101 protein-coding genes, 1 riboswitch and 1 other annotated feature (1 of these 103 running past the window's edge) are annotated in these 115,343 nt (G+C 54.6%); of the genes, 35 read left to right on the top strand and 66 right to left on the bottom strand.

The genetic code is table 11. The features are described from left to right. The 13 genes from ftsW to leuO form a co-directional block, all read right to left on the bottom strand. Nucleotides 1–709: the 5' portion of a cell division protein FtsW gene (gene ftsW, locus RT644_RS21220; protein WP_020456546.1), read on the bottom strand. The gene continues 533 nt to the left of window position 1, outside the view; 709 of the gene's 1,242 nt are visible here — the first part of the coding sequence; the start codon lies at nucleotides 707–709; its stop codon lies off the left edge, out of view. After that, complete coding sequence (gene murD, locus RT644_RS21215) at nucleotides 709–2,025, bottom strand: UDP-N-acetylmuramoyl-L-alanine--D-glutamate ligase (protein ID WP_313627995.1); 1,317 nt, start codon at nucleotides 2,023–2,025, stop codon at nucleotides 709–711. Before murD ends, ftsW begins: the two co-directional genes overlap by 1 nt. 2 nt (nucleotides 2,026–2,027) lie before the next feature. After that, nucleotides 2,028–3,110 (bottom strand): phospho-N-acetylmuramoyl-pentapeptide-transferase, encoded by a 1,083-nt coding sequence (gene mraY, locus RT644_RS21210; RefSeq protein ID WP_020456544.1) that lies wholly within the window; start codon nucleotides 3,108–3,110, stop codon nucleotides 2,028–2,030. Continuing rightward, nucleotides 3,104–4,462, bottom strand: a complete 1,359-nt coding sequence (gene murF / locus RT644_RS21205) for a UDP-N-acetylmuramoyl-tripeptide--D-alanyl-D-alanine ligase (protein ID WP_313627993.1) — start codon at nucleotides 4,460–4,462, stop codon at nucleotides 3,104–3,106. The genes mraY and murF overlap by 7 nt, the downstream gene beginning before the upstream one ends. Beyond that, nucleotides 4,459–5,946 (bottom strand): UDP-N-acetylmuramoyl-L-alanyl-D-glutamate--2,6-diaminopimelate ligase, encoded by a 1,488-nt coding sequence (gene murE, locus RT644_RS21200; protein ID WP_313627991.1) that lies wholly within the window; start codon nucleotides 5,944–5,946, stop codon nucleotides 4,459–4,461. The genes murF and murE overlap by 4 nt, the downstream gene beginning before the upstream one ends. After that, nucleotides 5,933–7,699: a peptidoglycan glycosyltransferase FtsI gene (locus RT644_RS21195; protein ID WP_020456541.1), complete on the bottom strand. Its 1,767-nt coding sequence runs from the start codon at nucleotides 7,697–7,699 to the stop codon at nucleotides 5,933–5,935. Before RT644_RS21195 ends, murE begins: the two co-directional genes overlap by 14 nt. Before the next feature lie 25 nt (nucleotides 7,700–7,724). Continuing rightward, nucleotides 7,725–8,090 carry a cell division protein FtsL gene (ftsL, locus tag RT644_RS21190; protein ID WP_017457921.1) on the bottom strand — a complete coding sequence of 122 codons (366 nt, stop codon included), beginning with the start codon at nucleotides 8,088–8,090 and terminating at the stop codon, nucleotides 7,725–7,727. After that, a complete protein-coding gene (gene rsmH, locus RT644_RS21185) occupies nucleotides 8,087–9,028 on the bottom strand; it encodes a 16S rRNA (cytosine(1402)-N(4))-methyltransferase RsmH (protein WP_044489787.1) in 942 nt (313 codons plus the stop codon). The genes ftsL and rsmH overlap by 4 nt, the downstream gene beginning before the upstream one ends. A gap of 2 nt (nucleotides 9,029–9,030) precedes the next feature. Continuing rightward, nucleotides 9,031–9,489: a division/cell wall cluster transcriptional repressor MraZ gene (mraZ, locus tag RT644_RS21180; RefSeq protein ID WP_097406975.1), complete on the bottom strand. Its 459-nt coding sequence runs from the start codon at nucleotides 9,487–9,489 to the stop codon at nucleotides 9,031–9,033. 620 nt (nucleotides 9,490–10,109) lie between these two features. Beyond that, complete coding sequence (gene cra, locus RT644_RS21175) at nucleotides 10,110–11,114, bottom strand: catabolite repressor/activator (RefSeq protein WP_017457918.1); 1,005 nt, start codon at nucleotides 11,112–11,114, stop codon at nucleotides 10,110–10,112. A 177-nt stretch (nucleotides 11,115–11,291) separates the two neighbouring features. After that, nucleotides 11,292–11,783: an acetolactate synthase small subunit gene (ilvN, locus tag RT644_RS21170; protein WP_007373137.1), complete on the bottom strand. Its 492-nt coding sequence runs from the start codon at nucleotides 11,781–11,783 to the stop codon at nucleotides 11,292–11,294. A gap of 2 nt (nucleotides 11,784–11,785) precedes the next feature. After that, complete coding sequence (gene ilvI, locus RT644_RS21165; RefSeq protein WP_044489561.1) at nucleotides 11,786–13,510, bottom strand: acetolactate synthase 3 large subunit; 1,725 nt, start codon at nucleotides 13,508–13,510, stop codon at nucleotides 11,786–11,788. A gap of 387 nt (nucleotides 13,511–13,897) precedes the next feature. Next, nucleotides 13,898–14,860 carry a transcriptional regulator LeuO gene (gene leuO, locus RT644_RS21160; protein WP_020456536.1) on the bottom strand — a complete coding sequence of 321 codons (963 nt, stop codon included), beginning with the start codon at nucleotides 14,858–14,860 and terminating at the stop codon, nucleotides 13,898–13,900. Between the two features lie 474 nt (nucleotides 14,861–15,334). On the opposite strand from leuO, the gene leuL reads away from it, so the two are divergent. From leuL to leuD, 5 genes are all read left to right on the top strand, one after another. Further along, nucleotides 15,335–15,421 (top strand): leu operon leader peptide, encoded by an 87-nt coding sequence (leuL, locus tag RT644_RS23680; RefSeq protein WP_110093646.1) that lies wholly within the window; start codon nucleotides 15,335–15,337, stop codon nucleotides 15,419–15,421. A gap of 92 nt (nucleotides 15,422–15,513) precedes the next feature. After that, complete coding sequence (leuA, locus tag RT644_RS21155; RefSeq protein WP_020456535.1) at nucleotides 15,514–17,085, top strand: 2-isopropylmalate synthase; 1,572 nt, start codon at nucleotides 15,514–15,516, stop codon at nucleotides 17,083–17,085. Beyond that, a complete protein-coding gene (gene leuB, locus RT644_RS21150; RefSeq protein ID WP_020456534.1) occupies nucleotides 17,085–18,176 on the top strand; it encodes a 3-isopropylmalate dehydrogenase in 1,092 nt (363 codons plus the stop codon). Before leuA ends, leuB begins: the two co-directional genes overlap by 1 nt. Nucleotides 18,177–18,178: 2 nt before the next feature. Beyond that, nucleotides 18,179–19,576, top strand: coding sequence for a 3-isopropylmalate dehydratase large subunit (gene leuC, locus RT644_RS21145; RefSeq protein ID WP_020456533.1), 1,398 nt, complete (start codon nucleotides 18,179–18,181; stop codon nucleotides 19,574–19,576). Nucleotides 19,577–19,587: 11 nt separating this feature from the next. Continuing rightward, nucleotides 19,588–20,193: a 3-isopropylmalate dehydratase small subunit gene (gene leuD, locus RT644_RS21140; protein WP_313627986.1), complete on the top strand. Its 606-nt coding sequence runs from the start codon at nucleotides 19,588–19,590 to the stop codon at nucleotides 20,191–20,193. A gap of 35 nt (nucleotides 20,194–20,228) precedes the next feature. On the opposite strand, the gene RT644_RS21135 is transcribed toward leuD, so the two are convergent. Both RT644_RS21135 and sgrT read right to left on the bottom strand, forming a co-directional pair. Next, nucleotides 20,229–21,407, bottom strand: coding sequence for a sugar efflux transporter (locus RT644_RS21135; protein WP_313627984.1), 1,179 nt, complete (start codon nucleotides 21,405–21,407; stop codon nucleotides 20,229–20,231). Between the two features lie 137 nt (nucleotides 21,408–21,544). Then, entirely contained in the window at nucleotides 21,545–21,697 is a 153-nt protein-coding gene (gene sgrT, locus RT644_RS21130; protein WP_020456530.1) for a glucose uptake inhibitor SgrT, read from the bottom strand. A gap of 87 nt (nucleotides 21,698–21,784) precedes the next feature. Here sgrT and sgrR point away from each other — a divergent pair, with 87 nt between their 5' ends. The 4 genes from sgrR to thiQ all read left to right on the top strand — a co-directional run bounded on the left by sgrR (nucleotide 21,785) and on the right by thiQ (nucleotide 26,862). Next, on the top strand, nucleotides 21,785–23,440 hold the full coding sequence (gene sgrR, locus RT644_RS21125; RefSeq protein WP_020456529.1) for an HTH-type transcriptional regulator SgrR: 1,656 nt from the start codon (nucleotides 21,785–21,787) through the stop codon (nucleotides 23,438–23,440). Between the two features lie 36 nt (nucleotides 23,441–23,476). After that, a riboswitch (TPP riboswitch) is annotated at nucleotides 23,477–23,577 on the top strand. A gap of 30 nt (nucleotides 23,578–23,607) precedes the next feature. Next, entirely contained in the window at nucleotides 23,608–24,591 is a 984-nt protein-coding gene (gene thiB / locus RT644_RS21120; protein WP_313627982.1) for a thiamine ABC transporter substrate binding subunit, read from the top strand. Continuing rightward, nucleotides 24,567–26,177 (top strand): thiamine/thiamine pyrophosphate ABC transporter permease ThiP, encoded by a 1,611-nt coding sequence (gene thiP, locus RT644_RS21115; protein WP_313627981.1) that lies wholly within the window; start codon nucleotides 24,567–24,569, stop codon nucleotides 26,175–26,177. Before thiB ends, thiP begins: the two co-directional genes overlap by 25 nt. Beyond that, on the top strand, nucleotides 26,161–26,862 hold the full coding sequence (thiQ, locus tag RT644_RS21110) for a thiamine ABC transporter ATP-binding protein ThiQ (RefSeq protein ID WP_313627980.1): 702 nt from the start codon (nucleotides 26,161–26,163) through the stop codon (nucleotides 26,860–26,862). Before thiP ends, thiQ begins: the two co-directional genes overlap by 17 nt. Here the strand turns inward: thiQ and RT644_RS21105 are convergent. Continuing rightward, entirely contained in the window at nucleotides 26,856–27,626 is a 771-nt protein-coding gene (locus tag RT644_RS21105; protein ID WP_045509952.1) for a DedA family protein, read from the bottom strand. The genes thiQ and RT644_RS21105 overlap by 7 nt on opposite strands. 127 nt (nucleotides 27,627–27,753) lie before the next feature. Next, the gene (gene araC, locus RT644_RS21100; RefSeq protein ID WP_045509955.1) at nucleotides 27,754–28,599 is read right to left on the bottom strand and encodes an arabinose operon transcriptional regulator AraC; all 846 of its coding nucleotides are present in this window, start codon (nucleotides 28,597–28,599) and stop codon (nucleotides 27,754–27,756) included. Between the two features lie 337 nt (nucleotides 28,600–28,936). Here araC and araB point away from each other — a divergent pair, with 337 nt between their 5' ends. The 6 genes from araB (at nucleotide 28,937) to rluA (ending at nucleotide 39,119) form a co-directional block, all read left to right on the top strand. Next, entirely contained in the window at nucleotides 28,937–30,628 is a 1,692-nt protein-coding gene (gene araB, locus RT644_RS21095; protein WP_313627977.1) for a ribulokinase, read from the top strand. A 10-nt stretch (nucleotides 30,629–30,638) separates the two neighbouring features. Beyond that, nucleotides 30,639–32,141: an L-arabinose isomerase gene (gene araA, locus RT644_RS21090; protein ID WP_045509960.1), complete on the top strand. Its 1,503-nt coding sequence runs from the start codon at nucleotides 30,639–30,641 to the stop codon at nucleotides 32,139–32,141. A 49-nt stretch (nucleotides 32,142–32,190) separates the two neighbouring features. Then, nucleotides 32,191–32,886, top strand: a complete 696-nt coding sequence (gene araD / locus RT644_RS21085; protein ID WP_020456521.1) for an L-ribulose-5-phosphate 4-epimerase — start codon at nucleotides 32,191–32,193, stop codon at nucleotides 32,884–32,886. 73 nt (nucleotides 32,887–32,959) lie between these two features. Next, the gene (gene polB, locus RT644_RS21080) at nucleotides 32,960–35,317 is read left to right on the top strand and encodes a DNA polymerase II (RefSeq protein WP_313627974.1); all 2,358 of its coding nucleotides are present in this window, start codon (nucleotides 32,960–32,962) and stop codon (nucleotides 35,315–35,317) included. Nucleotides 35,318–35,542: 225 nt separating this feature from the next. Beyond that, nucleotides 35,543–38,449 (top strand): RNA polymerase-associated protein RapA, encoded by a 2,907-nt coding sequence (rapA, locus tag RT644_RS21075; protein WP_313627972.1) that lies wholly within the window; start codon nucleotides 35,543–35,545, stop codon nucleotides 38,447–38,449. 10 nt (nucleotides 38,450–38,459) lie between these two features. Continuing rightward, nucleotides 38,460–39,119 (top strand): bifunctional tRNA pseudouridine(32) synthase/23S rRNA pseudouridine(746) synthase RluA, encoded by a 660-nt coding sequence (gene rluA, locus RT644_RS21070; RefSeq protein ID WP_020456518.1) that lies wholly within the window; start codon nucleotides 38,460–38,462, stop codon nucleotides 39,117–39,119. Between the two features lie 40 nt (nucleotides 39,120–39,159). Here rluA and djlA read toward each other — a convergent pair whose 3' ends face one another. Then, nucleotides 39,160–39,981, bottom strand: a complete 822-nt coding sequence (djlA, locus tag RT644_RS21065; RefSeq protein ID WP_313627970.1) for a co-chaperone DjlA — start codon at nucleotides 39,979–39,981, stop codon at nucleotides 39,160–39,162. Between the two features lie 196 nt (nucleotides 39,982–40,177). Between djlA and lptD the strand changes: the two genes are divergently transcribed. From lptD to apaH, 6 genes are read left to right on the top strand one after another with little or no spacing between them, the layout of a single operon-like run. Continuing rightward, a complete protein-coding gene (gene lptD / locus RT644_RS21060; protein WP_313627968.1) occupies nucleotides 40,178–42,502 on the top strand; it encodes an LPS assembly protein LptD in 2,325 nt (774 codons plus the stop codon). Nucleotides 42,503–42,555: 53 nt separating this feature from the next. Further along, nucleotides 42,556–43,842, top strand: coding sequence for a peptidylprolyl isomerase SurA (surA, locus tag RT644_RS21055; RefSeq protein WP_020456514.1), 1,287 nt, complete (start codon nucleotides 42,556–42,558; stop codon nucleotides 43,840–43,842). Beyond that, the gene (gene pdxA / locus RT644_RS21050) at nucleotides 43,842–44,828 is read left to right on the top strand and encodes a 4-hydroxythreonine-4-phosphate dehydrogenase PdxA (RefSeq protein WP_269232249.1); all 987 of its coding nucleotides are present in this window, start codon (nucleotides 43,842–43,844) and stop codon (nucleotides 44,826–44,828) included. The genes surA and pdxA overlap by 1 nt, the downstream gene beginning before the upstream one ends. Beyond that, complete coding sequence (gene rsmA / locus RT644_RS21045; protein ID WP_313627965.1) at nucleotides 44,825–45,646, top strand: 16S rRNA (adenine(1518)-N(6)/adenine(1519)-N(6))-dimethyltransferase RsmA; 822 nt, start codon at nucleotides 44,825–44,827, stop codon at nucleotides 45,644–45,646. Before pdxA ends, rsmA begins: the two co-directional genes overlap by 4 nt. A 3-nt stretch (nucleotides 45,647–45,649) precedes the next feature. Further along, nucleotides 45,650–46,027 (top strand): Co2+/Mg2+ efflux protein ApaG, encoded by a 378-nt coding sequence (gene apaG, locus RT644_RS21040; protein ID WP_017457892.1) that lies wholly within the window; start codon nucleotides 45,650–45,652, stop codon nucleotides 46,025–46,027. Between the two features lie 4 nt (nucleotides 46,028–46,031). Next, entirely contained in the window at nucleotides 46,032–46,880 is an 849-nt protein-coding gene (gene apaH, locus RT644_RS21035; protein ID WP_313627963.1) for a bis(5'-nucleosyl)-tetraphosphatase (symmetrical) ApaH, read from the top strand. A 78-nt stretch (nucleotides 46,881–46,958) separates the two neighbouring features. Here apaH and folA read toward each other — a convergent pair whose 3' ends face one another. From folA to ribF, 13 genes are all read right to left on the bottom strand, one after another. Beyond that, nucleotides 46,959–47,438 carry a type 3 dihydrofolate reductase gene (folA, locus tag RT644_RS21030; protein ID WP_020456510.1) on the bottom strand — a complete coding sequence of 160 codons (480 nt, stop codon included), beginning with the start codon at nucleotides 47,436–47,438 and terminating at the stop codon, nucleotides 46,959–46,961. A 179-nt stretch (nucleotides 47,439–47,617) separates the two neighbouring features. Further along, the gene (gene kefC / locus RT644_RS21025; protein ID WP_045509984.1) at nucleotides 47,618–49,480 is read right to left on the bottom strand and encodes a glutathione-regulated potassium-efflux system protein KefC; all 1,863 of its coding nucleotides are present in this window, start codon (nucleotides 49,478–49,480) and stop codon (nucleotides 47,618–47,620) included. Next, nucleotides 49,473–50,003 (bottom strand): glutathione-regulated potassium-efflux system oxidoreductase KefF, encoded by a 531-nt coding sequence (gene kefF / locus RT644_RS21020; protein WP_313627961.1) that lies wholly within the window; start codon nucleotides 50,001–50,003, stop codon nucleotides 49,473–49,475. The genes kefC and kefF overlap by 8 nt, the downstream gene beginning before the upstream one ends. 132 nt (nucleotides 50,004–50,135) lie before the next feature. Beyond that, nucleotides 50,136–50,369, bottom strand: coding sequence for a YgdI/YgdR family lipoprotein (locus RT644_RS21015; protein WP_020456507.1), 234 nt, complete (start codon nucleotides 50,367–50,369; stop codon nucleotides 50,136–50,138). Nucleotides 50,370–50,511: 142 nt separating this feature from the next. Continuing rightward, nucleotides 50,512–53,736: a carbamoyl-phosphate synthase large subunit gene (gene carB / locus RT644_RS21010; RefSeq protein ID WP_020456506.1), complete on the bottom strand. Its 3,225-nt coding sequence runs from the start codon at nucleotides 53,734–53,736 to the stop codon at nucleotides 50,512–50,514. Nucleotides 53,737–53,752: 16 nt separating this feature from the next. After that, the gene (carA, locus tag RT644_RS21005; protein ID WP_044489559.1) at nucleotides 53,753–54,901 is read right to left on the bottom strand and encodes a glutamine-hydrolyzing carbamoyl-phosphate synthase small subunit; all 1,149 of its coding nucleotides are present in this window, start codon (nucleotides 54,899–54,901) and stop codon (nucleotides 53,753–53,755) included. 454 nt (nucleotides 54,902–55,355) lie between these two features. Further along, nucleotides 55,356–56,177, bottom strand: a complete 822-nt coding sequence (gene dapB / locus RT644_RS21000) for a 4-hydroxy-tetrahydrodipicolinate reductase (protein WP_313627958.1) — start codon at nucleotides 56,175–56,177, stop codon at nucleotides 55,356–55,358. A 136-nt stretch (nucleotides 56,178–56,313) separates the two neighbouring features. After that, nucleotides 56,314–57,228, bottom strand: a complete 915-nt coding sequence (gene rihC, locus RT644_RS20995; protein ID WP_313628003.1) for a ribonucleoside hydrolase RihC — start codon at nucleotides 57,226–57,228, stop codon at nucleotides 56,314–56,316. Nucleotides 57,229–57,301: 73 nt separating this feature from the next. Further along, the gene (ispH, locus tag RT644_RS20990; protein ID WP_045509993.1) at nucleotides 57,302–58,252 is read right to left on the bottom strand and encodes a 4-hydroxy-3-methylbut-2-enyl diphosphate reductase; all 951 of its coding nucleotides are present in this window, start codon (nucleotides 58,250–58,252) and stop codon (nucleotides 57,302–57,304) included. Further along, entirely contained in the window at nucleotides 58,233–58,703 is a 471-nt protein-coding gene (gene fkpB, locus RT644_RS20985; RefSeq protein WP_017457878.1) for an FKBP-type peptidyl-prolyl cis-trans isomerase, read from the bottom strand. The genes ispH and fkpB overlap by 20 nt, the downstream gene beginning before the upstream one ends. Nucleotides 58,704–58,776: 73 nt before the next feature. Next, nucleotides 58,777–59,277 (bottom strand): signal peptidase II, encoded by a 501-nt coding sequence (gene lspA / locus RT644_RS20980; RefSeq protein ID WP_020456499.1) that lies wholly within the window; start codon nucleotides 59,275–59,277, stop codon nucleotides 58,777–58,779. Further along, nucleotides 59,277–62,093: an isoleucine--tRNA ligase gene (ileS, locus tag RT644_RS20975; protein WP_097406959.1), complete on the bottom strand. Its 2,817-nt coding sequence runs from the start codon at nucleotides 62,091–62,093 to the stop codon at nucleotides 59,277–59,279. Before ileS ends, lspA begins: the two co-directional genes overlap by 1 nt. A 45-nt stretch (nucleotides 62,094–62,138) precedes the next feature. Continuing rightward, nucleotides 62,139–63,080 (bottom strand): bifunctional riboflavin kinase/FAD synthetase, encoded by a 942-nt coding sequence (gene ribF / locus RT644_RS20970; protein WP_020456497.1) that lies wholly within the window; start codon nucleotides 63,078–63,080, stop codon nucleotides 62,139–62,141. Nucleotides 63,081–63,406: 326 nt separating this feature from the next. Here ribF and rpsT point away from each other — a divergent pair, with 326 nt between their 5' ends. Beyond that, complete coding sequence (gene rpsT, locus RT644_RS20965) at nucleotides 63,407–63,670, top strand: 30S ribosomal protein S20 (protein ID WP_003856458.1); 264 nt, start codon at nucleotides 63,407–63,409, stop codon at nucleotides 63,668–63,670. 47 nt (nucleotides 63,671–63,717) lie between these two features. Here rpsT and nhaR read toward each other — a convergent pair whose 3' ends face one another. The 4 genes from nhaR to dnaK all read right to left on the bottom strand — a co-directional run bounded on the left by nhaR (nucleotide 63,718) and on the right by dnaK (nucleotide 69,112). Continuing rightward, on the bottom strand, nucleotides 63,718–64,617 hold the full coding sequence (gene nhaR, locus RT644_RS20960; protein ID WP_313627954.1) for a transcriptional activator NhaR: 900 nt from the start codon (nucleotides 64,615–64,617) through the stop codon (nucleotides 63,718–63,720). A gap of 21 nt (nucleotides 64,618–64,638) precedes the next feature. Next, a complete protein-coding gene (gene nhaA / locus RT644_RS20955) occupies nucleotides 64,639–65,802 on the bottom strand; it encodes a Na+/H+ antiporter NhaA (protein WP_020456495.1) in 1,164 nt (387 codons plus the stop codon). 165 nt (nucleotides 65,803–65,967) lie between these two features. Continuing rightward, a complete protein-coding gene (gene dnaJ / locus RT644_RS20950; RefSeq protein WP_017457872.1) occupies nucleotides 65,968–67,113 on the bottom strand; it encodes a molecular chaperone DnaJ in 1,146 nt (381 codons plus the stop codon). An 85-nt stretch (nucleotides 67,114–67,198) separates the two neighbouring features. After that, on the bottom strand, nucleotides 67,199–69,112 hold the full coding sequence (gene dnaK / locus RT644_RS20945; RefSeq protein WP_097406957.1) for a molecular chaperone DnaK: 1,914 nt from the start codon (nucleotides 69,110–69,112) through the stop codon (nucleotides 67,199–67,201). A gap of 295 nt (nucleotides 69,113–69,407) precedes the next feature. Here dnaK and satP point away from each other — a divergent pair, with 295 nt between their 5' ends. Beyond that, a complete protein-coding gene (satP, locus tag RT644_RS20940) occupies nucleotides 69,408–69,974 on the top strand; it encodes an acetate uptake transporter (RefSeq protein ID WP_020456493.1) in 567 nt (188 codons plus the stop codon). A gap of 43 nt (nucleotides 69,975–70,017) precedes the next feature. Here satP and RT644_RS20935 read toward each other — a convergent pair whose 3' ends face one another. The 3 genes from RT644_RS20935 to tal form a co-directional block, all read right to left on the bottom strand. Further along, on the bottom strand, nucleotides 70,018–71,325 hold the full coding sequence (locus tag RT644_RS20935; protein WP_313627951.1) for an MFS transporter: 1,308 nt from the start codon (nucleotides 71,323–71,325) through the stop codon (nucleotides 70,018–70,020). Nucleotides 71,326–71,457: 132 nt separating this feature from the next. Beyond that, nucleotides 71,458–72,039 carry a molybdopterin adenylyltransferase gene (gene mog / locus RT644_RS20930; RefSeq protein ID WP_313627949.1) on the bottom strand — a complete coding sequence of 194 codons (582 nt, stop codon included), beginning with the start codon at nucleotides 72,037–72,039 and terminating at the stop codon, nucleotides 71,458–71,460. A 107-nt stretch (nucleotides 72,040–72,146) separates the two neighbouring features. Then, nucleotides 72,147–73,100 (bottom strand): transaldolase, encoded by a 954-nt coding sequence (gene tal / locus RT644_RS20925; protein ID WP_017457867.1) that lies wholly within the window; start codon nucleotides 73,098–73,100, stop codon nucleotides 72,147–72,149. A 298-nt stretch (nucleotides 73,101–73,398) separates the two neighbouring features. Here tal and RT644_RS20920 point away from each other — a divergent pair, with 298 nt between their 5' ends. Beyond that, nucleotides 73,399–74,829 carry a sodium:alanine symporter family protein gene (locus RT644_RS20920; RefSeq protein WP_313627947.1) on the top strand — a complete coding sequence of 477 codons (1,431 nt, stop codon included), beginning with the start codon at nucleotides 73,399–73,401 and terminating at the stop codon, nucleotides 74,827–74,829. A gap of 80 nt (nucleotides 74,830–74,909) precedes the next feature. After that, nucleotides 74,910–75,683, top strand: coding sequence for a peroxide stress protein YaaA (gene yaaA, locus RT644_RS20915; RefSeq protein WP_313627946.1), 774 nt, complete (start codon nucleotides 74,910–74,912; stop codon nucleotides 75,681–75,683). Between the two features lie 42 nt (nucleotides 75,684–75,725). On the opposite strand, the gene thrC is transcribed toward yaaA, so the two are convergent. From thrC to yjjY, 6 genes are all read right to left on the bottom strand, one after another. Beyond that, complete coding sequence (gene thrC / locus RT644_RS20910; protein ID WP_020456488.1) at nucleotides 75,726–77,012, bottom strand: threonine synthase; 1,287 nt, start codon at nucleotides 77,010–77,012, stop codon at nucleotides 75,726–75,728. A gap of 3 nt (nucleotides 77,013–77,015) precedes the next feature. Further along, a complete protein-coding gene (thrB, locus tag RT644_RS20905) occupies nucleotides 77,016–77,945 on the bottom strand; it encodes a homoserine kinase (protein ID WP_313627944.1) in 930 nt (309 codons plus the stop codon). Nucleotide 77,946: 1 nt separating this feature from the next. Continuing rightward, nucleotides 77,947–80,409 carry a bifunctional aspartate kinase/homoserine dehydrogenase I gene (gene thrA, locus RT644_RS20900; protein WP_313627942.1) on the bottom strand — a complete coding sequence of 821 codons (2,463 nt, stop codon included), beginning with the start codon at nucleotides 80,407–80,409 and terminating at the stop codon, nucleotides 77,947–77,949. 24 nt (nucleotides 80,410–80,433) lie between these two features. Continuing rightward, nucleotides 80,434–80,551: a sequence feature (Thr leader region), on the bottom strand. Continuing rightward, nucleotides 80,490–80,558, bottom strand: a complete 69-nt coding sequence (gene thrL / locus RT644_RS20895) for a thr operon leader peptide (protein WP_110093700.1) — start codon at nucleotides 80,556–80,558, stop codon at nucleotides 80,490–80,492. Its footprint overlaps the feature before it by 62 nt. Nucleotides 80,559–80,769: 211 nt before the next feature. Then, complete coding sequence (locus RT644_RS20890; RefSeq protein ID WP_045510026.1) at nucleotides 80,770–81,456, bottom strand: tRNA/rRNA methyltransferase; 687 nt, start codon at nucleotides 81,454–81,456, stop codon at nucleotides 80,770–80,772. Nucleotides 81,457–81,854: 398 nt separating this feature from the next. Next, complete coding sequence (yjjY, locus tag RT644_RS20885) at nucleotides 81,855–81,995, bottom strand: protein YjjY (RefSeq protein ID WP_086870418.1); 141 nt, start codon at nucleotides 81,993–81,995, stop codon at nucleotides 81,855–81,857. Between the two features lie 94 nt (nucleotides 81,996–82,089). On the opposite strand from yjjY, the gene arcA reads away from it, so the two are divergent. Continuing rightward, nucleotides 82,090–82,806 carry a two-component system response regulator ArcA gene (arcA, locus tag RT644_RS20880; RefSeq protein ID WP_003856501.1) on the top strand — a complete coding sequence of 239 codons (717 nt, stop codon included), beginning with the start codon at nucleotides 82,090–82,092 and terminating at the stop codon, nucleotides 82,804–82,806. Nucleotides 82,807–82,847: 41 nt separating this feature from the next. On the opposite strand, the gene creD is transcribed toward arcA, so the two are convergent. The 4 genes from creD to creA are packed head-to-tail and all read right to left on the bottom strand — an operon-like array spanning nucleotide 82,848 to nucleotide 86,877. After that, nucleotides 82,848–84,221 carry a cell envelope integrity protein CreD gene (creD, locus tag RT644_RS20875; RefSeq protein ID WP_313627939.1) on the bottom strand — a complete coding sequence of 458 codons (1,374 nt, stop codon included), beginning with the start codon at nucleotides 84,219–84,221 and terminating at the stop codon, nucleotides 82,848–82,850. Nucleotides 84,222–84,278: 57 nt separating this feature from the next. Further along, nucleotides 84,279–85,703: a two-component system sensor histidine kinase CreC gene (gene creC, locus RT644_RS20870; RefSeq protein WP_313627937.1), complete on the bottom strand. Its 1,425-nt coding sequence runs from the start codon at nucleotides 85,701–85,703 to the stop codon at nucleotides 84,279–84,281. Then, entirely contained in the window at nucleotides 85,703–86,398 is a 696-nt protein-coding gene (gene creB / locus RT644_RS20865) for a two-component system response regulator CreB (protein WP_313627935.1), read from the bottom strand. Before creB ends, creC begins: the two co-directional genes overlap by 1 nt. A gap of 5 nt (nucleotides 86,399–86,403) precedes the next feature. After that, a complete protein-coding gene (creA, locus tag RT644_RS20860) occupies nucleotides 86,404–86,877 on the bottom strand; it encodes a protein CreA (RefSeq protein WP_020456481.1) in 474 nt (157 codons plus the stop codon). Nucleotides 86,878–87,091: 214 nt separating this feature from the next. Here creA and robA point away from each other — a divergent pair, with 214 nt between their 5' ends. Continuing rightward, a complete protein-coding gene (gene robA / locus RT644_RS20855; RefSeq protein ID WP_313627933.1) occupies nucleotides 87,092–87,967 on the top strand; it encodes an MDR efflux pump AcrAB transcriptional activator RobA in 876 nt (291 codons plus the stop codon). Here the strand turns inward: robA and gpmB are convergent. After that, nucleotides 87,964–88,611: a 2,3-diphosphoglycerate-dependent phosphoglycerate mutase GpmB gene (gpmB, locus tag RT644_RS20850; RefSeq protein WP_020456479.1), complete on the bottom strand. Its 648-nt coding sequence runs from the start codon at nucleotides 88,609–88,611 to the stop codon at nucleotides 87,964–87,966. The genes robA and gpmB overlap by 4 nt on opposite strands. Nucleotides 88,612–88,709: 98 nt before the next feature. On the opposite strand from gpmB, the gene yjjX reads away from it, so the two are divergent. Then, a complete protein-coding gene (yjjX, locus tag RT644_RS20845) occupies nucleotides 88,710–89,225 on the top strand; it encodes an inosine/xanthosine triphosphatase (protein ID WP_045510035.1) in 516 nt (171 codons plus the stop codon). On the opposite strand, the gene trpR is transcribed toward yjjX, so the two are convergent. After that, nucleotides 89,216–89,545, bottom strand: coding sequence for a trp operon repressor (gene trpR, locus RT644_RS20840; protein WP_017457853.1), 330 nt, complete (start codon nucleotides 89,543–89,545; stop codon nucleotides 89,216–89,218). The two genes, yjjX and trpR, sit on opposite strands and share 10 nt — an antisense overlap. 74 nt (nucleotides 89,546–89,619) lie before the next feature. Next, entirely contained in the window at nucleotides 89,620–91,560 is a 1,941-nt protein-coding gene (gene sltY / locus RT644_RS20835; RefSeq protein WP_313627930.1) for a murein transglycosylase, read from the bottom strand. A 214-nt stretch (nucleotides 91,561–91,774) separates the two neighbouring features. On the opposite strand from sltY, the gene ettA reads away from it, so the two are divergent. Both ettA and RT644_RS20825 read left to right on the top strand, forming a co-directional pair. After that, the gene (ettA, locus tag RT644_RS20830; protein ID WP_071925297.1) at nucleotides 91,775–93,442 is read left to right on the top strand and encodes an energy-dependent translational throttle protein EttA; all 1,668 of its coding nucleotides are present in this window, start codon (nucleotides 91,775–91,777) and stop codon (nucleotides 93,440–93,442) included. A 325-nt stretch (nucleotides 93,443–93,767) separates the two neighbouring features. Further along, nucleotides 93,768–94,262, top strand: coding sequence for a hypothetical protein (locus tag RT644_RS20825; RefSeq protein WP_097406946.1), 495 nt, complete (start codon nucleotides 93,768–93,770; stop codon nucleotides 94,260–94,262). Between the two features lie 47 nt (nucleotides 94,263–94,309). On the opposite strand, the gene nadR is transcribed toward RT644_RS20825, so the two are convergent. The 3 genes from nadR to serB are packed head-to-tail and all read right to left on the bottom strand — an operon-like array spanning nucleotide 94,310 to nucleotide 97,929. Continuing rightward, complete coding sequence (nadR, locus tag RT644_RS20820; protein WP_020456474.1) at nucleotides 94,310–95,536, bottom strand: multifunctional transcriptional regulator/nicotinamide-nucleotide adenylyltransferase/ribosylnicotinamide kinase NadR; 1,227 nt, start codon at nucleotides 95,534–95,536, stop codon at nucleotides 94,310–94,312. A gap of 30 nt (nucleotides 95,537–95,566) precedes the next feature. After that, nucleotides 95,567–96,949: a DNA repair protein RadA gene (gene radA, locus RT644_RS20815; protein ID WP_020456473.1), complete on the bottom strand. Its 1,383-nt coding sequence runs from the start codon at nucleotides 96,947–96,949 to the stop codon at nucleotides 95,567–95,569. Between the two features lie 8 nt (nucleotides 96,950–96,957). Then, nucleotides 96,958–97,929, bottom strand: coding sequence for a phosphoserine phosphatase (gene serB, locus RT644_RS20810; RefSeq protein WP_017457847.1), 972 nt, complete (start codon nucleotides 97,927–97,929; stop codon nucleotides 96,958–96,960). A gap of 118 nt (nucleotides 97,930–98,047) precedes the next feature. Between serB and RT644_RS20805 the strand changes: the two genes are divergently transcribed. Both RT644_RS20805 and lplA read left to right on the top strand, forming a co-directional pair. After that, nucleotides 98,048–98,698 carry a YtjB family periplasmic protein gene (locus RT644_RS20805; RefSeq protein ID WP_020456472.1) on the top strand — a complete coding sequence of 217 codons (651 nt, stop codon included), beginning with the start codon at nucleotides 98,048–98,050 and terminating at the stop codon, nucleotides 98,696–98,698. Between the two features lie 43 nt (nucleotides 98,699–98,741). Continuing rightward, nucleotides 98,742–99,758 (top strand): lipoate--protein ligase LplA, encoded by a 1,017-nt coding sequence (gene lplA / locus RT644_RS20800; protein WP_020456471.1) that lies wholly within the window; start codon nucleotides 98,742–98,744, stop codon nucleotides 99,756–99,758. Nucleotides 99,759–100,534: 776 nt separating this feature from the next. On the opposite strand, the gene deoD is transcribed toward lplA, so the two are convergent. From deoD to deoC, 4 genes are all read right to left on the bottom strand, one after another. Beyond that, nucleotides 100,535–101,254 (bottom strand): purine-nucleoside phosphorylase, encoded by a 720-nt coding sequence (gene deoD, locus RT644_RS20790; protein ID WP_313627927.1) that lies wholly within the window; start codon nucleotides 101,252–101,254, stop codon nucleotides 100,535–100,537. Between the two features lie 63 nt (nucleotides 101,255–101,317). Further along, nucleotides 101,318–102,541 (bottom strand): phosphopentomutase, encoded by a 1,224-nt coding sequence (deoB, locus tag RT644_RS20785; protein WP_313627925.1) that lies wholly within the window; start codon nucleotides 102,539–102,541, stop codon nucleotides 101,318–101,320. A 51-nt stretch (nucleotides 102,542–102,592) separates the two neighbouring features. After that, on the bottom strand, nucleotides 102,593–103,915 hold the full coding sequence (gene deoA, locus RT644_RS20780) for a thymidine phosphorylase (protein ID WP_313627924.1): 1,323 nt from the start codon (nucleotides 103,913–103,915) through the stop codon (nucleotides 102,593–102,595). 73 nt (nucleotides 103,916–103,988) lie between these two features. Continuing rightward, nucleotides 103,989–104,768: a deoxyribose-phosphate aldolase gene (gene deoC, locus RT644_RS20775; RefSeq protein ID WP_020456467.1), complete on the bottom strand. Its 780-nt coding sequence runs from the start codon at nucleotides 104,766–104,768 to the stop codon at nucleotides 103,989–103,991. A 255-nt stretch (nucleotides 104,769–105,023) separates the two neighbouring features. On the opposite strand from deoC, the gene RT644_RS20770 reads away from it, so the two are divergent. Next, entirely contained in the window at nucleotides 105,024–106,574 is a 1,551-nt protein-coding gene (locus RT644_RS20770) for a YjjI family glycine radical enzyme (protein ID WP_313627922.1), read from the top strand. Beyond that, nucleotides 106,546–107,409, top strand: coding sequence for a YjjW family glycine radical enzyme activase (locus RT644_RS20765; RefSeq protein WP_313627921.1), 864 nt, complete (start codon nucleotides 106,546–106,548; stop codon nucleotides 107,407–107,409). Before RT644_RS20770 ends, RT644_RS20765 begins: the two co-directional genes overlap by 29 nt. Here the strand turns inward: RT644_RS20765 and RT644_RS20760 are convergent. The 8 genes from RT644_RS20760 to RT644_RS20725 all read right to left on the bottom strand — a co-directional run bounded on the left by RT644_RS20760 (nucleotide 107,398) and on the right by RT644_RS20725 (nucleotide 113,856). Then, nucleotides 107,398–108,180, bottom strand: coding sequence for a TatD family hydrolase (locus RT644_RS20760; protein WP_045510057.1), 783 nt, complete (start codon nucleotides 108,178–108,180; stop codon nucleotides 107,398–107,400). The genes RT644_RS20765 and RT644_RS20760 overlap by 12 nt on opposite strands. Continuing rightward, entirely contained in the window at nucleotides 108,177–109,247 is a 1,071-nt protein-coding gene (locus RT644_RS20755) for a patatin family protein (RefSeq protein WP_097406938.1), read from the bottom strand. The genes RT644_RS20760 and RT644_RS20755 overlap by 4 nt, the downstream gene beginning before the upstream one ends. 121 nt (nucleotides 109,248–109,368) lie before the next feature. Further along, nucleotides 109,369–109,530 (bottom strand): DUF1328 domain-containing protein, encoded by a 162-nt coding sequence (locus tag RT644_RS20750; RefSeq protein ID WP_007373037.1) that lies wholly within the window; start codon nucleotides 109,528–109,530, stop codon nucleotides 109,369–109,371. Between the two features lie 130 nt (nucleotides 109,531–109,660). Continuing rightward, complete coding sequence (gene osmY, locus RT644_RS20745) at nucleotides 109,661–110,278, bottom strand: molecular chaperone OsmY (protein ID WP_020456462.1); 618 nt, start codon at nucleotides 110,276–110,278, stop codon at nucleotides 109,661–109,663. A gap of 384 nt (nucleotides 110,279–110,662) precedes the next feature. Continuing rightward, nucleotides 110,663–112,252 (bottom strand): peptide chain release factor 3, encoded by a 1,590-nt coding sequence (gene prfC, locus RT644_RS20740; protein ID WP_020456461.1) that lies wholly within the window; start codon nucleotides 112,250–112,252, stop codon nucleotides 110,663–110,665. A gap of 91 nt (nucleotides 112,253–112,343) precedes the next feature. After that, nucleotides 112,344–113,021 carry a pyrimidine 5'-nucleotidase gene (gene yjjG, locus RT644_RS20735; protein ID WP_045510062.1) on the bottom strand — a complete coding sequence of 226 codons (678 nt, stop codon included), beginning with the start codon at nucleotides 113,019–113,021 and terminating at the stop codon, nucleotides 112,344–112,346. 12 nt (nucleotides 113,022–113,033) lie between these two features. Beyond that, nucleotides 113,034–113,474, bottom strand: a complete 441-nt coding sequence (rimI, locus tag RT644_RS20730; protein ID WP_020456459.1) for a ribosomal protein S18-alanine N-acetyltransferase — start codon at nucleotides 113,472–113,474, stop codon at nucleotides 113,034–113,036. Beyond that, the gene (locus RT644_RS20725) at nucleotides 113,443–113,856 is read right to left on the bottom strand and encodes a DNA polymerase III subunit psi (protein ID WP_045510067.1); all 414 of its coding nucleotides are present in this window, start codon (nucleotides 113,854–113,856) and stop codon (nucleotides 113,443–113,445) included. The genes rimI and RT644_RS20725 overlap by 32 nt, the downstream gene beginning before the upstream one ends. 245 nt (nucleotides 113,857–114,101) lie before the next feature. Here RT644_RS20725 and rsmC point away from each other — a divergent pair, with 245 nt between their 5' ends. Beyond that, nucleotides 114,102–115,130: a 16S rRNA (guanine(1207)-N(2))-methyltransferase RsmC gene (rsmC, locus tag RT644_RS20720; RefSeq protein ID WP_313627920.1), complete on the top strand. Its 1,029-nt coding sequence runs from the start codon at nucleotides 114,102–114,104 to the stop codon at nucleotides 115,128–115,130. Nucleotides 115,131–115,343 lie beyond the last annotated feature (213 nt).

The following is a 115,343-nucleotide window of genomic DNA, read 5'->3' as shown; positions in this document are numbered from 1 at the left end:
TCAGCAGTACCACTGCGGAAATACCCATCCCGATAATGGCGATGAACTGCCACAACTTCGCCCCCGCCAGGAACAGCATCGCCAGCGTGGTGATAAACAGTACAACCACCGTACCAAGGTCCGGCTGCGCCAGCAGCAACACCGCCAGCACCAGGATCACGCCCATCGGTTTTAAGAAGCCGCGCAGGTTGTTTCGCACTTCGTCTACTTTGCGCACCAGGTAGTTCGCCAGATAGCAGAACAGCGACAGCTTGGTGAACTCCGCAGGCTGGAAACGCATCAGCCCGAGATCAATCCAGCGCGATGCCCCGTTGATCGAACTCCCCACAACCAGCACCACCAGCAGCATGATGATCGCGGCGATCAGCATTGCTGAGCTGTATTTTTGCCAGAAATCCATTGGCAGCCGTAATGTCACCATCGACATACAAAACGCCAGGAACAGGTACAGCGCGTGACGCTTGGCAAAGAAGAAGGGATCGTCCGTCAGACGCTGTCCAACTGGCATCGACGCCGACGTCACCATGATAAAGCCGATTGCCGCAAGGCCCAACGTCAGCCACAGCAGCGTGCGGTCATACATGACCAGGCTATCAGTGTCCTTCTGTCGCGAGCCCATGACCCAGCCTTTTAACGCCGTAAACAACCAGGCCAGGATACTCAATCCTGGCAGGCGCGGCATTCTTGGGCGGGGGAGCGTTAAACGCATCAGCCTAACTCCTGCGCCAGACGGGTAAAGACATCACCCCGTTGTTCGAAATTTTTAAACTGATCGAGGCTGGCGCAAGCGGGTGACAACAGCACCATATCGCCCGGCTGTACACGTGTCGCGATGAGCCGCATGGCCTGATCCATTGTCTCGGTTTGATCCGCGATTTCCGGGCGCAGCGCCGCCAGCTCCGCGCCGTCACGGCCGAAGCAGTAAAGACGAATACGATCGCCGCTCAGGTAACGCTTCAACGGAGAGAAATCTGCCGATTTCCCGTCACCGCCGAGCAGCAAATGCAGCGTACCCTCGACATGCAGGCCATTCAGCGCCGCTTCGGTGCTACCGACGTTCGTTGCTTTCGAGTCGTTGATCCAGCGCACGCCGTTATGCTCCAGCGCCAGCTGGAAGCGGTGCGCCAGCCCGGTAAATGTCGTCAGCGCTTTCAGACTGCTGGCGCGCGGTAAACCAACGGCATCCGCCAACGCCAGCGCTGCCAGCGCGTTGGTGTAGTTGTGCTGGCCGCTCAGTTTCATCTCAGCCACATTCAGCACTTTCTCACCTTTCACGCGCAGCCAGGTTTCACCCTGTTGGCGGTTTAAGTGGTAATCGCCGACATCAACGCCAAAACTGACACAACGTTCATCCGCGCCGCGTACCGGCATCGTCAATGCGTCATCAGCATTCACGACACACACTTTCGCGTTTTCATAGACGCGCAGCTTGGCAGCACGATATTGCTGCAACCCAAACGGATAGCGATCCATATGATCTTCCGTGACGTTCAGGATGGTGGCCGCCGCCGCGTGCAGGCTGGAGGTGGTTTCCAGCTGGAAGCTGGAAAGCTCCAGCACATAAAGTTCGCGCGCATCGTCGAGGAGCATCAACGCTGGCAGACCGATATTACCGCCGACCCCGACGTTCATCCCGGCAGCTTCGGCCATCTCCCCGACCAGCTTGGTCACGGTACTTTTGCCGTTGGAACCGGTAATCGCGATAACCGGTGCCTGCGCTTCACGGCAAAACAGCTCGATATCGCCAACAATCTCAACGCCAGCGTCTGCCGCCGCGCTCAAAGAAGGATGCGCCAGCGCGATGCCCGGGCTCGCAACAACCAGATCGGCGGCCAGCAACCAGTCATCGTTAAGACTACCAAGATGGCGCTCCACCGCCTCCGGCAGCTTGTCCAGCCCCGGCGGAGAAACGCGCGTATCCATCACTCGCGGTGTGACACCGCGTGCGAGGAAAAAGTCCACGCAGGAAAGGCCTGTGAGACCCAAACCGATGATGACGACTTTTTTACCCTGGTAATCAGCCATGATTAACGTACCTTCAGCGTTGCCAGGCCAATCAGCACCAGCATCAGCGAAATAATCCAGAAGCGCACGATCACGCGCGGTTCCGGCCAGCCTTTCAGTTCATAGTGGTGATGAATCGGCGCCATACGGAAAATACGTTGGCCGCGCAGTTTGAATGAACCAACCTGCAAAATGACCGACAGTGTTTCCACCACAAACACCCCGCCCATGATCACCAGCAGGAACTCCTGCCGCAGCAGCACGGCGATAATGCCCAGCGCGCCGCCCAGCGCCAGTGAACCGACATCGCCCATAAAAACCTGTGCCGGATAGGTGTTAAACCACAAGAACCCTAACCCAGCGCCGACAATCGCCGTACAGACAATCACCAGTTCCCCTGCATGACGCAGATAAGGAATGTGCAGATAGTTAGCAAAGTTCATGTTGCCGGTCGCCCACGCCACCAGCGCAAAACCGCCAGCAACGAAGACCGTCGGCATAATCGCCAGGCCATCCAGGCCATCCGTCAGGTTGACCGCGTTACCGGTGCCAACAATCACGAAATAAGCCAGCAGAATGTAAAACATGCCCAGTTGCGGCATCACATCTTTAAAGAACGGCACCACCAGCTCGGTCGCGGGGGTATCTTTGCCCGCCAGATAGAGCGCAAACGCTACGCCCAGCGCGATAACCGACATCCAGAAATACTTCCAGCGTGCAATCAAGCCCTTGGTGTCTTTGCGCACCACTTTGCGGTAGTCATCGACAAAGCCAATCGCGCCATAACCTACCAACACGACAAGAACACACCAGACGTAGGGGTTGGATGGGTACGCCCATAGCACAACAGAAACCACAATCGCGGTCAGGATCATGATCCCGCCCATCGTCGGCGTACCGCGTTTGCTGAAGTGCGATTCCGGGCCGTCGTTACGTACAACCTGACCAAAAGAGAGTTTTTGCAAGCGGGCAATCATGCGCGGCCCCATCCACAAGGAGATGAAGAGCGCGGTCAGCAGGCTGACAATGGCGCGAAACGTCAAATAGGAAAAGACGTTAAAGCCGGAATAATATTTGACCAAATGTTCGGCCAGCCACACTAACATGTCCCGTTCTCCTGTAATTCGCGTACCACCTCTTCCATGGCGGAGCTACGTGAACCTTTCACCAAAATAGTAATAATTTTCTGCTCAGCGATGAGCGCCTTTAAGCGCGCTGTTACTGCCGCTTTATCGTTAAAATGCTCGCCTACGCCGCTGGCTTTGCTCAACGCTTTGCTCAACGTGCCGACGCTCAGAACTTTATCAATGCCGACGGCTTTCGCCGCTTCACCGACCTGGATATGACACGCTTCGCTCTCATCACCCAGTTCGGCCATATCGCCAACCACCATCACCCGATAACCCGGCATTTCGGACAACACATGGGCAGCCGCGGTCATAGAACCAACGTTGGCGTTATAGGTGTCATCCAGCAGCAGTTGGTTTTCACCCAACTGCACCGGGAATAAGCGCCCCGGTACGGCTTTCAGGTTTGCTAGCCCGCGTTTTACCGCGTCCAGGCTTGCGCCAACCGCCATTGCCAGCGCCGTTGCTGCCAGCGAATTGGCGATGTTGTGGCGACCCGGCAGTGGCAGAGTGACATCCACATTGCCGGTTGGGGTTTGCAGCGTGAACTCAGTGCCATGTGAAGTCACATGTACATTCGTCGCGGTAAAATCGCTGCTCGCTGCGTTGGGGGAGAAGCGCCAGACTTTGCGATCGCCAATGATGCTCTGCCAGTTCAGCCAGTCATTATTGTCGGCATTCATAATGGCGATACCGTTAGCGGGCAGACCGGTGTAGATTTCGCCTTTCGCTTTCGCCACACCGGCAAGCGAGCCAAAGCCTTCCAGATGCGCTGCCGCCAGGTTATTGACCAGCGCCGCTTCCGGGCGCGTCAAGCTAACAGTCCAGGCGATTTCGCCCTGGTGGTTCGCCCCCAGTTCAATCACCGCAAACTGGTGCTCTTTGGTCAGGCGCAACAAGGTCATTGGCACGCCGATATCATTGTTAAGATTGCCGGCGGTGTAGAGCGTATTGCCGCATTCACTCAGAATGGCAGCGGTCATCTCTTTCACTGACGTCTTGCCGGAAGAACCGGTCAGCGCCACCACGCGCGTTGGCACTTGCTGGCGAACCCAGGCAGCCAGTTCGCCAAAGGCCTGGCGGGTGTCCTGCACCACTAACTGCGGCAGGTCGATATCCAGTTTTCGGCTCACCAGCAGCGCGCCCGCGCCCCCTTCTTTCGCTTTGTCAGCGAAGTCGTGAGCATCAAAACGCTCGCCTTTCAGCGCAAGAAACAGGCAGCCCGGCGTCAGTTTACGTGTGTCGCTGGTTACCGCCTCAATCACCACATCCTGGCCGTGCAGTTCCGCGTGCAGCGTGCGGGTAAGTTGACTCAGCGTTACGCTAATCATGCTACTACCCCCAGCAAACGCGCCGCGGTGACGCGGTCGGAGTAATCCAGACGGCGTGTACCCACAATCTGATAATCTTCATGGCCTTTACCGGCCAGCAGCACGACATCGTTCTCTTTGGCTTGCATGATGGCATTGGTCACCGCTTCTGCCCGGCCTTCCACCACGCGAGCCTGACCCGCATCCAGCATGCCCGCGAGGATGTCATTAATAATGGCGCGCGGCTCCTCGGTACGCGGATTGTCGTCCGTCACCACCGGTACATCAGAGAACTGCTCAGCAATCGCGCCCATTAATGGACGTTTGCCTTTATCGCGATCGCCGCCACAGCCAAACACGCACCACAGCTTGCCAGTACAGTGCAGACGCGCCGCCTGCAGCGCTTTTTCCAGCGCATCCGGCGTATGGGCATAATCCACCACCACGGTCGGTTTACCCGGCGCGCTGAACACTTCCATACGACCGCAAACTGGTTGCAGACGTGATGCGGTTTTCAGCAGTTCACTCAGCGGGTAACCCAGCGCCAGCAACGTCGCCAGCGCCAGCAGCAGGTTGCTGACGTTAAACGCCCCCATCAGGCGGCTTTCAATTTCACCTTCGCCCCATGAGGAGTCGAAATGGATCGTCGCACCGCTGTCGTGATAATCAACGCTCACGGCTTTCAACCAGCGACCATGACAGTCCGGATTGATATTGTCTTCCATCGATACCGCAACGGCGTCCGGTAATTTGGCCAGCCAGCGACGGCCAACTTCGTCGTCGGCATTAATGATCGCCTGACCATAATGATGAGAAGAGAACAACAGCCATTTCGCGGCTTCGTAGTTCGCCATATCACCGTGATAATCCAGGTGATCGCGGCTTAAATTGGTGAACACGCTGGCGGCAAATTTCAGTGCCGCCACGCGATGCTGTACCAGGCCATGGGAAGAGACTTCCATCGCCGCAAAGGTCGCGTTTTGCGCCGCCAGCCCGGCAATGACGTGCTGAACGTCGACAGCAGATCCGGTGGTATTTTCCGTCGGTACGATGTTACCCAACAGACCGTTGCCCACTGTGCCCATCACCGCGCTGGTTTCGCCAAGCAGTTGGCTCCACTGCGCCAGTAACTGTGTGGTGGTGGTCTTACCGTTAGTACCGGTTACGCCGATAAGACGTAATTGCCCGGAAGGCTCACCATAAAAACGGCCTGCCAGCGCGGAAAGGCGCTCATTCAACTGGCTGAGGTAAATGACCGGAACGCCGTGCATTTCACGAACTTCACCGTCATTCGCTTCATCTTTCGCTTCAGCAATAATGGCAGCAACACCTTGCGCAATCGCCTGCGGGATATATCGACGCCCGTCCGCCTGATGACCGACCACTGCCACAAAAAGATCGCCCGAGGCAGCCACACGGCTGTCGAGTGTCATCTCTCGTAGCGCTCGCGCAGGTAGCATTGGCACCCACGGAGCGAGAAGGTCGCGCAAATTACGATCTGCCACCTGATCCCTCGCCTTGATTAATTACAAATTCACTTTTTTCGCCCGTGGTCAGCGCATCCGGCTCAATGTTCATGGTGCGCAGAACGCCCCCCATGATGGCACCAAAGACCGGCGCGGACACGGCGCCACCGTAGTATTTACCCGCTTGCGGATCGTTGATGACCACCACCAGCGCAAAGCGCGGGCGGCTGGCAGGCGCGACGCCAGCGGTGTAAGCAATGTATTTATTGATATAGCGGCCATCGGGGCCGACTTTTTTCGCCGTACCGGTTTTAATCGCGATGCGATAACCCTTGATGGCGGCTTTCACACCGCCACCGCCTGGCAGCGCCACGCTCTCCATCATGTGCACCACGGTACGGACAATGGATTCGTTGAAGATGCGTTCGCCCGGAACTGGCGGATCAACTTTGGTGATCGACAGCGGACGGTAGATGCCGTAGCTGCCAATGGTTGCGTAGACTCGCGCTAACTGTAACGGCGTTACCATTAGCCCGTAGCCGAAAGAGAAGGTGGCCCTCTCTATGTCAGACCACCGTTGTTTTTGAGGAAATAAGCCACTGCGTTCCCCGACCATCCCCAAATTGGTCGTTTTTCCCAGGCCAAAACGTGAGTAAGTATCTACTAACGCTGAGGAGGGCATCGCTAACGCCAGCTTAGAAACACCGACGTTACTCGACTTCTGTAAGACCCCGGTGAGGGTTAATTCGCTGTATCGCGCCACGTCTTTGATTTCATGGCCGTTAATACGATAAGGCACCGTGTTCAGCACCGTATTTGGCGTCACTACGCCGCGCTGTAACGCGGTCATAACCACCATCGGTTTCACGGTGGAACCCGGCTCAAATACGTCGGTAATAGCGCGGTTACGCATCGCGTCTTTCGATGTGCCGGTGAAGTTGTTTGGGTTATAGGAAGGACTGTTGGCCATTGCCAGCACTTCGCCGGTGTTCACATCCACCAGCACGGCGCTGCCCGACTCTGCTTTGTTAAACGCTACGGCGTTATTCAGCTCGCGATAGACCAGCGCCTGCAAACGTTCATCAATACTTAATGCGAGATTGTGCGCCGCCTGGCTATCGGTAGACGAAATATCTTCTATCACGCGCCCGTAGCGGTCTTTACGCACAATGCGTTCGCCCGGCTGACCGGTGAGCCATTTATCAAAGCTCTTCTCAACGCCTTCAATACCCTGGCTGTCGACGTTGGTAAAACCGATGAGGTGAGCAGTCACTTCTCCGGATGGATAGTAACGGCGAGACTCTTCACGCAGATGAATCCCGGGTAATTTCAGCTTTTTAATGTAATCACCGAGATCCGGGTTAACCTGACGCGCAAGATAAATAAAGCGCATCTTCGGGTTGGCATTGATGCGTGAAGCAAGCTGGTCGAGCGGCATATTCAGCGCGTCAGAGAGCGCTTTCCAGCGATTATCGAGCGTCACACCACCCGCATCGTGCAGCTCTTTCGGATCCGCCCAGATGGCTTTCACCGGGACACTCACCGCCAGCGGGCGGCCAGAACGGTCGGTTATCATCCCGCGCGACGTCGCAACTTCTTGTACACGCAGGGAACGCATATCCCCTTCACGCACCAGCATGTCCGGATTGACGACTTGCAGGTAGGCAACGCGTCCGAGCAGAAACATCAGTGCCAGCAGAATACAACCGCAAAGCAACGCAAAACGCCAACTGACAAAGTTGGCCTGTTCTTCCTGGCGTTTCGGTTTAAGCGTTTTCGCCGCTGCTTTCATGCGTTGCGTGATTCCTTATTCATCTCTATTTCTGCACCACAATATTTTCCTGTGAGGGATCGACATGCTGCATTTGCAGCTTCTCTGTGGCGATCCGTTCAACCCGGCTGTGATCGCCGAGCGCATTCTCTTCAAGGATCAGGTTGCGCCATTCGATATCCAGCGCGTCGCGCTCTATAACCAGTTGTTCACGCTGTGCGGTTAATAAACGCGTGTGATGGGCGGTAGTGACCACCGTCACTGCCGTCATAATGATGCAAATGAACAAGCAGAGTGGCAGTTTCCCAAATCGCAAAAGATCGTCGCCGATCACGCCAGGCAAAGCATGGCGCTCGTTGCTTCCTAACGATCCCTTCACTTTGCTCAGGGTCTCTGTCACTCTGCCGATCATGCGTTCGTCCTCTCTGCAATACGCAGAACTGAACTACGGGCACGTGGGTTTTCAGCCACTTCTTCTTCGCCCGGCATCAACTTTCCTAAGGCTCGCAGCTGACGGCCACCCAGTTTCCTGAGTTGCTCTTCGGTCATCGGCAACCCGGCAGGAACCTGCGGGCCACGGCTTTGCTCACGCATAAAGCGTTTCACAATGCGATCTTCCAGTGAATGGAAGCTGATAATCGAAAGCCGCCCTCCCGGGGCAAGCACGCCGAGCGAGTTTTTTAGCGCCAGCTCTATCTCCTCCAGTTCACTGTTCACCCAAATGCGCACCGCCTGGAAGGTACGGGTCGCGGGATGTTTGAATTTGTCTTTCACCGGCGTTGCCGCCGCCACCACTTCCGCCAGCTCTTTGGTGCGGGTCATGGGATCGAGACGGTTGCGCTCGACGATGGCGCGGGCAATACGTTTGGCAAAGCGTTCCTCACCAAAGGTTTTTAAAACCCAGGCGATGTCGGCTTCATCAGCGGTTTGTAACCATTCGGCGGCAGACTGACCGCGAGTGGGATCCATACGCATGTCTAACGGGCCATCACGCATAAAGGAAAAGCCGCGTTCCGGATCGTCAAGCTGCGGTGAAGAGACGCCAAGATCGAGGAGAATGCCGTCAATCTTGCCAATAAGGTCGCGCTCGCTGACATAATCAGCAAGCGCAGAAAAGGGACCATGAATGATGGAGAAGCGGGGATCATCAATGGTTTGTGCTACAGCAATCGCCTGCGGATCGCGATCGATCGCCAGCAAGCGTCCTTCCGCTCCCAGTTGGGAGAGGATCAAGCGCGAGTGACCACCGCGACCAAAAGTGCCATCGATGTAAATGCCATCCGGACGAATATTCAGGCCGTTAACGGCCTCATCCAGCAGCACCGTCGTGTGTTTAAAATTTTCCATCATCATTACAGAGACAAATCCTGCAACCGATCCGAAAGCGCTTCGGAACCCGATTGCTCAGCGTCGATATCTTCCCTGACCTGTTGATACCAGGTCGTTTCGTCCCACAGCTCAAATTTATTGAACTGCCCGACCAGCATCACTTCTTTCGTTAATCCGGCGTGTTGCCGTAAAACAGGCGCAATCAAAATGCGCCCGGCGCTATCCATCTGGCACTCGCTGGCATGCCCCAGCAACAAACGTTGTACGCGCCGTTCGAGCGGGTTCATGCTCGACAGACGCGACAGTTTTTGCTCGATAATTTCCCATTCGGGCAAAGGGTAAAGCAGCAGGCATGAGTGACGGATGTCAATGGTGCAAACCATTTGACCGGAGGCATTCTCCTGCAGCAAATCCCGATATCGGGTGGGAACGGATAACCGCCCTTTGCTGTCGAGATTGACTAACGTCGCTCCACGGAACATTTCCGATTCACCCCCAGGTGACCCTTTTACACCACTTTATCCCACAAATCCCCACTGAGGGAGTTTACGGAGCGGAGGAAAAGCTTGTCAAGCCAGCGCAATGGCTAACCAGAACAAAAGATCCCTTATTCGCAGCGAATATCTGCGTCGGTGAAATAGTGCTCAGCTTACGAGGCAAATTAACGTCATGAATATTTGCAAGAAAAAAAACAGAATATGCGCACGCGCGTTTAAAACCATTCAATTTCTGCGCGCGAAATATAAAGTGTCAGTTTGCGACGCGGGCGGCATTTTAAGACATATTGAAGAGAGTTAACAGCACCAGTTACATCAACGCGCGCACAGCGCGGCGGCACTTCCACAGTGATAAAACCTTAACGCGATAAATGGACGTTAATTCAATGCGCGTGGCCTTTTTTAGATGTAACAATTCAATACAAAAACCGGGATAAGTTACTTCTCAATTACCCTTTAAAAATGTTTTTTAAGAAATGGGCAAAATAAATTAACAGCAGCCATTGGGAAATTAAGGATTTATCTTAGGAGAGTCTTAACAATAATTTGATTAAAGGTAAGAGATGAATAGTAAAAAGGCAGCTGTCGCTGCCTTTCACCCGAAACTATACCCGGCTAAGTATGCCGCGACGGTAAAGATTACGGCGAATACGGCTAAGCCCCGCTTTCGGTTTGCGTGGCTCATCAAGGCTTGCCAGCACGATCTCCAGCACGCGTTCGGCCACATCGCGATGACGCTGCGCCACCGCGAGCACCGGGCATTGCAGGAAATCCAGCAATTCATGATCGCCGAAGGTGGCAATCGCCAAATCAGATGGCAGCTTGCCGTCGCGACGCAACGTCACATCCAGCACCCCCTGCAATAAGGCAAACGAGGTGATAAACATCGCTTGCGGCATCGGGTTGGTTTCCAGCCATTTCTCAAACAGCTGCGCAGCGGCTTCCCGCTCATAACTGTTGGCGTAGAGATACTGAACCTCGCGCGGATCGTCTTTCCACGCGGTGCGAAAGCCCTGCTCACGCAGGAAGCTCACCGATAACTCCGGTAAAGCGCCAAGGTAAAGCACACGCTCCGCCGGGAATTTACGCAGCTCTTCCGCCAACATTTCCGAATCATCCTGATCGGCACCGACGACACTGGTGAAGTGTTCACGATCCAGCGCACGATCGAGTGCGACGATCGGGAAGGAGTCATTCGCCCACCGTTGATAGAACGGATGCTCCGGCGGCAGAGAAGTGGATACGATGATCGCGTCCACTTGCCGTTGCAGCAAATGTTCAATACAACGCATTTCGTTGTCAGGCTGATCTTCAGAGCAGGCAATCAAAAGCTGATAGCCGCGCTGACGCGCCTGGCGCTCCAAATAGTTGGCAATACGCGTGTAGCTCGTGTTTTCAAGATCGGGGATAACCAACCCAATCGAGCGAGTTCGTCCTGCTCGCAGCCCAGCCGCCACCGCGTTCGGGTGGTAGTTATGCTCACGAACAACCGCCATCACTTTCTCGACGGTTTTGTCGCTGACACGATACTGCTTCGCCTTACCATTAATGACGTAGCTGGCCGTGGTTCGTGAGACGCCGGCTAGCCGGGCGATTTCATCCAGTTTCACAATTGCCCCTTAAAATAGTGCACTCCATAACCTTTTTAGGGATATAGGCTAATTTCCATAACATCTAAGCGCAGAATACTCACTGCGGCAACCGCTTTCGTATCGGGTTCCGTATGATTTCGCAAAAAAAAGCCCGGCGTAAGAGGCCGGGCAGATAAATGGAGAGAACGATCACGATCAACGCATGATTTTGTCGCCGCGCGACAACCCCACCACGCCAGACCGCGCGACTTCAACGATTTTTGCGACATCGCGGATCGTCGCCAGAAACGCATCCAGTTTGTCGCTGGTTCCGGCAAGCTGAACCGTATAAATAGAAGGGGTAACGTCAATGATCTGCCCACGGAAAATTTCCGCGTTGCGTTTCACCTCTTCGCGCCCGTAGCCGCTGGCCTGAATTTTCACCAGCATGATCTCGCGCTCAACGTACGCGCCCTGCCCCAATTCGTTGACGCGCAGAACATCAACCAGTTTGTGCAGTTGCTTTTCGATCTGTTCGAGCACTTTCTGATCGCCAACGGTCTGGATCGTCATTCTTGATAACGTCGGATCATCGGTTGGCGCAACCGTCAGGCTTTCAATGTTGTAACCCCGCTGAGAGAACAAACCAATCACGCGCGATAACGCGCCCGATTCATTTTCCAGTAATACGGACAATATCCGGCGCATAATCAGGTTCTCTCCGTTTTGCTTAACCACATCTCATCCATACCGCCACCGCGGATCTGCATCGGATAAACGTGTTCACTACCGTCAACGGTAACATCAACAAACACCAGGCGATTATTCTTCACCTGTTCCAGGGCTTCAGCGAGTTTCGCTTCCAACTCATCCGGGCGCGTAATGCGGATCCCAACATGGCCATAGGCTTCCGCCAGGCGGGCGAAATCAGGTAGTGATTCCATATACGATTGCGAATGGCGACCAGAATAAATCATGTCCTGCCACTGCTTCACCATGCCCAGGTAACGGTTGTTAAGATTGAGCACCAGCACCGGCAATTCATACTGTAAAGCGGTAGAAAGCTCCTGAATGTTCATCTGGATACTGCCATCGCCGGTCACGCAAATCACCGTCTCATCCGGCAACGCCATCTTCACGCCGAGCGCCGCAGGCAAACCGAATCCCATCGTGCCCAGCCCGCCGGAGTTGATCCAGCGGCGCGGCTTATCAAAGCGGTAGTAAAGCGCGGCGAACATCTGGTGTTGGCCGACATCTGATGTCACGTAAGCCTCACCTTTCGTCAGGCGCCAGGCCGCTTCGATCACCGCCTGCGGTTTAATGCTCTCACTTTGGGTATCGTATTTCAGACACTGGCGGGCGCGCCATTGATCGATGCGCAGCCACCAGTCGCGAATCTCATCTAACGGCTGCGGATACGCTTCCTGATCCAGCAATTCCAGCATCTGTTCCAGCACCAGCCGCGCATCACCAACAATCGGAATATCTGCCTGCACGGTTTTGGAAATAGACGTCGGATCGATATCAATATGCAGCACCGTCGCATCCGGGCAATATTTCGCCAGATTGTTGGTGGTGCGATCGTCAAAACGCACGCCAACGGCAAAGATGACATCCGAATGGTGCATCGTCATATTGGCTTCGTAAGTCCCGTGCATGCCCAGCATGCCGAGCGCCTGTCGGTGGGAAGCAGGAAATGCCCCCAGCCCCATCAATGAAGAGACAACCGGTAAATTCAGTTTTTCAGCAAGCTGGCGTAGTTGTACTTCACAGGCTGAATTGATCGCGCCACCGCCAACATAGACCACCGGCTTTTTCGCCGCCGCCAGCGTTTGTAAGGCGCGCTTAATCTGGCCTTTATGTCCCTGCGTTGTCGGGTTATAGGAACGCATGCTGACGGATTCCGGCCAGACGTAAGGCAGCTTATTGGCCGGGTTCATAATGTCTTTCGGCAAATCCACCACTACCGGTCCAGGGCGACCGCTGGCGGCAAGCCAGAAAGCTTTCTTTAATACACCGGGAATATCTTCCGTTTGCTTGACTAAAAAACTGTGTTTTACCACCGGGCGGGAGATCCCCACCATGTCGCACTCCTGGAAAGCATCATAGCCAATCAGCGACGTAGCAACCTGACCGGAGAGCACCACCAGCGGGATAGAATCCATATATGCCGTAGCGATGCCGGTAATGGCGTTGGTCGCACCGGGGCCGGAAGTTACCAGGACCACGCCCACTTCACCTGTCGCCCGCGCCAGACCATCAGCCATATGTACTGCCGCCTGTTCGTGGCGAACCAGCACGTGTTCAATACCGCCGACGGTATGCAGGGCATCGTAGATATCAAGAACCGCGCCTCCGGGATAGCCGAATACTTTCTTTACGCCTTGATCGATAAGCGATCGGACGACCATCTCGGCTCCAGACAACATCTCCATGCTTTGCCTCCAGGCTTACGTTTGTCGACTGACGGCGAAAATCATTTCCGCGCTGTCGCTCTGTTCAGAACAGGAAATCCCTGCACTCTGATTATGAATGGCAGTTACCATAACCGCTCAAAATCTGGCAGGCAATTAGCAAGCCCTTGCGGTGAAGCCTGTACAAAAGTGAAAAAACGACGTCAGAAACGCAGAATTGGTGGAAACATCTGTGATAAGCAAAGACGATGACCATTCATCATCCGAATACGAAGTTGTCCAGTAATTGATCCATTTTTGCAACATCGTCTGTCATTGCGACAGACGTAAATCAGGACAAAATACTGCCAGAAAAAAACAGAGCAGAATAACCAAACGCTTTCACCGCTGGATGATTCTGCCCACTGGCTAATGGCTACACACCGACACCAGAAGCTCTTCCATCCATTGATGGCCCTTATCTCTGCCTGCGGCTTCATGCCAGGAGAGGTAACATGTACGGCTCTTCAGATCTAACGGGAGCGGCAGCATCGCTAAATCCAGCCCTTCAGCAAATGTCTTCACTAACCAGCGCGGTGCAATCGCCACCAGATGAGTTTGCGAAACCACGCTTAATACGCTGGTCAGCGCCATCCCCTGATAAGCAATACAACTGCATTTATCTACGCTGTCATACCACGGCTGGCTAAATGACGCGTACCGGTCCAGCGAAACCACCGCATGCTGTTCTCTGAAGATGGCGTTTTCTGTGGTGAGCGCATTGAGGCGGGGATGCTGATGGCTGACGACCAGTACCATTTCATCATTAAATAATGGGATACATGAAAATTCAGGCCGGCGAAACTCTTCGTAGCCAATCACAAACTCAATTTCCTGATAACGCAGCTGGTGCTCGGTGCTGTGATTAAGATCGGATTTAAATACTAAATTAATACCGGGGGCAATTTTCTCTACGCGATTGTAAATCGCTGACGTTAAAAGATTATCCAGCGGGCTACAAACACACAGATTAAATACACGTTCACTACTAAGCGGATCGAATCCGGAACCGGGCAGTTCATTTTGCACCAATTGCAGCGCCTGGCGGATAGAACCAAAAAGTTGATACGAGCGCGCTGTTGGCTGGATCCCTCGCCCATAGCGAACAAAAAGTTCGTCATTAAACATGACCTTAAGCCGCGCAACAGCATTACTTACTGCGGGTTGCGACATTCCCAGAACATGTGCCGCGCGGGTGATATTTTGTTCCTGCATTACTGCATCAAAAACAGTCAGTAAATTGAGATCGACAGAACGTAACTGCGGTTTCCCCTCTTCATTAACATGCTGATTATAAACATCTTCACCAGGTATTTTGCAATCCGTCGTCATCATGAGCTCCCTCGACCTGCGTAATAATAATATTCAGGAAGATGATTTATCACGCATATAACATTATTAGAAGTACGGTGTGACAAATTAGGAATATATAAAGCTCCTGTTTTATTTTCCAGGCGAATGAAAATTAAATTTTTCATCTTAAATTAAGGGAGTTCTTCATATATTTTTACCTTACCAAACATTCTGTAATCACAATAAAAATATATCTCTATCGCTGTTTTCCTTTACACATCACTCGATTATTCACTTCGCTTTTACGGAAGACTTTAAATACTACGTAACGCCAGATACAACCGGTAATGCGTAAGCATGAAAAACGTATTTCCATCGTATAGGGAGAATTATTAACTAAAGCGCAACAAAATAATCGGCGCTCTTCAGCCACGCTTTTCAGACGAGGGGTTGACATTAACTTACGTATCCAGTACCACTAAAAGCATATCGCATTCACCTGGAGCATGATTCATGATTCGCAACGTCGGTTTCGCTGGTCTACTACTACTAAACGCATCTCTCGTGCGCGGTAGACCGGTGGGCGACATTCTGAGTTGAATCGTCCTTCCAGTTAAGACTAAGAACCCGCGCCTTGGCGCGGGTTTTTTTATGCTCGTAGCGAGGCGACCTAAGAGACAAGGACCTAAACCATGAGCCAGCAAGTCGTTATTTTCGATACCACATTACGTGATGGTGAACAGGCGTTACAGGCGAGCCTGAGCGTGAAAGAGAAGCTGCAAATCGCCCTGGCGCTGGAGCGTATGGGCGTTGATGTGATGGAAGTGGGTTTTCCGGTCTCTTCCCCGGGCGATTTTGAATCCGTACAAACCATTGCGCGCCAGGTGAAAAACAGCCGCGTTTGCGCCCTCGCCCGCTGCGTAGAAAAAGATATTGATGTTGCAGCAGAGTCGTTAAAAGTTGCCGAAGCGTTCCGTATCCACACATTCATTGCCACCTCACCAATGCATATCGCAACCAAGCTGCGCAGCACGCTGGATGAAGTGATTGAACGCGCCATTTACATGGTTAAACGCGCTCGCAACTATACCGACGACGTGGAATTCTCGTGTGAAGATGCAGGCCGCACCCCGATTGGCGATCTGGCGCGCGTCGTTGAAGCCGCCATCAATGCCGGTGCGAAAACCATCAACATCCCGGACACCGTGGGTTACACCATGCCGTTCGAGTTCGCCAATATCATCTCCGGTCTGTACGAACGCGTACCAAATATCGATAAAGCCATTATCTCTGTTCACACTCACGACGATTTAGGCTTGGCCGTGGGCAACGCCATCGCCGCAGTACACGCCGGCGCGCGCCAGGTAGAAGGCGCAATGAACGGTATCGGCGAACGCGCCGGTAACTGCTCGCTGGAAGAGGTGATCATGGCAATCAAAGTGCGCAAAGACATCATGAACGTGCACACCCAAATCAATCACCATGAAATCTGGCGCACCAGCCAGACCGTCAGCCAGATTTGCAATATGCCGATTCCGGCGAATAAAGCCATTGTTGGCACCGGCGCATTTGCCCACTCCTCCGGTATTCACCAGGACGGCGTGCTGAAAAACCGCGAAAACTACGAAATCATGACTCCGGAATCCATCGGTCTGAATCAGGTTCAACTGAACCTGACCTCCCGTTCCGGGCGCGCTGCGGTGAAACACCGTATGGAAGAGATGGGCTACAAAGAAGCCGACTACAACCTGGATAATCTGTACGACGCTTTCCTGAAGCTGGCGGATAAAAAAGGCCAGGTCTTTGATTACGATCTGGAAGCGCTGGCATTCATTAATAAACAGCAGGAAGAGCCAGAACACTTCCGCCTGGACTACTTCAGCGTGCAGTCCGGCTCCAACGATATCGCCACCGCGTCTGTGAAGCTGGCGTGTGGCGAAGAGATCAAAGCCGAAGCCGCCAACGGCAACGGCCCGGTCGATGCGGTCTACCAGGCCATTAACCGTGTGACGGCCTATGACATCGAACTGGTGAAATACGATTTGAGCGCCAAAGGCCAGGGCAAAGACGCGTTGGGTCAGGTTGATATCGTGGTGAACTACAACGGTCGCCGCTTCCACGGCGTCGGTCTGGCGACCGATATTGTGGAATCCTCCGCCAAAGCCATGGTGCACGTGCTGAACAACATCTGGCGCGCCGCCGAAGTCGAAAAAGAGTTGCAACGCCAGGCTCAGAACAAAGAAAACAACAAGGAAACCGTGTGATGTCGAAGAATTACCATATTGCTGTGTTGCCGGGTGACGGTATCGGTCCGGAAGTAATGGCACAAGCGCTGAAAGTTCTGGAAGCCGTACGTAACCGTTTTGGTATGCGTATTTCCACCAGCCATTATGATGTCGGCGGCATTGCCATCGATCGTCACGGTAACCCGCTGCCGCAGGCCACGGTTGAAGGCTGCGAACAAGCCGATGCGATTCTGTTCGGCTCTGTCGGCGGTCCGAAATGGGAAAATCTGCCGCCGGCGCAGCAGCCGGAACGCGGCGCGTTGCTGCCGCTGCGTAAGCACTTCAAACTGTTCAGTAACTTGCGCCCGGCAAAACTGTATCAGGGTCTGGAAGCATTCTGTCCGCTGCGCGAAGACATCGCCGCCAACGGCTTCGACATTCTGTGCGTGCGCGAACTGACCGGCGGCATCTACTTCGGTCAACCGAAAGGCCGCGAAGGTAGCGGCCAGCATGAAAAAGCATTTGATACCGAGATCTATCACCGTTTTGAAATCGAGCGCATTGCGCGTATCGCGTTTGAATCAGCGCGCAAACGCCGCAAAAAAGTCCACTCGATTGATAAAGCCAACGTGCTGCAAACCTCGCTGCTGTGGCGCGAAATCGTCAACGAAATCGCGGGCGAATACCCCGACGTTGAACTGGCGCATATGTATATCGACAACGCCACCATGCAGTTGATTAAAGATCCGTCCCAGTTTGATGTGCTGCTGTGTTCCAACCTGTTCGGCGACATTCTTTCCGACGAATGCGCCATGATCACCGGTTCGATGGGCATGCTGCCTTCCGCCAGCCTGAACGAACAAGGTTTTGGTCTGTATGAACCGGCAGGCGGCTCCGCGCCGGATATAGCCGGGAAAAATATCGCCAACCCGATTGCGCAGATCTTGTCGCTGGCGCTGCTGCTACGTTACAGCCTGAATGCAGGCGACGCGGCTGACGCCATCGAAGGCGCTATCAATCGTGCATTAGAAGAAGGTGTGCGCACCGGCGACTTAGCCCGTGGCGCCGCCGCTGTCAGTACCGATGAGATGGGCGACATCATCGCTCGTTATGTCGCTGAAGGGGTGTAATCATGGCTAAGAGTTTGTACGAAAAGTTATTTGACGCCCATGTGGTCTATGAAGCGCCAAACGAAACCCCACTGTTGTATATCGACCGCCATCTGGTGCATGAAGTGACATCACCGCAGGCGTTCGATGGGCTGCGCGCGCACCACCGTCCGGTGCGCCAGCCGGGTAAAACCTTCGCGACGATGGATCACAACGTCTCGACACAAACTAAAGACATCAACGCTTCCGGCGAGATGGCGCGCATTCAGATGCAGGAGTTAATCAAAAACTGCAACGAATTCGGCGTTGAGCTTTATGACCTGAACCACCCGTATCAGGGCATCGTCCACGTAATGGGGCCGGAACAGGGCATCACCCTGCCGGGCATGACCATCGTTTGTGGCGATTCCCACACCGCCACCCACGGCGCATTTGGCGCGCTGGCTTTCGGTATCGGTACATCGGAAGTGGAACACGTTCTGGCGACGCAAACCCTGAAGCAGGGTCGCGCCAAAACCATGAAAATTGAAGTCAAAGGCACGGCCGCACCGGGGATCACCGCGAAAGATATCGTGCTGGCGATCATTGGTAAAACCGGCAGCGCCGGCGGCACCGGGCACGTGGTTGAGTTCTGCGGTGACGCTATCCGTGCGCTGAGCATGGAAGGCCGTATGACGCTGTGCAATATGGCGATTGAGATGGGCGCAAAAGCCGGCCTGGTCGCCCCGGATGAAACCACCTTTAACTACGTGAAAGGTCGTTTGCATGCGCCGAAGGGCAAAGACTTCGATGATGCGGTGGCCTACTGGAAAACCCTGCATACCGACGAAGGTGCGGTTTTCGACACCGTAGTTACGTTGCAGGCCGAAGAGATCGCCCCGCAGGTAACCTGGGGCACCAACCCGGGTCAGGTTATTTCAGTGACCGATATCATTCCCGATCCGGCCTCGTTCGCCGATCCGGTTGAGCGCGCTTCCGCAGAAAAAGCGCTGGCCTACATGGGGCTGAAACCTGGTGTACCGTTAACGGAAGTGGCTATCGATAAAGTCTTTATCGGCTCCTGCACCAACTCACGCATTGAAGATCTGCGCGCAGCGGCGGAAATAGCCAAAGGGCGCAAAGTCGCGCCGGGCGTACAGGCGCTGGTTGTGCCTGGCTCCGGTCCGGTGAAAGCACAGGCGGAAGCCGAAGGTCTGGACAAAATCTTTATTGAAGCCGGTTTTGAATGGCGCTTGCCGGGCTGCTCCATGTGCCTGGCCATGAATAACGATCGCCTGAATCCGGGTGAACGTTGCGCATCGACCAGTAACCGTAACTTTGAAGGCCGCCAGGGCCGCGGCGGGCGCACGCATCTGGTTAGCCCGGCGATGGCCGCCGCCGCCGCCGTGACCGGCCATTTCGCTGATATTCGCAGCTTGTAAGGAGAACAACCATGGCAGAGAAATTTACCCAACATACCGGCCTGGTCGTTCCGCTGGATGCCGCGAATGTGGATACCGACGCCATTATCCCGAAGCAGTTTTTGCAGAAGGTCACGCGCACCGGTTTTGGTGCCCATCTGTTTAACGACTGGCGTTTTCTGGATGACAAAGGCCAACAGCCGAACCCGGAGTTCGTGCTGAATTTCCCGCAATACAAAGGCGCATCGATTTTGCTGGCGCGGGAAAACTTTGGCTGCGGTTCGTCACGTGAACACGCGCCGTGGGCGTTGACCGATTACGGTTTCAAAGTGGTGATTGCGCCAAGTTTCGCCGACATCTTTTACGGCAACAGCTTTAACAACCAGCTGCTGCCGGTAACGTTGAGCGATCAAGAAGTGGATGAACTCTTTACGCTGGTGCAGAACAACCCGGGCATTAACTTTGAGGTGGATCTGCAAGCACAAGTGGTGAATGCGGGCGGGAAGTCGTACAGCTTCTCGATTGACGCCTTCCGCCGCCACTGCATGCTGAACGGTCTGGACAGCATCGGTCTGACGTTACAGCACGACGATGCCATCGCCGCTTACGAAAACAAACAGCCCGCTTTTATGCGCTAACCAACAACAGGCCCGGTTTCCGGGCCTTTTTACGTTTATACGTCTTTAACGCGGCTGGTCAGCCACAGCGTCAGCACTGAAATCACCGCAATGCCGATATAAACTGCGCCGTGGCCAAAGCTTTGCGCCAGCGCGCCCTGGATCACCCCGGCCAGGATCACGCCGGTCGAAATACTGTTGGTAAACAGTGTGGTCGCCGAACCTGCCCGCCCAGGCATCAGATCCTGAAACCACAACATGCCAATCCCGGCGATAATCCCGATAAACACCGCATTAAACAGTTGCAGGGAAAGTAACGCCGTCTGGCTGTGGAAAAAAATCAGGCCGATGTAGAACAGCACACCCGCCGCAACCGCGGTGAGCATCATGCGCCGTTTACCGATGCGTTTGACAAAAAAGCCCGCCAGGATCATCGCCGGGATCTCCAGCCCTGCTGCCGTGCCCATTAAAATCCCGGCCAGTTTGTCAGGTAGCCCTAATTCCAGGCCAATCCACAGCGGCATATCAATGATGTACATGGTGTTGCAGGTCCACATCAGCGTGGAGGCAATAAACAGCATGCGTACATTTTTATCGCTCCAGCCGCTGACCTGCGTCACCGCCACGTCGGCGGGCTGTTCAACACGCGCCACCGAAGGCAGCCAGAACGCCACCAGCACCAGGCTGATAACGAAAATCCCGGCGGCGATGGAAAACATGGCGGTAAAGCCGTAATTAAGCGCCAGCATAAACGCCAGTGGCGGGCCAATCACCCACGCCAGCGAGAGTTGTGCGCGCATGAAAGAACTGAACATCACCACTTCACGTGCAGAACTGTCCGCATACTCGCGCGCCAGCGCGAAAAGCTGCGGCATGGCGGTATTTGCCAGCGACGCCAGCAGCACACCGCAGGTGATAAGCGTCAGATAGTGGCGGTTAAAGGCGAATAACAGCGCATTGCCCACCGCCATCAGGCAACAAAAGAGGATCAATTTGCGCCTGTCGCCCTGGTTGTCGGATCGTTTTGCCAGCCCAAGGCTGACCACAATCCCGGCTATGGCGTTGACGGTATAAAACAGCCCAACCCAGAACGGCTCAGCGCCCACTTCCCGGCTCAGGAACAAGCTGAGCGTCGGTGCCTGTAGCGCTCCGGCAACTCCCATCATAAAGGCGACGATCATAAAAGCGACGTAAACGCCATTAAGGCGGCGTCCCATCGTCATTAACCAGAGCATGAATATTTCCTTGTTAGCACGGCAAAAAGGGAAAGCGTAAAAAGCGGCTGTCAGCATAAACGAAAAAAGCCAGCAAAAAACATTTTGCTGGCGGGTGCATTCGCACTTAATACTCAGTCACACATGATTTCGGCGATTCAGTCTTTCGAGACCGGCGTTGTCACTTCCCACTGCATCAGCTCTTCCAGCATTTTCAGGCGCTGCCGTGCGCTCAGGCGGGCGAGCCAGCCCGCATCCTGCGTGGCGTGAAAATAGTCCAGATAAAACCGTCGTATGGATGATCTCAGCATATGACCTCCTCGCTTTCATCGCAGAGAAGTATTGGCTTAATATAGGGATTAATAAATTGCTGAGTTTTTATCAGGAGTTCCCCTTTTATGTCGTCCGGCCGCCTGCAACAACAGTTTATCCGTCTGTGGCAATGCTGCGATGGGAAGTCACAAGAAACGACGCTCAACGAGCTGGCGGAGCTGCTTAGCTGTTCGCGCCGCCATATGCGCACCCTGCTCAATACCATGCAGGAGCGCGGCTGGCTGACCTGGGATGCTGAAGCCGGCCGTGGCAAACGTTCGCGGCTCACCTTTCTTTATACCGGCCTTGCGCTCCAGCAACAGCGCGCCGAAGACCTGCTGGAGCAGGATCGCATCGATCAACTGGTGCAACTGGTCGGCGATAAAAAGGCCGTGCGCCAGATGCTGGTTTCGCATCTCGGCCGGAGCTTTCGCCAGGGGCGACATATCCTGCGGGTCCTTTACTACCGGCCACTGCGTAACCTGCTGCCAGGTAGTGCATTACGTCGTTCCGAAACCCATATAGCACGGCAAATCTTCAGTGCGCTGACGCGCATAAATGAGGAAAACGGGGAACTGGAAGCGGATATCGCCCACCACTGGAAGCTGATTTCCCCGTTGCACTGGCGCTTTTATTTACGCCCCGGCATTCATTTTCATCATGGCCGCGAACTGGAAATGAGCGATGTGATTGCATCGCTGGAGCGCGCCACGGCCCTGCCGCTCTACTCACATATCCGCGAAGTGATCTCGCCGACGCCCTGGACACTGGATATCCATCTCAGCCAGCCGGATAACTGGCTGCCGTGGTTGATGGGGCATGTGCCGGCAATGATTTTGCCGCGTGAATGGAACACGATAAGCAACTTCGCCAGCCAGCCGATTGGTACTGGCCCTTACGCCGTGACGCGCAATACCACTAATCAGTTAAAAATCCACGCCTTTGATGACTACTTCGGCTTTCGCGCCCTGATCGATGAAGTCAACGTCTGGGTGTTGCCGGATCTGAGCGATGAACCGACCAGCGGCCTGACGCTTGAGGGGCCAACCGACGGCGAAAAAGCGGTGGAAAGCCGCCTCGAAGAGGGCTGTTATTACCTGCTGTTTGATGCGCGATCCAGTCGTGGCGCGAACCCGGCGGTCAGGGAGTGGGTCAGCCATGTGCTCTCCCCCACTAATCTGCTGTGGCACGCCAATGAGCAGTACCAACGCTACTGGTTCCCGGCTTACGGTCTGCTGCCGCGCTGGCACCATGCCCGCCCCGGTAGTGGTGAAAAACCGGCGGGTCTGGAAACCCTGACGCTCACGTTCTATCGCGAACATAACGAGCACGAAGCGCTGTCACGTACCATGAGCACGCTGCTGGCCGAGCACGGCGTGAAGCTGATTGTGCAGGAAGTGGATTACGAGGAGTGGCATCGGGGCGAAGCCGGGAGCGATATCTGGCTTAACAGCGCCAATTTCACGCTGCCGCTGGATTTCTCAGTGTTCGCCAACCTCTACGAAGTACCGCTGCTACAGCACTGTATTCCGCTCGACTGGCAGGCAGATGCGGCAAAATGGCGCAACGGGGAGATGAATCTTGCCGTCTGGTCGCAACAGTTGCTCGCCAGTAAAGCCATCGTACCGCTAATCCACCACTGGCTGAGGATTCAGGGACAGCGCACCATGCGCGGGCTGCGCATGAACACGCTGGGCTGGTTCGACTTTAAATCCGCCTGGTTTGCGCCACCGGATCCATAAGGCTTTCGCATTTTTTACCAAATCATTACAATAGCGGCGTTCTCAACGGGGTGCTGCGCCATGCGCGTGTGCTGAGAAAATACCCGTCGAACCTGATCCGGATAACGCCGGCGAAGGGATTTGAGGCTGCCTCTCAAAATCCTTTGCCACCCATTTTGAGGTGCAAAGTGTTAAAAAAATCACTGCCGTTCCTGCTGCTGATCGCAGCGCCTGTTTTTGCAAAACCCGTTCTGACCGTTTACACCTACGACTCCTTCTCTGCCGACTGGGGGCCAGGGCCTGCGGTAAAAAAAGCCTTTGAAAGCGACTGCAACTGCGAGCTGAAATTCGTGGCGCTTGAAGATGGCGTTTCGCTGCTTAACCGCCTGCGCATGGAAGGCAAAAACAGTAAAGCCGACGTGGTGTTGGGGCTGGATAACAACCTGCTGGAAGCCGCGACACAAACCAAACTGTTCGCCAAAAGCGGCGTCGCCACCGATGCGGTTAACGTGCCTGGCGGCTGGAAGAACGACACGTTTGTACCGTTCGACTACGGCTGGTTCGCGTTTGTCTACGATAAAAACAAACTGAAAAACCCGCCCAAAAGCCTGAAAGAGCTGGTCGAAAGCGATCAGAAATGGCGCGTTATCTACGAAGATCCGCGCACCAGCACGCCAGGCCTCGGCCTGCTACTGTGGATGCAGAAAGTCTATGGCGACAACGCCCCGCAAGCGTGGCAGAAACTGGCGGCCAAAACGGTCACCGTCACCAAAGGCTGGAGCGAAGCCTACGGCCTGTTCCTGAAAGGGGAAAGCGACCTGGTGCTGAGCTATACCACTTCTCCGGCTTACCACATTATTGCCGAGAAGAAAGATAACTACGCGGCGGCGAATTTCAGCGAAGGCCACTATTTGCAGGTAGAAGTTGCCGCCCGCACCGCTGCCAGTAAACAGCCGGAACTGGCGGAAAAATTCCTCAAGTTTATGGTTTCGCCCGCGTTCCAGAACACTATCCCGGCCGGTAACTGGATGTACCCGGTCACCAATGTGACGCTGCCTGCGGGCTTCGACCAACTGGTGAAACCGCAAATCTCGCTGGAATACTCTTCGCAGGAGGTCGCGTCCCAGCGTGCAACCTGGATTAATGCATGGCAACGCGCCGTCAGCCGCTGATTGCTGGCTGGCTGCTGCCCGGCCTCACCGCCGCCACATTGATGGTGGCGGTGGCGCTGGCAGCCTTTCTTGCCCTGTGGCAAAACGCCCCGTCCAGTGGGCTGGCTGATTTTTTCCAGGACAGCTACCTGTGGCATGTGGTGCGCTTCTCCTTCTGGCAAGCGTTTCTCTCCGCGCTGCTCTCGGTCGTACCGGCGATATTTCTTGCCCGCGCGCTCTACCGGCGGCGTTTTCCTGGCCGTCTCGCCTTACTGCGCCTGTGCGCCATGACTCTGATCCTGCCGGTACTGGTCGCCGTGTTCGGCATTCTCAGCGTGTATGGCCGCCAGGGCTGGCTGGCAACGCTCTGGCACGCGCTTGGTCTGGAATGGACATTCTCGCCATATGGTTTACAGGGCATTTTGCTGGCACACGTCTTTTTTAATTTGCCGATGGCCTCGCGCCTGCTGCTGCAAACGCTGGAGCAGATTCCCGGCGAGCAGCGCCAGCTTGCCGCACAACTGGGTATGCGCGGCTGGGCATTCTTCCGTTTTGTCGAGTGGCCGTGGTTACGCCGCCAGATCCCGCCGGTCGCCGCGCTGATTTTTATGCTCTGCTTCGCCAGTTTCGCCACCGTGCTGTCGCTGGGCGGCGGGCCGCAGGCCACCACCATTGAACTGGCCATCTACCAGGCGCTCAGCTTCGATTTTGATCCCGCCCGCGCAGCCATGCTGGCGCTGATCCAGATGATCTGCTGCCTCGGTCTGGTGCTGCTCAGCCAGCGGATGAGCAAAGCGATCGCCGTGGGCAGCCACCAGATTACTGGCTGGCGCAACCCGGAGGATCGGCTGTTCAGCAAGGTCGCGGATATCACATTGATTGTGCTGGCTCTGTTATTACTGCTGCCGCCGTTGCTGGCAGTGATTGTCGATGGCCTCAATCTGAGCCTGATGAAAGTGCTGGCGGAGCCAGTCCTGTGGCAAGCGGTGTGGACGTCGCTGCGCATCGCGCTGGGCGCGGGGCTGTTGTGCGTCGTGTTGACCATGATGCTGTTGTGGAGCAGCCGGGAGTTACGCGCGCGCCAGCAAATTATGGCCGGGCAAGCGCTGGAAATCAGCGGTATGTTGATCCTCGCGATGCCTGGGATCGTGCTGGCGACGGGCTTTTTTCTGCTGCTCAATAACAGGGTTGGCCTGCCCGCTTCCGCCGATGGCATCGTCATTTTTACCAATGCGCTGATGGCCATTCCTTATGCGCTGAAAGTGCTGGAAAACCCGATGCGCGATCTGACTTCCCGCTACAGCATGTTGTGCCAGTCGCTGGGAATGCAGGGTTTTCAGCGTCTGCGCGTGGTCGAATTACGCGCGCTGAAACGCCCGCTGGCCCAGGCGCTGGCATTTGCCTGCGTGCTGTCGATTGGCGATTTCGGCGTGGTGGCGTTATTTGGTAATGACGACTTTCGCACGCTGCCGTTTTATCTCTATCAGCAGATTGGATCGTACCGTAGCCAGGACGGCGCAGTGACCGCACTCATCCTGTTGCTGCTGTGCTTTTTCTTATTCACCGTGATTGAAAAACTTCCGGGCCGCCATGTTAAGACTGACTGATGTCACCTGGCTTTATCACCATCTGCCAATGCGCTTTTCCCTCTCTGTTACCCGGGGCGAGCAGATTGCCGTTCTCGGCCCAAGTGGCGCAGGGAAAAGCACGCTGCTGAACCTGGTAGCCGGGTTTCTTACTCCCGCCAGCGGCACGATAACCATCGCAGGCGAAGATCAAACGCATACCACGCCCTCGCAGCGCCCGGTATCGATGCTGTTTCAGGAAAATAACCTCTTTACTCATCTTACTGTGCGGCAAAATATCGGACTGGGGTTAAACCCAGGTCTGAAGCTAAATAGCGACCAGCAGCATAAACTTGAGCAGATCGCCGAAACCATGGGGCTGGAATCACTGCTGGCACGCCTGCCGGAGCAGCTTTCCGGTGGTCAGCGTCAGCGCGTGGCGCTGGCGCGCTGCCTGGTGCGTGAGCAGCCGGTGTTATTGCTTGATGAACCCTTTTCCGCACTCGACCCGGCGCTGCGCCAGGAGATGCTCGCGCTGGTACAGTCAGTATGTCAGCGACAGCGGTTAACGCTGCTGATGGTGTCGCACAGTGTGGAGGATGCAGCGCGGATTGCCGAACGTTCGCTGGTGATTGCTGACGGGCGCATTGCGTGGGATGGCAACACGGACCAGTTGCTCAGCGGCAAATCGTCCGCGTCTGGTTTGCTGGGGATTCGCGGTCAGTGACCGCGAACAACGTTGCCTAAAATGTTGAGGTAAATCGGCATCAGCGGGTGCTGCGCCAGCGCGATCGCCGCAGCGACAGCAACCACCAGCGTGCCCGGCGCCAGCCATAACAGGCGGCGACGTGGCAGGTAGTTTGTCAAACGGTCAACACCGGATTTCCCCGCGCGCCATAACCGCCAGCACAACCAGCAGGCCAGCCACAGCAGCAGCGCGGTCAGCAACAACAGCCATTTGAAGTTGCCGCTTTGCATATCGGCGGGAATATCAATTGCCGCACCGGCCAGAATACCGGGCAGGAAGTAGAACGGCGGCCATAGCAGGCAGCCAACAATATTCGGCGGCAAAAACTTGCGGATGGGCAGATCCAGCATGCCGGCAACCATCGGGATCAGCGGGCGCGTCGGCCCGACAAAACGCCCAACCAGAATGGTAAATACGCTGTGCTGATGCAGCGCGTGTTCGGTTTTATCGAGCAGCGCTTTGTTCTTTTTCATAAACGACCAGCGGTGCAGCGGCCCCTTAAAACGCCAGCCCAACCAAAAGGAGATCCAGTCGCCGAGCAGGCAGCCAACAATCCCTGCCAGCCACGCATGCCAGAAGTTCACTTCGCCGCTGCCGATCAGCGCGCCGAGCGCCGCCATCATTACCGTGCCGGGTAAAATCAGCCCGACTAACGCCAGCGACTCAAAAAACGCCACCAGCATAATCGCCGCCAGCGAATACATGGCGGATTGGGTAACAAAGTGTTCCAGCAGCGCTTCCATAAGGTGTCCTGTTCAGAATGAACGCTGGATTCTCCGGAGGTCATCCGCGAGCGTCAAGCTTTCAATTATCTGAAAATTTTACCGGTTATGTCACATTGCAGAACCTTTCATTGCCATTCTTTACTTTTTATTCACATCCCGCGCGGAATTCACTGGGGCTGGCACCGGTGCATTTTTTAAAAACCCGCGAGAAATAGAGCTGATCGTCAAAGCCAACATTGCGCCCGACGCTGGCAATCGGCATTCGCGTGGTGCTAAGCAGTAGTTTTGCCTGGCTGATACGCTGATCCTCGCGCCAGCTCAGCACACTCACGCCCAGTTGTTGACGAAAAAGGTGTGACAGGCGTGAAGGCGACAAGCAAACATGCTGAGCAACGCTTGCGATATCAAAATGGTTATCCGCCAGGTGATCGCTAATGTACTGGCAGGCGTCGCGCACGCGGTTATCCAGCGGCGGGTGCAACGATTCGTTAATCGCTTCCATACGGCGTAAGAGCAATTGCTCCAGCAGATTTATCGCCAGATGTTCCGCATAGCGCCCGACACTTTGCCCGGCGTCGATAATTTGCGCGAAAAGTTCACGAAAACGCGCCATATGCGCATCATCAGGACGGTAAAAACCGGTTTGCGCGAACAGTGTCGGCCAGTTCAGCCACTCGTGCCAGTAGGCGCGTGGACGGAAGTAAACCCACTGGTGATACCACTCGCTGGCGTCGGGGTGGCGGCCATAGTGGTGAATTTCTCCCGGCGGGAAAAGCAGGATATCGCCAGGGCGGCAAACAAACTGCTTACCGTGGTTCATCACCACCCCCTCGCCGCGCACGGTGAGATTCAGGATATAGCCCTTCATACCCAGCGGTCTGTCGATAAAAAAATCGAGATAACCGTCGGCTTCAATGGGGGTCAGCCCCGCCACCAGATGCGCATTAAACGAGTACCCTGGCAGCAGTGGATCGTTCTGTGATTCAGCCATAAACGCAATACTCCCGTGCCTGGTAAAGAAACCAATTGTCCATATTGAGAATCCCGTCATTCCTCAGCCGCCCGCAGGCAAAGGGCGTAAACACGCCAATTGTCTAATCCCGCCAGACAAAAGCGATTACGCCTTTTTAACGCCGCTGAACAGGGCAAAAAGGGATAACGGAAGTGTCTATAAAGGCGGCAGAAATGTCCACATCGAATTTTTGCACGGCGTCACACTTTGCGATCCCATAGCATTTTAATCCATAAGATTAGCGGATCCTGCCTGACGGTTTTTGCCGCCGCTCACTATCGTTTTTCTAACGGTTATTCTTCATGGAGCAAGATACATGGCAATCACAATTGGCCTCGATTTCGGCAGCGATTCAGTACGTGCGCTGGCGGTAGACTGCACATCCGGGGCGGAGATCGCCACCAGTGTCGAGTGGTATCCACGCTGGCAGGAGGGGCGTTATTGCGATGCGCCGCATAACCAATTTCGCCACCACCCGCGCGATTACATCGAGTCGATGGAAGCGGCACTGAAAAGTGTGCTGGCGGAGCTGACCGACGAGCAACGCGCCGGGATCAAAGGCATTGGCGTCGACAGCACCGGTTCAACACCGGCGCCGATTGATGCCGAAGGCCGCGTGCTGGCGCTGCGCCCGGAGTTTGCCGACAACCCGAACGCGATGTTTGTGTTGTGGAAAGATCACACCGCCGTCGAAGAGGCGGAAGCCATTACCCGCTTGTGCCACACCCCCGGCAAAACTGACTACTCGCGCTACATCGGCGGCATTTACTCCAGCGAATGGTTCTGGGCAAAAATCCTGCACGTTACCCGCGCGGATAGCGCCGTCGCGCAGGCTGCCGCCTCCTGGATCGAACTGTGTGACTGGATCCCCGCCCTGCTCTCCGGCACCACGCGTCCGGAAGCGATTCGTCGCGGGCGTTGCAGCGCCGGGCATAAATCCCTGTGGCATGAAAGCTGGGGTGGCCTGCCGCCTGCCGCGTTCTTCGATGAACTCGATCCCATCATTAATAAGCACCTGAACTGGCCGCTGTTTACCGACACGTATACCGCCGATATTCCCGTCGGCACGTTGACGGCCGAGTGGGCGCAGCGCCTTGGTTTGCCTGAATCCGTAGTGATTTCCGGCGGTGCCTTCGACTGCCATATGGGCGCAGTTGGCGCAGGCGCACAACCGAATACGCTGGTGAAAGTCATCGGTACATCTACCTGCGACATTCTGATTGCCGACAAACAGAGCGTTGGCGACCGGGCGGTAAAAGGCATTTGCGGCCAGGTTGATGGCAGCGTAGTGCCGGACTTTATCGGCCTCGAAGCCGGGCAGTCCGCCTTTGGCGATATCTATGCCTGGTTTGGCCGCGTGCTTGGCTGGCCGCTGGAACAGCTCGCGCAGCAACATCCAGAGCTGAAAGCGCAGATCAAAGCCAGCCAGAAACAACTCTTACCTGCGCTGACCGATGCGTGGGTAAAAAATCCATCGCTCGATCACCTGCCGGTGGTGCTGGACTGGTTTAACGGTCGCCGTACGCCAAATGCCAACCAGCGTCTGAAAGGGGTGATCACCGATTTGAATCTCGGCACCGACGCCCCGGCGCTGTTTGGCGGGTTGATTGCCGCAACCGCGTTCGGCGCGCGCGCCATTATGGAGTGCTTCACCGAACAGGGTATTGCCGTCGACAACGTAATGGCGCTCGGCGGTATCGCACGTAAAAACCTCGGCGTGATGCAGGCCTGCTGCGATGTGCTAAACCGCCCATTACAGGTGGTCGAATCTGAACAGTGCTGCGCGCTGGGTGCGGCGATTTTCGCCGCCGTCGCCGCGCAAGTGCATACCGATATCCCGGCGGCACAGCTGAAAATGGCCAGCGCCATCGAAAAAACCCTGCAACCAACCGCGCAGGCGCAACAGTTTGAACGCCTCTATCGCCGCTATCAGCAGTGGGCGAAGAGCGCCGAGCAACACTATCTCCCTTCAGCCGCGACAGTCTCGCAGGCCGCGTTAACTCATTAAGGACAAGATCATGACTATTTTCGACAATTATGAAGTGTGGTTCGTCATTGGCAGCCAGCACCTGTACGGGCCGGAAGCCCTGAAACAAGTGACGAAGCACGCCGAGCAGGTGGTCAACGCCCTCAATGCGGAAGCGAAACTGCCTTGCAAACTGGTGCTGAAACCACTGGGCACCACGCCGGATGAGATTACCCACATCTGCCGCGATGCCAACTACGATGACAAATGCGCCGGGATGGTGGTGTGGCTGCACACCTTCTCACCGGCGAAAATGTGGATTAACGGCCTCGCTATCCTCAATAAGCCGCTGCTGCAGTTCCACACCCAGTTCAATGCGTCCCTGCCGTGGGACAGCATTGATATGGACTTTATGAACCTCAACCAGACCGCGCACGGCGGCCGCGAGTTCGGCTTTATTGGCGCGCGTATGCGCCAGCAACATAGCGTGGTGACAGGCCACTGGCAGGATCAACACGCCCATCAACGCATCGGCGCGTGGATGCGCCAGGCAGTGTCTAAACAGGATACCCGCCAGCTGAAAGTGGTACGTTTCGGCGACAACATGCGCGAAGTGGCGGTGACGGACGGCGATAAAGTCGCAGCACAAATCAAGTTCGGTTTCTCGGTCAATACCTGGGGCGTGGGCGATCTGGTGCAAGTAGTGAACGCCGTGAGCGATGGCGATGTCAACGCGCTGGTTGATGAGTATGAAAGCAGCTATCGCCTGACGGCTGCCGCGCAGGTTCATGGCGATAAACGCCAGAACGTGCTTGACGCCGCGCGCATCGAACTGGGCCTGAAACGCTTCCTCGAAGAGGGCGGTTTCCATGCCTTCACTACCACCTTTGAAGATCTGCACGGCCTGAAACAGTTACCGGGCCTGGCGGTACAGCGTTTGATGCAGCAAGGCTACGGCTTCGCCGGTGAAGGCGACTGGAAGACCGCCGCGCTGCTGCGCATCATGAAAGTGATGTCCGGCGGGCTGAACGGCGGCACCTCCTTTATGGAGGATTACACCTATCACTTTGAGCACGGCAACGATCTGGTGCTCGGCTCGCACATGCTGGAAGTCTGTCCTTCTATCGCCATCGACGAAAAACCGACGCTGGATGTGCAGTACCTCGGTATTGGCGGCAAAGCCGATCCGGCACGTCTGATTTTCTCCACCAAAACCGGCCCGGCGATTAACGCCAGCCTGATCGACTTAGGCGATCGTTTCCGTCTGTTGGTGAACTGCGTTGAGGCGGTGAAAACCCCGCACGATCTGCCGAAACTGCCGGTCGCCAACGCCCTGTGGAAAGCGCAGCCGGATCTGCCAACCGCCTCTGAAGCGTGGATCCTCGCCGGTGGCGCGCACCACACCGTCTTCAGCCAGGCGCTGACACTTGACGATATGCGCCAGTTCAGCGAGCTGCACGATCTTGAGCTGACGGTTATCGACAACGACACCCGCCTGCCTGCGTTTAAAGACGCGCTGCGCTGGAACGAAGTGTATTACGGTTCAAAACGTTAACAGGGAACACCCGGCCTGCTGCGGCAGGCCATCTTTCCTGGAGGAACGCATGTTAGAAGCATTGAAACAGCAGGTGCTGGAAGCCAACCTGGCGCTGCCGAAACATCACCTGGTCACGCTGACATGGGGCAACGTCAGTGCCGTTGATCGTACAAGCGGCCTGATGGTGATTAAACCTTCTGGCGTTGATTACAGCGTCATGACCGCTAACGATATGGTGGTCGTCAACATCACCACCGGCGAAGTAGTTGAAGGCACGAAAAAACCCTCTTCCGATACGCCGACTCACCGTCTGCTGTACCAGGCGTTTCCGACCATCGGCGGCATTGTGCATACCCACTCTCGCCATGCCACCATCTGGTCGCAGGCTGGTCAGCCGATCCCGGCAACGGGCACCACCCATGCCGACTATTTTTATGGCGAGATCCCCTGTACCCGTAAGATGACCGACGAGGAGATCAACGGCGAATACGAGTGGGAAACCGGCAATGTGATCGTCGAGACTTTTGAGAAAAAAGGCATCGATCCGGCGCAAATGCCCGGCGTGCTGGTGCATTCTCATGGCCCGTTCGCGTGGGGCAAAAGCGCAGATGACGCGGTACATAACGCCATCGTGCTCGAAGAAGTGGCCTATATGGGTATTTTCTGCCGTCAGCTCGCGCCTGAGTTACCCGCCATGCAACAAACGCTGCTGGATAAACACTATTTACGTAAGCACGGCGCGAAGGCTTACTACGGCCAATGACTGTATAAAACCACAGCACCCAACAACAAACCAGGCTATAATCTCGCCTGGTTTTGTTTTATGAGAGACGGCTGTGGCGCAGGCGCAAGAAGGTTTTATTTTAACCCGACACTGGCGGGATACCCCCGGCGGAACCGAGGTCGAGTTCTGGCTGGCGACGGATAATGGCCCGCTGCGCGTCGTGCTGTCACCGCAAGAATCGGTCGCCTTTATTCCCGCCGCGCAGGTGGAAAAGGTTAAGTTGCTGCTGCGAACCGAAAAGCAGTGGCGCTTAACGCCGCTGAACCTGAGTGACTTTCACCGCCAGCCGGTATATGGCCTTTACTGCCGCGCCTATCGCCAACTGATGCGCATTGAAAAAATGCTGCGCGATGACGGTATCACCGTTTACGAAGCTGATATCCGCCCGCCGGAACGCTTTCTGATGGAGCGCTTTATTACCGCGCCGGTGTGGGTTGACGGCACGCCACAAGGTGCCGCGCTGGTTGACGCGCGGCTAAAACCCAGCCCGCACTATCGCCCGCCGCTGAAATGGGTGTCGCTGGATATCGAAACCAGCCGCCATGGCGAGCTTTACTGTATCGGCCTTGAGGGCTGCGGGCAGCGCACGGTCTATATGCTCGGCCCGGAAAACGGCAGCGCGCAGGGGCTGGATTTTGAGCTGGAGTATGTTGCCAGCCGCCCACAACTGCTGGAAAAACTCAACGCCTGGTTTGCCGCGCACGATCCGGATGTGATCATTGGCTGGAACGTCGTGCAATTCGATTTGCGCGTGCTGCAAAAAAGCGCCGAGCGCTACCGCGTACCGCTGACGCTCGGGCGTAACGGCAGCGAGCTGGAGTGGCGCGAACACGGTTTTAAGAATGGCGTCTTCTTCGCACAGGCCACCGGCAGGCTGATTATTGACGGGATTGAAGCGCTGAAATCCGCGTTCTGGAACTTCTCCTCGTTCTCACTGGAAGCCGTCTCCAGAGAGCTGCTTGGCGAAGGCAAAGCGATTGATAACCCGTGGGATCGCATGGATGAGATCGACCGGCGCTTCGCCGAAGATAAACCCGCGCTCGCCACCTATAACCTGAAAGATTGCGAACTGGTGACGCGTATCTTTCACAAGACGGAGATCATGCCGTTTTTGCTGGAGCGCGCCACGGTAAACGGTTTGCCCGTTGATCGCCACGGCGGCTCGGTGGCGGCCTTCAGCCACCTCTATTTTCCGCGTATGCACCGCGCAGGCTATGTCGCGCCAAATCTCGGTGCCGTGCCGCCGCAGGCCAGCCCCGGCGGTTATGTAATGGATTCGCGCCCCGGCCTGTATGACTCGGTGCTGGTACTGGATTACAAAAGCCTCTACCCCTCTATTATCCGCACTTTCCTGATCGATCCCGTCGGCCTGGTTGAAGGCATGGCGCAGCCGGATAACGCGCACAGTACCGAGGGGTTTCTTGGCGCATGGTTTTCGCGTGAAAAGCACTGCCTGCCGGGGATTGTCGGGCAGATCTGGCACGGGCGCGATGAGGCCAAACGTCACGGCAACAAGCCGCTGTCGCAAGCGCTGAAGATCATTATGAATGCGTTTTACGGCGTACTCGGCACCAGCGCCTGCCGCTTTTTCGATCCGCGGCTGGCATCGTCGATCACTATGCGTGGCCACGAGATCATGCGCCAGACCAAAGCGCTGATTGAAGCGCAGGGTTACGACGTAATCTATGGCGACACGGACTCCACCTTCGTCTGGCTAAAGAAAGCCCACAGCGAAGAGGATGCCGCGCGTATTGGCCGCGCGCTGGTTGAACACGTCAACGGCTGGTGGTCGGCGCATCTTAAAAGCCAGCAACTGGAAAGCGCGCTGGAACTGGAGTTTGAAACGCATTTTTGCCGGTTTCTGATGCCCACCATTCGCGGCACTGAACAGGGCAGCAAAAAGCGTTACGCCGGAATGATTCAGGAAGGCGAGAACCAGCGCATGGTGTTTAAGGGGCTGGAAACCGTGCGTACCGACTGGACACCGCTGGCGCAGCAGTTCCAGCAAACGCTCTACCTGCGCGTGTTTCGCAATGAGCCTTATCAGGACTATGTGCGCGAAACCATTGCCAGCCTGATGGCGGGCGAACTCGACGATCAGCTTATTTATCGCAAGCGCCTGCGCAGAGCGCTTTCCGAATATGAACGTAATGTGCCGCCGCACGTGCGCGCTGCACGGCTGGCGGATGAAGAGAACCGCAAACGGGGTCGCCCGGCGCAGTACCAGAATCGCGGCACCATCAAGTATGTCTGGACCACCAGCGGGCCAGAGCCGGTGGATTACCAACACTCGCCGCTCGATTACGATCACTACCTGAGTAAACAGTTACAGCCGGTTGCCGAGGGAATTCTGCCTTTCATTGACGACGACTTTGCTACACTACTTACAGGGCAGCTGGGACTCTTTTGAGATTTACTTATCGCGTTTCCCGGCTTGCAACACTACCGCTATACCCTGGCTATTTCAGGTTTGTGCCGCCATGCGGCGCGAAAGACGGCAGGTATAGGTAGTGACGAAAGGGATTGCTTCCTTTACCATAGCGCCCTTCCTTTTTCTGGCCCCAAATTTTATACGCCCGCCTGCCTTCAGGCGGTGACGAACTATTGCCTGCAATTTGAGATATAGAGTTCATTTATGCCCTTTACACTTGGTCAACGCTGGATTAGCGACACGGAAAGCGAACTCGGACTTGGCACAGTCGTCGCAATGGATGCGCGCACGGTCACCCTCCTTTTTCCGGCCACGGGTGAAAACCGTCTGTACGCTCGCAGCGACTCTCCGGTTACCCGCGTGATGTTCAACCCCGGTGATACGGTGACCAGCCATGATGGCTGGCAGCTCACAATTGAAGACGTAAAAGAGGAAAACGGGCTGCTCGCTTACACCGGCACACGCCTTGATACGCAGGAAAGCAATGTCACCCTGCGCGAAGTGTTACTCGACAGCAAACTGGTGTTCAGCAAACCGCAAGACCGCTTATTCGCCGGGCAGATCGACCGTATGGATCGCTTCGCGCTGCGTTTTCGCGCACGTAAATACCAAAGTGAGCAGTACCGTATGCCGTGGAGCGGCTTGCGTGGCCAGCGCACCAACCTGATCCCGCACCAGCTGCACATCGCTCACGATGTGGGCCGTCGCCATGCGCCGCGCGTGCTGCTGGCAGATGAAGTGGGTCTTGGGAAAACCATTGAAGCCGGGATGATCCTGCATCAACAACTGCTTGCTGGCGCGGCTGAACGCGTGCTGATCGTGGTGCCGGAAACCCTGCAACATCAGTGGCTGGTTGAAATGCTGCGCCGCTTCAACCTTCGTTTTGCCCTGTTTGACGATGAGCGTTACGCCGAAGCGCAGCACGATGCCGACAACCCGTTCGATACCGAGCAACTGGTGATTTGCTCGCTCGATTTCGTGCGCCGCAACAAGCAACGCCTGGAGCACCTGTGCGACGCTGAATGGGATCTGCTGGTGGTCGACGAAGCGCATCACCTGGTGTGGAGCGAAAACGAAGCCAGCCGTGAATATCAGGCAATTGAACAACTGGCCGAGCGCGTACCGGGCATTCTGCTGCTGACCGCCACCCCGGAACAACTGGGGATGGAGAGCCACTTTGCCCGCCTGCGCTTGCTGGATCCGAACCGTTTCCATGATTTCGCCCAGTTCGTTGAAGAGCAGCAAAACTACCGTCCGGTCGCCGACGCCGTGGCCCTGCTGCTGGCGGGTGAACGCCTCAGCAACGATGACCTCAATATGTTGAGCGATCTGGTGGGCGAGCAAGATATCGAACCGCTGCTGCAAACCGCCAACAGCGATCGCGAAGGCGCGGCTGCCGCGCGTCAGGAACTGATTTCCATGCTGATGGATCGACACGGCACCAGCCGTGTGCTGTTCCGCAACACCCGTAACGGTGTAAAGGGTTTCCCGAAACGCGAGCTGCACACCGTTAAGCTGCCGCTGCCGACGCAGTATCAGACGGCGATTAAAGTCTCCGGCATTATGGGCGCGCGTAAAAGCCAGGAAGAGCGCGCCCGCGATATGCTCTACCCGGAGCAGATTTATCAGGAATTTGAAGGCGATACCGGAACATGGTGGAACTTCGACCCGCGCGTTGAGTGGCTGATGGGCTACCTCACCAGCCATCGTTCGCAAAAAGTGCTGGTGATCTGCGCCAAAGCCGCCACCGCGCTGCAACTGGAGCAGGTACTGCGCGAACGCGAAGGTATCCGTGCGGCGGTGTTCCATGAAGGTATGTCGATCATTGAACGCGATCGCGCAGCGGCGTGGTTCGGCGAAGAGGACAGCGGCGCGCAGGTTCTGTTGTGCTCGGAAATTGGCTCTGAAGGGCGTAACTTCCAGTTCGCCAGCCATTTAGTGATGTTCGATCTGCCGTTTAACCCGGATCTACTGGAGCAGCGCATCGGTCGTCTGGATCGTATTGGTCAGGCGCACGATATTCAGATCCATGTGCCTTATCTGGAGAAAACCGCGCAGTCCGTGCTGGTGCGCTGGTATCACGAAGGGCTGGACGCCTTCGAGCACACCTGCCCGACCGGGCGCACTATTTACGATAGCGTTCACAATGAGCTGATTAACTACCTGGCAGCACCGGAAGATACTGATGGTTTTGATCAGTTGATCAAAACCTGCCGTGAGCAGCACGACGCGCTGAAAGCACAGCTGGAACAAGGCCGCGACCGCTTGCTGGAGATCCACTCTAACGGCGGTGAAAAAGCACAGTCGCTGGCGGAAAGTATTGCCGAGCAGGACGACGACACGGCACTTATCGCCTTCGCCATGAACCTGTTCGATATCATTGGTATTAACCAGGACGATCGCGGTGAAAACATGATCGTGCTGACGCCATCGGATCACATGCTGGTGCCGGACTTCCCGGGTCTGCCGGAAGATGGCTGCACCATCACTTTCGATCGCGACGTCGCACTTTCGCGCGAAGACGCGCAGTTTGTCACCTGGGAACATCCGATCATCCGTAACGGTCTGGATCTGATCCTTTCTGGCGATACCGGCAGCAGTACGATTTCGCTGCTGAAAAACAAAGCGCTGCCGGTCGGTACGCTGCTGCTGGAGCTGATCTACGTGGTGGAAGCACAGGCGCCGAAACAGCTGCAACTTAATCGCTTCCTGCCATCGACGCCGATCCGCCTGCTGGTGGATAAAAACGGCACCAACCTCGCGGCTCAGGTGGAGTTCGAGAGCTTCAACCGCCAGCTCAGCGCGGTGAATCGCCATACCGGCAGCAAGCTGGTGAACGCGGTGCAGCAGGAGGTTCACGCCATTCTGCAAAAAGGTGAAACACAGGTGGAAGCCGCCGCACGCGAGCTGATTGACGCCGCGCGCAGCGAAGCGGATGAAAAGCTGTCGGCGGAACTGGCGCGCCTGGAAGCGTTAAAAGCGGTTAACCCGAACATCCGCGACGACGAACTGACCGCCATTGAGAGCAACCGCCAACAAGTGCTGGAAAGCCTGGCGCAGGCGAGCTGGCGGCTTGATGCGCTGCGTTTGATTGTTGTGACGCACCAATAACGGAGCCCCAATGGTGATGGAACCCTACAATCCGCCGCAGGATCCCTGGCTGGTTATTCTTTATCAAGATCAACACATTATGGTCGTCAACAAGCCCAGCGGCTTGTTGTCGGTGCCAGGGCGTCTGGATGAGCACAAAGACAGCGTGATGACACGGATTCAGCGCGATTTCCCGCAGGCGGAATCCGTACATCGCCTGGATATGGCGACCAGCGGTGTGATTGTGGTGGCGCTTACCAAAGATGCCGAGCGTGAGTTAAAACGCCAGTTCCGCGAACGTGAGCCGAAAAAGCAATATCTGGCACGCGTTTGGGGTCACCCGGAAAAAGCCGAAGGGCTGGTGGATTTACCGCTGATTTGCGACTGGCCGAACCGGCCAAAGCAGAAAGTGTGTTTTGAAACCGGCAAAGCGGCGCAAACCGAGTATGAAGTGCTGGCGTTTGAGGAAGATGGTACCGCTCGCGTACGTCTGAAGCCGATTACCGGGCGCTCGCATCAACTGCGTGTACATATGTTAGCGTTAGGGCACCCGATCCTCGGGGACCGTTTTTACGCCACGCCAGAAGCGCTGGCAATGGCTCCGCGCTTGCAACTGCATGCTGAGACGCTAACCATCACCCATCCGGCGTTTGGCAACAGCATGACGTTTAAAGCGCCGGTGGATTTTTAAATCACTCTCCCGGTCTGACGACCGGGAGAGTTTTATGGCGTTAGCGAAAACCCTTCTGCTCGCGAATCAACTCGTAAGCCTTCTGAATTTCCTGCGCTTTTTGTTTCGCCATCTCCATCATCTCCGGCGGCAGACCTTTCGCCACCAGTTTGTCCGGATGATGCTCGCCCATTAGCTTACGGTAGGCGCGCTTGATGGTGGTCGCATCGTCTGACGGTTTCACCCCCAGAACATTACAGGCATCTTCCAGCGTCGGGCCGCGTTGCGCCTGCTGCCAGCCGCCACCGCCCGCTTGCTGCTGGTGCTGATAATCACCGCCAAACTGCGCCCCGCCCTGCATCATGCGCAGAAACTGATCGAATTGCAGACGCGAAATCCCAAGCTCTTCAGCGATCACGTACAGCACTTCGCGTTCGCTGGGGTGCAAAGAGCCATCGGCGAAGGCTGCCTGGATTTGAATTTCCAGAAACATCCTAATCAAGTCGAAACGTCCGAAGCAGACGCTGCGAAACTGACGCATCTTGTCGCGTAACGGGTAATTATCCGTTTTGCCGACGCGAAACGCCTGCTGCGCTGCGCTGCGCGACTCGCCGTGCAGGTTCATGCGATCCATAAACAGGCTGGCGACCTGGATATCCGCTTCGGTCACCCGGCCTTTCGATTTGGTTAGATGCCCCATCACCTCGAAGGTGGTGGCAAAAAAGAGCGTCTGACGTTCGCGCTGGTTGGCAAACCACGCCATTTTCCGGCTGCGCGCCTTGTCAAAAAAGTGCCCGATTAACAACCCAAGAACCGCGCCCCAAAAGCCGCCGCCCATGAAAAGAGCGATGACAACCCCAACCACTTTCCCCCAATACTGCATATACTCCCCAAATCGTCATGCCGTCGGCTAAAATTTGCTTTATCATACCCGTCATTCTATGCCATGCACAGGCGCAGTCTTCTCCCCCTGGCTCGAACGCGGGCAGGATTAAAACTAGCGTTGCAAAGGCGAGTAAGTTAGTCTCAGACCGTTTGCCAGCGTAAAGCCACAGATGACGGAACAACAAATACAACGTATGAAAAAACGTATCCCCACCCTCCTGGCCACCATGATTGGCTCCGCCCTTTACAGCCAGCAGGGGATGGCAGCCGATCTTGCCTCGCAGTGTATGCTTGGCGTTCCCAGCTACAACCGCCCCCTGGTACAGGGCGACACCAATAATTTGCCGGTGACGATCAATGCCGATCACGCAAAAGGCAACTACCCTGACGATGCCGTTTTTACCGGCAATGTCGATATTAATCAGGGAAATAGCCGTTTACAGGCCGATGAGGTGCAGCTTCATCAGCAGCAGCCGGAAGGTCAGACGGACCCGGTTCGCACAGTGGATGCACTCGGTAATGTGCACTATGACGATAACCAGGTCATCCTGAAAGGTCCTAAAGGTTGGTCAAACCTGAACACCAAAGATACCAACGTCTGGCAAGGTGATTACCAGATGGTGGGTCGTCAGGGTCGCGGTACCGCCGATCTGATGAAACAGCGTGGACAAAACCGCTACACCATTCTGGACAATGGGATGTTTACCTCCTGCCTGCCCGGGTCGAACACCTGGAGCGTTGTCGGCAGCGAAGTTATTCAGGATCGCCAGGAGCAGGTTGCGGAAATCTGGAATGCGCGTTTTAAGCTCGGCCCGGTGCCGGTGTTCTATAGCCCGTATCTGCAGTTACCTATCGGCGACAAACGCCGTTCAGGTTTCCTGATCCCTAATGCCAAGTACAGCACGACAAACTATTTCGAGTTCTATCTGCCGTACTACTGGAACATTGCGCCAAATATGGATGCGACGATCACGCCGCACTACATCCATAAACGGGGCAATATACAGTGGGAAAACGAATTCCGTTATCTGACGCAGGCCGGTGCAGGCCTTATTGAGTTCGATTACCTGCCGTCAGACAAAGTGTTTCAGAATGAATACCCTAGCGAAGGGGAGCGTCACCGCTGGCTGTTTTACTGGCAACATGCCGGGGTAATGGATCAGGTGTGGCGTTTTAACGTTGACTACACCAAAGTCAGCGACCCGCACTATTTTAATGATTTCACGTCAAAATATGGCTCCAGTACCGATGGTTACGCGACGCAAATTTTCAGTGCAGGCTATGGCATTGAGAACTTCAACGCCACGGTAACGACCAAGCAGTTTCAGGTATTTAACCGCCAGAGCAGCAACTCATACGCCGCGCTCCCGCAGTTGGATATTAACTGGTATCACAACGATCTGGGTCCGTTTGATTTCCGCGTATACGGCCAGGCAGTGAAATTTACCAATACCAATTCCAGCCTACCTGAAGCAACGCGTCTGCATTTAGAACCCACGCTCAGTCTGCCTGTATCAAACGCCTGGAGCAGTTTGAACACCGAAGTGAAAATGCTGGCGACCCACTACCAGCAAGACAATATTGATAACACTAACTATAAAGAGTCCGTTAGCCGCGTTATGCCGCAATTTAAAACGGACGGCAAGCTGGTGTTTGAACGCGATATGAACTGGGCGGAGGGCTACACCCAGACGCTGGAACCGCGCGCTCAATACTTGTATGTGCCGTATCGCGATCAGAGCCACATCAACAACTACGACTCCTCGCTGCTGCAATCCGACTATAGCGGGCTGTTCCGCGACCGTACTTATGGCGGTCTGGACCGTATCGCGTCAGCGAACCAGGTTACTACCGGCGTCACAACCCGCATTTATGATGAAGCGGCGGTTGAACGTTTTAACGTTTCTGTTGGTCAAATCTACTATTTCACCGAGTCCCGTACCGGGGATGACAACATTAACTGGGAGAAAGACAACAAAACTGGTTCGCTGGTGTGGGCAGGCGATACGTACTGGCGTATCTCCGATCGCTGGGGTCTGCGAGGCGGGGTGCAGTATGACACCCGTCTGAATAATATTGCTAACAGCAGCTCGTCGCTGGAGTATCGCCGTGATGAAGACCGTATGCTGCAATTGAGCTACCGTTACGCCAGCCCGGAATACGTACAAGCAACGCTGCCAAACTATGCAACTTCAGCGCAGTATAAAGATGGTATTTCGCAGGTAGGTGCCGCCGGAAGCTGGCCGATTGCGGACCGCTGGTCCATCGTTGGTGCGTACTATTACGATACCAATACCAGTAAACCTGCCGATCAGATGGTGGGTTTGCAATATAGCTCCTGCTGTTATGCGATTCGCTTTGGCTATGAGCGCAAAATCAACGGCTGGGAAAATAATCAAAGCAAATATGACAAGACCATCGGTTTCAACATTGAGCTGCGTGGCTTGAGCTCCAACTACGGCCTGGGGACGCAACAAATGCTGCGTTCGAACATTCTGCCGTACCGTAGCTCACTGTGATCTGTTTGATTTGCAACGTAATCCGCATTGCGGTTAATTGAAATGGAAAAGGTATGAAGAACTGGAAAACGCTGCTTCTCGGTATCGCTATGGTTGCGAATACCAGTTTTGCCGCGCCTCAGGTTGTTGATAAAGTCGCCGCCGTGGTCAATAACGGCGTGGTGCTGGAAAGTGATGTTGATGGTTTGATGCAATCCGTGAAGGCCAACGCAGGCCAGGCGGGTCAGCAATTACCGGACGACGCCACGCTGCGCCACCAGATCCTTGAACGTCTGATCATGGATCAAATCATTTTGCAGATGGGCACGAAAATGGGCGTCAAAGTCACTGACGAACAGCTCGACGCCGCCATCGCCGATATTGCCAAGCAAAACAATATGACGATGGATCAGATGCGTAGCCGTCTGGCCTATGACGGGGTGAATTTCAGCACCTACCGTAACCAGATCCGCAAAGAGATGATCATCTCCGAAGTGCGTAACAGCGAAGTGCGCCGTCGCGTTACGGTGCTGCCACAGGAAGTCGAAGCCCTGGCGCAGCAGGTGGGCAACCAGAATGATGCCAGCACCGAACTGAATCTGAGCCACATTCTGATCCCATTGCCGGAAAATCCGACCTCCGATCAAGTGAACGAAGCGGAAAGTCAGGCGCGTTCAATTGTGGAACAAGCTCGTAACGGCGGTGATTTTGGCAAATTGGCCATCACTTACTCTGCCGATCAGCAAGCACTGAAAGGCGGTCAGATGGGCTGGGGCCGAATTCAGGAGCTGCCGAGCATCTTTGCTCAGGCGCTGAGCACGGCGAAAAAAGGCGATGTGATTGGCCCAATCCGTTCGGGTGTTGGTTTCCATATCCTGAAAGTGAACGATCTGCGCGGCCAGACGCAGAGCATCTCTGTGACAGAAGTTCATGCCCGCCATATTCTGCTGAAACCGTCGCCGATCATGAGCGACGATCAAGCACGTGTGAAACTGGAACAGATCGCAGCCGATATTAAGAGTGGCAAAACTACTTTTGCTAACGCGGCGAAAGAGTTCTCTCAGGATCCGGGTTCTGCAAACCAGGGCGGCGATCTCGGCTGGGCATCAGCAGATATTTATGATCCGGCCTTCCGCGATGCGCTGATGAAGCTGAAACGCGGCCAGATGAGCGGCCCGGTTCACTCCTCCTTTGGCTGGCACCTGATCGAAATGCTGGACAGCCGTAATGTCGACAAAACCGACGCGGCGCAAAAAGACAGAGCCTATCGCATGCTGATGAACCGTAAGTTCTCTGAAGAAGCGGCAACCTGGATGCAGGAACAGCGCGCCAGCGCCTATGTCAAAATTCTGAGCAACTAATGAAAACACAGCGTGTCGTTATCACTCCCGGCGAACCCGCCGGGATTGGCCCGGATCTGGTAGTGCAACTCGCCCAGCGCGACTGGCCGGTTGAACTGGTTATCTGTGCAGACGCAACGCTGCTGACCGACCGGGCCTCGCTGCTCGGTCTACCGCTTCAGCTGCGCGGTTACGATCCAACGGCCGCCGCAGTACCGCAACAAGCAGGCACATTAACGCTGTTGCCTGTTCCTCTGCACACGCCCGTCACCGCAGGCGTACTTAATACGCTTAACGGTTCTTACGTTGTAGAAACGCTTGCCCGCGCCTGCGACGGCTGCCTGAGTGGCGAATTTGCCGCGCTGATTACCGGCCCGGTGCATAAAGGGGTGATTAACGATTCAGGGACGCCGTTTACCGGACACACGGAGTTTTTCGAAGAACGCTCTCACGTCGCCAAAGTGGTGATGATGCTGGCAACCGAAGAGCTACGCGTGGCGCTGGCGACCACACACTTGCCTATCAAAGCCGTGGCCGACGCCATTACGCCTGATTTGCTGCGGGAAGTGATCGGCATTCTGCACACGGATCTGCAACAGAAGTTCGGTATCACCCAACCGCATATTCTGGTCTGCGGCCTGAACCCGCATGCCGGTGAAGGCGGTCATATGGGAACGGAAGAGATTGATACCATCATTCCGGTGCTCAATGAAATGCGCGCGCAGGGTATGAATTTAAGCGGTCCGCTGCCTGCCGACACGCTTTTTCAGCCCAAATACCTTGATAATGCCGACGCCGTACTGGCGATGTACCACGATCAGGGTCTGCCCGTGCTAAAATACCAAGGCTTTGGCCGCGGCGTGAACATTACCCTCGGTTTACCCTTTATTCGCACATCCGTCGACCACGGCACCGCGCTTGAACTCGCGGGCAAAGGCACAGCGGATGTCGGCAGTTTTATTACGGCGCTTAATCTCGCCATCAAAATGATTGTTAATACTCAATGAATACTCGCGTCCATCAGGGCCACTTAGCCCGCAAACGCTTCGGGCAAAACTTTCTCCACGACCAGTTCGTGATCGACAGCATTGTCTCGGCCATCAACCCGCAAAAGGGTCAGGCTATGGTCGAAATCGGCCCAGGCCTTGGTGCGCTCACCGAACCGGTGGGCGAACGTCTGGATAAATTAACGGTCATCGAGCTTGACCGCGATCTGGCTGCCCGCCTGCAAACACATCCGTTCCTTGCACCTAAACTGACTATCTATCAGCAAGATGCAATGACAATGGATTTTGGTGAACTCTCAAAAACGATCGGTCAGCCACTGCGTGTTTTCGGTAACCTGCCGTATAACATCTCCACGCCGTTGATGTTCCATCTGTTTAGCTATACTGATGCCATTGCCGATATGCACTTTATGCTGCAAAAAGAGGTGGTGAATCGCCTGGTTGCGGGGCCAAACAGTAAGGCGTATGGTCGATTAAGCGTGATGGCGCAGTACTACTGCCAGGTTATTCCGGTGCTGGAAGTACCGCCCACCTCGTTTGCGCCGCCGCCAAAAGTGGATTCTGCTGTGGTTCGTCTGGTGCCGCACGCTCAATTACCGCATCCGGTGAAAGAGATCCGCACGCTGAGCCGCATTACCACCGAAGCGTTTAACCAGCGTCGTAAAACCATTCGCAACAGCCTCGGCAACGTCTTTACCGTTGAAGTGCTGGCGTCGTTAGGTATCGATCCGGCGATGCGCGCGGAAAATATTTCTGTAGCGCAATATTGCCAGTTAGCGAACTACCTGACAGAGAATGCGCCGCCGAAGGAGAGTTAACGTATGATCAATTCGCCCCGAGTTTGTGTTCAGGTACAAAGCATTTACATCGAGTCTCAGTCCGCTCCCGACGATGAACGCTATGTTTTCGCTTACACCATTACCATCCGGAACCTGGGGCGAACCCCTGTCCAGTTGCTCAAGCGCTACTGGCTTATCACCAACGGAAATGGCCGCGCAACGGAAGTTCAGGGCGAAGGTGTGGTTGGCGTACAGCCGCACATTGAGCCTGGCGGCGAATATCAATATACCAGCGGCGCGGTAATTGAAACGCCGCTGGGCACTATGCAAGGCCATTACGAAATGATCGATGCGCAGGGAGAAACCTTCCGCATCGCTATCCCGGTCTTCCGACTCGCCGTCCCAACATTGATCCATTAATACAATGTCTACATACCTTATTGGTGACGTTCATGGTTGCTACGATGAACTCGTCGCGCTGTTAAAACAGGTTGAGTTTTCACCTGGGCAGGACACTTTATGGCTGACGGGCGATCTGGTCGCGCGCGGCCCTGGCTCGCTTGAGGTATTGCGCTTCGTCAAATCACTCGGTGACAGCGTTCGTCTGGTACTGGGTAACCACGATTTGCACCTGCTCGCCGTTTACGCGGGCATCAGCCGCAATAAGCCCAGAGACCGGCTTAATCCGCTTCTGGAAGCGCACGACGCTGATGAGCTGATTAACTGGCTGCGCCGTCAGCCGCTGCTGCAAATCGACGAAGAGAAAAAACTGGTGATGGCGCACGCCGGGATCACCCCGCAGTGGGATATGGAAACCACCCGCCACTGTGCGCGCGATATTGAAGCGGTGCTGGCGAGCGACTCTTATCCGCTCTTTCTCGACGCTATGTACGGCGATCTGCCGAACCACTGGACGCCTGAGCTCAGCGGTCTTGCACGCCTGCGCTTTATCACCAATGCGTTTACGCGCATGCGCTACTGCTTCCCGAACGGGCAGCTCGATATGTACTGCAAAGACATTCCCGAGCACGCCCCCGCGCCGCTAAAACCGTGGTTTTCGATTCCGGGACCGGTGGCGCAAGAATACAGCATTGCCTTTGGTCACTGGGCATCACTAGAAGGCGCAGGGACGCCTGAAGGCATCTACGCGCTGGATACGGGCTGCTGCTGGGGCGGCGTGCTGACCTGCCTGCGCTGGGAAGATAAACAGTACTTCACCCAGGCGTCGAATCGTCAGATGGATTTGGGCGATGGCGAGGCGATTGCCTCCTGAAAATAATTTCCCCGGCCTGGGCCGGGGAAAGAGAAGAAACCTAACGTTGCCGTGCAACCACGGCCGTAGCGCAGTGAATTAACGGCGCTCAAGGATCTCGAAACAGTAACTGTGGGAATTCTGCGCGTCCGCGTCGTGGAACTCACTGAACACGGAATCCCAGTCGTCCGGATCGTAATCCGGGAAATGGGTATCACCTTCCACTTCCGCATCAATGTGTGTCAGGTACAAACGCTGCGCTTTCGGCAGAAACTGCTCGTAAACACGACCACCGCCAATCACCATGATCTCTTCAGCACCATCGCATTGTGCAATCGCTTCATCAACGGATTTGACCCACTGCACGCGATCGTCAGTGCCCGGCTGGCTACTGATCACGATATTCTTACGACCCGGCAGCGGACGACCGATGGATTCCCACGTCAGGCGACCCATCACTACCGGTTTGTTTAACGTATTGCGTTTAAACCAGGCGAGATCGGCAGGTAAATTCCACGGCATCGCATTCTCCATGCCGATGACGCGATCCACTGCCAACGCCGCAATCAGACTGATCATTTATTCATTCCTGGAAGCCAAAAAATTGTCGCCACTATACGGAAAGCGCAATCTTTCGTCGACGGGGCGCGAGGTAAAGAATAAGAAAATTTTCTATTCTGCTGGCGGCACCGCACCCCGAATCTGCACCGCCAGCTTGCCAGCCGTGTTGAATCAGCAAGTTATCCGTAAGCGGTAATTTACGCTTGCGGTTTAACCGCTGGTTCGTCTGCGGGATCGCCAGTATGACGCCCCTCTTCCGTACCCTGCCAGCCGTGGCGCTGGGTTAATGACAGATGCGCTCTGTCTTCCGAAATGATTTCCGTCAGCATCGCACTGGTGCGTTTAAACACCGCCGCACGCGCCTGCGTATCGTTTTCCACCTGCGCCATCTCTTCCACCATTGAGGTGTTGAAGCGGCGGAAATGATCGGCGCGTTCACGCGCTTCATATGAACCCAGTCCCAACCCTTCCAGCGCCAGCCTTCCCGTTTTCAGCGCCGCTTCGAAGGTTTCACGCTCCGGTTTCTCGACACCGGCCTGGCGCAAGCGAATGTAGTGATCGACGTCGCGGGCGCGGGCAATAATGCGCAGATCCGGGAAATGCTCTTTTGCCAGCTCCGTTAATTGTAGGCTGGCCTGCGGATCGTCGATGGCATTAATTAATACTTCTGCCCGTCCGGCACCGGCAGATTCCAGCAAATCAACGCGTGTCGCATCGCCATAAAACACCTTCATGCCGAATTTACGCAGCGTTTCAATATGATCGGGATCGTGATCCAGAACCACCATCTTCACGCCGCTGGAGAGCAACAAACGCCCAGCGATCTGCCCGAAACGTCCGAACCCGGCAATAATGACCCGCGCGTCTTCCTCGTCGATTTCATCCGCTTCGCGCTCCTGCTGACTACCGGATGCTTCAAGACGGGCCAACAGCACCAGTAACAGCGGCGTTGCGGCCATCGACAGCGCGACCGTCAGGGTTAGCGCTTTCGCCCATTCGCTATCCAGCACCTGTGCCGTTTGCGCGGTGCCAAACACCACAAAGGCGAACTCACTCCCTTGCCCCAGCAGAGCGGCAAACCACAACCGCTGCTTGCCAGGCACACGCAACGGACGGGCAATCAGCCACAGCACCGCGCTTTTGATCACCAAAAACCCGACCAGCAGCAGTAAGATGCGCAGCGGATGCGTCACCAGCGTGCCGAAGTCGATCGACATTCCCACACCGATAAAAAACAGCCCGAGCAGCAGGCCTTTAAAGGGCTCAATATCGCTTTCCAGCGCATGACGATACTCGGAGCTGGCAAGCAACACACCGGCAAGAAACGCGCCCATCGCCATCGACAACCCCGCCTCTTCCAGCAATAAGCCGAAACCGAAGACCAGGAACAGCGCCACGGCGCAGAACACTTCCCGCAAACCGGATCGCGCCACGAAGCGCAGCGCCGGGCGAGCAACATAGCGCCCGATCAGCACCACCAGTGTCAGCGCGGCAACAACTTTCAGCGCCGAAAGCGCGAAGGCGCTGAGCGTCATCGCCCCACCGCTGGCAGCCAGCAAAGGGATCATCGCCACCAACGGGATGGCGGCGATATCCTGGAACAACAACACGGAAAAGGCGCTGCGCCCCATTTGCGATACCGTCAGGTTGCGCTCATTCATCGCCTGCATGGCAATCGCCGTTGATGACAATGCCAGCGTCAGACCAATTAACACCGCGACCGGCCACGGGAGCCCGAGCAGCGCGCAAAACCCGCCGAGTAACAATCCACAACTGGCCATTTGCAGCGCACCACCGCCAAACACCGATGCACGCAGTTTCCACAAGCGCTGCGGATCGAGTTCAAGGCCAATCACAAACAGCATCAGTACGACGCCGATTTCTGCAAAATGGAGGATAGATTCCGCATCGGTTACCAGCCGCAATCCCCACGGGCCAATAATGCCCCCGGCAATCAGATAGCCAAGCACCGATCCCAGCCCCAGGCGCATGGCGATCGGCACGATCAGCGCCGCCGATCCGAGATAGATCAGCGCCTGAATTAACGAATGGCTATCCATACTGCACCTCCTGCCACTCCAGTAAACGTTGTTTGTAATGGCGCGCCTGCGCCTGCAGCGTTTCATCGTCGCAAATAAACGTGCAGTGCACAGCAAAAGGTGGCAGCCAGTTCATCCCGCAATAAAGCGCTGTCGCCTGCAGCGGCTGGGAAAGTACATCAAAACCGGGATGCGAGCCGATATCAAAATGGTTGTCGCCACCCCCCGTCGTCACCGCCCACAACACACTTTTGCCGTGAAGCGCCGTGCCACCGTGGCCATACGCCCAGCCGTGCGCCAGCACTTTATCCAGCCAGAGCTTGAATAATGGCGGCACACTGTACCACTGCATCGGATGTTGCCAGATAACCAAATCGGCACGGGAAATCGCCTCCTGCTCGGCGGCGACGTCAATATTGAAGTCAGGATAGAGTTCGTACAGAGAACGTATTTCAACGTCTTCCAGCGTCCCTGCCTGCTCAATCATGCGCTTATTCGCATGCGAATGCTGCGGATAAGGATGGGCATAAATTATGAGGATCATTGATTAACCTGTTTTCACTACACGCTTTTTCTTGAAAGTGTAGTCAGTTAATCGTCTGGCTAAAAGCGGCAATCTGTGCGGGAATGAGGGAAAGGCATGCGGTAGCCGGAGCCACCGCAAATGAGGAAGGGATTAGTTATCCAGTTCGCTCATGTTTTTCACCTGATCGCGGTTAATCTGCTCGGTTTTTCCGGTTTCTGCATTTTTATAAGAAACCAGCCCGGTGTCTTTATCCACCTGCGGTTTGCCGTCGGTCACAATGGTACGGCCATCAGTGGTGCGTACCGCCTGGTTGGAGGAACACCCGGCAACGGTAAACAGTGCTGCTGCAGTAAAAATCGAGGTCATCAGAAGTTTAGTTCGCATGGTTATCTCCCTGCTTTCCAGTGAATTTCATTCGTCTGTTTAGCCATTTTAGGCTAACTCACTGAACGGTGGGGAAAATGCAGAACACTCTGAAGGGGGGAGTAGAGAACCCTCTCTCCACAAGGGAGAGAGGGGGAGCGGATTATTTGCTAATCTGCGCGTGCATTTCCTGCACGGAAATCACTTTTTCTGTGGCATCGGCATTCAGCGCCATCGCGGTAGCAAAGCCGCCGTTCAGCGTGGTGTCGTAGTGCACTTTATACTGTAGTGCGCTACGGCGAATCAGCTTGGAATCCTCAATCGCCTGACGCCCCGCCGTGGTGTTGATGATGTAGGTGTATTCGCCATTCTTGATACGATCCTGAATGTGCGGACGACCTTCATGCACCTTATTCACCAGACGTGGGTTAATGCCCGCTTCACCCAGCACAATCGCCGTGCCGTGGGTCGCATCCAGTTCAAAGCCCTGTTTCAGCAGCTTCGCGGCGAGATCCACCACGCGCTCTTTATCCCCTTCGCGTACTGACAGCAGCGCGCGACCCTGTTTTTTCATGGTCGAGTTACTGCCCAGTTGCGCTTTGGCGAAGGCTTCGGCAAAGGTACGTCCCACACCCATCACCTCACCGGTAGAGCGCATTTCCGGCCCTAGCAGTGGGTCAACGCCCGGGAACTTGTTAAACGGCAGCACCACTTCTTTTACCGAGTAGTACGGCGGGATAATCTCTTTGGTGTGGCCTTGCTGAGCCAGCGTTTTGCCGGTCATCACGCGCGCCGCCACTTTTGCCAGCGGCAAGCCGGTGGCTTTGGAGACGAACGGCACGGTACGCGCGGCACGCGGGTTGACCTCAATCAGATAAACTTCGTTATCTTTCACCGCAAACTGCACGTTCATCAGACCGCGAACCTGCAATTCAAACGCCAGTTTCTGCACTTGCTGGCGCATCACATCCTGGATTTCCTGGCTCAGGGTGTAAGCAGGCAGTGAACATGCGGAGTCACCGGAGTGCACGCCCGCCTGTTCGATATGCTCCATGATGCCGCCAATCAGCACGCTTTCGCCGTCGCAAATCGCATCGACATCCACTTCTACCGCGTCGTCGAGGAACTTGTCCAGCAGCACCGGCGCGTCGTTGGAAACGCTGACCGCGGTCATAAAGTAGCGGCGCAGGTCGATTTCGTCGTAGACGATTTCCATGGCGCGACCGCCGAGGACGTAAGAAGGACGCACCACCAGCGGGTAAGTGATCTCTTTCGCTTTTTCAACCGCCTGCTCCAGCGCGGTAACCGTGGCGTTAGCTGGCTGTTTCAGTTTCAGGCGTTCAACGGCGTGCTGGAAGCGCTCGCGGTCTTCCGCACGGTCGATAGCGTCCGGGCTGGTGCCAATCACCGGCACACCGGCGGCTTCCAGCGCGCGCGCCAGTTTCAGCGGTGTCTGGCCGCCGTACTGCACAATAACGCCTTTCGGTTTTTCGATACGCACAATTTCCAGCACGTCTTCGAAAGTAACCGGTTCGAAGTAGAGACGGTCAGACGTGTCGTAATCGGTCGACACGGTTTCCGGGTTACAGTTGACCATGATGGTCTCGTAACCATCTTCGCGCAGCGCCAGCGACGCATGTACGCAGCAGTAGTCGAACTCAATGCCCTGGCCGATACGGTTTGGCCCACCGCCGAGCACCATGATTTTTTCGCGATCATGGTTCGGATTGGCTTCGCACTCTTCTTCGTACGTGGAGTACATGTAAGCGGTATCGGTCGCAAATTCCGCCGCACAGGTATCCACACGTTTATAGACCGGGTGCAGATTATACTGATCGCGCAGCTTACGGATTTCCGCTTCGCGCACGCCGACCAGTTTTGCCAGGCGCGCATCGGCAAAACCTTTACGCTTCAGGGTACGCAGGAAGTCAGCGTCGAGACCGTTGATCCCCACGCTTGCCACCTGCTCTTCCAGGCGCACCAGCTCTTCGATTTGCACCAGGAACCAGCGGTCGATGTTGGTCAGGTTGAACACGCCATCAACAGACAAGCCCGCACGGAACGCATCGGCGATATACCAGATACGCTCAGCGCCTGCGTCTTTCAGCTCGCGGCGGATTTTCGTCAGGGCTTCCGGGTCCTCAAGGCTCACTTTCGGGTCGAAACCGGTCGCGCCCACTTCCAGGCCGCGCAGCGCTTTCTGCATCGATTCCTGCTGGGTACGACCAATCGCCATCACTTCACCAACAGATTTCATCTGCGTGGTCAGACGGTCATTCGCGCCCACAAATTTCTCGAAGTTGAAGCGCGGGATTTTGGTCACAACATAGTCGATAGACGGTTCGAACGAGGCCGGGGTACGCCCGCCGGTGATATCGTTCATCAGTTCATCCAGCGTGTAGCCCACCGCCAGTTTCGCCGCGACTTTCGCAATCGGGAAACCGGTCGCTTTCGACGCCAGCGCCGAAGAACGTGATACACGCGGGTTCATTTCGATAACAATTAGACGACCATTTTTCGGGTTTACCGCGAACTGTACGTTCGAACCGCCGGTTTCAACGCCGATTTCACGCAGCACCGCCATCGAGGCGTTACGCATGATTTGGTACTCTTTGTCGGTCAGCGTTTGCGCAGGAGCTACGGTGATGGAGTCACCGGTATGAATGCCCATGGCGTCGAAGTTTTCAATCGAGCAGACAATGATGCAGTTGTCGTTTTTATCGCGCACCACTTCCATCTCGTACTCTTTCCAGCCAATCAGCGACTCATCAATCAGCAGCTCATTGGTCGGCGAGAGATCCAGCCCGCGGGCGCAAATCTCTTCAAACTCTTCGCGGTTATACGCGATACCGCCACCGGTGCCGCCCATGGTAAAGGAGGGGCGAATAATGCACGGATAACCAACATCAGCCGCCACCGCCAGCGCTTCATCCATGGTATGCGCGATACCGGAACGCGCCGTGTCGAGGCCGATTTTTTTCATCGCAATGTCGAAGCGACGGCGGTCTTCCGCTTTATCAATCGCATCGGCAGTCGCGCCAATCATGGTGACGCCGAACTCTTCCAGCACGCCCTGGCGTTCCAGTTCCAGCGCGCAGTTCAGCGCGGTCTGGCCGCCCATGGTCGGCAGAACGGCATCCGGACGCTCTTTTTCGATAATTTTGCGTACCACTTCCCAGTGAATCGGCTCGATATAGGTCGCATCGGCCATCTCCGGATCGGTCATAATGGTCGCCGGGTTGGAGTTCACCAGAATGACGCGGTAACCCTCTTCACGCAGCGCTTTACACGCTTGTGCGCCAGAGTAGTCAAATTCACATGCCTGGCCGATAACAATCGGGCCAGCGCCAAGGATCAGGATGCTTTTTAGGTCTGTACGTTTTGGCATTGCTCTTTTCTCCTGATTATTTGGCGGTATTACGATACTGCTCGATTAACTCAATAAAGTGGTCAAACAGCGGCGCGGCGTCGTGCGGGCCAGGACTTGCTTCCGGGTGTCCCTGGAAACTAAACGCCGGTTTATCGGTGCGATGAATGCCTTGTAGCGTGCCATCGAACAGGGATTTGTGCGTTACGCGCAGATTTGCAGGCATTGACGCTTCATCAACCGCGAAACCGTGGTTCTGCGCAGTGATCATCACGGTATTGTTATCAATATCTTTTACCGGATGGTTACCGCCGTGGTGGCCAAACTTCATTTTCACCGTCTTCGCACCGCTCGCCAGCGCCAGCAGCTGATGGCCCAGGCAGATACCGAACACCGGAATATCCGTTTCAAGGAAAGTTTTAATCGCCTCGATAGCATAATCGCACGGTGCCGGGTCGCCAGGGCCGTTAGACAGGAAAATGCCGTCCGGATTGAGTTTCAGAACATCCGCCGCCGGGGTTTTCGCCGGAACAACCGTCAGTCTGCAACCTCTGTCTACCAGCATGCGCAGAATGTTGCGTTTTGCGCCGTAATCGTATGCCACAACGTGGTACGGCAACTCACTCTCGCTCTTCGCCGGCGGCAGGTCACCCGCCAGTGTCCAGCTGCCTTGCGTCCAACTGTAGGTTTCCGCCGTTGTGACTTCTTTCGCCAGGTCCATACCGTTCAGGCCCGGGAAGGCTTTCGCTTTTTCCAGCGCCAGCGCGGCATCAACATTATCACCAGCGATGATGCAGCCGTTCTGCGCGCCCTTTTCACGCAACAGACGAGTCAACTTACGGGTATCAATATCAGCAATCGCCACAATGTTATGGCGCTTCAGATAAGAAGAGAGGTCTTCGGTACTGCGGAAGTTGCTGGCGATCAGCGGCAGGTCGCGAATGACCAGGCCTTGCGCATGTACCTGAGAGGACTCTTCGTCAGCGGAGTTGGTGCCGACATTGCCGATATGAGGATAAGTAAGAGTAACGATTTGGCGGGAATAGGAAGGATCAGTGAGGATTTCTTGATAACCGGTCATTGAAGTATTGAAAACGACTTCCCCAACCGCCGTGCCCGTTGCCCCTATGGCCCGACCGTGAAACTGGGTTCCGTCTTCCAGAACCAATAGCGCTGACTTAATCAAAACACCCTCCAGAGAATATTCACTCACTTTATTTGCATATTAATTCATATTGAGAACCTGAATCAATGCAAATTTGCTTGCCGTGGATTTTTGGCAAACGGCGGCATTCTGGAGAGATGTCGGTTAAAAGTCAACTTTTCCCCGGTATTTTTCTTATTGTTTTACGCCACTGCCCCTTTTTACTGGATTTAATCGATAAAAAGATCAGACAAACTCACCGGGAAAACGCTTGCGCGCTGAGAAAATTGCATTTTCTTACGACAGATAGCAAAAAAGTAGACCAGATGGTCAAAATTTACAATTGAGAAACATAAAACAGAGAGATAAACAGAGATTATGGCAGCTTTGGATAAAATGAAGGATGAAAAAGGAAAAATAAAAGGGCAATAAAATATTGCCCTTTGCAATCAATTGATTATGACTGCAACAACCACATCACGATGGGTAATAAATCTTATAAATTGTTAAGATTAAGCACGTCTCGCATGTCAAAAAGTCCATTACTCTTTCCTTTCAGCCACAAAGCAGAACGAACCGCGCCATTGGCAAACGTCATGCGACTGGAGGCTTTATGTGTGATTTCAACACGTTCGCCAATATCGGCGAACATCGCTGTATGTTCGCCGACGATGTCGCCTGCTCGCACCGTGGCAAAACCAATCGTGCCGGGAACACGCTCGCCGGTGTGCCCTTCACGCGCATAAACGGCACACGTTTTTAAATCTTTATTCAATGCACCGGCAATCGCCTCGCCCATCGCCAGCGCCGTTCCCGACGGCGCATCGACTTTGTAGCGATGGTGCGCTTCGATAATTTCGATATCGGTATAATCACCCATGACTTTCGCCGCTTTCTCCAGCAGCTTCAGCATGACATTGACGCCAACGCTAAAGTTGGCAGCAAAAACAATGGCGATATCTTGTGCCGCTTCGGTAATGGCCTGCTTACCTGCATCATCAAAACCGGTAGTGCCAATTACCATCCCTTTACGGTGCTGGCGACAGAAAGCCAGGTGCGTCAGCGTGCCTTCCGGGCGGGTGAAATCGATAAAGACATCGAATTCCTCTTTCACCGCCTCAAGGCTGCTCTGCACGGTCACACCGGTTTTCGCCGCGCCCGCCAGTTCACCTGCGTCGCTTCCCAGCAGAGAAGAACCTTCGCGCTCCAGCGCCGCGCCAAGTTCGACGCCATCCATTGCCAGTGCCGCCTGAATCAGCTGGCGGCCCATACGCCCGCCAGCGCCCGCGATGGCTACGCGGATTGGTGCATCATGCATAGTTGTGCTCTTTTGTTAAAAAAATGCGTAAGAATCGTTTCCAGATTAACCAGCCCGTGTCGGAGCCACCAGCCGAAAACGCCGATAATAAGAAATTAATGATATACAGCCGGAAATATCAGTAAAAGGCATGACGTTAAGGTGCCAGCGCCAGCACCTCGGCTACCCAATGACGAAAACCCTCTACGTCGATGTCCAGCGCCACCTGTGCATTGGGTTGTCGCCCCAGTTTGCCTTCAATATCCACCACCGTCGTTCCTGCGGTGTATTGCCCCTGCGTCTCCACAGCGACAAAACAGGGTTTCAGCGTAAACAGTTCCGGACGAGCCAGCCAGGCGATAGCGCAGAGATCGTGCATCCGCAGCCCGGTCGCCATGCTGCCGCTGCGATAGTGGCTAAACAGCGCATGCAACATTTTGCCGGTGTTGTTCAGCGCTGGCAGCGTCGCCAGATATTCCGGTGTCAACGTTGCGCGGTTGGTCACATCCAGCCCGCACATCACGATCTCCAGCCCGCTATTGAACACGCGCGCAGCGGCCTCGGGATCGATAGCGATATTAAATTCGGCATTGGGCGTAAAATTGCCGCGCCCGGCAGAGCCCCCCATCATCACCTGACGGCGAATGTTGAACTGGCACTCCGGGTAGTGCGTCAACAGTAGCGCGATGTTGGTTAACGGGCCGATAGTGACCAGCGTTACCGGTTCCGGCGAAGCCAGCAGTACGTCGCGGATTGCCTGAAAAGCAGGGACAGCCAATGGCTGGCGCTGATGCTCAATAAAATCGTAGCCATCCATGCCGGATTCGCCGTGTACGTCGGCGGCGCTGTACAACGGCCGCAGCAGAGGTGTTGCCGCGCCCTGCGCCAGCGGGATATCCGCATGCCAGAAATTCAGCAGTTGCAGCGCGTTACGGGTGGTTTTTTCCAGCGAAACATTACCGGCAACGGTGGTGATAAGTTTGAGATCGCACTGCGGCGCGAACAGCGCGGCGGCAAGGGCAACGGCATCATCGATACCGGGATCGGTGTCGAGAATCATGGGAAAACGCATCACGCCTCCAGAATTATCCATAAAAAATGCCAGACTCAGTCTGGCATCTTTGCATAAACCTTCGCGTAAAACGTTATTCGACTTCGCGAACATCCACCCGCAGCTCTTTCGGCACTTCGAAGACAATATTCTCTTCGCGCCCTTCCAGCGGGATCGCTTCGCCGCCGCCCAGTTCCTGCAAGCGGACAATAACATTTTGCACCAGGATATCCGGCGCGGAAGCCCCGGCGGTGACGCCCACGCAGTTAATGCCTTTTACCCATGCCTCCTGAATATCAGAGGCGTCGTCGATGAGATACGCCGCTTTCCCCATCCGCTGTGCCAGTTCGGCCAGACGGTTAGAGTTAGAGGAGTTTTTCGAACCGACCACCAGCACCACTTCCGCCTGCTCCGCCAGCGCGCGCACAGCTTCCTGCCGGTTGGTAGTGGCGTAGCAAATATCGTCTTTGCGCGGGCCGACAATCTGCGGGAAGCGCGCGCGCAGCGCGTCAATCACATCTGACGTATCGTCCACGGAGAGCGTGGTTTGCGTCATAAACGACAGTTTACCCGCGTCTTTGATATCCAGCGTGTCAACATCTTCCGGCGACTCCACCAGGTACATGCCCCCTTTTGGGTTGCTGTACTGGCCCATGGTGCCTTCCACTTCCGGGTGACCGGCATGACCAATCAGAATCGCTTCTTCGCCGCGGCGGCTGGCGCGTGCCACTTCCATATGCACTTTGGTGACCAGCGGGCAGGTAGCGTCAAAGACGGTCAAATCGCGGCTTTTCGCTTCGTTACGCACCGCCTGAGAGACGCCGTGGGCGGAGAAAATCAGGATCGCGCCATCCGGTACTTCGCTGATTTGCTCAATAAAGATTGCGCCACGTTCACGCAGGCTATCGACAACATAGCGGTTGTGCACCACTTCATGGCGCACATAAATCGGTGCGCCGTAGAGAGCCAGCGCGTTTTCAACAATGCTGATAGCGCGGTCAACGCCGGCGCAAAAACCGCGCGGGTTAGCCAACAGGATCTGCATTTGTCTCCTCCAGTACCGGATCAACTTCCAGCACGTCGATATCAAAATGAACCGTTCTGCCCGCCAGCGGATGGTTGAAATCGACGGTAATCGAATCGCCGTTGACTTCACGGATCACGCCCGGCATTTCGCTGCCGTCCATTGCGGTAAAGAGCATAATCGCACCGACTTCCGGCTCACCGGCATCCATAAATTCACGGCGCGAGAAGTACTGAATCAGATCCGGGCTCGGCGTGCCGAATGCGGCGTCTGGCTCCAGAGAAAAGACTTTTTTCTCCCCGGCTTTCAGGCCAAGCAGATGTTGTTCCAGTCCTTCGGAGAGTGAACCGTCGCCAAGGCGAAACAGCGCCGGTTTGCCATTGTTGCGGGTTGACTCGGCAAGAGAGCCATCTTCGAGCTTAAGCGTGAAGTGCACCAGCACCGCGCTATCGCTCTGTACGGATTTAGACATGCAGGTTGCTCTTTATGTTTTCGTATTGTATTGCCCGGCAGCCTTAGCTTACCGGGCCTACAAAGCGGTTGGCTTATGCTTGTTTCTTCGCGACCGTTGAGGGCAGGAAACCTTCCAGCACAATCAGCGCCGCGCCAATACAAATTGCGGTATCGGCAAGGTTAAAGGTAGCAAAATGCCAGTCGCCCATATAAAAATCGATCATATCGACGACAAAGCCATGCCACAGACGATCAAACAGATTACCCAGCGCGCCGCCAATAATCAGCGCATAGGCGATATTGTTCAGTTTTTGCGAGGCTTTAGCGCGATACATCAGCACCGCCAGCACCACGCAGATACCGATAGCGATACCCGCGAAGAACCAGCGCTGCCAGCCGCCGCTGTCCGCCAGAAAACTGAATGCCGCGCCATAATTACGCGCGTAGTGCAAATTAAGCGACGGGAACAGCGACACCGTATCCCCCAGAGCAAAGTTCTGGAGGATCAGGTATTTGCTGCCCAGATCGATAATCAGCACGACCACCACCAGCCACAGCCAGCGCAGCCCTGTTGAAGAGATCGATTTACTCATCAGGCAAACTTACGTTTTTCGCCGTCACCGGCGACGTTGCTTACACAGCGTCCGCAAATATCTGCGTGTTCCGCCACCTGACCGACATCGGTGGTGTAATGCCAGCAGCGCGGGCATTTCTCACCTTCGGCTTTGCTCAATGCGACTTTCAGCCCTTTGAGCAGCTCGCTCTGCTGTGCATCCGCAGAAGCGCTGGCATAATCCGCAACTTTCGCGCCGGAGGTCAACAGGACAAATCGCAATTCCGTGCCCAACGCCGTCAGCTTCGCTGCCAGTTCCGGCTCGGCAAACAGCGTCACCGCCGCTTCCAGCGACCCACCAACTTTCTTGTCGGCGCGCGCCTGCTCGATAACCTTGTTCACTTCGCCACGCACTTTCAGCAGCTCATCCCAGAAGGCATCATTCATCGCTTCGCTGTCAGCCAGGCCAAACAAACCTTCATACCATTCACCGGTGAACACATATTTCTCGCGGGAACCTGGCAGATAACCCCAGATCTCATCAGCGGTGAAAGACATGATCGGCGCCATCCAGCGCACCAGTGCTTCACAGATGTGATACAGCGCGGTCTGGCAGCTACGGCGCGCCACGCTGTCCGCTTTCGCGGTGTACTGGCGGTCTTTGATGATGTCGAGATAGAACGAACCCATTTCGATAGAGCAGAAGCGCATCAGGCGCTGTACTACTTCATGGAAGTCATAGGATTCGTAGGCTTTAACGATGTCTTCTTGTGCCGCTTTCGCGCAGCCAACGGCCCAGCGATCCAGCACCACCATCTCTTCCGGTTTCACCATGTCTTTTGCCGGATCGAAACCGTTCAGGTTCGCCAGCAGGAAGCGCGCGGTGTTACGGATACGGCGATAGCTGTCGGCAGCACGTTTCAGGATCTCATCGGAAACCGCCATCTCACCGGTATAGTCAGTAGAGGCCACCCACAGACGCAGAATATCCGCGCCGAGTTTGTTCATCACTTCCTGTGGTGAAACGGTGTTGCCGATGGATTTGGACATTTTGCGTCCCTGACCATCAACGGTGAAGCCGTGCGTTAATACCTGGCGGTACGGCGCTTTGCCTTTCATCGCTGTGGAGATCATCAGCGAGGACATAAACCAGCCGCGATGCTGATCCGAACCTTCCAGATACATATCTGCTGCATGGCCGGCGAATTCCGGGCGCACATCGACAACAGAGGCGTGGGTTGAGCCGGAGTCAAACCAGACGTCCAGCGTATCCGGCACTTTCACATAGTTGTCGGCATCGTCACCCATGATGTCGCGCGGGTCGAGATCCCACCATGCCTGAATACCATCAACTTCAACGCGTTTGGCGACGGCTTCAATCAATTCCAGCGTGCGCGGGTGCAGCTCTTCGGTATCTTTATGCACGAACAGCGACATCGGCACACCCCAGGTGCGCTGGCGAGAAATACACCAGTCCGGGCGGTTAGCAACCATCGATTCGATACGCGCCTGGCCCCAGTCCGGGATCCACTGCACACTTTTGATTTCACTCAGCGACTGCGCGCGCAGCCCTTTCTGATCCATGCTAACGAACCACTGCGGCGTCGCGCGGAAGATGATCGGCGACTTGTGACGCCAGCAGCACGGGTAGCTGTGCTGCATTTTTTCAACGTGCAGCAGCGCACCTTTTTCAGTCAGCAGCGCCACGATGAGATCGTTCGCTTTAAAGACGTTAACGCCATCCAGCGTCGGATAAGTCCCCGGCAGATATGTACCATCCGGGCCAACCGGGTTGGCAATCTCCAGACCGTATTTCAGGCTAATGGTATAGTCATCCGGGCCGTGACCACCTGCGGTATGCACCGCGCCGGTACCGGCTTCCAGCGTGACGTGATCGCCTAGGATCGCCGGAACGTCGAAGTCGAGGAACGGGTGCTTAAAGCGCATCAGTTCCAGTTCGGAACCTTTTACCGTACCCAGCACCGAATAATCAGCAACGCCGATACGTTTCATCACGCTATCGACCAGATCTTTCGCCAGGATCAGCGCCTGACCGTCAATCTGCACCAGCGCATAGTCAAACTCCGGAGAAAGAGAAATTGCGCGGTTCGCAGGCAGCGTCCATGGCGTGGTGGTCCAGATAACCAGCGAGATTGGACCATTAACGGTAGCGGCACCAAATTTAGCTTTCACTGCGTCCTGGTCGACGGCGTGGAACGCGACATCAATAGACGGGGAGGTTTTGTCGTAGTACTCCACTTCCGCTTCCGCCAGTGCGGAACGGCAGTCGACGCACCAGTGCACCGGTTTGGCACCTTTCAGCAGATGACCGTTGCCGATGATTTTACCGAGCGCGCGAATGATATTGGCTTCGGTTTTGAAATCCATGGTCAGGTAAGGGTGCGACCAGTCGCCCAATACGCCAAGGCGGATAAAGTCTTTACGCTGGCCATCAACCTGCGTGGCGGCGTACTCGCGGCATTTAGCGCGGAATTCGGCGGCGGTAAACTTCTCACCCGGTTTGCCATATTCCTGCTCTACTTTCAGCTCGATCGGCAGACCGTGGCAATCCCACCCCGGAACATAAGGCGAGTCAAATCCTGCGAGTCCTTTGGACTTCACAATAATGTCTTTGAGAATTTTGTTAACCGAGTGACCAATATGAATGCTGCCATTCGCATATGGAGGGCCATCATGCAGAATGAAGGTTTTTTTGCCTTTTTTCGCCGCACGGATGATGCCGTACAGGTCATCATCAGTCCAACGCGCCAGCATTCCCGGTTCGCGCTTGGCGAGATCGCCGCGCATCGGGAACCCTGTTTCCGGCAAATTCAGGGTAGATTTATAGTCACTCATCAGATTCTCGGTTCCGTATTTCGGTTTGATTAATACCACCAGGCCTTAAGAAGCCGGTTTAGATAGCCCAAAAAAGTCGCGGGCCGCTACCTCATCTCGGGCGATTTGCGCTTTCAGTTCGTCAAGCGAGGCAAATCGCTGTTCGTTGCGTAATTTTTTACGCAGTACTACATCTATATGGCGCCCGTAGAGGTCCATTACAACGTCAAGCAAATGCACTTCCAGCTGCTGGCGCACACCCGCGACCGTTGGGCGAGTACCAATATTGGCAACGCCGGGAAGGACAGCATCGCCCAGTCCAGCCACTTCGACCGCATACACCCCTTTGACCGGGGAGACCTGACGGCGCAGCGGTAAATTCGCCGTCGGGAAACCAATGGTGCGCCCCAGTTCATCACCGTGCACAACGCGCCCGGAAATGGTAAAGGGGTGACCCAGTAAATTGGCAGCCAGTTCCAGGTTATCTTCCGCCAGCGCCTGACGCACTGCCGTGCTGCTAACACGCACGCCGCCCTGGCAGAAAGTTTGCGTGCTGGTGACGCTGAAACCGTACTTTTCACCGGCCTTCTGTAATAACAAGAAATCCCCCTGGCGACCAGCGCCAAAACGGAAATCATCGCCGACTGCGAGGAATTTCACTCCAAGGCGTTCAACCAGCAAATCGCTGACAAACGTTTGTGCGGTGAGCGCCGCAAAACGGCGATCGAAGCGCACGCAGAGTACGTAGTCCACACCGCAATCGGCCAGCAAACGCAGCTTTTCACGCAGGCGGGTCAGCCGCGCAGGGGCTTTTTCCCCGGCGAACAATTCCAGCGGCTGCGGCTCAAAAATCATCACTACCACCGGCAGGCCACGGGCACGCCCTTCAGCGCCAAGCCCTTGCAATAGCGCCTGATGGCCACGATGCACACCATCGAAATTACCAATAGTCAGCACACACCCATGCGGTGCCTGGCTGAGATTATGTATGCCGCGTATCAGCTTCATGTCTGGCTCAAAACAGTGAAAATCGTCGGATTATACCTTGTACAGCGGGCGACGTTAACCGACGATTGCCTTAACAGCGCAGAAAGGAGAAGGATTTCATCAGGCTGCCTGCCTGTGCCATGAAAATCTGCCTTAGATAACGATTTTTCTGGCGGAAAAGCTGTATTCGCGGCACGCAAGCTGTTAGAATCCTGCGCCATCAATACGTAACGAGCGTTGTACTTTAACGGCGCTTATTTGCACAAATCCATTGACAAAAGAAGGCGAAAAGGGCATATTCCCCGGCCTTTGAATTGTCCATATAGATCATATTTGGGAGTTGGACCTTGGCTAATATCAAATCAGCTAAGAAGCGCGCCGTTCAGTCTGAAAAGGCTCGCAAGCACAACGCTAGCCGCCGTTCAATGATGCGTACTTTCATCAAGAAAGTATACGCAGCAATTGAAGCTGGCGACAAAGCCGCTGCGCAGAATGCATTTAACGAAATGCAACCGATCGTGGATCGTCAGGCCGCTAAAGGTCTGATCCACAAAAACAAAGCAGCGCGTCATAAGGCTAACCTGACCGCGCAGATCAACAAACTGGCTTAATCGCTACGTTGTTGGCTTTGTGAAAAAACCCGCTTCGGCGGGTTTTTTTATTTCTGCGCTGGCGTAAAAAGCGCGGCGTAATCCCGATTGCAGATGCGTTGTACCGCCGGATGCTGAATCATCCGTTCTGCGAAAATAGCGTGGTACTCCTCCATCACGTTTTCCACCCGACCGATTTCTACCATGCGATCGTCAGCATAGAAGTCATCCGCATATAACGTCGGTGCAACAAAAATGGCGTTATGCGCCGCGCCAAAGGCTTTCATCAGCGCCGCATCATCAAACTCACCCAATATTTCTACCTGCAATCCCTGCGCGTTAAACCAGTTCAGCAGCTTACGACCAAGCATTGAACGTCGACCAGGTATTAACAGGCGTCTTTCTTCCAGGCAAGCCGGAAACGGTTTTTTGAGCGTCGAATCACTGCACCAGAAACTGACACTACACTCGCCAATTTTTACTGAAAACAGCCCTTCCTGCTGCGTGGAATCGATAGGGCAGTCGGAGATAATCATATCAAGCTGATGCTGGCTCAACTGTTCCAGCAGCAATTCATGGGTGGATTCAAAACAGCGCAAGTGGATCTGTTCCCCCTCCTGTACAACCGCATCGAGAATACCGCTTACCAGCCTTTTCGAGAGCGCATCGGCGACGCCGACATCAAACAGCAGGTTCGACTCTTTGCGGTAGTTAATGATGTCGAGCATCTCCTGGCTCAGGGTAAACATTTTGTCGGCGTAACGGAAAACCAGCGCGCCCAGCTCGGTGGGTTCCAGTCCCCTTCCTTTACGCTTGAAAAGCTTGCCCTGTAAGCGATCTTCGAGCGCTTTGATCTGCCCGGTGATAGTTTGTGGCGTCAGGAAGAGCGCCTCCGCCGCACCAACGACGGAGCCTTCCCGATAGACATGCCAGAAGTAATAGAGATGATTGTAATTTATGTACGACATCGCCCTTTGTCCTGCTCGCCGTCAGGTACGGATAATGCGTGTACGCAGCAAACAATAACCGGTTACCGCAGAGAGAATCGAACCCGTCAGGATCCCAAGCTTGCTCCAGGCAACCATCTCCGCATGCGCGTCGCCAAAGGCCAGCGAGGAGATAAATATCGACATGGTAAAGCCGATACCGCACAGCACGCCGACCGCCATAATCTGTTTGAAAACTGCGCCTTGCGGTAACCTCGCCAGTTTCAAACGCAGCGCCAGCCAGCAAAACAGCGAGATCCCAAGCGGTTTGCCAATAACAAGACCGGCAATAATGCCCAACGGCAACACATCTCCCAGCCCGGACAGCGACATTCCATGTAATGAAACACCCGCGTTCGCAAACGCGAACAACGGCAGGATCAGCCAGCCAACCCACGGGTTAATCGCGTCCACAAGTTGATGGAGCGGAGAGACACCTTTTTCTTCACGCAGTGGGACAAAGAAACCGACAACCACACCCGCAAGGGTCGCATGCACACCGGATTTCAGCACCGCTGTCCACAAGACAACGCCAACCAGCATGTAAAGGCCAATACGTCGGATATTCAACGCATTCATGATAGCAAGGACAACAATCGCGCCAGCGGCAACGCCCAGCGCCAGTGTTGAGAGGTCGCTGGTATAGAACAACGCGATAATAATAATCGCGCCCAGATCATCAATGATCGCCAGCGCCATCAAAAACACTTTCAGCACGGGCGGAACCCGGTTGCCCAACAACGCCAGCACCCCGAGAGCAAAGGCGATATCAGTTGCGGTTGGAATGGCCCAACCATGGCTCGCCAGGGGGTTATCGTGGTTAAACAGCAAAAAGATAAGCGCCGGCGCCACCATGCCGCCGAGTGCAGCAATTACCGGGAATACAGCCTGCTGGCGGCTGGCGAGCGTGCCCTGAACCAGTTCATATTTCACCTCCAGACCGACCATCAGGAAAAAGATTGCCATCAACGCATCGTTGATCCACAGCAGCATATCTTTTTTGATCTCCAGCGAGCCGACTTTTAGCTCAACAGGTGTTTGCAGAAAAGAGCTGTATAAATCCTGCGTAGCACCGAGGTTGGCGCAGAGCATCGCCAGCGCCGCCGCAATGATCAGCACAATGCCACCCGAGGCATCGCTGCTAAAGAAGCGTTGCAATAATTTCATCTTGTTCTCCGATCCCTGTAACGTCGTGGCGGCTATCTTACTCCGCTCTAATCCTCGACAAAATCAGATTATTATTGCTGGTAGACTCTCTTTTTCCGAGCAATTGAAAAGCGGATAAAAAAAGCCCGGCAGAAGCCGGGCCTGATAACGCATCATGAAGAAGGCTTAACGGGTTAAATCGTCAAAGAATTTCTTCACGCCGTCGAAGAAGCTCTTGGAGCGCGGGCTATTATTTTCGCCTGTCGGGCCGCCAAAGCTATCCTGCAGATCTTTCAGCAGCTGTTTCTGCTTGTCGTTCAGGCCGACCGGCGTTTCTACAACCACGCGACACAACAAATCGCCCTGTGCGCCGCCGCGAACGGATTTCACCCCTTTGCCGCGCATACGGAACAGTTTGCCCGTCTGGGTTTCGGTCGGTACTTTCAGCTTCACGCGACCATCCAGCGTCGGCACTTCGATTTCACCGCCCAGCGCCGCCATGGCAAAGTTGATCGGCACTTCGCAGTACAAGTTGTTGCCTTCACGTTCAAAGATCGGGTGCTGTTTTACTTGCACCTGAACGTACAGATCGCCTGCCGGTGCACCGTGTTCACCCGCTTCGCCTTCACCACTCAGACGAATGCGATCGCCGGTATCCACGCCTGCCGGGATTTTAACGGACAGGGTTTTGGATTTTTCGACGCGGCCATGACCGTGACATTTGTTGCATGGATCTTTAATCAGCGTACCCCGCCCCTGACAGTGCGGACAGGTCTGCTGCACGGCAAAAAAGCCCTGGCGCATCTGTACCTGGCCAGAACCGTGACAGGTCGGACAGGTCTGCGGCTGCGTACCCGCTTTCGCGCCGCTGCCGTGGCACACGTCGCACTCTTCAAGCGTAGGAATACGGATCTCTTTCGTGACGCCGCGAACGGCTTCTTCCAGCGTCAAATCCATGTTGTAGCGCAAATCCGCGCCGCGCGCCGCGCGCTGACGACCACGGCCACCGCCGAAAATATCGCCAAACACGTCGCCGAAAATATCGCTGAAGTCCGCGCCGCCGCCAAAACCGCCGCCGCCGAACCCACCACCGCCCATGCCGCCTTGTTCAAACGCCGCATGGCCGTACTGATCGTAAGCCGCACGTTTTTGGGCATCGGTCAGGACTTCGTAGGCTTCTTTAATTTCTTTGAATTTGGCTTCGGCCTCTTTATCGCCCTGGTTGCGGTCCGGGTGATATTTCATGGCCAGGCGTTTGTACGCCTTTTTGATTTCACGCTCTTCCGCTGTTTTCGGAACGCCTAAAATCTCGTAATAGTCTTGCTTCGCCATCGGTTTATCTGCCCCTTAACATACGAGCACGGGCGTGGAGAAAACCCCGACGCCCGTGCTGGTTATCTACCCTGCATCAGGGCGATTATTTTTTGTCTTTTACTTCTTCAAACTCGGCGTCAACAACATCGTCGTCTTTCGCGTTGTTCGCAGAAGCATCAGCGCCCGCCTGCTGTTGCGCGTGCTGTTGCTGTGCGATTTCCAGCAGTTTCTGGGAAGCCTGCGCCAGCGCCTGCATTTTCGCTTCGATGTCAGCCTTGTCTTCGCCTTTCAGCGCCGTTTCCAGCTCGCTCAGCGCAGCGTCGATAGCAGTTTTGTCTTCCGCCGGTAGTTTATCGCCTGCTTCTTCAACCTGCTTACGGGTGCTGTGCAGCAGATGGTCTGCCTGGTTACGGGTCTGCACCAGTTCTTCAAATTTACGGTCAGCTTCAGCGTTTGCTTCAGCATCGCGTACCATTTTCTGGATTTCATCTTCGTTCAGACCAGAAGAAGCCTTGATGGTGATCTTCTGCTCGCGGTTGGTATTTTTGTCTTTTGCAGACACGTGCAAAATACCATCGGCGTCGATGTCGAAGGTAACTTCAATCTGCGGCATACCGCGCGGTGCCGGGTTGATACCATCGAGGTTGAACTGACCCAGCGATTTGTTATCAGACGCACGTTTACGCTCACCCTGCAGCACATGGATGGTTACCGCAGACTGGTTGTCTTCCGCAGTAGAGAACACCTGGCTGTGCTTGGTCGGGATAGTGGTGTTTTTGTTGATCAGCGCAGTCATCACGCCGCCCATGGTTTCGATACCCAGCGACAGCGGGGTAACGTCCAGCAGCAGAACGTCTTTCACTTCACCAGTCAGAACACCGCCCTGCACCGCAGCACCGATAGCAACGGCTTCGTCCGGGTTAACGTCTTTACGCGGCTCTTTACCGAAGAACTCGGCCACTTTTTTCTGCACCATCGGCATACGCGTCTGGCCACCGACCAGGATCACGTCGTTGATGTCAGATACGGACAGACCCGCATCCTGCAGCGCAACTTTCAGCGGCTCGATGGAACGGTTAACCAGGTCTTCAACCAGGCTTTCCAGTTTGGCGCGAGTCACTTTGATGTTCATGTGTTTCGGACCAGTCGCATCTGCAGTGATATACGGCAGGTTCACGTCAGTCTGCTGCGCGGAAGAGAGCTCAATTTTCGCTTTTTCTGCCGCTTCTTTCAGACGCTGCATCGCCAGCGGATCGTTACGCAGATCGATACCCTGATCTTTCTTGAACTCTTCTACCAGGTAGTTGATCAGACGGCTGTCGAAGTCTTCACCACCCAGGTGGGTATCACCGTTGGTTGCCAGAACTTCGAAGGTTTTTTCGCCATCAACTTCATCGATTTCGATGATAGAGATATCGAAAGTACCGCCACCCAGGTCATATACCGCGATAGTACGGTTGCCGGTTTCTTTATCCAGACCGTACGCCAGCGCTGCCGCTGTCGGTTCGTTGATAATACGTTTAACTTCCAGACCTGCGATACGACCGGCGTCTTTGGTTGCCTGACGCTGCGCATCGTTAAAGTAAGCCGGAACGGTGATAACAGCTTCAGTTACCGGTTCACCCAGGTAATCTTCAGCGGTTTTCTTCATTTTTTTCAGCACTTCCGCAGAAATCTGCGGCGGCGCCATTTTGGTGCCTTTTACATCAATCCACGCATCGCCGTTGTCGGCTGCGATGATTTTGTACGGCATGATAGATTCGTCACGCTGGACTTCCTCGTCCTGGAAGCGACGGCCAATCAGGCGTTTGATCGCAAACAAAGTGTTTTGCGGGTTCGTCACTGCCTGACGTTTAGCCGGCTGACCTACCAGAGTTTCGCCATCCTGTGTATAAGCGATAATAGAAGGCGTGGTGCGATCGCCTTCGGCGTTCTCCAGCACACGAGCCTGAGCGCCATCCATAATGGCTACACAAGAGTTGGTTGTCCCAAGGTCGATACCAATAATTTTACCCATCTAAACGTCTCCACTAAAAATTCGTCATCATGTGGTTGTGAACCTGTAATAAGGGCGAAACGTGCGGTTTCAACTACCCTGTATTGTTTTTTTTCAGGCTCACACACTGCGGTTGACTACAAGATGGGGTCGCAAGCTCGCGCATCAAGGGGGAGCGGTAAAAAATTTTTTAATTTACACCTGTTCAGATCATAGACAGGTTCAATGGCGCTATTTATGATGCCGCGCCCCGCCTCCTCAATACCGACGCGGGGCTTTCATTTTCCCTTTTCATATTGATTTATTTTGAGGAATTATGGGCAACACTAAGTTGGCTAATCCGGCTCCGCTGGGCTTAATGGGCTTCGGCATGACCACTATTCTGCTTAACCTGCACAATATTGGTTTGTTCCCGATGGATGTCATTATCCTGGCGATGGGCATTTTCTATGGTGGTATCGCACAAATTTTTGCCGGTCTGCTTGAGTATAAAAAAGGCAACACCTTCGGTTTAACTGCGTTCACCTCCTACGGCTCTTTCTGGTTGACGCTGGTAGCGATTCTGCTGTTCCCGAAAATGGGGCTGGCAGAAGCAACCAACGGCCATTTCCTGGGCGTTTATTTAGGCATCTGGGGCGTATTCACACTGTTTATGTTCTTCGGCACGCTGAAAGGCGCACGCGCACTGCAATTCGTCTTCCTGAGCCTGACGGTGCTGTTCGCGCTGCTGGCAATTGGCCACCTGGCTGATAACGAAGGCATTGTTCACGTTGCAGGCTGGATCGGTCTGGTATGTGGTGCCAGCGCAATCTATCTGGCGATGGGCGAAGTGCTGAACGAACAGTTCGAACGCACTGTGCTGCCAATTGGCGAGAAGCACTAATTTCTATGGATAAAACAAAACGGAGCCATTTGGCTCCGTTTTTTTATGATTGCTGTACCGCGCCTTCAGTCACGTTATCCTGGTGATGAAGATCCTGACGCAGCAAAATCCCCAATCCCAGGCCAAGCAGCGACAGCGCCAGCACATACCATGCGGGAGCCATCGGCGAAACGCCCATCAGCATCGTAACGGCAATCGGCGTCAGTCCACCGAAAATGGCATACGACACGTTATACGAGAATGAAATACCGGTGAAACGCACCTCTGCCGGGAAGGCACGCACCATTACGTAGGGCACCGCGCCCACCACGCCAACGCACAGCCCCACCACGCCATACAAAAGAAACAGCTGCTCAGGGTGGCTGCCGACCAGGTGATAGAAAAACCAGCTGGAACAGGCCAGCAGAATGCTGCCAACAATAAAAGTACGACTGGCACCAAATTTGTCCACCAGCAGTCCGGCAGCAAGACAACCCAAACAGAGCATCACAGTGGCGATACTGTTCGCCTGCAACGTCAGCGCTGGCGCGAAACCATACTGTTTTTGTAACCAAACCGGCGACATCAGGATCACCACCACAATCCCGGCGGACAACAGCCAGGTCAGCAGCATCGAAACCACCACCGCTTTTTTATGTTTCATTACCACGGATTTGACCGGCAACTCCTGCGCCAACGCTTTTCGCTGCTGGAGCTCAAGGAAAATCGGCGTTTCCTGTAACCAGCGACGCAAGTACATGGCCACCAGACCAAACGCCCCGCCCAACAGGAATGGAATACGCCAGCCGCCATCGTGAATAGCCTGCTGCGTCATGCTGGTGTTTACCAGCGTGGCGACTACAGAGCCGAGCAAAATGCCTACCGTCAGCCCCGCGGTTAACGTCCCGCAGGCAATACCAATGCGGCGAGCCGGAACATGTTCGGCCACAAAAACCCAGGCGCCAGGCACTTCACCACCAATCGCCGCGCCTTGCAGCACACGCATTAACAGCAGCAGCAACGGCGCAACAATGCCCATCGAGGCATAGGTCGGCAGCAAACCAATCGCCAGCGTCGGCAGCGCCATTAGCAGGATACTGAGCGTAAACATCTTCTTGCGCCCGACCAAATCGCCAAAGTGCGCCATCACAATGCCGCCGAGCGGACGAGCCAAGTAACCTGCGGCAAAAATGCCAAAGGTCTGCACCTGGCGCAGCCATTCCGGGATATCAGCAGGGAAAAAGAGTTCACCGACAACGGCGGCAAAGAAGACGAAAATGATGAAATCATAAAACTCCAGCGCGCCACCCAGCGCGGCCAGCGTCAGCGTTTTATAGTCTTGTCTGTTCAGAGGGCGTGTATAAGTTGACATAGCAAACCGTTTGTAAAGAGGAAGTGTTAATTTAATTATTACGGATCCTGTAAATTAAAAATTACTATACCGTAAATAAATTAACACTCCATAGACGGCACTGCTTATCTCAGAAAAGAATCTTTTTTAGGATTAAATTTCACGCCTCGCGCTCTTAGGCCTAAAAGATGCTACAACTTGCGGATCTGTCTCGACGTATGGCCCGTCTAGCAACTGTACACAATACGGTACACTGGCAAAAATACCTGGCACTTTCACTGTACCATCTTCATCTTTAAGCCCTTCCAGCGTCTCTTTTATGGATTTCGGCTGGCCGGGCAAATTGAGGATCAGCGCCTGCTTGCGGATCACACCGACCTGGCGGGAAAGGATCGCGGTCGGCACAAAATTGAGGCTGATTTGCCGCATCTGTTCGCCAAACCCGGGCATTTCGCGATCGGCTACCGCCAGCGTTGCATCCGGCGTTACATCGCGGCGCGCAGGCCCGGTTCCGCCAGTGGTCAGCACCAGATGGCAACTCATTTCATCCACCAGCTCGCACAGGGTTTGTTCGATAATGCTTTGCTCATCCGGGATCAGGCGAGTTTCAATCTGAAAAGGGGTTGTCAGGGCGCTCGCCAGCCACGCTTCCAGTGCGGGCAAACCTTTGTCCTGATAAACGCCGCTGGAGGCGCGATCGGAAACCGAAACTAAACCAATGCGTAGTGTGTCCATATTCATTCCGTGCAAAAAAACAATTTAACGAAATGATACACGCTGAGGGGAAAGGCAAACAGAGCAGAGAGAAGAAGCGTGACCGGGAACCCGGCCACGCCTGATGATTACAGCAGATCGCCGATCATTTTTTCCAGTTTTTCCTGGTCAACGGCAAACTTACGGATACCGTCCGCCAGTTTATCAACCGCCATCGGATCCTGGTTGTGCTGCCACAGGAATTCCGCTTCGGTGATGCGCTCAGGACGCGCTTTCACTTCGCCGGTGTAAGCGAGTTTGCGTTCAATGGTGCCCGCGCTTTCAGACAGCTCTTTCAGCAGTGCCGGCGCGATGGTCAGACGGTCGCAGCCCGCCAGTTCAATAATTTCGCCGGTGTTACGGAAACTTGCGCCCATTACCACGGTTTCGTAACCGTGCTGTTTGTAGTACTGGTAGATTTCCGTAACGGAAACCACACCCGGATCTTCTGCCGGTGCGTACTCTTTCTTGTCGGTATTGGCTTTGTACCAGTCGAGAATACGGCCCACGAACGGAGAGATCAGGAACACGCCCGCTTCAGCACATGCGCGCGCCTGTGCAAAGGAGAACAGCAGCGTCAGGTTACAGTTGATACCCTCTTTTTCCAGCTGTTCTGCAGCGCGGATGCCCTGCCAGGTGGACGCCAGTTTGATCAGGATACGATCGTTGCTGATACCCGCATCGTTGTACATTTTGATCAGGCGTTTTGCTTTCGCGATGGACGCGTCGGTGTCGTAAGAGAGACGCGCATCCACTTCGGTGGAGATACGGCCAGGGATCAGTTTGAGGATTTCCAGACCGATATTCACTGCCAGTCGGTCTGTTGCATCAACAACCTGCTGCGCACGATCGCTGCTCTGGCTACGCGCCCAGGTCACGGCGTCGTCAATCAGTTTGCGGTATTCAGGGATTTGGGCAGCCCCAAGAATCAGAGAAGGGTTAGTTGTTGCATCCTGCGGCTGGTACAGCTTCATTGCCGCGATATCTCCGGTATCAGCCACGACTGTGGTGTACTGACGCAGGGAGGTCAATTTATCCGTCATGATAATATTTCTCTTTAAACGATACCCTAATACTCCACGCTAAGACCGACGACGCGTTGCTGCGCCTGGCGCATTAACGCAGCCAGCGCACCTCAACGAGAAGTATGACGAGTATACTTGTTAGGGGGATGTAACCGGTCTGCCCATGATGATAACACGACGCCTTGCCAGCGCAACCGCAGACAATGCTCTGAAAATTGTATGGTAAACTCACTTAATTAATTGCCTGCGAAGTGATGCATACACTCCTGTAGCCACGCCCCAGGCCCCCCCCCCGGCATCAACAAGAGGAATGTTAATGCCTGAATTTTTCTCATTCATCAGTGAAATCCTTTGGGGTTCATTGATGGTTTACCTGCTGGCGGCGGCAGGTATCTGGTTTGCGTTCCGCAGCCGGTTTGTCCCCTTCCGTTTCATTCGCGATTTTGGCCAAAGTCTGAAAAGCAGCCGAGTTGCACAGCCTGGTGCGCTCTCGTCGTATCAGGCATTATGCCTGAGCCTTGCGACAAGGCTCGGCAGCGGTAACCTGGCGGGCGTGGCGTTTGCACTGACCACCGGCGGCCCAGGAGCGATTTTCTGGATGTGGGTTTCCGCCATCATTGGCATGGTCATTAGCTTTGCCGAATGTTCGCTGGCGCAATTGTACAAAGAGCGTGATGACAATCAGCAGCTGCGCGGTGGCCCGGCATGGTATATGGAACGCGGGCTGGGCATGCGCTGGATGGGCGTGCTGTTCTCCATCTTTTTGCTGCTCACCTACGGTCTGGTGTTTAACACCATTCAATCCACGGCGATGGCACAAGCCGCGCGTTATGCGTGGAACGTGCCCGGGTTTATCAGTGGGATCGCGCTTGCTGCGTGTGCTTTTCTGTTCATGCTCAAAGGGCTTAACAACGTTGCGCGCTTGATGCAGTGGATGGTGCCGGTAATGGCGCTGGCCTGGATTGTCGTGAGTTTTGGCGTCAGCCTGTGGCATGCCAATCTGCTGCCTGCGGTTCTTGTGAACATTGTCAAAAGCGCTTTTGGCTGGCAGGAAGCAGCAACCGGAACCATGGCTTACACCCTGAGCCAGGCCATCACCAGCGGTTTTCAACGTAGCATGCTCGCGAATGAAGCGGGTATGGGATCGTCCCCCAACGCCGCCGCCACTGCCGCATCATGGCCACCACATCCTGTCGCCCAGGGTTTTGTGCAGATGATTGGCGTCGTGACAGATACTTTTCTGGTCTGTACCGCCAGCGCGTTTATTCTGCTGCTTGCGGGAAATGCGCCAGCTACAGGCGCGATCGGCGGAACGCAATTGATGCAGCAGGCGATGGTGTCGCTGACAGGAAGCTGGGGCGCGGGTTTCGTTGCCGCCATCGTGGCGCTGTTTGCATTTACGTCGATTGTGGCGAACTACACCTACGCGGAAAACAACCTGATCTTTTTGCGCCGTAATAGCGCAAGGAATATCTGGTTACTGCGCACAGCTGTTTTGCTGATGGTGCTAATGGGCTCGTTTTTCAGCCTGCCGCTAATCTGGCACGTCGCCGACGTGATGATGGCGTTGATGGCTATTACCAACCTGACCGCGATCCTGTTGCTTTCGCCAGTGGTGAGACTGCTGGCGCGTGATTACCAGCGCCAGCGTAAACTTGGCGTCATGCCGGTCTTTGATCCGGAGCGCTACCCGGAGATCAAACGCCAGCTGGCGCCAGGGAGCTGGGATGACATTCCCCGTTCGTAGCGCTAATCGCAACTATCGATCAAGTCTGTTGGTTTTTTTGCTAAAGTCAGCGGAAATTTCTCGCACAGCAAGGACTGAGTATGCTGATTTTGATTTCACCTGCTAAAACACTCGATTACCAAAGCCCGCTGGCGACCACGCGCTTCACCCAGCCGGAACTGCTGGATCACGCCCAGCAATTGATTAAGACCGCGCGCAAACTTTCTGCGCCGCAAATCAAAGCGCTGATGGGCATCAGCGATAAACTCGCCGATCTTAATGCGACCCGCTTTCACGACTGGCAGCCTGATTTCACCCCGGAAAATGCGCGCCAGGCGATTCTGGCCTTCAAAGGCGACGTCTACACCGGTCTGCAGGCGGAAACCTTCAGCGAGGCGGATTTCGACTTTGCGCAGCAGCATCTGCGCATGCTGTCCGGATTATACGGCGTGCTGCGCCCGCTGGATCTGATGCAACCTTACCGGCTGGAGATGGGCATCCGGCTGGAGAACGCCAAAGGTAAGGATCTGTATCAATTCTGGGGCGATACCATTACCCACAAACTCAACGACGCCGTTGCCGCCCAGGGCGACGATATTGTTATCAACCTGGCCTCTGACGAATATTTCCGCTCGGTCAAAACCCAGAAACTGAAAGCAAGGGTAATCAAACCTGTGTTCCTTGATGAGAAGAATGGCAAGTTTAAGGTCATCAGCTTCTACGCCAAAAAAGCGCGTGGGTTGATGAGCCGCTACATCATTGAACAGCGTTTGACGAAACCGGAGCAGTTAGCGGGGTTTGATAGCGAAGGGTATTTCTTTGATGAAGAAGCGTCCGCGCAGGACGAAATGGTGTTTAAGCGTCACGAGCAGTAAGCGTTATGTTTCCCCTGCCAGCAGGCAGGGGAAACAGAGACATTACGCTTTGCTCATCATCAACTGGCGCAGGGCGGAGAAATCCGCAGGCAACTGATGCGAAAGCAGTGGTAAGTCGGCGCGATCGGCCAGCTCTTTTGGCAGCGGCAGGGTTTCTCCCAGAATCTCCTCAACACTCTCTTTGAATTTCGCCGGATGCGCGGTACCGAGGAACAGGCCGTACTCGCCCGGTTGCAGTTGATCGCGCAGCGCACGGTAAGCGATGGCAGCATGCGGTTCAGAAATATAGCCCTTGCCTTTCAGCTCGCGGATCGTGGCTTTCGTGGTTTCGTCATCCACCGCTGCATAACCCAGCTCGTTTAAGCGCCAGATCTTACGACGGAACAACTCTTCAACACGCGGCCAGTTATTCGGCTGGCTCACATCCATCGCGTTCGACAATGTCGCCTGCGTCGCTTTAGGCTGCCATTGCCCCTCTTTCAGGAAGCGCGGAACCGTGTCATTGGCGTTGGTGGCGGCGATAAAACGCTTGATCGGCAGCCCCAGAGATTTCGCCAGCAAACCGGCGGTCAGATCACCGAAGTTACCGCTCGGCACGGAAACCACCAGTTGATTGCGTGCTTCCTGCGGCAGTTGTGCAACCGCTTCAAAGTAATAACAAATCTGTGCCAGCAGACGGCTGATGTTGATCGAGTTTGCCGAGTTCAAGCCCAGTGCCGTTTTCAGCTCTTCATCATCGAATGCCTGTTTAACCAGTGCCTGGCAGGCATCGAAATCCGCATCGATAGCGACAGTTTCGATATTGCCGCCCAATGTACAGAACAGTTTTTCCTGCAGCGGGCTGATTTTGCCCTGCGGATAGAGGATCACCACACGCACGTTCTTCATTCCGTAGAAGGCATGTGCCACCGCAGCGCCCGTATCGCCAGACGTCGCCGTGAGAATGGTCACCGGTTTGTCGCCGCTGATAGCACTCAGCATCTGCGCCATAAAACGCCCGCCGAAATCTTTAAATGCCAGCGTAGGTCCGTGGAAAAGCTCCAGGCAGCCAACGTCGCTCTCCACCGGTTTTACCGGCGCAGGGAAAGCAAACGCGGCACGCACGCGGGCTTCCAGCGCATCCTCAGGAATTTCATCGCCAATAAACGCCGCAAGGATTTTCGCACTGCGGGTGACGAAATCCTGCGCCAGCATCTCATCGACCTCGGTCAGGTTAAATTCCGGCAGATCGTGCGGGAAGAACAGCCCCTGATTTTTGCCAAGCCCCTGGGTGACGGCCTGCGCAAAGCTGACCTGTTCGTTATGATCTTTTAAGTTGTAAAGTTTCATTGGTTATCCCACTACGCGAGCGCCCGCCGTGTCCAGCCGGCAAATATGAACGAAGCCTTCCTGATTTTGCAGATAGTGCTTGCCGAGCCAGTCGGCAACGCGCTGAGCGGTATCCTGCTTGTCGCACAAGGCAAACAGCGTTGGTCCGGAACCCGAGATCCCGCAGGCCAGCGCGCCAATATCCGCCACTGCTTTACGTGCTTCCGCAAACCCCGGCAGCAATTTCATGCGGTACGGTTCGGCAATCACATCTTTCATTAATTTTGCTGCCAGCGCAGGCTGACGGCTGTAGCAAGCATGGATAAAGCCCGCCAGGTGGCGACCATGAGCAATGCAATCCTGGCGGCGATATTGCGCTGGCAGGATCGCGCGCGCTTCGGCTGTCGAGACTTTAATGCCTGGATACGCCAAAACCCACAGCCACTCATCAAAGCCTGGCACCTGCTGGCTGATAATGCCGCTTTCCTCGATCATCAATTGCATGCCGCCGAGGTAGCAAGGCGCGACGTTATCGTAATGCACGCTACCGGAAATACGCCCTTCCAGCTCGCCCATCAGCGCCAGCATGCGTGTTTCGTTCAGCGGCTTACCGCAGAACTCATTCATGGCGACCAGCGCCGCGACCACCGAACAAGCGCTGGAGCCAAGCCCCGAGCCTATCGGCATGTTTTTTTCCAGCGTCATCGCGACGGGAACCTGCTTGCCGATCTCCTGACAAAACAGTTCCCAGCACTGATAAACGATATTTTCTTTCGGGTCAGTCGGTAATTTACTGGCGAAGCGGCCCACATTCTTCAGGCTGAAATGATCGGCTGCTTCCACACTGACATTATCGCCCAACAATGTGCCATCCACAGGCGTAACCGCCGCGCCAAGCACATCAAAACCCACGCTCATATTGGCACTGGAGGCCGGAGCATACACCTTCACCATCTCAGACTCCTAACTTCCAGGACAGGGTGCGCAGCAGGTCGGCGAACACGCCCGCTGCCGTCACATCATTACCCGCGCCATATCCGCGCAGCACCAGCGGTAACGGCTGGTAATAATGGCTGTAGAACGCCAGCGCGTTCTCGCCGTTTTTCACTTTGAACAGCGGATCGTTGCCATCAACAGCCGCGATTTTCACCCGGCAAGTGCCATCTTCTTCAATGTTGCCGACATAACGCAGCACCTTACCTTCATCGCGCGCTTTTGCGACTCGCGCGGCAAAATCATCATCCAGCTCCGGCAGACGCGCCATGAAACTCTCAACATCGCCTGAATCGTCAAAACTCGCCGGCAACACCGGTTCGATGACGATATCCGACAACTCCAGTTCACGACCGGTTTCGCGCGCCAGAATCAGCAGCTTACGCGCCACATCCATACCAGAGAGATCATCCCGCGGATCCGGCTCGGTATAGCCCATTTCACGGGCAAGATTCGTTGCCGCCGACAGGCTCACCCCTTCATCCAGCTTGCCGAAAATAAACGACAAGGAACCGGAAAGAATACCGGAGAAATGCTGCAGCTCGTCCCCGGCGTTCAGCAGGTTTTGCAGGTTTTCAATCACCGGCAAGCCCGCACCAACGTTAGTGTCGTACAGGAATTTACGCCGCGATTTTTCCGCCGCGCGACGCAACTGGTGGTAATAATCCAGCGATGAGGTGTTGGCTTTTTTGTTCGGCGTCACAACGTGGAAACCTTCCCGCAGGAAATCCGCATACTGGTCAGCCACCGCCTGGCTGGAAGTACAGTCAACAATCACCGGGTTCAGCAGGTGGTACTCTTTCACCAGGCGAATCAGGCGGCCCAGGTTAAACGGCTCTTTGGCTTGTGCCATTTCCGCTTGCCAGTTATCCAGATTCAGGCCGTGAACATTAGTCAGCAGCGCCTTCGAGTTCGCCACACCACAAACACGCAGGTCAATATGTTTGTTTTTCAGCCATGTTTGCTGGCGCTTAAGCTGTTCCAGCAGCGCACCGCCGACACCGCCGACGCCAATCACAAACACCTCGATCACCTGGTCGGTGTTAAACAGCATCTGGTGCGTGACGCGCACGCCAGTGGTGGCATCGTCGTTGCTAACGACTACGGAGATTGAGCGTTCGGAGGAGCCCTGAGCAATCGCCACAATATTAATATTTGCGCGCGCCAGCGCCGCAAAAAACTTCGCCGAAATCCCGCGCAATGTGCGCATACCGTCGCCGACAACAGAGATGATCGCCAGACGCTCCATTACCGCCAGCGGTTCCAGCAGGCCTTCTTTCAATTCCAGATAGAACTCTTCGCTCATGGCTCGCTGGGCTCGGGCGCAATCGGATTGCGGCACACAGAAGCTGATGCTGTATTCCGAGGACGACTGGGTGATCAACACAACGGAAATGCCGTTGCGCGACATCGCGGCAAACACACGTGCCGCCATGCCGACCATGCCCTTCATCCCCGGACCGGAGACGCTGAACATCGCCATGTTATTCAGATTCGAAATGCCTTTTACCGGCAGGTCATCTTCATCAGAGGTCGCGCCAATCAGCGTACCCGGTGCTTGCGGGTTTCCGGTGTTTTTGATCAGGCAAGGAATTTGAAACTGTGCGATGGGGGTGATGGTACGGGGGTGAAGAACTTTGGCGCCGAAGTAGGAAAGCTCCATGGCTTCCTGGTACGACATCGACTTGAGCAACCTGGCGTCTGGCACCTGGCGCGGGTCGCAAGTATAAACGCCGTCGACATCGGTCCAGATCTCACAACAATCTGCGCGCAGACAGGCCGCGAGTACGGCAGCAGAATAGTCGGAACCGTTACGCCCAAGCACCACCAGTTCACCCTTTTCATTCCCGGCGGTGAAACCAGCCATCAGCACCATATGATCCGCAGGAATACGGCTGGCGGCGATACGGCGAGTAGATTCAGCGATATCGACCGTTGATTCAAGGTAATGGCCGACCGCGAGCAATTTCTCAACCGGATCGATAACGCTGACTTTGTGACCGCGCGCTTCCAGTAACCCCGCCATGATGGCGATGGAGAGTTTCTCACCACGGCAAATTAATGCCGCGTTAATGCTGTCCGGGCACTGGCCGAGCAGGCTGATACCATGCAGAACGTGTTTGATCTGCGCGAACTCTTGTTCAACAAAAGCTTTTAATTGTGCGAGGGGAAAGCCCGGTTGCGCATCCGCCAGCCCTTGCAGCAGGTCGGCGAAGATACGCTCGGCGTCGCTAATGTTCGGAATCGCATCCTGGCCGCCGATCGTTTTTTCGATCATTGCCACCAGATGGTTAGTAATTTTCGCCGGGGCAGAAAGCACGGTGGCCACCTGCCCCTGCCTGGCATTACTTTCCAGGATATCGGCAACACGCAGAAAACGCTCCGCATTTGCCACTGACGTACCGCCGAACTTCAACACTCGCATGGTTTTACCCCTTAATCTCCGGTCGAAAAAAAAGCCCGCACTGTTCAGGTGCGGGCTTTTTTCTGTGTTTCCTGTACGCGTCAGCCCGCACCGTTACCTGTGGTAATGGTGATGGTTGTAATTGTGGTAATGGTGCTGATGCGTTTCATGGATGTTGTGTGCTCTGTAATCATTATCTGTCTGTGCTGTATGCCTATATTGGTTAAAGTATCTGCCTGCTCAAGTCAATTTATTTTTATTTTTCGCCCTTTTGCCGTTATTCCCGGCTGCGCTGGAACAGACGTCACTTTCAACCTATTAGGATCATTCTCGTCATATATCGCAGTGACTTTAACTATAAAAAAACGTTATGAAAGCGATTTACTCGGCGAGTTTTTTTTCGATATCGTGCAGCAAACGATGCAACATTGCGGTGTCACGCTGTTCCAGCAGACCAAGACGCTGATCGAGCCAGTCGGCCATTTTAATGTCATCCGCCACGCCTAATTTTTCCAGTAATCCGCGAGTTCGCAAACGCAGCGCCTGCAACTGATTACCGTCAACCGGGGCTGCCTCTTTCGGAGTATGTTGTATTAAAGATGCTAATTGATAGCAGAAAACCATCACCGCCTGGCCGAGATTAAGTGAAGGATAATCCGCTACCATCGGAACACCCGTTAAAATATCTGCCAACGCCAGCTCTTCATTGGTAAGCCCGGAATCCTCACGGCCAAACACCAGCGCAGCACTACTCAACCATGTGCTTTTCTCTTGTAACAAGGGAACCAGTTCCGCTGGTGTCGCGTAGTAATGGAATTTCGCCCGGCTGCGCGCCGTGGTGGCGATGGTAAAGGGGATATCCACCAGAGCATCCGCAAGGGTTGCATAAGTTTTAATATTATCAAGGATATCGCCCGAGCCGTGCGCCACGCGGCGCGCGCCTTCTTGCAAGTGCGCCTCGCTATCAACGATACGCAAATCACTAAACCCCATGGTCTTCATAGCGCGGGCAGCGGCACCGACATTTTCCGCTCGCGCGGGGGACACAAGAACAACAGCCAATTGCATTTTACTTTCTCTTCTTCCTGAGACCACGGGGAAATGTGACCTTTGTCATCATACTACGCGGTGCGAATTTACAATTATGTAACACAAATCACTGATTTAGCCCTTGTCTACGGTTAAAAAAAGCTAAACTATTTATCAGCGATATTACCTGCTAAGATGTTAACAGAAGGGACTTATCCCTATGTTTATTCATGGCATTTTAATACAGAATTTCCCACTTGTATTGGATTCGCCCTGTTTATCAATTAATATGCGCAACTAGTTGGTTTATTGAAAAATTGTAAGAAACGCTAGCATTTGGCTATCAAGATTTCTCCAAACTGTTAACGTGCTACAATTGAACTTGATATATGTCAACGAAGCGTAGTTTTATTGGGTGTCATTTACGTCTTAGCCTGTTATGTTGCTGTTAAAATGGTTAGGATGACAGCCGTTTTTGACACTGTCGGGTTCAGAGGGAAAGTGCCCACGACCAAGCTAATGATGTTGTTGACGTTGATGGAAAGTGCATCAAGAACGCAATTACGTACTTTAGTCATGTTACGCCGTCATGTTAATTTTCGACATGCACCAGGCTGGTCAGGGACTTTTGTACTTCCTGTTTCGATTTAGTTGGCAATTTAGGTAGCAAACATGCAGACCCCGCACATTCTTATTGTTGAAGACGAGTTGGTAACACGCAACACGTTAAAAAGCATTTTCGAAGCAGAAGGCTACGATGTCTTTGAAGCGACAGATGGCGCTGAAATGCATCAAATCCTTTCTGAAAATGATATCAACCTGGTGATCATGGATATCAATCTGCCGGGTAAAAACGGTCTTTTGCTGGCGCGTGAATTACGTGAGCAGGCGAATGTCGCGCTGATGTTCCTGACGGGCCGTGATAACGAAGTCGATAAGATTCTGGGCCTTGAAATTGGTGCCGACGACTACATCACCAAACCGTTTAACCCACGCGAACTGACTATTCGCGCGCGCAACCTGCTGTCCCGTACCATGAATCTGGGCACGGTCAGCGAAGAACGCCGCAGCGTTGACAGCTACAAATTCAACGGCTGGGAACTGGATATCAATAGCCGTTCACTGATTAGCCCGAACGGCGAGCAGTATAAGCTGCCGCGCAGCGAATTCCGCGCGATGCTGCACTTCTGCGAAAATCCAGGCAAAATCCAGTCTCGTGCGGAGTTGCTGAAAAAAATGACCGGCCGTGAATTGAAGCCACACGATCGTACGGTCGACGTGACTATCCGCCGTATTCGTAAACATTTCGAATCGACGCCGGATACCCCGGAAATCATCGCCACCATTCACGGTGAAGGTTACCGCTTCTGCGGTGATTTGCAGGAATAAGCCAGAATAATGATAAAAAAGCGGCGCAAAGCGCCGCTTTTTTATTTCCAGATGCGTAATTCTTCGTCACTCACTGATTGCGGTATTTTCTTCACCGAACCAGAAAGCGCATACCAGTCGATCTTGCGCGTCAACACCATCACAGCGCTCAAGGCGATAAACAGAACACCGGTGCCGAGCAACAGCGCATTATCTTCGGAGTTCAACAGGCTCCACATCACCGCATCAAGCACTAACAGCGCAATACTAAACGACAAACCCGCACGCCAGCTTTTCAATACGCCCTGTAAATAGACACCGTTCAGCAGTGCACCGAGCAGGCTGGCAACCCCCCAGGCAATGGTGAAGCCGGTATGTTCAGAAAGCGCCAGCAGCACCAGGTAGAACATCACCAGCGATAACCCCACCAGCAAATATTGCATCGGATGCATCTGCCGCGCAGTTAAACTCTCAAAAACGAAAAACGCCAGATAAGTCAGTACGATCAGCAAAATCGCGTATTTAACCGCTCTGTCGGTCAACTGGTACTGATCGGCAGGTGTGGCGATGTTGACGCTGAAAGCAGGCAATTCCCAACTTTTGCTGGCAGACAGCACCCCGGCAGTACGCATTTTGCTGTCCAGATTGTTGGCAAACCAGCTACTTTGCCAGTGCGCCTGAAAACCACTGGCACTCACCGTGCGTTTTTCCGGCAGAAAATCGCCCATAAAACCCGGATGCGGCCAGTCGCCATTCAGTGTCATCTCGCTATTCCGCCCCAGCGGCACCACGGAAAAATCACCCGTTCCGCTCAAACTAAACGCCATAGTCAGCTTTAGCGATTGCTGCAAATTCGCCGTCGACAACGGCATATGCACACCCTGTAGATCGCTTGCCAGTCCGGTTCCTGGTTCAACGCTGAGTGTCTCGCCATTCAACCTGGTGGTACGCAACTGGCCAATACCGCGCGAATCACTCAACGCTAAAACTAGAAATGGCTCGCCAAGGGAGATATTTTCATCGGCTTTGATATCCAGCCGCTTTGGGTCGAATTCCGCGTTGATCTCAATGTCGTTGTGCCAGATTTGTCCATCATAAATGCCGATCTTGCGGGTTTCGACCTGCTGTTTGCCGTTAACCATCAGCGATTCTGGCAACCAAAAACGAAGATAACTTTGTTTACGCCGCACCTCTTTGGGGGCCTCGTTATCGTTAGCTTTTTCCAGGGAAACCACCGTTTCAGTCACCGGGATGGCGATCAACGGCCCGACCAATTTTTGACTGCCAGCGCTGCTCTGGCGCAGCGTATCCGTCACATCGTTACGATAATTCGCGCGTTCGCCAATTAAGCCGCTCAGCAGCGTCAGCGGGACAAGCAGAACACAAAGACAACCTGACAGCGTTACCATTTTCCAGAACAGGGGGGATTTCAACATAGCCTTCTCCTTAGTGATGTGCGCAGAGTAGTGAGGCTATGTGTGAAGGATTTGAAGTTATGTGAAGTGTGGGTGAAGTGACAGCCGGGCTTCGCAACCCCCTTGCGGGCGGTTCAGAACGCGAATATCACCATGATGCAGCCGCGCGACTTCCTGGACAAACGCCAGCCCCAGCCCACTGCTTTTTTGCCCGTCGGCTCGCGGCAGCGAGTAGAAGCGTTCAAAAACGCGCTGCAGTGCATAATCCGGGATACCTGAACCGCTGTCGCTGACCGTTAACACCAGCGCGTTAGCTTCCTGGCTGGCGCGTAACGCCACCACACCGCCAGGCGGCGTAAAATCAATGGCGTTATCGAGTAAATTACCCAACGCCTGGGCCAGCAGTTCGCTATCCCCTGCTGCCACAGCATCAGCAGCGTCAATCTGCAGAGTTAAGCCTTTCGCCGACAACACCACACTGCGTTGCTCCTGCAACTGGCGAAAAAGCATACCGACATCCACTGCCGCAAACGCAATTTCCAGCCGGTTTTCCAGTTTCGCCTGGTGTAACAACTTCTCAACCAGGTTCTGCATACGGCTATTTTGCGTAAGAATGTTGTCGGTAAAACGCGCCACGACGTCTGGCGGCGGCCCTTCGCGCAGAATCTCCGCCGCGCCGCGAATGGCTGCCAGCGGGCTTTTCAGTTCATGCGTCAGGGCGTAAACATACTGTTCGATATAATTTTTGCCTTCCAGTTTCACACGCATACTTTCCAGCGCCTGCGCCAGTTTACGCAGCTCACTGCTTCCTAAATCGGGTAAAGGAACCGGACGGTTTTCGGTAACGGAATCAGCGTAGCGCGCCAGCTTGCCAATGGAGCGATTGATCCACCAGACCATGACCGCACCAATGAGCAACGCAATGCCCAGCAGCGCGCCGCCGGCCCATAAGATGCGTCGCTCGCTGCGTTTAATCACCGGATCCATCGCGCTGTTTGGCTTACCCACGCTGATTACACCGATAATGCGGCCTTGATCGGTCACCGGGGCGGCAACATACATCACCGTACTCTGCGGGTTACTGGCATCCGCCAGCGAGCTACGTGCACCGTAATTCCCGCGCAGCGTCAGCCAGACATCATTCCAGCGTGAGTAATCCTGACCCAACGCCTTTCCTGACGAATCAAACACCACGCGCCCGGTGCTGTCGGTCATGTAGACGTGATACTCATTGCGAACTTTGTGGATCCCGCTGATATGCGCATTGATTGGCTGGTGATTTAACGTCGAGAAAGCCTGCGCCAGGCGCCCATCCTGCGCGTGACCAGAGCGTAAATCTTCGCGAGCCAGCTCCGCCAGCAGCGTCGCGGTATCAATAAGCGTACCTTCGGTGGCGCGTCGTACACCGGGTTTGATCTCCTGAACAAAGATTGACAGCACGAACCATGCGGCAACTGCCACGATCAGGAAATACCCCAGCAACAGGCGCATGCCAATGCGCATCAGCGGATCCCCAGGCTGTAGCCCATACCGCGATGCGTATTGATAGGAGTAAGTTCAGCATTGATGGCGCGTAGCTTGGCGCGCAAGGTCTTGATATGAGTATCGACGGTGCGATCGAAACTCTCCTGAGCATCGCTCCAGACTTGATCCATCAATTGCTGGCGAGAAAAAACACGTCCTGGTGCCAACAGTAAGGTTTTCAACAACAGAAATTCGTAGCGGGTTAGCAGCAGCGTTTCGCCGCACCAGCGAATAATCGCGGCATCCTCGTCCAACTCAAACTGGCCGATTCGCCGCATTTCATTTTGAAGAGATGCTTTTTGCAACCTGCGCAACACCGTGCGCACTCTGGCGCATACTTCACGCGGTGAGAAGGGCTTGGCAATGTAATCATCCGCGCCCATCTCCAGCCCCAGCAGCTTGTCGACTTCATCGCTGCGCGCGGTAAGAAACAGCACCGGCAACGCGGGCGCGCGCGCCAGTAGCCGACGACACAGTTCAAAACCGCTGATATCCGGCAGGCCGACGTCCAGAATAGCCAGCTCAGGCAGACGATGCTGCGCCGCATCCAGCACCGGCAAACCTCGCTCAAACGCGGTGACGGCAAAACCGTCCTGCTGCAACATGTAAATCAACGTTTCAGCGATGCTGGCTTCATCCTCTACCAGCCAGATCTGCGGTTGCGGCGTAGACATTGGGCTTATTTACTCCAGGGAATAATGGGTACCGCGCTTAAGGCGTTTTTCGGCGATCCTTCGACCACTTTATCGGAATAAGCTAAATATGCCAAAGTGTTACGTTTCGCGTCATAGAAACGCACCACCTGCAATTTCTTGAAGACTAACGATGTTCGTTTCTGGAAAACCACATCGCCCTGCGCCTTACCGTTTTTGATTTTATCGCTCAACTCAACCGGACCAACCTGCTGGCAAGAGATAGCCGCGTCGGACGTATCTTCCGCCAGCCCCAGCCCACCCTTGATACCACCGGTTTTCGCCCGGCTGATGTAACAGGTGACATTTTTCACATCAGGATCATCAAACGCTTCGACCACAATTTTGTGATCCGGCCCAAACATTTTAAACACGGTATCCACGGAACCAATTTGTTCTGCATGTGCAGAGCCCAGCGTGGCCAACACTAATGCAGGAAGGATTAACTTTGTATATTTCATATTGTTACCATTTTTGAATATTACGTTGAGCAACTATTCAGCTTTTAAATGAGAAACTGTTTGCAGATCACTAATTTACAAAATTTATGATGAAAATCAGTCACAATGCGTATTTGTGCACAAAAAAAACACCGAATGCTAAACACCTCAAAACCCGTTATTATCCGTTGCCTGGTATCAGGCGTTAATGCTGTTTTAAGGAAGAGGATATTGTATGGATCAGGCTGGGATCATTCGCGACTTACTTTCCTGGCTGGAAAGCCATCTGGATCAGCCGCTCGCTTTGGATAATGTGGCGGCAAAAGCGGGCTATTCCAAGTGGCACCTGCAAAGGATGTTTAAAGACGTGACCGGTCATGCCATCGGCGCTTACATTCGCGCGCGTCGTCTGTCAAAATCCGCCGTTGCTCTGCGCCTGACTGCCCGCCCCATTCTGGATATTGCACTGCAATACCGCTTTGATTCGCAACAGACCTTCACCCGCGCTTTCAAAAAACAGTTTGCTGTCACCCCTGCGCTCTATCGCCGTTCACCAGACTGGAGCGCGTTTGGCATTCGCCCGCCGATGCGTCTTGGCGAATTTACCATGCCAAAACATGATTTTGTCACCCTGCCACCAATGCATCTTATTGGCACCACCCAGAGCTACACCTGCGCGCTGGAGGAGATCTCCAATTTCCGTAATCAAATGCGCATTCAGTTCTGGCGGGAATTTTTGAGCAATTCACCGAAAATTCCACCGGAAATGTATGGCCTGCACGAGCCGCGCCCGAGTCTGGAAAAAGATGACGAACAGGAAGTGTTTTACACCACAGCGCTAACGCCGGAGATGGCGAACGGCTATCTGAGCAACGCGCAGCCGGTGTTGCTGGAAGGCGGCGACTACATCTCCTTCGCCTATGAAGGTTCACCGCACGGTTTTCAGGATTTCATCCTGACCGTTTACGGAACGTGCATGCCGATGCTTAATCTCACGCGCCGTAAAGGCCAGGATATTGAGCATTTTTACCCGCAGCATGAAGAACCGCGCGAAGATGGCGAGCCGCCGGCGCACATCCGCTGCGAGTATCTGGTGCCCATTCGCCGTTAACGCTGCAACTCATCCAGCGCTGGGGCGTCCAAATGCGAGACGTCTCCTGCGGTTTCCACCACCCAGCCGGAAGCCAGCCACGGACTTTGTTGATAATCAATACGGGAAATGGAGCAGTTGCGCAGGCGCAGGCGGCGTTCTGCATAAGCCGGCAGCCCAAGGATCGTGCTCACCAGGCAGCCCAGCGCCATACCGTGGCTAACCAGTAACGGGCGGCTTCCTTCGGGAAGCTCCAGGCAGGTTGCCAGCGCCGCGTGCATACGGTCGCTTAACTCCTGCATCGATTCACCATCGGGAATGCGGCCATCGGCTGTGCCATTCACCAGTTGGCGACGCCAGCTCTCTTCTTCTTCAGTCAGGGAATCGATATGACGGCGTTCCAGCACGCCCATGTCCAGCTCGCGTAAACGCGGCTCAAAGGTGATATCGCAACCGCAGACTTCAGCGATGATCTCAGCCGTCCGGCGGGTTCGGCCCAGGTCGCTGGCAATAACGTGGGTAATGCCCAGCGCTTTTGCGCGCTCAGCCACCTGCCACGCCTGCTTCTCCCCTTTTTCGGTTAACGGACTGTCTGACTGGCCTTGAATACGACGCTCGGCGTTCCACTGCGTTTCACCGTGGCGAACAAGGTATACCTGTAACATGCTTTTTTATCCATTATACTGCGATGAATTTATTATCTGAGGAAGGTCTCTGTCCGGGGTAAAGAACGCGTCTCATTCCGAACATACCGTTATTGATTATGCACCATGTTGTCTCAGCTACCACCAATCCCGCGAAAATTCGGGCGATTCTGCACGCTTTTAACGAGATCTTCGGCGAAGGATCCTGCCATATAGACGCCGTTTCCGTCGATAGCGGCGTACCGGAACAGCCGTTTGGCAGTGAAGAAACGCGTACTGGCGCACGAAATCGAGTGGCCAATGCCCGCCATGCGCGCCCCGAAGCGGATTTCTGGGTAGCTATCGAAGCCGGGATCGACGAGGGCAGTACGTTTAGTTGGGTGGTTATTGAAAGCAATCATCAGAAAGGTGAAGCCCGCTCGGCAACGCTGCCGCTACCGGAGATCATTTTGCAGAAAGTGCGCGCCGGTGAAGCGCTCGGGCCAGTAATGTCGCGTTATAGCGGAATTGATGAGATCGGCCGCAAAGAGGGTGCCATCGGCGTTTTCACTGCCGGTAAACTCACGCGCGAAAGCGTTTACCACCAGGCGGTGATTCTGGCGCTCAGCCCATTTCACAACGCGATTTATCGCTGAGTGTTCAGCAGCGTCTGCTCCAGCCATAAACGTAAATCCGCAGGCGCAGCTTTCAGGCTGTTTGAACCACGAGTAATGGTCGCGATACCTGCCCCCAGCTCGCTTTTCAGCTCACGCTGGCTCATCTCGCCGCGCAACAGTTCTTCAATGATCCGCACTCTTGTGCCCAACGACTCGCGCTCATCTGGCGTAAGCATCAGATTAAGCAACGGAATGTGCAGATCCTTTTCATAAGATTGCCGAACCAGATCAACGAAGCGTTGCCACTCCTGATCGCGCTGTTCGGCCATCGCTGCGGAATAGGGTGATTGCTGAGTCATAATTTGCCGCCATGTTAAAGGTTTACTGATGTGTACTCTTTAGCGAGTACACATCATAGCATAAACCACGGAAATCAATAACGGCGCTGCCATTCAGCATCATTAAAGACAACCGGCTTATCTCCGCTCAGGAAATAGCGGTAATAAGCATCATAAGCCAGCACGTTTTTCACATAGCTGCGCGTTTCCGAGAACGGGATGCTCTCAATAAACGCCACCGCATCCAGTTTGCCGCCGCTGTTGTTCAGCCAGCTGCGCACCCTTCCCGGCCCGGCGTTATAGGCTGCCGACGAGAAAATACGGTTATTGCCAAACTGCTGATAAACATATTGCAGATAGCTGGTGCCGATGTTGATATTCGTTTCCGGATCAAACAATTGGCCAGAGTTGCTGTAGCCGGGAATATTAAACATCTTCACCGTGTGCGTGGCGGTACCCGGCATAATCTGCATTAAACCTGCCGCGCCAACCGGGGAGCGCGCCGTTGGGTTCCAGGCACTCTCCTGGCGCGATATCGCCATCGCATAGCTTTGCGAAATCCCTTTTCCACTGGTGTAGCGGGCATAAAGATCGCTATACGCCAGCGGGAAACGCTCTTCAAGTTGATCCCATAGCTTGCCGGCAATCGTGGCCTGCACGCTCAGATCCCACCAGTGCTGATTAAAGGCATAACGCGCCAGCTGCGCCTGCTCTTGCTGGGTGCGGCTGGTCACCAGATTCGCCCACTCACTGCGCGCGGTGTTATCAAGCCCCCAGTACATCAGCTCACGAACGCGCGCCATTTCTGCGCCCTGCGTCAGCGTTGGGGAGACATTTCCCTGCGCTTTGTCTATCTGCATCGAGTAATCTTCCCCCAACCGCTGGGCGGCTGCCATCGGGTAAAAACCGCGCTGCTTCATCAGGGCGTGGAGGATCTCTTTAGCTTCATCCTCACGTCCGCGCTCCAGCAACAAATCCGCCTGCCAGTAGCGCCACTCGTCTTTCTCTTTTGCGTCCATCGGCAAGCGCGAAAGCCAGGTATTCAGCCCACGACGATCGCCGTTGCCAATCGCCATACGCACCCGGCGCTCCAGCAAAGAGACCGATTGCGAGCGCATGATTGCATCATCACGCCAGCGCGCCTGATCGCTGGTGACGTCATTGCCCATCAATCGCCATGCGACAATATCGCGCAGCGTCTGGGTTTGTTCCTCATTCAACTGTTGTGCTTGCACCAGCGACGGGATCATTAAGCGAGCATTTTCGACATCCTGACGCGCAACGCTTTCAAAGGCTTCCGCCGCCATCTGACGGGTAAAATCCGTTGCGCCGGTGGTGGTAGCAAAGGACATTACGCTCAATGGATTATTGGCAAGGTTGATGATAGCCGCCGAAATGGTTTGATAATCAGGCGGCATCTGCCCGGCCAGCAGTGTCACCAGTTTGGTATTACCCGCTTTCATCGCCAGGCGAATACGCTCCAGAAACGCCAGCGGATCCTGTTTCCCGGAAGCGCGCCATGCGCCAAACAGCTGATCGCACGCGTTGGGCTGGCTTTTACCGCTTAACCACAGCTCTTTCGCACCTGCCCAGGCTTCGTCTGCCTGACCGGTATTCCACTTGGCAAAGTAGTAGTTACATTGTGCTTCGGTAGTCGCAGGTTTCTCCGGGCTGAACGCCAGCAGCCCGCGCCAGTCTTGCCGCCGGGCCAGTTCATTAACAAAGCGAGATTTCAGCGTGCGCGCCGCCGGAAGCGTCGGGTTGGCCTGCACAAAGTTGGTCACCGTAATTGCGGGTTGATTCATCAGATCGTCGGTAATCTGACGATATTGCAGATACGGGTAAAGCGGATACGTTTGTAGCGTGGGCAGCAATTGCTGCACCACGTCCATCTGTTTGTTGTCCCATGCGGTTTTTATCTGCGCGTAACGGTTACGTTGTTCATCCAGTGAATCTGCTCGCGCCACATTGCTGAGGGACAGCAAACAAACGCAGGCCGCCGCGAATCGCCAGGCGACATGTTTAGCTCTCTGCACAGCTCTTTCCTCTTATCTGTCACGTTTTTGCAGCGTCATGCCGCGTAATGCGTTAATGCTAACCGCGCAACTCGTAACGCGCCACGTTGCGCACACTTTTTTACCTTTCTGGCGTGATTTAACACACCTGGCGCGGCTGGCTGGGATTAAGCAACGAAAACGGCTACACTCCGCTGTTGAATACCACTCTCATTACAAAGAGGCGAAGTCCAACGTGGCTCAATTCGTATATACCATGCATCGTGTCGGCAAAGTTGTCCCGCCGAAACGTCATATTCTGAAAAATATCTCGCTAAGCTTCTTCCCGGGCGCAAAAATCGGCGTGCTGGGTCTTAACGGTGCCGGTAAGTCTACCCTGCTGCGCATCATGGCCGGCATCGATAAAGACATCGAAGGTGAAGCCCGCCCGCAGCCAGGCATTAAGATCGGTTACCTGCCGCAGGAACCGCAGTTGAACCCGGAGCAGACCGTACGTGAATCGGTTGAAGAAGCCGTATCCGAAGTGGTCGGGGCCCTGAAACGTCTGGATGAAGTGTATGCGCTGTATGCCGATCCAGAAGCGGATTTCGACAAGCTGGCGGCAGAACAAGGCAAGCTGGAAGAGATTATCCAGGCGCATGACGGGCATAACCTGAATGTGCAACTGGAACGCGCCGCCGATGCGCTGCGCCTGCCAGACTGGGATGCAAAGATTGCCAATCTTTCTGGTGGTGAACGCCGCCGCGTCGCGCTGTGCCGTCTGCTGCTGGAAAAGCCAGATATGCTGCTGCTCGACGAACCGACCAACCACCTGGACGCCGAATCCGTTGCCTGGCTGGAGCGCTTCCTGCACGACTTCGAAGGCACCGTGGTGGCGATTACCCACGACCGTTACTTCCTCGATAACGTCGCCGGTTGGATCCTCGAACTTGACCGCGGTGAAGGTATTCCGTGGGAAGGCAACTACTCTTCCTGGCTGGAACAGAAAGATCAGCGTCTGGCGCAGGAAGCTTCTCAGGAAGCGGCGCGTCGTAAATCCATTGAGAAAGAGCTTGAGTGGGTGCGTCAGGGCGCGAAAGGCCGTCAATCTAAGGGCAAAGCCCGTCTGGCGCGCTTTGAAGAGCTCAACAGCACTGAATACCAGAAACGTAACGAAACCAACGAACTGTTTATTCCACCGGGACCTCGCCTGGGCGATAAAGTGGTTGAAGTCAGCAACCTCAGCAAGTCTTACGGCGATCGCCAGCTGATTGATGGTCTGTCCTTCTCCGTGCCGAAAGGCGCGATTGTCGGCATTATCGGGCCGAACGGCGCCGGTAAATCGACGCTGTTCCGCATGATGTCTGGTCAGGAGCAGCCTGATGGCGGCACCATTACACTGGGAGAAACCGTCAAACTGGCCTCGGTTGATCAGTTCCGCGACGCGATGGATAACAGCAAAACCGTGTGGGAAGAAGTTTCCGGCGGGCTGGACATTATGCGCATCGGTAACACCGAAATGCCGAGCCGCGCGTACGTTGGCCGCTTCAACTTTAAAGGCACCGACCAGGGTAAACGCGTGGGCGAGTTGTCCGGCGGTGAGCGCGGTCGTCTGCATCTGGCAAAACTGTTACAGGTTGGCGGCAACATGCTGTTGCTTGATGAACCGACCAACGACCTGGATATCGAGACCCTGCGCGCGCTGGAAAACGCCCTGCTTGAATTCCCGGGCTGCGCGATGGTTATCTCGCACGACCGCTGGTTCCTTGACCGTATCGCCACCCATATTCTGGATTACCAGGATGAGGGCAAAGTGGAGTTTTTCGAAGGCAACTTCACCGAATACGAAGAGTATAAGAAACGCACGCTGGGCGCAGATGCGCTGGAGCCGAAGCGTATTAAGTACAAACGTATCGCCAAATAAGCCGACACAAAAGCGAATGGGGAAACCCATTCGCTTCACTCCCAAATGCTCAGTGAATTCCTCTACAATAAACGCATAAAAAAGTTTTTTTGTTTTTATACTATCTTTGCCGCGATTCAGAGGCAGATGCATTCATTGCAGAAATAATCTAAAACTAAAATCCTGAATAAAAGTCACATCAAAGAATAAATCTCCAGCAATCTCATCGCCATAGATTAATGCTTTTAGCATTCGCCATTTTGTCCCTGGATTGCTTAACGCTAAGACCAGACGCTAACATGATACGCACTACCTTAGTTAATAAATGAACGCATGGTTATAATTAATGCATATCATCACGGAAGATGTTTTTCTTAAAAACGGATTACAAACATTTATTAAGCAAAAAGAAATAACACTGGATAATAATGATGTTATTTTAGATTTTGATAATAACTTTATCATCATCACGACATTATCGACACTAAACAGAATAATAAAAAGCGACAATCCATTTGAATGTTACTTATTACATTCATTTTTAAAAATTAAGAAAAACACAAAACTAACCGAAATATTCCGCATATTAAATTATAAATCCTGGCGGAAGAAGCAAGACCACGAGTGCAGAATAACGCTAACGCGAAAAGAGAGACTGCTGCTTAGCCATATCATTAGCGCAGGTAAAAAGAAAAGTATGCTAATCCACAGCGGGCTGGATATAAAAACGGTCAGTACGCATAAATATAATATGTTGAGAAAGGTGAATCAGCCATCAATCGCTACGCTGACGCAGGTACATAACCGCTGGAAAAATTTTCGCAATCAACCTGCAAACTAACCGATATACAGGCCGCGGAATATACCAGACCGGCCTGCCATTTCAGACTACGGCCCCATTAACTGTTTAACCAGTTCGACGCACTGTAAAAAACGCGAGTCATAATCTGCGGCTTCAACACGTACATATTCGATATTATTTTCCCGCAGCATCGACACCAATAAATCCTGAAACTCCTTGCGATCGACTGAACTGCCGAGGCTTCTCAGGCCATCATTCACCCACGGCGTATTATTTTCCAGCAGGATCACCAGATCAAAACGATATTCATCAATCAAAGCCTGAACAAAAGGGTGCTCGCGGCCTTCATATTTTTTGCAGAACGCCTGCGTGGTGACAAAATCCGTATCGATAAACGCCACTTTATTGGCGTACTTCACGGCAAAATCAATGTATTGCGCATGTCCGAGGGCAATTTTGTCATAATCAGAATATTGCAGCGCAATTTCGTCACCACCAAGATGAGAAAAGACGTAATCGCGACCATATTCCCATGCGCTGGTGGTATTGAAGATATTGGCGAGCTTATTTACCAATGTTGATTTACCGCTGGATTCTCCGCCCAGAATCGCCACCGTGCGCACAAAAAAGGGCTTTACCTCAGTCGGAATATAATCCCAGTAACGGAAAGGGTTCTCGCGGATTTGCGAACCGCTGATATTCATAAAGGTACGCTTTGGATCGACCAGCACCGCTTCAATTCCCAGATGTTGCCGATACTGCGGCGCATCAGCCTCTTCGGAGGTGTAAATCCAGTTTGGCGTGATCCCTTTTTCGGTCATAAACGCTTTGATGCCTTTACTCCAGACATCCCAGCCGTGCGGATACGGCTCCATCCCCTCTTCGTTAAAGGCATGAATACGGATATTTTTCTGGTACTTAAAGGTCTGTAGCAGCCAACGCAAGCGATCACTTACCGTCGGCTGTTGGGACATCGCGCTGTCTTCAAACAACTCGCGATCGCGGGTTTCGTCATAACCAAGGATGATATGCAGTTCATCCACCTGGCTACAGGCGCGCTGGATCAAGTAGATATGACCAGTGTGCAGCGGGTAAAACTTGCCGAAAACCACGCCAATGCTTTTCTGCCGACGGGGAAACTCAAGATCGAGAAAGCGGTGCAGAGCCTCAAGTTTTTGCGCACTGGGGCTCTTAATTTTGGCATTCAGCAGCTGGCTCAAATAGCCTTTGGTCATACCGCTGGCATCGGCTACCTGCTGTAACGTGCAGCCTTTCTGGCGAATCGCGGTTTTTAAGTAGTCGAATGACGACATTGTTGCCTCCTGCAAAAAAACATTAGCCAATTATAAGTCGTCAAAGACACTTAGCGCATCCGCGAGCTTCTTCACGCCGAAAATTTGCATTCCTTCAGGCACTTTTTTCGGCACATTCGCTGCCGGAACAATCGCGCGACGGAAGCCATGCTTCGCGGCCTCCGAAATGCGCTCCTGGCCGCTGGGTACCGGGCGAATTTCGCCCGCCAGCCCGACTTCGCCAAACACCACTAAATCCTGCGGTAACGGCCGGTCACGCAGGCTGGAAACCATCGCCAGCAACAGCGCTAAATCGGCGCTGGTTTCGGTCACTTTGACCCCGCCGACCACGTTGACGAACACATCCTGATCCGCCATCTGCAAGCCGCCGTGGCGATGCAGCACCGCCAACAGAATCGCCAGGCGGTTTTGCTCCAGTCCCACCGCCACACGGCGCGGGTTTGACATCATCGAATGATCCACCAGCGCCTGAATTTCAACTAACAGCGGGCGTGTGCCTTCCCACACCACCATCACCGAACTGCCGGAGGTGACTTCATCGCCGCGACTTAAGAAAATCGCCGACGGGTTGCTGACTTCACGCAACCCCTGCTCGGTCATGGCGAATACGCCGAGTTCGTTAACCGCGCCGAAACGGTTTTTATGGCTGCGCAAGGTGCGAAAACGCGAATCCGCATCGCCGTCGAGCAGCACCGAGCAGTCAATACAGTGTTCAAGCACCTTTGGTCCCGCCAGCGAGCCGTCTTTGGTGACGTGGCCGACCATCACAATCGCCACACCGCGCGTTTTCGCAAAGCGCGTCAGATAGGCCGCCGTTTCACGCACCTGCGCCACACTGCCGGGCGACGACTGAATGTCGGCCATGTGCATGACCTGAATCGAGTCGATCACCATCAACTTCGGTTGTTCCTCTTCGGCGATCATGCAGATTTGTTCGATGCTGGTTTCCGACAGCATATTGAGATTGCCGGTCGGCAGCCCCAGACGGTGCGCGCGCATCGCCACCTGCTGTAATGACTCTTCGCCGGTGACATATAACGTTTTCATCTGCTCGGCGAGCTTACACAACGTCTGCAACAGCAACGTGGATTTCCCCGCGCCGGGGTTGCCGCCAATCAGAATCGCGCTACCGGGCACAACACCGCCACCGAGCACGCGGTCAAACTCTTTAAAACCGGTGGAAAAACGCGGTAGCTCTTCGAGGCTGATATCCGCCAGCTTCTGCACTTTTGATACGCCAGCGCTCCCCGCATAACCGGAAAGACGCTCATTACGCGCCACGGTGGGCGAAGCGGCAACACGCACTTCCGTAATGGTGTTCCATGCGTGACAGGCGCTGCACTGCCCCTGCCAGCGCGGATAATCCGCACCGCATTCATTACAGACAAACGCGCGTTTGGGAGCTTTCGCCACAATAACCTCTACTTCTTATTAATGCTGCCGGAAAGAATACAAAATACGCCCATCAGATCGGCGTGGCGAATAGTGACTTCCGCCTTCTCATTCACTTTGGGTTTGGCATGAAACGCGATGCCAAGCCCGGCGGCTTTGATCATCGGCAAATCGTTCGCGCCATCGCCAATCGCCACCGTTTGCTCCGGCGCGATTTCATACTTTTCAGCCAGTTGCTTCAGCGTGTTGGCTTTGAACTGCGCATCCACGATATCGCCCAATACCTGGCCGGTGAATTTACCGTCCATGATCTCAAGTTCGTTGGCAACTGCCGCCGTTAAATGCAGCTTGTCGCGCAGGTAATCGGCAAAGAAAGTAAAGCCGCCCGAGGCGATGGCTACTTTCCAGCCCAATGTTTCCAGCTTCAACACCAGTTGCACAAGGCCTGGCATTAACGGCAGTTTTTCGCGTACTTGCAGCAGAATATTGGCGTCCGCGCCTTTCAGCGTCGCCACACGGCTGCGCAGGCTGGCAGCAAAATCGAGTTCGCCGCGCATCGCCCGTTCGGTCACTTCCGCCACCATTTCGCCGGTGCCGGCAAGTTTAGCGATTTCATCAATGCACTCGATTTGAATGGCGGTGGAGTCCATGTCCATCACCAGCAGCCCTGGCGAGCGCAGATGCGGGATTTTCCCCAGCGGGGCGACGTCCATACCTTCGTCGTGGGCCAGGCGCGTCGCGCGCGGCGTCAACGAACCCGCCAGACGAAGAACCTGATAATCGTCAACGCTCCACGCGGCAACAATCACCATTGCTGCACCCAATTTGCGCTGATAGGTCGTCAGACGTTGCTTATCCAGATTACGTGCGTACAGTAGCCAGCCGCTGCGACCAGCGTGATAGTCCAGAGGCATTACCTCATCACCACTTAAAGAGAGCGGCAATCCCGGCCACTGAGAAACATCATCGGGCAGATCGCACCAGGTCAAACTATTAGGCATTAAAGCTCCTGTAAAAACGTTAGCGCCAGAAAGCATCGGAGGGGAAAATAACGCATGAGGCTACCTTGTAACCAGCGCTTCTGGCAACATTAAGCCTCAAATTTTCAACAGGTGGAATATGGCTCGCGCAAAACTTAAATTTCGGCTGCATCGCGCCGTAATCGTCCTCATCTGTCTGGCACTGCTGGTCGCGCTGATGCAGGGCGCATCCTGGTTCAGCCAAAGCCATCAGCGTCAGCGCAATCCGCAGTTTGAAGAGCTGGCGAGAACGCTGGCGCGCCAGGTGACGCTGAATCTCACGCCGCTGATGCGCACAGAAACCCCGGACGAAAAACGGATCAACGTCGTGCTGCGCCAGCTCACCGAAGAGAGTCGCATTCTGGATGCAGGGGTGTACGATGCGCAGGGCGATCTGATCGCGCGCTCCGGCGAAAGTATTGATGTGCGCGACAGGCTGGCGCTGGACGGCAAAAAAGCAGGCGGCTATTTCAACCAGCAAATTGTTGAGCCGATTCAGGGAAAGAGCGGTCCGCTGGGCTACCTGCGCCTGACGCTGGATACGCACACGCTGGCGACAGAAGCCAAACAGGTGGATAACACCACCAATATTCTGCGCCTGATGTTGCTGCTGTCGCTGGCCATTGGCGTAGTGCTGACGCGCACCCTGTTGCAGGGCAAACGCACGCGCTGGCAGCAGTCGCCGTTTTTGCTGACGGCCAACAAATCCGTACCGGAAGAAGAAGAGCAGCAAAAGAAAGAGTCGCTCTGACCGCTACCGGTAAAAATTACAGGTTACAGAAAGGAAATCTGCTATGTCGACGCTTCGTCTGCTTATCTCTGACTCGTACGATCCCTGGTTCAACCTGGCGGTGGAAGAGTGCATTTTCCGCCAGATGCCCGCCACACAACGCGTACTGTTCTTATGGCGCAACGCGGACACGGTGGTGATTGGGCGGGCGCAAAACCCGTGGAAAGAGTGCAATACCCGCCGCATGGAAGAAGATAACGTGCGGCTGGCAAGGCGCAGTAGCGGCGGCGGCGCGGTGTTCCACGACCTCGGCAATACCTGTTTCACTTTCATGGCGGGAAAGCCGGAATACGACAAAACCATCTCCACGTCGATTGTGCTTAATGCTCTGAATTCACTAGGCGTTACCGCAGAAGCTTCCGGGCGCAACGACCTGGTGGTGAAAACGGCGGAAGGCGATCGTAAGGTGTCCGGTTCTGCCTACCGGGAAACCAAAGATCGTGGCTTCCACCATGGCACGTTGCTGCTGAATGCCGATCTCAGCCGCCTGGCCAATTACCTCAATCCGGACAAGAAAAAGCTGCAAGCCAAAGGCATTACGTCGGTGCGTGGGCGCGTGGCGAATCTGGTGGAGTTGCTGCCGGGCATTACCCATCAGCAAATCTGTGAAGCGATCACCGAAGCCTTCTTCGCTCACTATGGCGAACGGGTTACGGCGGAGGTTATCTCGCCGGATAAAACCCCAGACTTGCCCAATTTTGCCGAAACCTTTGCCCGCCAGAGCAGCTGGGAGTGGAATTTCGGCCAGGCCCCGGCTTTCAGCCATCTGTTGGATGAACGGTTTACCTGGGGCGGCGTGGAGCTCCATTTTGATGTGGAAAAAGGGCATATCACCCGCACGCAGGTGTTTACCGACAGCCTGAACCCCGCACCGTTAGAAGCGCTGGCGGCACGTTTGCAGGGCTGCCTCTACCGCGCGGATATGCTGGCGCAGGAGTGTGATGCACTGTTAGTCGATTTTCCGGAGCAGGAACAAGAACTTCGCGAGCTTTCCGCATGGATTGCAAGCGCAGTGCGTTAGCCTCTGAGTGGCCGACTACGCCATCCGTTGCGCTATCTGTTCCAGTTGGGCAACTTGATCACCCATTTGCCAGGCGATATGGCGAAATGCCTCACTGATGCGATCATCTGCCGCTACTGTCTGCCAGAATGTTTGCGCCGGTGGGATGGCGAAATTCCACGCTGCCTTGCTGACCGAGGTATCCAGCGCCGGTTCAATAGCGTTGCTCCCGAACTGACGGGGGCAAAAACCATCGGCAACATATCATAGGCAGGCCAAACTGACGCGCGATGTTTCGTCCCCATGACCGTCCTAGAAACCCTGAGGTCGCAGATCGATGAGATACCATGGCAGACCGTCAAACTACTGCCAGCCCCTCCTCTTCTAATGTGACCAGACAGCGGCCCTGGGGCCAACATGTGTGTAATTCGCCCCACTTGTAAACATGACGTTGTTCATTAATTCGGCGTAGTGCAAACCGTTCAACACTGCGTACAGGGCGTAACAAGGCATAGCGCGTTGCACGTGCTTTACCAAATTGCAGCACCTGTGGCTCGGTGGCAACCAGCCGTGAAAACGTGGCCTGACTAATCTTTAATGCCTTACGCAACGCCATCGCGGGCTGGGGCCCTTGTTACAGAAGATCGGTAAGCGAACTCATCAGTGAATAGATTTATGAATAGATACTTGAATAAATTCATAGCTCTATTCCTCTGAATTAAAAGGGAATAATAAAAACTATGGACATTAAAATGAATTGATAAAAAGGGCAGAGAACCTGCCCTTAGAAAAGATGCTTACGCTTTATCGCCCAGCAGGACAGATTCCAGCGCAATTTTGATCATATCGTTGAACGTGGTCTGACGCTCAGCGGAAGTGGTCTGCTCGTGCGTACGAATATGGTCGGAAACGGTGCAGATGGTCAGCGCTTTCGCACCGAATTCCGCCGCTACGCCGTAAATGCCTGCCGCTTCCATTTCCACGCCCAGGATGCCGTATTTTTCCATCACGTCGAACATTTCACCGTCCGGGGAGTAGAACAGATCGGCGGAGAACAGGTTACCCACACGCGCGTCTACGCCCAGTACTTTTGCCGCATCAACCGCGTTACGCACCATATCGAAATCCGCAATCGCTGCGAAATCGTGATCTTTGAAACGCATACGGTTCACTTTAGAGTCGGTGCAGGCACCCATCCCAATCACGATGTCACGCAGTTGCACGTCCATACGCACCGCGCCGCAGGAGCCGACACGAATGATTTTTTTCACGCCGAAATCGGTGATCAGCTCTTTGGTGTAGATGGAGCAGGACGGGATCCCCATACCGTGGCCCATAACAGAAATTTTGCGGCCTTTGTAGGTGCCGGTGTAACCCAACATGCCGCGCACGTTGTTCACTTCGCGGTAGTCTTCGAGGAAAGTTTCCGCAATATGTTTTGCACGCAGCGGGTCGCCCGGCATCAACACTACGTCAGCGAAATCGCCCATTTCGGCATTAATATGTGGGGTAGCCATCGTCAATTCCTTTATGTCGTTGTCGTTGAAACAGAAAGGGCGGGAAGCTCCCGCCCAAAATCATCAGAACATGGCCTTGCCATATTCCATATCAGAGACGCCGAAGTACTTCGCAATCGTCTGACCAATATCCGCAAAGGTGTCACGGTGACCCAGCGAGCCCGGTTTCACTTTCGGGCCGTAGACCAGCACCGGAATATGCTCGCGGGTGTGGTCAGTGCCTTTCCAGGTCGGATCGCAGCCGTGATCGGCGGTAAGGATCAGGATGTCGTCTTCGCCAACCAATTCCATCAGTTCCGGCAGGCGACGGTCAAACAACTCAAGCCCAGCCGCATAACCCGCCACATCGCGACGATGGCCCCATGATGAGTCAAAATCGACGAAGTTAGTAAAGACGATGGTCTTATCACCGGCTTCTTTCATCTCTTTGATGGTGGCGTCAAACAGCGCATCCAGGCCGGTGGCTTTCACTTTTTTGGTGATGCCGCAGTTGGCATAGATATCGGCAATTTTACCGACCGAAACCACGTGGCCATCTTTCTCTTCGACCAGTTTTTGCAGCACGGTGGCTGACGGTGGTTCAACGGCCAGGTCATGGCGGTTACCGGTACGCTGGAAATTACCTGCTTTATCGCCAACAAATGGACGCGCAATCACGCGGCCAATGTTGTAGCCGCCTTCAGTCAGCTCTTCACGCGCGATTTCGCACAGCTCATACAGCTTATCCAGACCAAAGGTCTCTTCGTGGCAGGCAATCTGGAACACCGAATCGGCAGAGGTGTAGAAAATCGGTTTGCCGGTTTTCATGTGCTCTTCACCGAGCTGATCAAGGATCACCGTACCGGACGAGTGGCAGTTGCCAAGATAACCCGGCAGATTAGCGCGTTTCACCAGCTTATCCAGCAGTTCCTGCGGGAAGCTGTTCTCGGTGTCACTAAAGTAGCCCCAGTCGAACAGCACCGGCACACCGGCGATTTCCCAGTGTCCTGACGGCGTATCTTTCCCGGAAGAGAGCTCATGCGCCCATGCGTAAGCACCGGTGATTTCCGCGTTAGTATCCATCCCGGCAGGAATAAAACCTGTTGCGCCTTCGTGCGCCTTCGCCAGACCCAGACGGGTCAGATTGGGTAAATTCAGCGGGCCTTTGCGCCCGGTGTCGGCTTCACCTTTCGCGCAAACTTCAGCGATGTGACCGAGGGTATCGGAACCCACGTCGCCAAAGCGCTCCGCGTCTTCGGTCGCACCGATGCCGAAAGAGTCCAGCACCATAATAAATGCACGTTTCATATGTTCTCCGTACCTTGTGCTTTGTAAAAAAGCGATCAGATCAGTATACCGCTATTCAGTAATGCGGCGATAGACCGTCGGTGTCTCTTTTGGTGCGCTGTCGCCCATCGCAATGGCCGCTTTCACCGCCTGCGCAGCCTCTTGCCAGCTGGCTTCGTCTTTAGCGTGGATAACCGCCAGCGGGCGCTGACCATCAACGCGTTCGCCCAGACGCACCATCTCGGTAAAGCCCACGCTGTAATCAATAGTGTCCGACGCCTGGCGACGACCACCGCCCATCGACACCACCGCCATGCCCAGCGCGCGCGTATCCATCGCCGTGATAAAGCCTTCATCATCGGCGTATACCGCTTTACTCAGCGTCGCGGTAGGCAGGTATTTGGCGTAGTTTTCCACAAAATCGTGCGGCCCTTTTTGCGCCGCAACCATACGACCAAAAACCTCAGCCGCTTTACCGTTATCCAGCACCGCTTGCAGCTTCGCTCGCGCGTCGGCGTCATCTTTCGCCAGTTTGCCGGAGATCAGCATCTCCACGCACAGCGCCATGGTGACGTCAAACAAGCGCGGATTGCGGTATTCACCAGTGAGGAACTGCACCGCTTCGCGCACTTCCACTGCGTTGCCCGCGCTTGAAGCCAGCACCTGGTTCATATCGGTCAGCAGTGCGGTAGTCCGCACGCCCGCGCCGTTGGCAACGCCAACAATCGCTTCCGCCAGTTGTTCAGAGAGGGCGTAAGTCGGCATAAATGCCCCGCTACCCACTTTGACGTCCATCACCAGTGCATCAAGCCCCTCGGCCAGTTTTTTGGCGAGGATAGAAGCGGTGATTAACGGAATAGAGTCCACCGTCGCGGTGATATCGCGGGTGGCGTAGAAACGTTTATCCGCCGGAGCCAGCGAATTGGTCTGGCCGATAATCGCCACACCAACATCCTTAATAATCTCGCGAAAACGGTTATCTTCCGGGAAGATATCAAACCCCGGGATCGCTTCCAGTTTGTCGAGCGTGCCGCCAGTATGGCCAAGGCCACGCCCGGAAATCATCGGAATATAGCCGCCGCAGGCCGCCACCATCGGGCCAAGCATCAACGAGGTGACATCGCCCACGCCGCCGGTCGAGTGTTTGTCCACCACCGGGCCGTTAAGATCGAGCGGTTTCCAGTCCAGCACGGTGCCTGAATCTCGCATCGCCATGGTCAGCGAAACACGCTCCGGCATCGTCATGTCGTGGAAGAAAATGGTCATTGCCAGAGCAGCAATCTGCCCTTCAGAAACGGCGTTATCGCGTATTCCGTTGATAAAGAAACGGATTTCTTCATCACTCAGCGCGAGACCATCGCGTTTTTTTCGAATAATTTCTTGAGCGAGAAACAAGGTAACCCCCTGAGGAATAAAGCCGGAAAATCCATTGAGGCCGGGTAACAATGCGCTACCCGGCAATGACAAATTAATAGCTGCTTGCGCTCTTACCGTCGCCGTGGCCCAGCGCTTTCAGCAGGCTTGCCAGCAGGCTGGAGGCGCCAAAACGGTAATGACGGGCATCGGCCCAATCGGCACCAAACAGGTCGTCAGCAATGGCGAGATACTGCTGCGCATCTTCCGCGCTACGTACGCCACCAGCCGGTTTAAAACCAACGGTTTTCTCAACGCCCATATCGCGAATCACTTCCATCATGATACGTGCGCTTTCCGGGGTCGCGTTTACCGGCACTTTACCGGTCGACGTTTTAATGAAATCTGCACCGGCTTTAATGGCGATTTCAGACGCTTTACGGATCAATGCTTCCGTTTTCAGCTCACCGGTTTCAATAATCACTTTCAGCAGCACGTTCGCCGCCGCGCAAGCCTCTTTACAGGCTTTCACCAGATCGAAACCTACCTGCTCGTTACCGGCGATCAGCGCACGGTACGGGAACACCACATCAACTTCATCAGCACCGTAAGCAATGGCGGCGCGCGTTTCAGCCAGCGCGATGTCGATATCGTCGTTACCATGCGGGAAGTTGGTCACGGTTGCGATACGCACATCCGGCGTACCTTGCGCGTTCAGGGTTTTGCGCGCAATCGGGATAAAACGCGGGTAGATACAGATGGCGGCGGTGTTGCCCACCGGGGTTTTTGCCTGATGACACAGGGCGATGACTTTCTCGTTGGTGTCATCATCATTCAGGGTGGTCAGGTCCATCAGTTTCAGCGCACGCAGGCTGCTTGCCGTTAAATCACTCATAATTCTCTCCGACGGCGTAATGCCGGTTTTCTGTTCGGGTTTGTTAGTATTTTAACATCAACCCACATTCACACTTCGACACCCATCACAGTTAATGAAAGTTAAATTCACGTTTGCAAAACCATAATGGGACATTGATCAAACTTTTAAATTCACATCACTAATGATTGCGCTGACAGGGGACGGGATCAAAAGCGACAAACAGCTGGCTCCGTACACTCATCGCCATCACTCAAGGAAATAAGAGGAACGCTGATGTCCCCGTCTGTTGATCCTTTATTGCTGTCACGCTGCCAGCAGATTGTTACCAGCCCAACACTCACACCGGAACAAAAACGCCACTTCCTGGCGCTGGAAGCGGAAAACGCCCTGCCCTATCCGGCGTTGCCGCAAGCGGCACGCGCAGCACTTGATGAGGGCGCCATCTGCGATATGTTTGAAGGGCACGCCCCTTACAAACCGCGTTATGTGCTGCCAGATTACGCTAAATTTCTTGCTAACGGTTCCGCCTGGCTGGAGCTGGAAGGGGCAAAAGATCTTGATGACGCCCTCTCGTTGCTGACGATCCTCTACCACCATGTTCCATCAGTGACATCAATGCCTGTTTATCTCGGCCAGCTTGATGTCCTGCTACAACCATATGTGAGAATTCTAACACAACAGGAGATCGATATCCGCATAAAACGTTTCTGGCGCTACCTCGACAGAACGCTGCCAGACGCCTTTATGCATGCCAATATTGGCCCATTCGACACTCCGGTTACGCGTGCTATTTTACGCGCCGATGCAGAGCTGAAGCAGGTTGCGCCAAACTTAACCTTTATCTATGACCCGGATATTACGCCGGATGATCTGCTACTGGAGGTGGCGCGTAATATCTGCGAGTGCAGCAAACCGCACATCGCCAACGGCCCGGTGCATGATAATATTTTCACAAAAGGCGGTTATGGCATTGTGAGTTGCTATAACTCTCTGCCGCTGGGCGGCGGCGGCAGTACGCTGGTACGCCTCAATCTGAAAGCGATCGCGGAACGCAGCGCGTCGCTGGAGGATTTTTTCACCCATCAATTGCCACACTATTGCCAGCAGCAAATGGCAATTATTGATGCCCGCTGCGATTTTCTGTATCAGCAATCCGGCTTCTTTGAGCATAGCTTCCTTGTGCAGGAAGGGCTGATTTCTGCCGACCGTTTTGTGCCCATGTTTGGTATGTATGGGCTGGCCGAAGCGGTCAATACGCTTTGTGAAAAAGCCGGTCTCGCCGCACGCTACGGCAAAGATGAACAAGCCAACGCACTTGGTTATCGCATCAGTGAACAACTGGCGAGCTTTGTGGCAAACACGCCGGTAAAACACGGCTGGCGGCAGCGCGCCATGCTCCATGCGCAATCGGGTATTAGCTCCGACACCGACACCACGCCAGGCGCGCGGCTGCCTTATGGCGACGAGCCGGATCCGATTACCCATCTGCTCGCCGTCGCACCGCATCATGCGTGGTATCAGGCCGGGATCAGCGATATTTTGACCCTCGATGAAACGGTGAAACGCAACCCGCAAGCCGTTGTCCAGCTCTGCCTTGGTGCGTTTAAAGCTGGCATGCGCGAGTTCACCGCTAACGTAGCCGGTAACGATCTGGTTCGCGTCACCGGTTACATGGTGCGCCTGTCAGATCTCAGGAAATTCCGTGCCGAAGGCTCACGCACCAATACCACCTGGCTGGGTGAAGAGGCAGCGCGTAACACGCATATTCTGGAACGACAACCCCGCGTGGTCAGCCATGAACAGCAGATGCGCTTTCGTCAGTAAAATCCTCCCTTTCTCCTGCGTGGACGGGCCAGGCAGCCGGGTGGCACTGTTTTTACAGGGCTGCAATATGCGCTGTAAAAACTGCCATAACCCGTGGACCATTGGCCACTGCAACCACTGCGGCGATTGTGTCGCAGGTTGCCCACAGCACGCGCTCTCCATAAATGGAGGGCAAGTGGAATGGAACGCTGCGCGTTGCGAGCAGTGCGACACTTGCCTGCGCATGTGCCCGCAGCACGCCACGCCGATGGCGCAGAGCATGACGGTTGAACAGGTTGTGGCGCAGATTCGCAAAGTGGCGCTGTTTATTGAAGGCATCACCGTCAGCGGCGGCGAAGCAACGCTGCAATTGCCCTTTTTGCATGCGCTGTTCTCCGCATTACGCGATGACGCACAACTGCGTCATCTGAATTGTCTGGTGGACAGTAACGGGTTACTCAGCGAAACCGGCTGGCGCAAGCTGTTGCCGGTCTGCGACGGCGCGATGATCGATCTCAAAGCCTGGGGCAATGCGCGGCACCGTTTTCTCACCGGACGGGATAACGTGCAGGTGAAAGCCAGCCTGCGGTTACTGGCAGCAGAGAAGAAATTAGCGGAGCTGCGCCTGCTGGTGATCCCGGAACAGAACGATTATCTGGTACATATCGATGCGCTGGCCGCCTTTATTCATCAACTCGGCGAGGTGCCAGTGCGGCTTAATGCCTTTCATGCGCATGGCGTGTACGGTGAGGCGCAGACCTGGCGTAGCGCTACGCCGGAGGATGTGGAGCCGCTGGCGCAGGCGCTACTGGAGCGCGGCGTGAAAACCGTGCTGCGCCCGGCGCTATATCTGTAGCGCAAAGAGCCGCTGCGTGTTTTCCAGCAGTGCGTGTGCGATGACATCCGGCGCTTCGCGGCGTAGCTCGCACAACGTATCGAACACCTGCGCGGCACGCTCTGGCCGATTGGGCTGGCCCTGAAAACCATTGAGCGGCATGTCCGGCGCATCCGTTTCCAGCAGTAATGCAGAAAGCGGCAACTGCGCCATTACGTCACGGGTTTTACTGGCGCGCGGGTAGGTAATGGTGCCGCCCACGCCGATGTAATAGCCCAGTTCAACAAAGCGCTGCGCCTGTTGCAGGCTACCGGCGAAACCATGCACCACGCCACGGCGAGGTAAATCATGTTTTTTTAAATGCATCGCCAGTTTGTCATGCGTGCGGCGTGAATGGAGGATCACCGGCAGATCAAAGCGTTTTGCCAATTTTAGTTGCGCGTCTAACACCTGCTGCTGGCGCTCAAACTGCGGATCGTCGCGGTAAAGATCGAGGCCAATTTCCCCTATCGCCACCACTTTCTCGGGCTTTGCCGCGAGCATCTGTTCAAGCCGTTGCAGGCTTTCCTCGCTGTGCTCTTCAATCACAATCGGGTGTAGCCCCAGCGCGGCATAGAGTGCGGTATGCTGGCGTGCTAAGTGGCAAACGCGATCAAAATAACGGGCGGCGATCGCCGGAACAATAATGCGCTCCACGCCGGCGTCGCCCGCACGGGCGATACTCGCTGTTTCATCGCCGGCAAACGGCGGGAAATCGAAATGACAGTGGGTATCGGTAAAGCGGAAACTCACGCCGTATCCTCTTTATTGATGGGTAAATCGTTGGCCTGCACGACGCTGACCAGCGGCGTATCCAGCGCGTCGTTGGCCACCGCAGCCGGTGGAACAACACGCGTCGCAGGCGCGATAACTGGCGAGTGGCGCACCAGCGGCGGGGTTTCCGCCAGCAATTTGCCCACCGTCGCCAGGAAATAGCGCCCGCATAAACGCCCGATTTTATAATCCTCGCGCAGCGCCGGTAAACGGCTACCCAGCGCCATGCTCTTCAACAACTTAGGTGGATAAATTTCAAAAATACGCAGTTTACCCGGCGGTGCTTCGATAAAGCGTTGGATCGCCAGGTAACTTTTCTCATGGTGCTGCACCAGATTGATTAAGGATTGCAGGCTGCTCTCTCCCAGCCAGCGTTCCATCCGTTTGAACCACTGGGGCGTATAGTACATCTGTGACGGTACGGTACGGATCACCACAATCGTGTTCGCGCCGCGTTTTGCCGCCTCCTGCACCGGAATGGCATCGCTGACACCGCCGTCGAGATAATTAATGCCATCAAGCATCACGCCCGGACGATAAAAGCCGGGGATCGCGCTGGAAGCACGAATCAAATCGAGCCATGTCTGATGAGTAGGGGAGAAATAGGCTGCGGAGTAATCATCCTGCCGACAGGCGCACATGTAAAACTCTTTGCCCGCATCGAAAATCCGCGCGGCGTAGTCCATGGCCAGCGGCATCTGGCTTGAGGTCGATTCAACCAGCCAGTCGAGATCGATAAGGTTGCCGCCGCGCACAAAGCGCACCGGATTGAAAAATTCCCGCGACGTGGTGTAGCGCATGATCACTTTGCGTGCGTAGCCAGGTTGATTGCAGACATAAGCGGAAAGGTTTTGCGCACCTGCAGAGCTGCCGAAATAGAGATCGAAAGGGTTAAATTCCGCACGCATAAACTCGTCCAGAACGCCAGCGGTAAAAATACCTCGCTGTCCACCGCCCTCGCATACGAGCGCGAGCCGACCCGGACGAAAGGGTTTTAACGCCAGTGGCGCGATGTTGCCGAGCGTAACGGGAATATGCTGGCCCACTCTGCTTTCCTTAATTGATACGCTGAATATCTCAAAGTAGCGCACTTTTCCCGCAGCCGAAACAGCAAAGCCAGTCACAAGGACTGGCTTTAATGTAACCGAAATTTAAGCGTGTAATACGCTATGGACGCCGACGACCCATAAACAGGCTGACGAGGAACAGGATAATACCGACGATAAAGACAATTTTCGCGGCCCCTGCTGCCGTACCCGCAAGACCACCAAAGCCCAGTGCGGCGGCAATTAACGCGATAACCAGAAATATAATGCCCCAACGAAACATAAAACTCTCCTTTACCATAGTTAATTTCAACCGCTTAAGATGAGCGCTCAGGATGCCCACCGGCGATGTTTTTCCTGGTACGTGCTTGTCATACCCGGCTTGCACCGGGTAGTGACGTTTTCAGGATTAGTTACTTCACTTTGAGATCGTTCTTCACGCTTTTAACGCCGTCGATTGCTTTGGCGATACTTTCAGCGCGTTCACTTTGTGCCTGTGAATCTACGGTACCGGACAACTGCACCACGCCATCGGTGGTTTCAACCTTCACCTTACGGGAAGGGACAACATCGTCGGCCAGCAGTTTTGCTTTGATTTCACTGGTGGTAGCGGTATCACCCGCATAACCTTTCATGGTCTTGTTTTTGCCGTCACGCACATGCAGCTTATCGCTCACAGAAGCCACGCCCTCGACGCCTTTTGCGACGGAGACGGCTTTTTCTGCCTGCGCCTGGCTTTCAACGAAGCCGCTCAGCGTGACCACTTTTTTGTCCGTTTTAACGGAGATGTCCGTACTTTTAATGTCTTCATGATCCACCAGCGCCGCTTTGACTTTCGCGGTGATGGTGCTGTCATCCATGAAACCACCGACTTTATTCATTGAGCTATCGATTGATTCCCCTGCACTGGAAGCAGCATTTTGCGCTTTGTCGGTGGTAGTCTCCGCAGCGAATGCGGAACCACTTGCCAGAACAGAGCCCAGCATTACGGCCAGCAGAGTTTTGGAAATAGTCAGTTTTTTCATAGTCATCGATGTTCTTCCTGTTGGTTTGCCCACTATTTGGGCCACAAGCAGCAACGTGTGCCGCTCTACTGCTGTGGTGAAAACCACCCAATTCAGCAACTGATGGCGCGTTTACAATCCTGTCGCACATCGTGCTAAAGCAGTTGTTAATATTCCTTTGTGAAGAAATGAGTGGATAAAAGACTCTACTTCACGCATTGAACAGGACTTTTATCCACCCGATTTGTCATCACTTTGTTAAATATAGATCACAATCGACAAAAATCATGGCCGGGTGGGTAAAAAACGAACAAATGGAGGCGAAATGACGGGTTTTAAGAACAATCCGCAAGGGGCTAATTAGACAGGAGAAGTGACAGAGCACGGCGTCTACCGTGCTCTGCAGAAGGATTAGTGCTCGCGAGTTTTGTGGAAAGTCACTTCCGGATAGCGTTCCTGTGTCAGATTCAGGTTTACCATCGTTGGGGCGATGTAGGTCAGGTTATCACCGCCATCGAGCGCAAGCTGGATTTCGTTCTTGCGTTTGAATTCCTCGAATTTCTTCACGTCAGTGCTTTCAACCCAGCGTGCTGTCGCCACGTTCACAGACTCGTACACCGCTTCCACGTTGTATTCGCTCTTCAGACGGGAAACCACCACGTCAAACTGCAGCACACCCACCGCGCCGACAATCAGATCGTTGTTGGCGATAGGACGGAACACCTGCACCGCGCCCTCTTCTGAAAGCTGAACCAGACCTTTGAGTAACTGTTTCTGCTTCAGCGGGTCACGCAGGCGAATACGGCGGAACAGCTCCGGTGCGAAGTTCGGAATACCGGTGAACTTCATCATTTCGCCCTGGGTGAAGGTGTCACCAATCTGGATCGTCCCGTGGTTATGCAGACCAATAATGTCACCCGGGTAGGCTTCTTCTACATGCGAGCGATCGCCAGCCATAAAGGTCAGGGCATCCGAGATAATCACATCTTTGCCGGTGCGCACCTGGCGCAGCTTCATGCCCTTTTCATAACGGCCAGAAACCACGCGCATAAACGCCACGCGGTCGCGGTGTTTCGGGTCCATGTTGGCCTGAATTTTAAAGACAAAGCCGGTGAATTTGTCATCATCTGCTTTCACTTCGCGGGTGTCGGTTTTACGTGGCATTGGCGCAGGCGCCCATTCCACCAGACCATCCAGCATATGATCGACGCCGAAGTTACCCAGTGCGGTACCAAAGAAGACCGGCGTGATTTCGCCGCTCAGGAACAGCTCTTTATCGAACTCGTTCGATGCGCCCTGCACCAGCTCCAGCTCATCGCGCAGCTGCTGTGCCAGATCTTCGCCCACGGCTTTATCCAGATCCGGGTTGTTCAGACCTTTAACGATGCGCACTTCCTGGATGGTGTGGCCCTGCCCTGTCTGATACAGGTAGGTTTCATCTTTATAAAGGTGATAAACGCCCTTGAACAACTTACCGCAGCCAATCGGCCAGGTAATCGGCGCACAGGCGATCTTCAGCTCGTTTTCCACTTCATCCAGCAGTTCCATCGGATCGCGGATGTCACGGTCGAGTTTGTTCATAAAGGTCAGGATCGGCGTATCGCGCAGACGGGTGACTTCCATCAGCTTACGGGTCCGATCTTCAACCCCTTTTGCCGCATCGATAACCATCAGGCAGCAGTCCACCGCCGTCAGTGTGCGGTAGGTATCTTCGGAGAAGTCTTCGTGCCCCGGGGTATCCAGCAGATTGACCAGGCTGGTTTTATACGGGAACTGCATCACGGAGGTGGTAATAGAGATACCACGCTGCTTTTCCATCTCCATCCAGTCGGATTTTGCGTGCTGGCTGGAGCCGCGGCCTTTTACCGTACCGGCGGTTTGAATCGCCTGTCCGAACAGCAGCACCTTTTCAGTGATGGTGGTTTTACCGGCATCGGGGTGCGAGATGATAGCGAACGTGCGGCGCTTTGCTACCTCTTGTAAATAAGGAGACAACGTCATAATGAAATCTTCTGTGTAATTGCGCGGCCTGAGGCCTCGCGATGAAATACGAAAAATGCGGCTATTGTACTCAACGGCGGAGTGCAGACAATCAATGTTTACACAGGAGTTGCTCCAGTTCGTTCAGGGACGTGACGGTCCAGGTCGGGTTGATACCTTCAGGCAGCGCGCGATCGTGCGCATTCAACCAGCAGGTCGAAAGCCCGGCGTTAATGCCGCCGAGGATGTCGGATTCCGCCGTATCGCCAACCATCAGCACGCGGGCGCGATCCGGGTTACCTGCTTTTTGCAGCGCGTAATCAAAAATCTTCGCATCGGGCTTCGCCACACCGACTTCTTCGGAAATCACTAATAAATCAAAATAGTCGCGAAGACCGGTACGTTCCAGGCGAATTTGCTGCAAGGCAGTGAAACCATTAGTGATGATGCCGAGTTTCGCTTTGCCTTTCAGGCTGTTCAGTAATGATACTGCGCCTGGCAGTGGTGCGCAGATTTCGGCCATCGCATTCAGAAATGCGTCGTTAAGCGAACCAGCAGGGACGTTCAGGCGTTCAGACCAGCTCTGAAAGCGCTGGGTCTGCAACTGCAATGCGCTGATAGCACCGTTCTGGTAATCCACCCATAGCGGTTTGTTAACAGCTTGATATTCTGCAAAATCCTGATCGGTGAATGTCACGCTATAGTCAAGAAACATCCGTTGTAAGCCGCCAAACGCATCAAAGGTAAACAGCGTTTCGTCAGCATCAAAGAGTATCCAGTCCCATTTCATTACATCACCTTTTTAAATTGCTAAAGCCATCACTATCGCGTCTTCACGCCCATTGGCAGTGGGGTAATAGTTACGGCGAATGGTCGCTTCGTTAAAACCTAAACTTTCGTACAGTGCGATAGCGCCAACGTTAGAAGCGCGGACTTCCAGCCACAGCGTCAGCACGTCGCGAGCTTCCAGTTCATGAATCAGATGTTCCAGCAACTGACGCCCCAACCCTTTACGCTGCCAGGCCGGATCAACGGCGATGTTAAACAGCGTGGCTTCATCAAGCACCACCTGGGTAATGGCAAATGCGGCCATTTCATTCCCGACCATCAACCGGTAGTTGAGATAGCGTTCGCCCTGATTACTGGCCAGCGTTTTTTCGCTCCAGGGGAAGGCATGCGCCCGTGTTTCTATTTGGTATGCGCGGGCTAAATCAGCCGTGCTGAGGGAAGAAATCGTGTTCATGTTCGCAGATTTGTTGCCATAACGCGGCGCGAGCCGCAGGATTTGTGCGTAGCTCATCAACCGACGGCGTCGCAACCTGAGCACCCGCCAGCGCCTGCTGCGCTTCAACACCCAACCACCAGCTGTTGCACTGGCTTTCGGGCGGTAGCATGGCGACACGATCGGGCGTCAACTGGAGGACTTGATCTTCTGTCACGGTTAGCGCACGCAGCACATCGCTGACCAACGGATCGCTCAGCGTCGGCAAAGTTGGTGAAACCATCACCAACCGGATATGCGCGGGCAGCGAAATAGCAATTTCCCCCTGCAGCGCCGCCGGGCGTCGCAAGGTCCACTGGGTAATACCCAGTTGCTGTAATTGCCAGTCGCGTCGGGAAGTCATGGTGAAACACTCCTGTATCAGGCGCGCAAATATAACAAACTCGACGAAATTGCGCCATCAACACGCAGCCAGTAAAGACGCAACGCGTAAGATAACGGGCATACACAAAATCATTCATACTGCGCCGAGGCGGCAAGAATCAGGCTCCCGTGGAGATTAACCGGGGGATGAAGACGCAGCCAACAAAGAGGCAGTTTGAAGGATAACGTGTATAATCGCCGCCTGAATTTAAAGAGGAACCATTCATGTCTGCTTATACCCCGGCAAGTGAAGTCTTGCTGCGCCACAGTGATGATTTCGAACCAAGCCGTATTTTATTTGCCGGCGATTTGCAGGATGACCTGCCCGCTCGCCTGGACACCGCTGAAAGCCGTGCCTGGACGCAACAATTCCATCAATGGCAGACCTTAAGCCCGCAGATGGGTGAACACGCCCGTTATAGCCTGGTCGCCGATAGCGAGACCGTCGGTAACAGCGACACGCTTATTTACTACTGGCCGAAAAATAAACCGGAAGCCCTGTTTCAGTTGATGAACCTGCTGTCGCTACTGCCAGTGGGCAGCGACATTTTTGTGGTGGGCGAAAACCGTAGCGGTGTGCGCAGTGCCGAACAGATGCTGGCTGAGTTTTGTCCGCTGAATAAAGTCGATAGCGCCCGTCGCTGTGGGCTGTACCACGGTCGTCTTGAGAAGCAGCCGCAGTTCGATGCGAACACTTTCTGGGGCGAATACATGCTGGATAACCTGACGATTAAAACCCTGCCGGGTGTATTCAGTCGCGACGGTCTGGATGTCGGTAGCCAGCTTCTGCTGTCGACGCTTACGCCGCATACCAAGGGGAAAGTGTTGGATGTGGGCTGTGGCGCGGGTGTGCTCGCAACGGTCCTGGCCAGCCATTCGCCGAAAGTGCGCCTGACGCTGTGCGATGTTTCCGCTCCGGCAGTAGAAGCAAGCCGCGCAACGCTTGCGGCGAACGGTTTTGAAGGTGACGTTTTCGCCAGCAATGTCTTCTCCGAAGTCACGGGTCGCTTTGACATGATCATCTCCAATCCGCCATTCCATGATGGTTTGCAAACAAGCCAGGAAGCCGCGCAAACGCTGATTCGCGGTGCGGTACGCCATCTGAACAGCGGTGGCGAACTGCGAATTGTTGCGAACGCCTTCCTGCCTTACCCGGATGTGCTGGATCAAACGTTCGGTTTCCATGAAGTCATTGCGCAGACCGGCCGATTCAAAGTGTACCGTACGGTAATGACGCGCCAGGCGTTAAAATAACCCGCAGGCCCGGTGGAATCCTTCATCGGGCAAATTTCACCACCTCGTCACGACGCGCCCATTTTTACAGCGATCAGCCTAAGTCTGTGCAATTAACTATTGACGAAAAGTTGAAAACATCTAGAATGCGCCTCCGTGGTAACGATACTTCAAGAGTATCGATGGTATGCGAAGGTGGCGGAATTGGTAGACGCGCTAGCTTCAGGTGTTAGT

This window comes from Kosakonia sp., assembly GCF_032104925.1.
GTDB lineage: Bacteria > Pseudomonadota > Gammaproteobacteria > Enterobacterales > Enterobacteriaceae > Kosakonia.
This window is presented reverse-complemented; position numbering and strand designations above follow the sequence as displayed.

Bases quoted from the DNA above. Each gene is read 5' to 3' on its own strand.
- rsmC (WP_313627920.1), top strand. From the start codon at position 114,102: ATGTCTGCTTATACCCCGGCAAGTGAAGTCTTGCTGCGCCACAGTGAT.
- ileS (WP_097406959.1), bottom strand. From the start codon at position 62,093: ATGAGTGACTATAAATCTACCCTGAATTTGCCGGAAACAGGGTTCCCG.
- surA (WP_020456514.1), top strand. From the start codon at position 42,556: ATGAAGAACTGGAAAACGCTGCTTCTCGGTATCGCTATGGTTGCGAAT.
- rimI (WP_020456459.1), bottom strand. From the start codon at position 113,474: ATGAACACGATTTCTTCCCTCAGCACGGCTGATTTAGCCCGCGCATAC.
- rsmH (WP_044489787.1), bottom strand. From the start codon at position 9,028: ATGATGGAAAATTTTAAACACACGACGGTGCTGCTGGATGAGGCCGTT.
- thiP (WP_313627981.1), top strand. From the start codon at position 24,567: ATGGCAACGCGCCGTCAGCCGCTGATTGCTGGCTGGCTGCTGCCCGGC.
- rluA (WP_020456518.1), top strand. From the start codon at position 38,460: ATGGTGATGGAACCCTACAATCCGCCGCAGGATCCCTGGCTGGTTATT.
- RT644_RS21135 (WP_313627984.1), bottom strand. From the start codon at position 21,407: ATGCTCTGGTTAATGACGATGGGACGCCGCCTTAATGGCGTTTACGTC.
- creD (WP_313627939.1), bottom strand. From the start codon at position 84,221: ATGTTGAAATCCCCCCTGTTCTGGAAAATGGTAACGCTGTCAGGTTGT.
- araC (WP_045509955.1), bottom strand. From the start codon at position 28,599: ATGGCTGAATCACAGAACGATCCACTGCTGCCAGGGTACTCGTTTAAT.
- folA (WP_020456510.1), bottom strand. From the start codon at position 47,438: ATGATCAGTCTGATTGCGGCGTTGGCAGTGGATCGCGTCATCGGCATG.
- apaH (WP_313627963.1), top strand. From the start codon at position 46,032: ATGTCTACATACCTTATTGGTGACGTTCATGGTTGCTACGATGAACTC.
- pdxA (WP_269232249.1), top strand. From the start codon at position 43,842: ATGAAAACACAGCGTGTCGTTATCACTCCCGGCGAACCCGCCGGGATT.
- nhaR (WP_313627954.1), bottom strand. From the start codon at position 64,617: ATGTCGTACATAAATTACAATCATCTCTATTACTTCTGGCATGTCTAT.
- yjjY (WP_086870418.1), bottom strand. From the start codon at position 81,995: ATGACTAAAGTACGTAATTGCGTTCTTGATGCACTTTCCATCAACGTC.
- osmY (WP_020456462.1), bottom strand. From the start codon at position 110,278: ATGACTATGAAAAAACTGACTATTTCCAAAACTCTGCTGGCCGTAATG.
- fkpB (WP_017457878.1), bottom strand. From the start codon at position 58,703: ATGTCTAAATCCGTACAGAGCGATAGCGCGGTGCTGGTGCACTTCACG.
- carB (WP_020456506.1), bottom strand. From the start codon at position 53,736: ATGCCAAAACGTACAGACCTAAAAAGCATCCTGATCCTTGGCGCTGGC.
- ispH (WP_045509993.1), bottom strand. From the start codon at position 58,252: ATGCAGATCCTGTTGGCTAACCCGCGCGGTTTTTGCGCCGGCGTTGAC.
- ilvI (WP_044489561.1), bottom strand. From the start codon at position 13,510: ATGGAGATGTTGTCTGGAGCCGAGATGGTCGTCCGATCGCTTATCGAT.
- serB (WP_017457847.1), bottom strand. From the start codon at position 97,929: ATGCCTAATAGTTTGACCTGGTGCGATCTGCCCGATGATGTTTCTCAG.
- kefF (WP_313627961.1), bottom strand. From the start codon at position 50,003: ATGATCCTCATAATTTATGCCCATCCTTATCCGCAGCATTCGCATGCG.
- nhaA (WP_020456495.1), bottom strand. From the start codon at position 65,802: ATGAAATTATTGCAACGCTTCTTTAGCAGCGATGCCTCGGGTGGCATT.
- arcA (WP_003856501.1), top strand. From the start codon at position 82,090: ATGCAGACCCCGCACATTCTTATTGTTGAAGACGAGTTGGTAACACGC.
- RT644_RS20920 (WP_313627947.1), top strand. From the start codon at position 73,399: ATGCCTGAATTTTTCTCATTCATCAGTGAAATCCTTTGGGGTTCATTG.
- yjjG (WP_045510062.1), bottom strand. From the start codon at position 113,021: ATGAAATGGGACTGGATACTCTTTGATGCTGACGAAACGCTGTTTACC.
- yjjX (WP_045510035.1), top strand. From the start codon at position 88,710: ATGCACCATGTTGTCTCAGCTACCACCAATCCCGCGAAAATTCGGGCG.
- creA (WP_020456481.1), bottom strand. From the start codon at position 86,877: ATGAAATATACAAAGTTAATCCTTCCTGCATTAGTGTTGGCCACGCTG.
- rihC (WP_313628003.1), bottom strand. From the start codon at position 57,228: ATGCGTTTTCCCATGATTCTCGACACCGATCCCGGTATCGATGATGCC.
- rsmA (WP_313627965.1), top strand. From the start codon at position 44,825: ATGAATACTCGCGTCCATCAGGGCCACTTAGCCCGCAAACGCTTCGGG.
- leuC (WP_020456533.1), top strand. From the start codon at position 18,179: ATGGCTAAGAGTTTGTACGAAAAGTTATTTGACGCCCATGTGGTCTAT.
- rapA (WP_313627972.1), top strand. From the start codon at position 35,543: ATGCCCTTTACACTTGGTCAACGCTGGATTAGCGACACGGAAAGCGAA.
- lspA (WP_020456499.1), bottom strand. From the start codon at position 59,277: ATGAGTAAATCGATCTCTTCAACAGGGCTGCGCTGGCTGTGGCTGGTG.
- leuO (WP_020456536.1), bottom strand. From the start codon at position 14,860: ATGACGACGGATTGCAAAATACCTGGTGAAGATGTTTATAATCAGCAT.
- prfC (WP_020456461.1), bottom strand. From the start codon at position 112,252: ATGACGTTGTCTCCTTATTTACAAGAGGTAGCAAAGCGCCGCACGTTC.
- mraY (WP_020456544.1), bottom strand. From the start codon at position 3,110: ATGTTAGTGTGGCTGGCCGAACATTTGGTCAAATATTATTCCGGCTTT.
- deoB (WP_313627925.1), bottom strand. From the start codon at position 102,541: ATGAAACGTGCATTTATTATGGTGCTGGACTCTTTCGGCATCGGTGCG.
- creB (WP_313627935.1), bottom strand. From the start codon at position 86,398: ATGTCTACGCCGCAACCGCAGATCTGGCTGGTAGAGGATGAAGCCAGC.
- dnaK (WP_097406957.1), bottom strand. From the start codon at position 69,112: ATGGGTAAAATTATTGGTATCGACCTTGGGACAACCAACTCTTGTGTA.
- leuD (WP_313627986.1), top strand. From the start codon at position 19,588: ATGGCAGAGAAATTTACCCAACATACCGGCCTGGTCGTTCCGCTGGAT.
- leuA (WP_020456535.1), top strand. From the start codon at position 15,514: ATGAGCCAGCAAGTCGTTATTTTCGATACCACATTACGTGATGGTGAA.
- araD (WP_020456521.1), top strand. From the start codon at position 32,191: ATGTTAGAAGCATTGAAACAGCAGGTGCTGGAAGCCAACCTGGCGCTG.
- ftsL (WP_017457921.1), bottom strand. From the start codon at position 8,090: ATGATCGGCAGAGTGACAGAGACCCTGAGCAAAGTGAAGGGATCGTTA.
- thrB (WP_313627944.1), bottom strand. From the start codon at position 77,945: ATGGTGAAGGTGTATGCTCCGGCCTCCAGTGCCAATATGAGCGTGGGT.
- sgrR (WP_020456529.1), top strand. From the start codon at position 21,785: ATGTCGTCCGGCCGCCTGCAACAACAGTTTATCCGTCTGTGGCAATGC.
- deoC (WP_020456467.1), bottom strand. From the start codon at position 104,768: ATGAGTGATTTAACGGCAAGCAGCCTGCGTGCGCTGAAACTGATGGAC.
- dnaJ (WP_017457872.1), bottom strand. From the start codon at position 67,113: ATGGCGAAGCAAGACTATTACGAGATTTTAGGCGTTCCGAAAACAGCG.
- RT644_RS20765 (WP_313627921.1), top strand. From the start codon at position 106,546: ATGAACAGCAGATGCGCTTTCGTCAGTAAAATCCTCCCTTTCTCCTGC.
- araB (WP_313627977.1), top strand. From the start codon at position 28,937: ATGGCAATCACAATTGGCCTCGATTTCGGCAGCGATTCAGTACGTGCG.
- dapB (WP_313627958.1), bottom strand. From the start codon at position 56,177: ATGCATGATGCACCAATCCGCGTAGCCATCGCGGGCGCTGGCGGGCGT.
- murD (WP_313627995.1), bottom strand. From the start codon at position 2,025: ATGGCTGATTACCAGGGTAAAAAAGTCGTCATCATCGGTTTGGGTCTC.
- satP (WP_020456493.1), top strand. From the start codon at position 69,408: ATGGGCAACACTAAGTTGGCTAATCCGGCTCCGCTGGGCTTAATGGGC.
- apaG (WP_017457892.1), top strand. From the start codon at position 45,650: ATGATCAATTCGCCCCGAGTTTGTGTTCAGGTACAAAGCATTTACATC.
- sgrT (WP_020456530.1), bottom strand. From the start codon at position 21,697: ATGCTGAGATCATCCATACGACGGTTTTATCTGGACTATTTTCACGCC.
- leuL (WP_110093646.1), top strand. From the start codon at position 15,335: ATGATTCGCAACGTCGGTTTCGCTGGTCTACTACTACTAAACGCATCT.
- robA (WP_313627933.1), top strand. From the start codon at position 87,092: ATGGATCAGGCTGGGATCATTCGCGACTTACTTTCCTGGCTGGAAAGC.
- RT644_RS21105 (WP_045509952.1), bottom strand. From the start codon at position 27,626: ATGGAAGCGCTGCTGGAACACTTTGTTACCCAATCCGCCATGTATTCG.
- thrC (WP_020456488.1), bottom strand. From the start codon at position 77,012: ATGAAACTTTACAACTTAAAAGATCATAACGAACAGGTCAGCTTTGCG.
- mraZ (WP_097406975.1), bottom strand. From the start codon at position 9,489: ATGTTCCGTGGAGCGACGTTAGTCAATCTCGACAGCAAAGGGCGGTTA.
- RT644_RS20825 (WP_097406946.1), top strand. From the start codon at position 93,768: ATGCATATCATCACGGAAGATGTTTTTCTTAAAAACGGATTACAAACA.
- araA (WP_045509960.1), top strand. From the start codon at position 30,639: ATGACTATTTTCGACAATTATGAAGTGTGGTTCGTCATTGGCAGCCAG.
- RT644_RS20770 (WP_313627922.1), top strand. From the start codon at position 105,024: ATGTCCCCGTCTGTTGATCCTTTATTGCTGTCACGCTGCCAGCAGATT.
- RT644_RS20750 (WP_007373037.1), bottom strand. From the start codon at position 109,530: ATGTTTCGTTGGGGCATTATATTTCTGGTTATCGCGTTAATTGCCGCC.
- gpmB (WP_020456479.1), bottom strand. From the start codon at position 88,611: ATGTTACAGGTATACCTTGTTCGCCACGGTGAAACGCAGTGGAACGCC.
- creC (WP_313627937.1), bottom strand. From the start codon at position 85,703: ATGCGCATTGGCATGCGCCTGTTGCTGGGGTATTTCCTGATCGTGGCA.
- leuB (WP_020456534.1), top strand. From the start codon at position 17,085: ATGTCGAAGAATTACCATATTGCTGTGTTGCCGGGTGACGGTATCGGT.
- RT644_RS20890 (WP_045510026.1), bottom strand. From the start codon at position 81,456: ATGCAATTGGCTGTTGTTCTTGTGTCCCCCGCGCGAGCGGAAAATGTC.
- djlA (WP_313627970.1), bottom strand. From the start codon at position 39,981: ATGCAGTATTGGGGGAAAGTGGTTGGGGTTGTCATCGCTCTTTTCATG.
- yaaA (WP_313627946.1), top strand. From the start codon at position 74,910: ATGCTGATTTTGATTTCACCTGCTAAAACACTCGATTACCAAAGCCCG.
- RT644_RS20805 (WP_020456472.1), top strand. From the start codon at position 98,048: ATGGCTCGCGCAAAACTTAAATTTCGGCTGCATCGCGCCGTAATCGTC.
- RT644_RS21015 (WP_020456507.1), bottom strand. From the start codon at position 50,369: ATGCGAACTAAACTTCTGATGACCTCGATTTTTACTGCAGCAGCACTG.
- mog (WP_313627949.1), bottom strand. From the start codon at position 72,039: ATGGACACACTACGCATTGGTTTAGTTTCGGTTTCCGATCGCGCCTCC.
- kefC (WP_045509984.1), bottom strand. From the start codon at position 49,480: ATGGATAGCCATTCGTTAATTCAGGCGCTGATCTATCTCGGATCGGCG.
- trpR (WP_017457853.1), bottom strand. From the start codon at position 89,545: ATGACTCAGCAATCACCCTATTCCGCAGCGATGGCCGAACAGCGCGAT.
- ilvN (WP_007373137.1), bottom strand. From the start codon at position 11,783: ATGCGCCGGATATTGTCCGTATTACTGGAAAATGAATCGGGCGCGTTA.
- thiQ (WP_313627980.1), top strand. From the start codon at position 26,161: ATGTTAAGACTGACTGATGTCACCTGGCTTTATCACCATCTGCCAATG.
- thrA (WP_313627942.1), bottom strand. From the start codon at position 80,409: ATGCGAGTGTTGAAGTTCGGCGGTACGTCAGTGGCAAATGCGGAGCGT.
- RT644_RS20935 (WP_313627951.1), bottom strand. From the start codon at position 71,325: ATGTCAACTTATACACGCCCTCTGAACAGACAAGACTATAAAACGCTG.
- lplA (WP_020456471.1), top strand. From the start codon at position 98,742: ATGTCGACGCTTCGTCTGCTTATCTCTGACTCGTACGATCCCTGGTTC.
- murF (WP_313627993.1), bottom strand. From the start codon at position 4,462: ATGATTAGCGTAACGCTGAGTCAACTTACCCGCACGCTGCACGCGGAA.
- deoD (WP_313627927.1), bottom strand. From the start codon at position 101,254: ATGGCTACCCCACATATTAATGCCGAAATGGGCGATTTCGCTGACGTA.
- RT644_RS21195 (WP_020456541.1), bottom strand. From the start codon at position 7,699: ATGAAAGCAGCGGCGAAAACGCTTAAACCGAAACGCCAGGAAGAACAG.
- RT644_RS20725 (WP_045510067.1), bottom strand. From the start codon at position 113,856: ATGACTTCCCGACGCGACTGGCAATTACAGCAACTGGGTATTACCCAG.
- lptD (WP_313627968.1), top strand. From the start codon at position 40,178: ATGAAAAAACGTATCCCCACCCTCCTGGCCACCATGATTGGCTCCGCC.
- tal (WP_017457867.1), bottom strand. From the start codon at position 73,100: ATGACGGATAAATTGACCTCCCTGCGTCAGTACACCACAGTCGTGGCT.
- ribF (WP_020456497.1), bottom strand. From the start codon at position 63,080: ATGAAGCTGATACGCGGCATACATAATCTCAGCCAGGCACCGCATGGG.
- nadR (WP_020456474.1), bottom strand. From the start codon at position 95,536: ATGTCGTCATTCGACTACTTAAAAACCGCGATTCGCCAGAAAGGCTGC.